The organism is Ferruginibacter profundus (assembly GCF_054783275.1).
In genome coordinates this window covers 329,726-445,068 of sequence record NZ_BAAGQW010000003.1, presented here as the reverse complement: position 1 = coordinate 445,068, position 115,343 = coordinate 329,726, and the positions used below count along the sequence as shown (strand labels likewise).

Sequence of the window (115,343 nt, the reverse complement as noted above, 5' to 3'; positions counted from 1 at the left end):
GGAAAAAAGCAAGTGTATGATTGGAAAAGATTCAGGCAAACAGTAAGAACACTTTCGCCCAAAACTGTGGTATTCAGTGATATTGGCCCTGATATAAGATGGGTAGGCAATGAAAATGGCATTGCAGGAATTACTAACTGGAATACGTTGGATATTGATGGTTTTGAACCCGGTGCCAAGGCACCATCAACCGATACACTAAATAGCGGCAATGCCTATGGCAAATACTGGATACCTGCCGAATGTGATGTAAGTATCAGGCCGGGCTGGTTTTATCATAAAGCAGAAGATGATAAAGTGAAAACACCGGCACAGTTATTTCAATTGTATGAAAAAAGCGTGGGCCGCGGTGCTAACTTATTGTTGAATGTACCTCCCGATGGCAATGGATTAATTACAACATTTGATTCAACAGCTTTGATTGGTTTTAAAAAATTAAGAGACGAAAATTTTGCAACAAATATTTTTAAACATGCCGATACCTATCATTTGTTTGGCGGCATTTTAAAAAAAGCACCGGCGGTAAGCGATGGCAGTTTACAAACGGGCGAAAAATTTACAGCAATAGAAAGAGAATCAGTAGGTGTGGAAATTAAAGCGGATAAAAAAGTGAATTGTATTGTACTATACGAGGATATTAAGGGCGGACAAAATTGTGCATCCTACAAACTTCTCTTGTTTAATAAGAGGGATGAAATGATAAAGGAAATTCATGGTACCACTATTGGCAGGAAACGCATCATTACTTTTCCTGCTGTTGATATCAATGCGATTGAGCTTACCATAGAGGGAGAACATGGTGCTACTATCATTAAAGAAATTGAAGGCTATCTGATAAATGAAAATCTTGTTGAAAAATAAAATTATTACGGATGAGAAAGACGATTGCTTTATTAACTGTTTTTTTTGCTGCCCAATTACAGGCGCAAAACTATCAACCCACCTGGCAAAGCCTGGATAAACGACCCACACCATCCTGGTTTACGGATGCTAAATTCGGCATCTTCATTCACTGGGGGGTGTATGCTGTACCGGGCTGGAGCAGCAAAGGTCAATACGCAGAGTGGTACCAGCAGGGTTTGCAGGGCAATGATACTGCAAGGCAAAAATTTCATAAAGCAAAATTTGGTAGCCGTACTTATTACGACCTGGCTAACGATTTTAAAGCAGAATTATTTAACCCCGATGAATGGGCAAAAGTATTTGAACAGAGTGGCGCTAAATATATTGTGCTTACATCCAAACATCATGATGGATTTACGTTATGGCCCAGTAAGGAATCAGACAGGGATTGGGGGTTCAAATGGAATGCAGTTGATGTAGGGCCTAAAAGAGACCTGATCGCTGATCTTTTTAAAGCAGTGCGAAAAACTTCTGTTCATGCAGGAATGTATTATTCCCTGTACGAATGGTTCAATCCTTTATGGAAAGCTGATAAAGGCAAATTTGCTGTTGAACATACCTGGCCGCAAATGAAAGAGCTTATCAATACTTATCAGCCCGATGTTTTCTGGACGGATGGCGACTGGGAAGCAAGCGACTCGGTATGGAAGAGCAAGGAGTTTTTAACCTGGTTGTACAATGAAAGCCCCGTTAAAAATAAAATTATTGTAAACGATCGCTGGGGTGCAGGCCTGCGTTTTAAACATGGGGGTATTTACACACCCGAGTATCAGCCCGATCTTGATTTTGAAGATCATGCGTGGGAGGAAAGCCGTGGTATGGGTTATAGCTACGGTTACAACAGGGAAGAAGATGCATGGGATTATAATTCCACGCAATCATTGGTATTGCAGTTGATTGACAAAGTAAGCCGAGGCGGAAATTTTTTACTGGATATTGGTCCTGATGAACACGGAAAAATTCCTCCTATTATGCAGGAGCGTTTATTGCAAATGGGCGAATGGTTAAAAGCAAACGGCGAAGCCATTTATAATACTACAAGATGGAAAGTGCATTCGCAATGGAGCGAGGGCAACCGGGAATATAAGGATAGAAGCGGTGACATGCTGTTGAAAATTACTGTTGATCCTGATCCCGGTTATGCAGTAAAAGAGATTTTTTATACCTACAATGCCAATAATAATTCTTTGTATGCCATCTTTCCAAAATATCCGGATAATAAAAAACTGGTATTGAAAGATGTTATACTGCCTGCAGGTACGGCCATCAGTTTTTTATCTGCCAAAGAAAACGTACAGTGGAAACAAAACGGCAATAATGTAGAGATCAGTTTACCCGATTATAATCCCAACAAAATAAAACTACCTTATGCGTATGTTGTAAAAATTGAAAACTTTGGCCGCTATACTAATAAGCCAAAAGTAAATGTGAGCTATGATGCCGCACTAAGACCAACGGCAGGCATGGAAAATATTACTCCCGGTGCCGTAATACACTATACAACAGATGGCACCATGCCTACAGCTTCATCACCTGTTTACACTACACCATTGCTGTTTAAAAATAATACCACACTTAAAACGATCGCAATAAAAGAAGGCCTTATTAATAGTGATGTACAGGAAACCGAAATAAAAACATATGGGCTGATGAAAGCAAGCAAACCTGCAAAAACAGCCGCCGGTTTAAACTATCGTTATTTTGAAGCTGAAGATATGAGCAGCGGAATAATGCAGCAAATACAACCTGTTAAAACAGGTATTGCAAATAAATTCAGTGTAGATAATAAAAACAGGAAATCAAAATTCGGTTTTATTTTCTCCGGCTATATCAACATTACCACAACCGGTTTATATGATTTTTTTACCAGCAGCGACGATGGCAGTCTACTATATATTGATGAGGTGCTGGTGGTAGACAATAATGGCAATCATGGTATGGAAGAAAAATCAGGAAAAGCGGTTTTGGAAAAAGGCCTGCACCAGATCAAACTTATTTATTTTGACTCGGCAGGAGATAATGGATTAACGGTGAGTTTTAATGTACAAGGAAAAAATAAAATAGAGATACCAGGTAGTATTTTATTTCATTGAAAATATTATGCTGAAGATTCAGAAATACTGCTGTAGTTTTCTTTATTTGTGAAAATCAAAGCACTTCATGGCAACAACTATTTTCCTGTAAAATTAGCTTTACGTTTTTCTAAAAAAGCTGCAGTGCCTTCTTTCATATCTTCTGTAACAAAACAGTCGCCAAAAGCTTCAATTTCTTTGGTGTAGCCGCTTTTGCCATTGTTGAAAGAACTATCGCTTAAAGCGGCAAAATTTACGCACTCCACTATTTTGCCAATGGCAAAAGGAGCTTTGCTCATGATAACATTTAAAATATCCTTTGTTCTATCTAACAAACTTTCTGCAGTGGTTACATGGTTTACCAGTTTCAATTGCAATGCTTCCGCAGCATCCACCAAATGGGCCGTCATTTGCAATTCCATACTTTTTCCTTTACCCACTAATTGCGTCAGGCGTTGTGTGCCGCCGTAACCAGGTATCAATCCAAGGTTCACTTCCGGCTGGCCAAACTTTGCATTTTCGCTGCACAACCTGAAATGGCAGGCCATCGCTAATTCGCAACCACCACCTAAGGCAAAACCATTTACTGCTGCAACAATTGGTTTTTTGCTGTTTTCAATCTTAAAAAAAACTTCCTGTCCACGCCTTGCCAAGGCCATAGCTTCTTCTTTATTCAATCCGCCAAACTCGGTAATATCTGCCCCGGCAACAAATGCCTTTGGTCCTGCCCCGGTAATAATTGCAGCTTTAATGCCGGCATTGCGCTGTACTTCATCTATAGCCGTATTTAAATCGGTAAATACCTGTTTGTTCAGGGCATTTAATTTATCAGGACGATTAATGGTGATGATATAAATACCATTTTCAACAGAAGCCAGCAGAGTTTGATACATGGGGGAATGTTTTGCCAAAAATAGCAATAAAAAGAAGAGCTGCAATAAAAACAGCAGGCAGGTTTTATAAGATCATAACCAGTATTACAATTCCCATGGCAAGAAGGGTAAACATGATAATATCTCTGATCGTTTCTTTCTTCATTTCCGGCGCTTAAAATTTACAAGTAATAGTGATTACGGATGAGGTTCAAAAGTATACCGGTAACCCATTTACCGGCAGTGGATTTTAGTAAATGGTAAGTACAGGCTATTCAGAGGTAAAGAGGTACCATTGTGCACCCGAAAGAAATTATTTTTCCTTTTAATAAACGGCAGCGGCCTTTCACTAATATCAGGCGGTTGCTTTTACAAGGCTTATATATTTTTAGTGTATGAAAAATATAGCGATCAATAAAACGGTAATACTTCCTGTGCTGGCAATTGCGGGCATCTTTGCTTACAACAACTGGAGGCAGAATATGGAGGCATCCGCTAAACAGGGCATTGGTACAATAAAAAGTGTTGTACACCAAAATGCGGCCCTGAAAAATACAGCTGTTTCAGATGCAAGTACATGGAATGATTTTACGGCGCATAAATACATTTCTTCAGCAGGAATGCCGGTAGTGAATAACTGATAGTAAAGAACAAAGAAAAACCGGTTAGGAGCACTAGCCATTTCTTTATGGCCCCGGAATTGAAGGGGCCATTTTATTTAAAATAAGCCGGCGAAAATTACAGTTACCGGAAACTAAACCACAAATACCGCAGGCTAATAAATAAGAATATAATTTTTTTAGTGTTTTACTTTTGTGCTGCAGTTAAGGCAATAAATACAACAGGAACAAAGTATAAGAAATGAGCTTTTTAATGGGAAGTATAGCCATGACAATGGCTTCAGAATAAATTAAGGTAAGTTTTTAATCCACCTGAAAAGAAAGCAATACCGGGCCTGTTTATGATGGAACGGGTACGGAAACACGGGATAATATTTAGGTTTGCAGAATAATTGTATTCAATTGCAGCAATATTATTTTCAACAGGTACAGCATTGATAAGGGTTGGCTTTAAGCCGGCCCTTTGCCGTTTAATTGGCAGCAATAACCGCAGAATAGTTTTGCAGTTTTTCATATCCTGTTTCAGGATATTTTACGCACTATTACCTCAGTTTATAAATTAACTGCAGTATATTGTTCAGGCATGCCGCAGGTGCTTACCCGGCGTAAAAAAAGTATAGTTTGCTGGTACATCGGTTTAAAAAAATATGGATAACACTGGCTGTTAGCTTTTGCTGTGCAAAAAGTATGGCCCAGTCCGGCATTGCTTTTCAACACCTCAATACTTCCAACGGGCTTTCTTACCTGGGCGTAAATACCATGTGTGTGGATACAAAAGGTAATTTATGGGTAGGCACGGGCAACGGCCTCAATATGTTCAACGGTAAAACAGTAGAAAAATATTTTGCTACAGAATATCCGCAGTTGCAGAATAACAATATAGTACAGGTGATCTGCGACAGCAGCAACAGGGTTTGGGTTTTAACTACCGGTGGTAATGTTGTTATGTTTGATGAAAGAAGGCAGTTGCACAGGGTAGCTTTGTATGAAAACAACAGTTATATAAAAACAAGGGTATTGTTAAATGCACCGGCGGGTGCAGTAACATTATTTACCGGCAACGGCAATTTTAAATTTAATGCCGGCAGCAGTTATCTGAAAACTGATTCACTTACAAAGGCACAATTTTCTTTTATACCGGTAAAGGGCTTCGATAGCCTGCAGCTTAAGGGCTTTCGACAGGTGTTTTGCTATGACGAGAATAATTATTTTTTTGTGCAGGAAGAATTGAGCTACAAAGTAAATTACGGTACGGGACAGGTGGAAAAAAAATATGACTTTCCACATTATACATTGCTGACTAAATGGGGCACCAACGAACTGCTTGTTTTTGACCGGTTAACCAACGAAGTAAAAAATATTGACCTTGCCACCACTGCAGTAAGTTACCCTTTTAAAGATCTTAAAGACCAGTTTGGAAAAAAAATTACGGCGTGGTTTACTGGTGCGGAAAAAATAAATGCCACACAATACCTTTTTACCACATTGAATTCCGGTATTTATATTTATGATAGCCATACGAAAAAAATATATAACCATACCCATAACATTGCCGATCCTTCTTCTATTGCCAATGGTGCCACTACAATTGTAACAACAGGTGAAAAGGGATGGATATTTGTAGCCACTAATCCCAATGGTGTAAGCTATTTTAATTGCAACGATATTGTAGGTAACCAGAATATTTTTACAGATAAAAAAGGTAACGGTTACGATGGCCACATTGCCGGCATAGCTACAAAAGATAATAATACTTATTACATAGGTACTGCCGAGGGTTTACTGGAATGGAAAAGAAATACCAATACCACCACCTTTATTAATTACCCCGGAGAAAAAGGAGAGCCGCTGCTGAAGAAACAGGAAGTATCTTCAATTGCAATTGATAATAAAGACAGGATTTGGGCAAGCACAGTAACTGACGGAATAGTGGTAATAGATAAAAATTTAAAACTGGTACGGCAGGTTAAAAATACCGGTACCGGAAAATATATCATTAAACTAAAGAAGGTTTCTTACCTCACACTGGCGCCCGATGGTAATATATGGGCCTGTGGCGGAAATGGTATTTGCAAAATAAATCCCGAAACATTCGAAGTGGATAATTTTGAACACTCTCCGCTTGCAAAACTGGATTCAATCTATTGCGTGCCATTAGTGTTTACAGATAAGGATAATTTATGGGTTGCAACTTATAATTCGGGGGCCTATCACTTTAACCTGGCAACCCGGCAATTGGAAATACGCAGTACTTCCAATGGTTTATCCAGCAATGGAATTTTTTGTATCAATGCTGATAACAAAAAAAATATTTATATCGGTTCCCGCCAGGGCCTGGATATTTTATATACAGATGGCAGGGTTAAAAATATTTCACAAAAAGATGGATTACTTATTGACAGGGTGGAAGGTTTGTTACTCGATAAACACGACCGCATGTGGATTGGAAATGATATCGGGCTGGCCTGTTATAATATTGCCGACAGTACGATTACTTCTTACGACGAACGATATGGGTTAAGTACTTATGGTTTCAGGGTAGGGTCATATTTTCAAACACCTGGTGGCGAATTTGTTTTTGGTACACCTAAAGGCCTGCAATATTTTTATCCCGATTCCTTGTTCAACAAAAAAATATTACTCAATGCTTTGGTTAACAGAATTGAAACCAAAAGTATAGTCTCTAATATTACAGAAACCGCCAGCTTTGAATTGCCTTCTTCGGATAACCAGGTGAGTTTCTATTTCAGCTCAGTAGATTATTCTCCGCATTTACGTACCTATTATCAATATCGTTTAGAAGGATTGGATAAAGACTGGATAAAAGTTACCGATCAGAATTTTGTACGCTACAGTTCTCTGTCTCCCGGAAAATATACTTTTAAGGTAAGAATAAGCAATGATAATAAAAACTGGCAGGCTGCAGAAAATGAAGTGACCATTACTATTTCTACACCACTCTATAAAACCTGGTGGTTTAGATTATTGGGCAGTTTGTTAGCCGTTTTACTGATTGTGTATGTAATAAATTATTACCGCAAACAACAAATGGAAAAACGCAGTCACCTGGAAACAGAATTGGTGATCACTTATTTTGCGTCGCAGATAAACAGCCATAAAAACACCGACGAACTGCTTTGGGATGTTGCAAAAAACTGTATCAGCAAATTGAATTTTGAGGACTGTGTTATTTATTTGAAAGATGAAACAAGAAACGTGCTGGTGCAAAAAGCTGCTTATGGCCCCAAAAATCCGGTTGATTTTACCATTCACGAACCTATTGAAATACCTGTAGGCAAAGGCATTACCGGCACTGTAGCAGTAACAGGTAAAGCAGAGATCATTAATAATACCGAAAAAGACAACCGGTATATTGTTGATGATGGCATACGCTATTCGGAAATAGCGGTGCCGATACTAATTGATGATAAGGTAGTGGGTGTGATAGACAGCGAGCACAGGCAAAAGCATTTTTTCTCCGAAAAGCATGTGATCATCTTGCAAACCATTGCAGCATTATGTGCCAACCAGATGCAAAAAACAAGAGCTGAAGAAGAAAAACAAAAGGCCACTATTGAATTGTGGGAAAATAAACAGAAAGCCACCGAAAGCCGCCTGCAAAGTTTACGCCTGCAAATGAATCCGCATTTTTTGTTCAATGCATTGAACTCCATTCAGCAAATGATATTAGCTAATGAAGAAATGGTGGCCACACGGTATTTATCCCGATTTTCAAAATTATTGCGTATGGTGCTTTTGCACAGCGATAAAGAGTCGATCACATTAAGAGAAGAAATTGATATACTTAAAATGTATATCGAACTGGAATCGGTACGATTTAAAGAATCATTTACTTACAGTATTCATTGTGATGAAGCCATTGAAATAGAAGAAATAAAAATTCCTACATTACTTATTCAGCCTTTTGTGGAAAATGCTATCTGGCATGGATTAATGCATAAGGAAAACAACCGAAGGCTTACCATAACCTTTACCGAGATGCAGGATTTTTTACAATGCATCATTGAAGATAACGGAGTGGGAAGAGGTAAGGCATCAGAAATAAAAGGCCTTACCGGCAGCGATAAAAAGCATACCAGCAAAGGCATTGCTGTATCAGAAGAGCGGTTAAAAACACTTACTAATAGTTTAGGCAAAAACGGATCTATCCAGATACATGACCTGGTGGATATTGATGGCGAAGGCCTCGGTACCAAAGTTGTAATTAATTTTCCAATTCAAAACTAATACAATGCTTAAAGCGCTTTTAATTGACGACGAAGAAAGGGCAACAGATTCTCTAAGGCTTATGATTGAAAAAGCAGTACCTGAAATAATGCAGGTAAAAGTTTGCAACGACTCAAGAAAAGCTGCAGAGATCATCCATGAATTTCAGCCGGGCCTCGTTTTCCTGGATATACAAATGCCTCACCTGAACGGTTTTCAGATGCTGGAGAAAATGCCCAACAAAAATTTTAAACTCATTTTCACAACTGCCTATAATGAGTATGCTATACAGGCCATCCGTTTTAGTGCTTTCGACTATTTGCTAAAACCCATTGACGTGGAGGAATTGCAGTTATCTGTACAACGCTTTTTGCAAACCACACAGGATTATAAAGAACAGTACGACCTGCTGAAGAATATTATGCACAATATACAATCGCCTTCGTCGGATGAGTTTAGGCTGGCACTACCCACAAAAGAAGGGGTGCATTACCTGCAGCCGGCTGATATCATACGTTGTGAAGCGGTAGGCAATTACACTAAATTTTTTACAGAAGGAGGAAAGAGTTACCTGATATCAAAAACGCTGGGGGAATATGATGCTCTGCTAACGCCACAGCATTTTATCCGCACACACAAAAGCCACCTGGTAAATAAAAAATTTATTTCCTTTATCGATCATGATGGATTTGCAGTATTAAAAGATAAAACTAAGGTAGAGGTAAGCCGCAGGCGTAAAGAAGAAGTGATGGAAGCATTGAAATAAAATTGCCTTTTACTAAATACAAAATACCATTCAATCGTTTTGCCCTGTTCAGGCCACACCTGAAATGTTGCTTTGCAAAACTTATTTTTTTTGAATGGCAAACTTTTATCCCCTGGCCCTGCACAATGAATGGCACTACAAACAAAATGACGGCACTACATACAGTAACAAGATCATTCATGCTACTGGTAACCAGTTTGCCCTGCATAATAGCACCGCTAATACTATCAGCATTGTAAAAACTGACGGTCACCTTATTATTACCGATGCATTGGAAGCGGGCAACTTTCAACCCTGGCTTACAAATGATTTACAAAAAGGCGATAACTGGGTAGTGAAATTTAAAGCCAATGGCATTGATAATATGCTGGTGATGACAGTAATTGCCGCAGGAATAAATAAAGAAGTGGAAGGGAAGCTCTATAATAATGTGGTTGTTGTGGAAGCAGAAAATAAGATGATGATGAACGACAGTCTGAAGTCACTGAATTTTTTTACACAATATTATTATGCCGAAGGTGTGGGGCTAATAGTAACTACTTCATCTGCAGGAGATGTACATGCGTTAACACATTATACACTTCATTAAATATGCGTTTGCCTTATCCTTAGCTGCTTTACAAAAGCAGCTTTTTTTATTACCTGCATATTTCATTTATTGCCGTTGGTTAAATAGCTGAGCCCTTTCAATAGTTTAATTTATTCATACGTTGTATTACTTCTTTCCTTTGCACTCAATTAAAAAACAACCCCTAAAAAAATAAAGTACATTGTATGAACACAGTAGTAAAAACGCAGGTTAAGAAATTTCTGAAACAAACATTTTTCATTGGCGCACTGTTTTCTTCCAGTGCATTTATTTTTATACGTTTAATGATTTACCCGCTGCCCATCGAACCGGGAGAGGATGGAATGATCTTTATCAAAACAATTTTAACAGGATGGCTGATTGTAATGGTGGGTAAAGGAGCATTTGAAGGCCTGGTATATATTGGTGAATCCGCACAAAGATTTATTCAAAACTATATTCAATCAACAGTTGACAAAGCAAACATTTATAACAATCGAAATTTTATTTCGGAGTATTTATACAAAGTGCAGGAAAAAAGAAGGGTTGGCCAGGTAAGATTTTTTAATAAGGTAGTAAAATCAACAGAAGTACCTGCATTGGGAGAAGAGTAGTAAATTAGCGGCAAACAGGTAGCAGAAAGCAACATATTGTTTTCTGCTTTATTCTGAAAAATGTTTTGAGAATAATTGCCGCCTAAAAACTTCTGTTTTCTTTAACCCAGCCCTTAATGTAATCCGCAATATCTGTAGTAGGTGTACCAGGTGCAAATAATTTTCCTACACCCATTGCATTCAGCGCCTTCATGTCATCTTCTGGAATAATGCCTCCGCCGGTGAGTAATACGTCGGTCATTTCTTTTTCTTTCATCAAAGCAATTACTTTTGGAAAAACAGTATTGTGTGCACCACTTAAAATGCTGATGCCTATCGCATCCACATCTTCCTGTAATGCAGCATTCACCACCATTTCAGGCGTTTGGCGCAGGCCGGTATAAATTACTTCCATGCCGGCATCACGTAAGGCTGTGGCAATTACTTTGGCACCACGGTCGTGGCCATCCAAACCTACTTTAGCTACCAAAACCCTTATCGGCCTGTTCTTTTCCATATGCAATTGATTAAAACTTTTGTAAAAGTAAATCTATTCACCAAATATCTGTAATACTTTCCTATTTTGCAGATCACTAATTTACCCTTCATTTTATTTTATGAACACATCTGTTGCCGGTGAAATTGCCGATTACTTAAAACATGGTGATTATTCTGTTGCAGTAAGAAGAACCCTGGATTATTGTTTAGATACCGGGGACGATACTTTAATAGAAACTGCTATCAGCTGGAGCAGGGAATATCATGAAAATGAAAATTCAAAACCGGAAAAACCCATACCGGATAATTTTATCAGCCAGGCCGAAAGTATTTTGCAACAGGCAAAAACCGTAACCGGTAGCAGCACCGTTGCAAACTATCCATTGATAAGTGCCGAAAAAATTTCTAAAACTTACAGCGGCGGAAATTTTAGTTTAAAACCTATCGACCTGTCTGTTGGTACAGGAACCGTGTTAGGCGTGGTGGGCGAAAACGGAAATGGTAAAACCACTTTGCTGCGTTGCCTTGCCGGCCAGCTGGCATTGGACAATGGCGAAATAAAATATCACTTGTTGCAACAGCCTGATGCCTATGCAATAAAAAACCATATTGCATTTATACCACAGCGTATTCCTAAATGGTATGGATTGCTGAAAGATAACCTGCATTTCAGTGCATCGATAGCGGGTGTTTACGGTGCTAAAAATGATCTGATGGTAAATTTTATGCTGGAGCGTTTAAACCTCAGCAGCTATGCCCATCTTACCTGGAACCAGATCAGCAGCGGCTACCGCACCCGTTTTGAAATTGCAAGAATATTATTGCAAAAACCAAGGCTGCTGATTTTAGATGAACCATTGGCTAACCTCGATATTAATGCCCAGCAAACTATTTTAACTGATCTTATTTTTATGGCAAAGGGTGCACACAATCCAATGGGCATCATTTTAAGTTCGCAGCAATTGCATGAAGTGGAAAAAGTTGCAGATACGGTGATCTTTATTAAACAAGGCAATTGCCTGTACAGCAGTAACGACAGGGCAGAAAAAATTACAAGCAATGCTGTGGAATTTGAAACAGCAGCAGGCAGGGAAAGTATTGTGGATTTATTTGGCGAGGGTACAATTGAACTACAATTCAACGGAGGATTTTATACTATTATTTCAACTGCATTAACGGCACAGGAAATAATAGGAAGAATGATAACGGCAAATATTCCCGTTACTTATTTCAGGGATATTACTTACAGTACAAAACGCTTTTTTTAAACACTGCAACAACTACTTCAATGAATAAACGGCCATTAGTTCCTGCTTTTTTACAAAAAATTGATGACAACTTATTGCGCAATAAGCCCACAATATGGGCTACAAGAACACACCTGGTACTGTGGTTTGCGGTTTTATTTGCATTGGCACTAAGTATATTTTGTTATCTGGCTTTTTTTGATGCCAAACAATACAACAGCATTGGCGGTTGGATTACATTTGTTGGCCTCCTGGCATTTATTGGTTTTGTGTTCTGGTTAATATTTTTATTGCGCTTCAATGTATTTAAACGCTATGGTAACTGGTTTGCATGGGATGGTGTAAAAGCTTTTGCATTGTATTTTGTATGTATCGGCGCAATGGTAGCGGTTTGTTTTATTCCTTCGGCAATAGAAACCTACCGTGCCAACCAGCAATTTGGTAACGATGAAATTGTAAACGACATCAATGAATTAAATACTACTGCCTGTAAACTGGAATATGGTTTACTGCCCTTAGATTGGAAAAAAGATACCTGTAAAGTGGTGAATGAATTACCTACTGAAAGTACCGCCGGTGTGCAGGCTGAAAACAGGGGAGATACAGTGGTATATGTTGACAAACCGGTGTTTCGTGTTATTGATACTGCGGAGTTAAGAACAAAACTGTTTCAAACAGATAGTGTGGTAAAGGTCAGCGATTCTTTGTATGTTTTTTTTGAATGTAATAATTATAATTTTATTGGTTCTTACAATGCTGATGCTTATGCTTCAAAAAAAATACTGCGCTCTGCAGCAATATACAGAACGGTAATCAGGAATTATCAAAAACCCGACAGGGCAGCTTTGCTCAACAGGATGGAAGCATTAAAAATTAAATATGCTGCAGATAGCCGTTATGGTTATTATTATGATGGTGATGACAGTTATAATGTGAATGACAATTATGAAACTAAGATCAGGAAACAATACAGCTTATCAAGGATCGGTTTCGGTATTGACAATGCAGTAACAAAAAAATATGCGTGGAAGTATGACTGGAGCAGTTACCTGAGGATATTTTTTTACATTACGTTTGTACTAACCTTGCTGGTATTTATTTTCAGGCATAGCACAACCAAAACATTCTTTCTTTCCCTGTTAACCGCAGTGATACTGGTAATTTTTACGGGGTTTATGATGGTGGCTAATTACAGCAGCAGCGAAACCACCGTACTTTCTTTTATTGTGGTGTACTATATCATATTTGCAGCTATTGCACTTTCCATATTTGGTGCAAAAGTGCGTAAGGCAATACAGGGCATTGCACTCAACTTATTTTTATTTATGACACCATTTATTCCGCTGGTATTTGTAGCCTTGAATGATGCGATGAAAGATCATTATAGCAGGTACCAGGTAAACGGAGTAACGGTTGACGAATCCTACAATCTTCCTTTATACCTGCTGATTGCAGAAATAGTGGGTGTGGTAATTTTCTTAGCGTTACTGGAACCTCTATTCAGGAAGCTCTATCGTAAATGGTTTGCAGCGGCAGAAGATTAAATACGTTTTATAAACACTGTGTATTTAAAAACTTTAAAGTAACCCTGTTATAATCACTGTACATCTGGTGGTCAGATACGGCGAGGTCTATTTGTTCTATCACAAAAAGTTTTTGTAATGCATTCAAACTATTCAATTGCGAAAAGGCAGTGGGGTTAGATTGATAAGTGGTTACAAATGCATCAGAATAACCGATAAAATAATTTTTATTGGTGAGATAGCCTTTGCTTTTTAATTCATTAAAAACTGCAGTGGATTGTGCAACGGAGATATCGCCCCTTCTTGCAAAACGTTCGGCATATAAAGGCGAGTGTTCTTTAATAAAATATTTACTGCAAATGCCACGGCTGTTAAATGTGCCGGAATTGGCCAGCGCATCTGCGTTGCCCTGTGGCCCCACGTTGTCATTATTGTCAAACCTTGCCATACAAAATTGAAATGGTGTGGTGGATGTTTGTGCGATGGGAGCGCCGCTTGGCGCACAATAACTAACGCCTGCTGTATATTTAAAAAGTGCAGATAGTGATGCAGAAAAAGCACCACCATTGCTCATACCTGCAGAGTAACGCAGCTTGGTTCTGTTAGTAGTACCACGGTTATAAAAAGTATCGGTAATGATTTTTATATTGGCATAATCCACATTGGTGGTGGAATCAAAAGGGCTGTAACCCCATCTTAATTTTCCATCGCCATTGGCATCAATACCTGTTGTAGCTTCTTCCGCTTCTGTAATAATGATACCAAAATTATTATTCACCAGGTCTTTATACAATTGCTTAAACTCAAAACTATTGGCCACATTAGCTGCGTTGCCACCCGAGCCATGCAATAAATACACAAAACCTTTGTGCCCTGCCGGAAAGTAATAATACACGGGTTTCATTCTGTCTCTTCCCCTGATCATTTCATATTGTAACGTAAATGCTGTAATACTTTTTACACTGCCTGTAAAAGCAACAGCCCTGGCCGGCATGATAAACCAGGTATGCCATTCTTCAAAAGCATTTAAAAGCGACACATCACTGCCGCTCCATTTATCAAATACCTGTGCATCGGTGTAGGAAGTGCTGAAAATATGTACGGTATCGCCGGTTTTATATTTACCGGCACCATAACCGTTGTTTACAGTAACTGTAAAACTATCTGTGGTAACAACAGGAGGTAATGTATCAGATGAAGTTTTTTTACAGGAAACAAAACCCAATACGAGTGCAGCAATAAGCAGGTGTTTCATTAAGATGATTTTGGCGATAGACAATATTTCGCAGCCCGGGTTTAAAGGGCCGAAAAAATAGCTAACGCCTTTTTAATTCTGTTTATTGTAGCCGTTTTACCTATAGCTTCTGCAATTACAAAAACAGGTGGGCCAAACTTTCCTCCCACCAGCATAATGCGTAAAGGCAATTGCAATTCGCCGGGTTTAATATTTTTTTCAGTGGCTAAATTTTTGAAAGCTTCTTCTATAACACCTAACTCCCAGTTCCCGGTTCCGGTTAATGTAGTAACAAATTCTTCAAAAAAATTGTTCTTGTCCAGATTCCATTTTGGTTTTACAGCATCGCTGTCCAACGTTTCAGGATCTTTAAAAAAGAAAACTGATTGCTCATAAAAATCCGGTAATAAAGTACAGCGGTCTTTTACAAGGCCAATTACTTTATCTATTTTATCTGTATCTGCAATATCAATTCCTCCATGGGTAAGAATGGGTTCTATCAGCAATCTCAAATCCGAAAGCTGCAATCGCTTTATCCATTCATGGTTGAACCACTTTGCTTTTTCATAATCAAACTTTGCACCACCGCTATGCACACGGTCAATACTGAATTTTTCGATCAACTCTTCTTTGGTAAATAATTCCTGTTCGGTGCCGGCATTCCAGCCTAATAATGCCAACAGGTTAATGAAGGCTTCAGGTAAAAATCCTTTTTCTTTAAATCCTTCCGTGAGTTCGTTGGTTTTAGGATCCATCCAGTTCATGGCAAAAACCGGGAAGCCGTATTTTGCGCCATCTCTTTTACTCAACTTGCCACTGGGCCCCAATATTAATGGCAGATGTGCCCATTCCGGCATCTGATCTAACCCAAACAAATATTTCCACAGCAATACATGCACAGGTGCGCTGGGCAGCCATTCTTCGCCACGGAATGCATGAGTGATCTGCATCAAATAATCGTCTACCACCACGGCTAAATGATAAGTAGGCATACCATCCGCTTTCAATAAAACTTTATCATCTACCAGGTCAGTTTCATTTTTTATTTCACCACGTATCATATCCGTAAACGTTGTGGTTTCTCCTTTTGGCATTTTGATTCTTATCACATGCCTTGCGCCATCTGCTAATAACTTACTCACTTCACCGGCTGTTAATGTCAATGAGTTCTTCATCTTCATTCTCAGATGATGATCATATTGCGGGGAAGGATTTTCTGCAGACTTAAAATCATTACGCATTTTTTCCAGTTCTTCCGGCGTATCAAATGCGTAATAGGCATGGCCGTCTGCAATTAATTTTTCAGCATACTGTTTGTAAACGCCTTGTTCTTTTCTTTCGCTCTGGCGATACGGGCCGTAAGCGCCGCCATGCAACGGGCTTTCATCAGGCTCAATACCACACCATTTAAGGCAATCAAAAATATATTGCTCTGCACCTTCCACAAACCTTGTCTGGTCAGTATCTTCAATACGAACAATAAAATCTCCGCCTTTATTCTTTGCAAATAAATAATTGTACAATACAGTGCGTACACCACCTAAATGTAAGCCACCTGTGGGGCTGGGTGCAAATCTTACTCTTACTTTACTCATGCTGCAAAGATACGGCCAGGAACAACTATATTTCGCACACTGATCACAAGGATTGTACACTTGCACTCGGATTTTATTCTGCTTTGCAGGATAAGTTGGATTTTTTTGATAATGCTGCATTCTGCCAAAGCAGGAGTATCAATGCTCATCCGGTTCCAGGGAGTATTGGTGGATTCAATAGTTGGTTTAGTATCTTAGAAATCATTTAAAATCTCTATCACCCATTGCATACCAGTTTTTATTTGCTCTAACACAGCCACGCAATGAGGCCAATAAAAAACCGCTCCTGCTTTGGGTCAGGAACGGTTATGAAATATCAATCATAAAAAATTTATCGCAGTAATATTGTTCTTGGCGCCTGCCCGTCAATTGAAATGGTGGCAATCCTGTCGCAGTCGCCATTGCCAAAATCTATAACAGCATTGTGGCTGGCACCCTGTACTTTTAATTTACCGGCACTGATATTATCGCAATTGATTTTCTTTTGCAACGCTTCAGTAATAAAACAATCTCTTGTTTTACCTGCTGCATTGGTTACGGTATGGTTACCGGTAACTAAAAAGATATCATCCAGCAAAGTACTGGGTGTATTGGCCCCGGCTATCTGTACAATTTCTCTAAGGCCGCTGTGCAACCAATACATGCCATTAGGTGCAGTTACCTTTCCGTTTTCCACTTTGCTCTGCCAGCTACGGGTACTGGGTATGCTCGTGTTCGTCCAGGTAATGGTACCTTCTTTTTTAAAATTATTTACGTAATAGTTTACAAACGTCATTACTGCTTTACTGCCTGGTTTTCTAACTGAATCAGACAACACTATATTCAACTTCCCTTTATGTACAATACCGCCTGGCGAAGTGCAGCTTCCGCTTCCAAAATCAATCACAATGGTTTTGGGAAAGCCTGAAGCAGGCGTTACAGATACAGTGGCGCAGGCCAGTAAATTGGCCGTTTCTACGGGTTGAGGTGCAAAACTGTTACCCAGCAGGTTTTTATCTGCTGCGGCTTCTATAAAAACATTATTGGCATCTTCGGTTAAATTATCTGCAATGGCCTGGTCGCCGCTTAACTCAAAAGTAGTTTCCGATTCGGTATCCGGCGCTACTGCGTCATCAATACTTCCTTTTTTACAGGAAAATAAACTGATTGTAAGTGCAGCCAGTACAAACGCTGTTAGGAGTCTATTTGTTTTCATAGGCATTTTTTAAAAATGTCGCCAGGAGGATAAGATTGAATACAACGGATTTTACCTGGCTTTTTCTATAATGGTAACGATGCAGGATAGGGAATATTGCATGATTTTTTGATTTTCTCCAAAAAATACCCCGCTTTTTCCAGCTTTTACGCTGTAGATTTGTTTAGATTTTTAAAGTATGATAGCCCCCCATTTCTGGAGAGAATCCAAAGCGAAATTTTTTAGAAAAGATCTTTTCTTTATCACCACACCCTGGTGGTTACGCAGGCTTTTTCCCGGCTGTATATGGGATATCAAGACTAAAGCAAAAGAGATCTATATCAGTTTTGATGATGGACCGCATCCCGTGATAACACCATTTGTGTTGGCTGAATTAAAAAAATATAATGCCAAAGCTACCTTCTTTTGTATAGGCGATAATGTAAAAAAATTTCCGCAGGTATACCAACAGGTAATCAACGAAGGGCATACTATCGGTAACCACACCATGCATCATATTAATGGTTGGAAAACCAGTGATGAGGATTATTTGAGCGATATAGCTGCCGCAGCAGAACAGATACACAGTACATTATTTCGGCCACCCTATGGCCGGGTAACAAGGTCGCAACTTCGTAAGCTACATGGCAATAACGTTAAAATACAAACTGTGATGTGGTCTGTTTTGGCAGGAGACTGGATTGCAACACTTGATCCGGATAAATGTTTCCGGCAGGTAAGGGATGCTGTTTACCCGGGGTGCATTATAGTTTTTCACGACAGCGAAAAGGCCAATGAACGCATGAGTTATGCCTTACCAAAATTGCTGGAGCATTTTACTGCTAAAGGATATGTGTTTAAAAAAATTGAGGAAAATACCATTTAATAACAGGGAGAGCAGGGGTCTTACTAAGTGAGAATACGCTTAAAAAAAATTGGGCCTGGGTAGAAACCCTGGCCCGTTTTTAATCCGTACCCTATGAAAACTAGGATAAATGTACAACCTTGTTTTTAAAAAAGCAATATTTTTTTTGATATTATTAACTATTTTCATGTGCAGGCAGTTTTTTTGGATTGTTTTCTGCCGCCGGTAATTGCTGTATCCTTTACCAGCAAAGGCTTTCAGGCTATTGTATTATAATGGGGTAATTACTTTGTAAAATCACGGTGCAGGGCTATTATTTTTTTTCAATGGCTAAACAACGGTCTGCAGCCGTTTTTACACCCGTGCCGGAAACTATTTAAGGTGATTGGCAATTTTTAATGACTTTTGCACTTCAAATACAACAATGAACCTGATAGATACGCATACCCATCTTTATTCGGAAGAGTTTACAACGGAGATAGCAACTGTAATAAAAAGGGCAGAACAGAAAGGCGTTCATAAATTTTACCTGCCTGCAATAGACAGCACTACGCATCCGCAGATGATTGGCCTGGAAGAACAATATCCCGGTAAATGCATCGCCATGATGGGACTGCACCCATGCTACGTAAAAGAAAACTATATAAGCGAATTGCAGCTGGTTGAAGAATGGCTGGCCAAAAGAAAATTTGTTGCCATAGGAGAGATTGGCCTGGATTTTTACTGGGATAAAACTTTTACGGCACAGCAATATGAAGCCTTCAGAAAACAAATAGAATGGTCACTGCACTATAAATTGCCCATTGTGATTCATACCCGTAATGCCATGGCAGAAACCATTGCCATTGTTAAAGAATATGCAGCACAAGGCGTAAAAGGCATTTTCCATTGCTTTAGTGGCAATGCAACTGACGCAGCTGAAATTATTGATATGGGATTTTATTTGGGTATAGGGGGTGTGATCACCTATAAAAATGCCGGCCTTGACCGGGTGATAGAAAAAATTGGCCTGCAGCACCTGGTACTGGAAACAGACGCCCCTTACTTAACACCGGTGCCATTTCGTGGTAAAAGAAACGAAAGTAGTTACCTGGGGTATATAGTGGACAAGCTGGCCCTGGTAAAAAATGTGCCTGCAGAAGAGGTAGCTGCAATAACAACTGCCAATGCAGAAAAAATATTCGGCTTATAAAGCCTGATACTGTATTTTTGCCCTCCGCTAAAAATAAGGAGACGTGTCCGAGTGGTTGAAGGAGTCCCGATGCATCGGGAGAAATTGTGCATAGAGAAAAGGATATCTATATTATTACAACTGGAGAGTTGTCCGAGTGGTTGAAGGAGCACGCCTGGAAAGTGTGTATACTCGAAAGGGTATCAAGAGTTCGAATCTCTTACTCTCCGCATAAAAGAAGAAAAATTCTTTGTCTGCATCCTTCAGAGTCTGAAGGATTTTTCTTTTTATGCAGGTTAGTGTGATGACCTGGATTGGCGTGTGAGTAAACACAATGAATGATTTTTATTCGGTTTCCCTTTCTTCCTCTGCCATCAATACTATTGTATGCTGCATTGTTTTTTAATTCCTCAACGATGACAATATTCATCGTTTTTGGTGACTAACATCTTTGTTTTCGCCTGTATGTAATAATACATTTGGTACATAATTATTCAACAAAACAAAAGGAGGTAATTATGTCAGCAAAAGCAATAGCAAAACGAAGCGATTTATTCCCTTCCGTTTTCAACGATTTCTTTCAACCCTGGAATGAATGGTTTGATAACTCCAAAGGCGATTTATGGGGTAATGTATTAAGCGTACCTGCAGTAAACATTGTAGAAGCAAAAGATGCTTTTAAAGTATCCCTTGCCATACCAGGTATGAAAAAGGATGACTTTAACATTAATGTGGAAGGCAATATGCTAACCATCAGCTCAGAAACCAAAGAAGAAAAAGAAGAGAAGGATGAAAAGTTTACCCGTAAGGAATATAACTATTCTTCTTTCAGCAGAAGTTTTACACTGCCCGAAGGTGTAATGCAGGATAAAATTGATGCTAAATATGAAGATGGGGTTTTAAAACTTACGCTTCCTAAAACTGAGGAAACCAGGAAAATTCCGGCTAAACACATAGCCGTTAAATAAGCAGTTTAATATACTGCTTCACTAACCCTGCCGCATAGGGCGGCAGGGTATTTTTTATCTTTTAAAATTTGATGTCATGAAAAAAAAATATATAGGTGCATTTATACTGGCTATTATATTAATGGCCTGTAACAGTTCAAAAATTACCTCTACATGGAAGGCACCGGATGCAACCAATAAAAAATTTAATAAAATAATGGTGGTAGGGCTTATCAAGGAATCAGATAGAACAATAAGGGAAAAAATGGAAGAGCATATGATCGGTGATTTAAAAGAGCTTGGCTATGATGCAGTTTCTGCCTATGAAGTGTACGGCCCTAAGGCATTTGATAACCAGGACGAAAATGCTGTGGTGGAAAAATTAAGAAACAGCAATATTGATGCTGTAATTACAATTGTATTGCTCAATAAAGAAAAAGAAAATTTTTACAGGGCAGGGGGTATGATGTTTACACCCTATGTAACCAGGTATAACAGGTTCTGGGGATATTACACCACATTGTATGATCGTATTTACAGCCCGGGTTATTACGAAACTTCCACCAAATATTTCTGGGAAAGTAATTTTTACGATCTCACCACAAAAGAACTTTTATACTCAGTGCAAACACAATCTTTTGATCCGTCATCGTCCGGATCATTGGCACATGAATACGGAAAAATGATTGTAGCTAATATGGTAAAGAAAAATGTACTGCTGAAACAATGATTGTAAAAAAATTGTAACCGACCCGGCGAAAAATAGTTTTTTGAATAATGCGATGTATTTGGTGTTTACATAATCTTAAATGCAATACTGATTATTTGCAAATTGGTACAGTTCTTGCAAAAGGGGGTTTTAAAACTAAACAAAAAATAAGCCCTGCAAAACCCAACAAATAGTAGTGGCATTTTTAACTAAACAACAAACAAGCGTTATGAAAAAACAAATTATTGTGGCCACCGTTATGGCACTCTTTTCAATTACTTCCGTTAAGGCACAAAGTATGGGAAGCACGTATAAAACTGCATTAGGTATTAAATTCCTGGATGGTGCCGGTATCTCACTCAAACATTTTATAAACGACAGGGATGCACTGGAAGGAATTGGTTTTTTCTGGAGCAGAGGTACAAGAATTACCGGTCTGTACGAATTGCATTTTGATATTAATGATGCACCGGGTTTAAAATGGTACGTAGGGCCGGGGGCACATCTTGGGTTTTATAATACCAAATATGGCAATGGCAGCTTTGCAGGTATTGATGGTGTATTAGGTCTTGATTACAAAATAAATAAAGCGCCTTTAAACCTTTCCATCGATTGGCAACCTTCATTTGAATTTGGTACCGGCAGAGGCTTTACCGGCAGCTGGGGCGGACTTGGTATCAGGTATACTTTTTAATGGCAATAATGCAGGTGGAAAAGATCATTCTATTACCTTTTCCATCTGCATACTTCTGCTCCCTTTTATTAAAAATTGTGTGTGGTTAAAATGCTGTTGGTTAAACCATTCTTTTGCCTGCAGCGAATTTTCGAAATTAGTATAAGAATGTTTTAATTTATGATAATCACCTCCCACTAAAACCACCGCCTTCCATTTGTAATTATCAATCACATTAATTATCGATTGATGTTCGGCTAAACTTTCACTGCCCAGTTCCATCATTCCGCCAAGCAACAATACTTTTTCGTTGCCTTCCATTTTTGCAAAATTTTCTATCGCTGCTTTCATGCTGGTAGGGTTGGCATTATAAGCATCTAAAATAATTTTATTGGTATCCTTCTCTATTAATTGTGAGCGGCTATTGGATGGTGTGTAATGTTCCAGTGCCGATTTAATATTATCATCAGTTACATTAAAATATTTTCCTACGGCAACCGCAGCTAATACATTGGGCAAATTATATTCGCCTACCAATTGTGTTTTTATAGTGTCAATTGCAGCGCCACCGGTTATGGCCACTTCTAAAAATCCGGTACTGTTTTTTACCACACCTGTAATTTCAGCTGCAGTAGTACCATACGTTTTAACGGTAGCAATTCCCTTACTCATTTCCTGCAGGTACACGTAATCGTTCATAATAAAAGCGGTGCCGTTATTAGCCCTTAAATAATCAAATAATTCACCTTTGCCTTTTCTTACACCTTCTTCTCCGCCAAAGCCTTCTAAATGGGCTTTACCACAATTAGTTATTAAGCCATGTGTAGGTAATGTAAATGTGCAATAACTCTCAATTTCCTTTTGATGATTGGCGCCCATTTCAATCAATGCAATTGCAGCATCTGCTTTTATTTTTAAAATGGTTAAGGGTATGCCGATATGATTATTAAGATTGCCTTCGGTTGTATATGTTTTATAAGTAGTGCTTAATACTTCGTGTAATAATTCCTTGGTTGTGGTTTTGCCATTACTTCCTGTAACAGCAATAAATGGAACCTGCCTGCCGCCAGGCATGGTATTAAATTGCTGCCGGTGATGTTTTGCCAATAACTGCATGGTGGTTAAAACATCAGCCACCTTAATTATTCTGTCATCATCCAGGCCGGTATCCTCATCAACTATAGCGTATGCGGCACCGGTATCCAATGCTTTTTGCGCAAAAATATTGCCGTTAAAATTAGGGCCCTTTAAAGCAAAATACAGGTCGCCCTGCTTTAATTTCCTGGTATCTGTTTGTACCGAAGGGTGTTGTAAAAATATACTGTAAAGATTTTCTATTTGCATGTTTCAAAAATACTATAGATGTGGGTAATAAATAAAATAAAAAACCTCCTGATTTTCTCAGGAGGTTAGTAGTTATTTATAAGAAACTATTTTTTCTTTTTTCTTGAATTCTGTTTGCGGCTGCCAAAAATGTTACCGTCTTTAAATCCAGGTCCTTCAGGAGGGCCAAGGTAAGTTTGAGCACAACGGAAACCTACAGTGCTTGATGCCTGGTCTTCCTGCATAAAGCGACGGGCTCCGGGAGATAACCAGTATGGTCTGTCGTTCCAGCTACCACCTTTAATTACCCTTGATTGATCGTTGATTAAAGAAGAAACGCCATAACCATAGTAAACACCACTTGAAGAATCACCATCAAGATAGTTGATCACATTATTTTTCTGGTAGTTGCTACGTCCTTTTACATCATCATCAGAGATGTCAACTTTTTTCAAACGGTTAACCTGTGTGGTACCCACGCTGTCTTTTTCGTATTCACCAGAACCGTTTTTATAGTATTTCTGGAATTTATTACCACGGAAGTAGTTGAAATCCTGTCCATCTTCGGGTGTTAACGGCCTGTACACATCACCAACCCACTCGCTAACGTTACCACTCATGTTGTATAAACCAAAGGCATTAGGGTAAAAAGATTTTACCGGGCCTGTAATAGCAGCCCTGTCATTCAAACCACCGGCAACACCCATGTTATCACCACTACCACGTTTAAAGTTAGCTAAGAATTTACCTTGCCAGCTGCCACGGCGATTATCACGTAAACCATTGGGGTTATTACTCCATGAATAAATTTGCTGATTGCTTAGTAATTCCTCACCGTTTTTACCTTCTTTTTTACGTGGAGAAGGGTTCTGTGCAAAAATACCATAAGCAGCATATTCCCATTCAGCTTCAGTAGGCAGGCGGTATCCCATGTTTAAAATACCATCATCCATACGTACAAGGCCTCTTGGTTTATTGTTTACGTCTTTAAGATCAGATTTTTTAGGTTTACTTCTTCCCTGGATCATATCCGGAGCCATTAAGTAAGTTTCAGTATTGAAGGCATTCTCAGCACCACCTTTCATTTCTTTTTTTGCGGCGTCTTTCTTCAGATAGCCTTTTTGCATAAGGTTCAGCTCATTTACCCTGTCTGTTCTCCAAACACAAAAATCATGCGCCTGCTGCCAGCTTACACCAACCACAGGATAATAGTTATAGGAAGGGTACCTGAAATAATATTCCACATAAGGCTCATTATAAGCCAGCTCTTCACGCCATACCAGTGTATCCGGAAGTGCCTTCCTCATAATGTTGGTATCACCTGAAAATGTATTTTCAAGCCAGTACAGGTACTCCCTGTAATGAACGTTGGCTACTTCGGTCTCATCAATAAAGAAAGAAGGAACTGTAACACGGCGTGGTACATTATTCCAGTCTCCCATTACATCTTCGTCCTTGGCACCCATAACAAACGAGCCACCCTGCACAAACACAAGACCTGGTCCGGCTTTAGGGTATTTTACTTTTGCCACATGGAAATTACCCATGTTCTTATCATCATAGTTCCAACCGGTGGCCGATGACTTGGCGCTTTTCTTTTTAAATAAACCGCCGTTTTTACATGCACTTAAAGAAAATGCAGCGGCTGCAAGAATGAAGAGAGTTTTACTTGACAATAGTTTTAACATGATTCGTTCGTTTATCAAATTGGTTAACGAAAGGTTTTCTTTTTTATTGTATATGGGGTGTACTGGCTGCGAATATAAATATTTTAGCTGACATACGGTGGTGCCGTACTGTTTTTTTAAACTATTTAGTGACGAAATGTAAGTGTATAGAACATTTTTTTTGAAAATTTATTGTGAGTTTGAAAAGTTTACAAAATATGTTTGCTTATGTTGATATGTTTTATCAGAAAATAAATTGCTGATGCAACAAATAAACAAACCCTGCTGTCTGATTAGCAGTTAATAATGAAGATAATAGATTTAATGCGCCTCACTTTATAAATAATAAAAGGATATTTGCAAAATACTGTGGTTAATTAAATTTATTTCCCGAAATTAGAGTTCTGAAGTTTGATTTATGGATGCAGGGTTAAGAGTAAATTTCTAAATGAAACTTTTAATTAATTCCAAAACAATAATCAGTTACATATACCGTTTGCTAGTGGAAAAGAATACTGTAAAGGTATTCGCCCTGATAAAAATATAGCAAAACATACATCAAAACCAGTGGCTTTGTTGCATTAGTGAAAAGTCATTATCTTTGAAGCGCTGTTTTTTTCAGTTTTTTTTAACAAGATTTTATAATTTAGTTGTTCGTTTCAAGAAAACTACTATTTTTACAATACAACAACCATTAAACTAAACGCTTATTGAGGTAAGTTCTACCTAACCAAGACAAAACAAAACGCATGAAAAGAGTAACATTAAAACTAACTACTTTAGTTGTTTTACTGGGAGGAGCATTCACTGTAGCTAATGCCCAGAGCAAAATCAACGTCGTAACATCTGCCGTTCCATTTTTACGTATTACACCAGATGCCCGTAGCGGCGGTATGGGTGATGCCGGTATTGCAACAGCACCGGATGCTAATGCATCTTTCTCTAACTTAGCAAAAACTCCATTTAATACCAGCAAATACGGTCTTGCTATTAACTATGTTCCATGGTTAAGAGACCTGGCTGTAAATGATGTTTACCTGGCTTCTTTGTCTGGGTTCTACAAAATCAGCGATCAGGAAGCTATCACTGCTTCTTTAAGATATTTCAGCCTTGGTAGCATTCAGTTTACCGATGGTAATGGTAATGATCTGCAAACTTACCGTCCTCGTGAATTTGCATTTGATGCAGGTTACACAAGAAAATTATCTTCTAAATCAAGCTTAGGTGTGGCTTTACGTTACATCAACTCTAATCTTGCCAAAGGCCAGGTTGGAAGCAGCGGACCTACTTACAAAGCAGGTAATTCTGTAGCAGGTGATATTCACTACTTTCATCATGGTGCAAAAGAAAATGGCGAAGGATTTAACTGGGGTGCTACCTTAAGTAACCTGGGTGCTAAAATCTCTTACACTAATGACGCTACTCAAAAAGATTTCATACCTGCCAACTTAGGTATCGGTGGTGCTTATACAAAAGTATTTGACGAAGACAACAAAATCACTTTTGCTTTAGACCTTCACAAATTATTGGTACCTACACCTCCTGCTATTGGTGACTCTGCAGGAATAGTTAAGTATCACAATAAAGGTGTGGTTAGCAGCTGGGTTAGCTCTTTAGGAGATGCACCAGGTGGTATTTCTGAAGAAATTCAGGAAGTAAATGCTGCTCTTGGTATCGAATACTGGTACAATAACCAATTTGCTTTCAGAGCTGGTTATTTCTACGAAAATCCTTCTAAAGGAAACAGGAAATTCTTCTCTGTAGGTGCTGGTTTAAAATACAACGTATTTGGTTTAAACTTTGCTTACTTATTCCCATCAGGTAGCGGTACAAGCCGTAACCCATTGTCAAACACTTACCGTTTTGGTTTGGTATTTGATTTTGATGCTGCAAAATAATATTGCATAACATAATTTAAAAAGCGTTTCGCCCAAAGCGGAACGCTTTTTAGTTTTTAGTACCACTCAAATTGCGGATATTTGTGTGACAAAATATTTTAATGAGCTACAGAATAGGTTCGGGTATAGATTTTCATCAACTGGTGCCAGGCAGAGATCTTTGGATAGGAGGCGTAAAAATACCCCATACAAAAGGTGCCCTTGGCCATAGCGATGCAGATGTTTTATTACATGCAGTTTGTGATGCAATGCTGGGTGCTTTATCACTTGGCGATATTGGCGTTCATTTTCCTGATACCGATGCTTCTTTTAAAAATATTGATAGTAAAATACTACTAACCAAATGCTTTCAACTGATACAAGGCAAAGGATATAAGATAGTAAATGTAGATACCACACTTTGTTTACAGGAGCCCAAAATAAAGCCTTATGTGCCAGCGATGCAACAGGTAATGGCTTCAATTTTGCAGGTAACAACCAATGATGTTTCTGTTAAAGCCACCACTACCGAAAAAATGGGTTTTGTCGGCAGGGAAGAAGGATTAATGGCTTATGCAACAATATTACTCTGTAAAGAGTCCTGAATAAAGAAAAGTTCATTTTGAGAAGACTGCTTTTTACATACTGTTTCCTGTTTACTATTACCGCTGCTTTTGCACAAAAGCAGGCTAACTACTGGTATTTTGGCTCCAGGGCAGGGTTGGATTTTAACCAGTCGCCACCAAAATCATTTATAACAGACGGCGCAGCCAAATCCTTTGAAGGTACAGCCTGCATTTCAGATAATAACGGGCAATTACTTTTTTATACCAATGGTTTAATGCTTTTCAACAGGCAACAGTTAAAAATGAAGAACGGCGATGGCCTTGCCGGGCACCAGAGCAGTACCAATAATTGTGTGATTGCACCTCAACCGGGTAATGATAGTATTTATTACGTTTTTACAACCGGTGCTGCAATGCAGGAAACACACCAGTTCCTGTATAATGTAGTGAACATGAATGGTGATGGCGGATTAGGTGAAGCTGTAGTTAAAAATACCATTATTGAAGATACCATTTTTGAAAAAATAGCGGCCGTAAAGCATTGCAATAACAGGGATGTATGGGTGGTTATTCATAAATGGGGTACCGATGAGTATCATGCTTATTTATTAACTGCGGCAGGGCTTAGCGGAAGCCCGGTAGTAAGCCATACCGGCCTGGTAATTAATGGTGATGAGAGAAATGAAATTGGTACACTAAAATTTTCAAGTAAAGGAAATAAACTGGCAGCTGTACATTCTTTTGAAAATGACGCAGTAGAATTGATGGACTTTGATAATACTACCGGTATTATTTCAAACCCTGTGATTTTTTATCCTAATACAAGCAACCCCCGCCAGTTATCTTACACCGGCGTATATGGCGCTGAATTTTCTCCCAACGGTAAGTTGTTGTATGTATCATCTAATTCATCATCTGCCGAGCCTTGCATGCTTTATCAATTTGATATCAGCTCCGGCAATGCAGCTACCATAACCTCTACCAAACAAACCATTGCCAACAAAACAGCGTGGTTTGCCGGCGCATTACAAATAGGCCCCGACCAAAAAATTTACATGGCAATGTGGAAAGACACTTCTGTGTCAGTAATAGATAACCCTGATGTATATGGAGCCGGATGTAATTTCAACTACAATAAAATTTATATTGGTCCTGTTGCATTAGAACCTGTACAGTTCGGGCTTCCTACATTTATCCAGAGTTATTTTGATACGGTTTCTAATCCATACGACTTTGCACGACTGGGTAATTGTTTAGATAAAGACATCAGTTTTAAAATTAACCGGGTAAATGGTATTGACTCTGTGAAATGGGATTTTGGCGACGGGCAAAAATCGCAGGTATTACAGCCGTTAAATCATTACCTTAATCCGGGATTTTATGATGTAAAGTTGATTGTTTACAAAGTGGATTGTTCAGGGCAAAATGATACCATTACCAGGCGGATATGGATTGCCGGCGCAGCCGATTTTCTGGGAAAGGATACGGCAAGTTGCGATCAGCTTTCTTTACAACTTGGTATCGAGGATATTTTTGGGGTTCATTATTTATGGAACACCGGGGCGCTCAGCAATAAAATTACTACATCAGCTAACGGATTATACTGGCTTGAAGTGGAGCAAAATGGCTGTAAGATCAGGGATAGCATTACCGTATCTACCAAGCCGAAGCCGGTAGTAAATGCCGGAAGAGATACTTCCATATGTTTAAATAACCAGCTTATTTTAAGGGCCATCAGTACAGCCTCTCAATATGTATGGAGCACAGGAGAAACAACTCCGTCTATTACCATCAATAAACCCGGCACCTATTCTGTTACCGTAACAGAAAGCGGTTGTACAGCAGCGGATAGCCTGGTAGTAATAGCAGGCGATTGTGATATTTTTATTCCCAATGCATTTACGCCCAATAATGACGGCATTAATGATTACTTTAAGGTACTCGGCAGTATGATCGTTCATGACTATTCTATGAAAATTTATAACCGGTACGGGCAGGTAATCTTCAGCACTAATAATATTGCAGATAAATGGGATGGCAAATACAAAGGAAAGCCCATGTTGCCCGGTGCCTACCCTTGGTCAATCATCTACATCAATGGTAAAGGCTATACCAAATGGCTGAGGGGCACAGTTTTAATAGTCCGTTAACAAGCCTCATAAAAACAACGTTTTTTTATCTTTCTACATTAGTACCTTTGCGCTCATGCAAATTTCTGTTAACATTATCAACCATTCTGATAATCCATTGCCTTCCTATGCAACGGATGGTTCGGCAGGTATGGACATAAGAGCCAGTTTAGAAAGCACTGTTACCCTGCAGCCATTACAACGTTCTCTTATACCTACCGGCTTATTTATTGAATTGCCGGCGGGATATGAAGCGCAGATACGGCCCAGAAGCGGATTGGCGATCAAGCAAGGGATTACCTGTTTAAATACGCCGGGTACTATTGATAGCGATTACAGGGGAGAAGTAAAAGTGATACTTATAAATCTTAGTGATATTCCCCAGCAGATTAATACCGGCGATCGTATTGCACAAATGGTTATTGCTAAAACAGAACGGGCCGAATTGTTTTTGGTACAGCAATTGAATGACACGGTAAGAGGCGCCGGTGGTTTTGGACATACAGGCGTGCAGTAACAATTACCCTCAAAAAACGTAAAACAGTAATGAAGCACTTAATTATTATTTTTTCAGCCGTAATGGTCATCGCTTTTTCAACAGAGAGTTGCAGAACCACTAAGCATATCAGCAAGGCTATTGCGCCCAAAGACAGTGTGGTAAATACAATTCCTGATAATACATCTGCTGCGGATTCTTTAAAAATGATACAGGCTACCATGGCAAAATTGCAAAGCCACTATATTGATTACAAAACTTTTAATGCTAAAATAAAAGTGGAGTATGAAGATAGTAAAGGTAAACAGCCGGATATTACAGCTGTAGTGAGAATTATTAAGGATAGCGCCATCTGGGTATCATTATCTGCCACTATTTTAAATTTTGAAGTATACAGGATGCTGATCACTAAAGACAGTGTTATCCTGATGAATAAAAGAGACAAAGAAGTGCAATACCGCTCATTGGATTACCTGCAGGACGTAACAGAAATACCCTTTGATTATAAAACCATCCAGGATATTTTAATCGGCAACCCGATCTTTCTTGACAGTACCATTGTTTCTTATAAAAAGGTAGATTCTAAAATACTGGTATCTACCATCGGTCAGTTTTTTAAAAACCTCCTCACATTGTCAGACGATAATAGTTTATTGTTACATAGCAAACTGGACGATGTAGATGTAAACCGTAACAGAACTGCAGACATCACCTATGACGATTTTGAGAATAAAAATGGTATAGATTTTTCAACTTACAGGGAAATAACAGTATCAGAAAAAAACAAGCTCGACATCAGGATGAACTATAAGCAATATGAGTTTAACAAAGAATTATCTGTTTCATTTAGCATTCCCAAAAATTTTAAACGCAAGTAAGCGTTATTTTTAATTTATACACAGGGTGTGGGTTTTTAACCCCGTATATAATTCCTGTTTCAATTGTATTTTTGATAAACTCCCAAATTCGGCTCATGGTAAAAATAATCTGCACAGTTTTTTTAGTATGCTTTAGCACTATGGCTATGGCACAGCAAACCCGTGAAGAGCTGGAAAAGCAAAGAGCTCAACTGAAAAAAGAACTGGAACAGACGCAAAGAATGGTGGAAGAGAATAAAGCAAAATCCAAGGAGAGCTTTTTAAACTGGAAACTGGTTAACGATAAAGTAAATATACAGGAGCGGATTATTGACAATATCAACAGGGATATTAACCTGCTGGACAATAATATGGTTACTACCCAAAGGGATATTAACCGTTATGATAAATTACTGGATACACTTAAACAGGAATATGCTAAAAGCATGGTATATGCTTATAAGAACAGGAGCAATTATGATTTTTTAAATTTCATTTTTTCGGCTTCCAGTTTTAATGATGCTATAAAAAGGGTTACTTATTTAAAGAGCTACCGTAATTACAGGGAGATGCAGGGAGAAAATATTCTGCGTACCCAGGAATTGCGTAAGAAAAGAATTGAGGAATTAAGTGGCACCAAACAAAAGAAAAGTATGGTATTGCAGGATAAGGATAAAGAGATGAGTGCATTGGAAATACAACAAAGAGAAAAAGACAGGGTATTAAGTGAATTGAAAAAGCAGGGCAAGCAGTTGAATAATCAACTGGCTGCAACAAGGAATCAGTTAAAAAAAGTAGATAACGCAATTACAGCAGCCATTGCCAGGGCAATAAATGATGCTAAACGACTTGCCGCAAAAAAAGCAGCTGAAGATAAAATTAAGGCCGATGCAGAAGAAAAAGCCAATGCAAAAGCTAATGCCAGCATTAATCCAACTGCAACCAGCCCAACAAAACCAACTATAATCACTAAAAAGGCAGAGCCTAAAAAAGCAGCGCCGGAAAGTGTATTATTAAATGCAGATAATAAGATCATAAATACCGAATTTATCAATAACAGGGGATCTTTGCCATGGCCTGTGGACAAAGGCTATACACTGATGCATTATGGGCCAAACACATTGGTGAGTGGTACGGTTCTTGTAAAAACAGGGGTAACAGTTGCGGCTGATATTGGAAGCTCAGTAAAATCGGTATTTAATGGTACTGTTACTACCGTTGCCAATATTGATGATATGCAGGTGGTAATTATCCAGCATGGTAAATATTTCAGCACCTATAGTAATTTAACCAATGTATCGGTACAGCGTGGCCAGGTGGTTACCACAGGGCAGGTAATAGGGAGGGTTGCTGAAAACCTGGATGGTATTGGTGCCATTGATTTTTATATCAGCGATGAAAAAGCCAACCAGGACCCTGAAAGATGGTTGCGCCACCGTTAAGTTTAAATCACTCTTTTGTATAAAGCTTCGTACACGGGTACGATATTTTCTATATCGAATTTTTTGGCTTGCTCCAGCGCATTGGTCTTAAACTGTTGCAGTGTAGCATCATCTTTAAGAATGGCTAAGGCATTTTTTGCCATATCATCTATATCCCCCACATTACTCATATAACCACAATAGCCGTTGATATTAATTTCGGGTAGGCCTCCTGCGTTAGTAGATATTACCGGTACTTCTGCGGCCATAGCTTCTAAAGCAGCCAGCCCAAAACTTTCGTATTCACTGGTTAATAAAAACAGGTCAGCAATAGGAAGAATGTCTTCCATTTGCTCCTGCTTACCTAAAAATTTAATTTTATCGCTTATCACACAATCCCTGCAAATGCTTTCCACATAAGGTCTTTCGGGGCCATCACCCAGCAATAATAATTTTGCCGGTGTGGATTCAATTATTTTAATAAACACTTTTACCACATCATCCACACGCTTTACTTTTCTGAAATTACTGGCATGTACAATTATTTTTTCTCCGTTTGGAGCTACAATTTTCCTGAAAGCATCAACCGGTTTTTTATTAAAGCGTTTTACATCAACAAAGTTGTGTATCACTTCAATCTCTTTTTCAATCACAAAATTCTTATAGGTCTCTTCTTTTAAATTTTGTGATACGGCAGTAAGTATATCACTTTCATTCATAGAAAAAGTAACTACCGGGCTGTAGGTTTTATCGCGGCCAACCAAAGTAATATCAGTGCCGTGTAAAGTAGTAATAACCGGTATTTTTTTTCCTTGTTTTGCTAAAATTTGTTTTGCCATATAGGCTGCTGCCGCATGAGGTATAGCGTAATGCACATGTAACAATTCCACATTGTTATTCATTATCACATCTACCATGGTACTGGCCAGCGCCGTTTCGTAAGGCGGGTAATCAAATAAGGGATAAGTAGGTACCCTTACCTCGTGATAAAAAATATTGGCATGAAAACCACTTAACCTAACCGGTTGCTGGTAAGTAATAAAATGAATATTGTGCCCCTTATCGGCAAGCGCTTTACCCAGTTCTGTAGCCAATACTCCGCTACCGCCAAATGTGGGATAGCAAACAATTCCAATATTCATATAAAAGAAGCTTTAATAGTTTTTACAATGCACTCTAAACAGCAGGCTGCAATTTAGCATATTATTTTTCAGCATTCATTCCACTCATGTAATGAGCGCTTTCGAAATCGGATATATTAGTGATGATAACCGTCAGTAAAATTCAACTGCCGGGATGATTATCACACTTTATGTATTGCTAATAAATCGTTAAGTTTGTTGCACAACTCAACTTATGTATAAAAAGAAATTATTTTTCTCCGCAGGCTTGCTATGCTGCTTTTTTACCGGCTTTTCTCAAAATGAAGATTCAGTAATGATCAAAAGGATAACTGATGATGTACTGCTTAATGGAAAAGCGTATGCCAATTTATTTACTTTGTGCAAATCTGTAGGGCAGCGGCTTAGCGGCAGCGCAGGCATGTACAAGGGAGAAGCATGGGGCCAACAGGCTTTAAAAGCAGCAGGTGCACAAAATGTTTATTTGCAGGAATGCATGGTGCCGCATTGGGTAAGGGGCAAAAAAGAAGAAGCCCGGTTTAAAACGCATAACAGAGGTATGGACCCATCATTTAATGTGCTGTCTATTGGTAATGCTGTAGGAACTGGTAATGCCGGGGTTACTGCCAAAGTAATAGAAGTAAAAAACTTTGCAGAGCTGGAACAAAGGAAAAACGAAGTAAAAGGTAATATTGTATTCTATAATTACCCATTTAATAAAACTTATTTGCGAGGGGCTTATGGCGATGCCGTGCGATACAGGAGCAGTGGGGCTTCAGCTGCTGCTAAATACGGCGCCCTGGCCGTTATTGTTCGCTCGGTTACGGCTGCCACAGATGATAACCCTCATACAGGCGCATTACGCTACAATGATTCTTTTCCCAAAATACCTGCTGTTGCTATAAGTACAAAAGGAGCAGACGCATTGAGTAACTATCTTAAAGGCAGTTATAAAGATGCTCCATTCTATATAAGAACCAATTGTGTGATGCTTGCCGATACTATCGGCCATAATGTTGTTGGTGAAATAAAAGGCACCGAATTCCCTGATGAAATAATTACCATTGGCGGGCATATGGATAGCTGGGACCCGGCTGAAGGAGCCAACGACGATGGGGCAGGAATGGTACAAAGCATTGAAATCTTAAGGGCATTCAATGCCATCGGCTATAAACCAAAGCGCACCATAAGAATTGTGTTATTTGCCAATGAAGAAAATGGTGGCAGGGGAGGAGATAAGTATGCCGAACTTGCACAAACTAAAAAGGAAAATCACATTATGGCTATGGAAAGTGATGGAGGTTCTGAATACCCACGTGGTTTTGGCTGCGGAATGACAAAAGCGCAATTTGCAAAAGTGGAACCATGGAAAAAATATTTTGAGCCTTATGATGCAGATAAATTTTCTTTTAGCGAAGGCGGCGGTGGCGGATCTGATATCGGACCTTTGCAAACCAAATTCAAAACGGCCCAGTTTGGTTTAAGTACTACAGCACAACGGTATTTTAATTTTCATCATTCTGCAATTGATGTATTTGAAAATGTAAATGCACAGGAATTACACCTGGGGGCTGCAGTGATGGCTGCAATGGTTTATTTGGTTGATAAATACGGATTATAATTACCTTACAAAAAAATAAAAATATGGAAGACACAAAAGCACCGGAGATAGTAAAACCTCAGCCTAAAAAAGCAGGAGGCTTTAAAAAATTTGTACGTTGGTTTACTTTTATTTTACTGGTAGTATTAGGGTCCTTTGGTTTTTGGAAATATTATTATACTTACAGTAACGGATTACAGGGAGGAAAAATGCAAAAAATATCCAAGCGGGGTAATATTTTTAAAACCTGGGAAGGTTATTTGCTCATCAGCATAAGTACTGATAATAATAATCTTTCGCTTATGACAAAAGAATTCCCGTTCTCTGTAACAAACGATAGTATTGCCCATCTTTTAGAAAATTACGAAGGTAAAAGAGTTAAAGTAAGGTATAACCAGAAAAATGGCACTTTACCATGGAGGGGAGACAGTGAATACCTGGTATATGAAGTGATACTGGATCAGTAAATTATTATACAGCAAGTAGTAAAAATATAACCGGCTTTTTATGAAAGTCGGTTTTTTCTTTTTTCCAATCGGCCACAGTTTTTGTTTTAATAAATTCAGTTGCAGCAGTAAGCTCCGAAGCAATACAGAATTTCGTGGCAGGCTTACAGGTTTTTAAAACAGTTTCAATTAACTGGTTGTTCCTGTACGGCGTTTCAATAAAAATTTTAGTACTTTTATTTTTTGCAGAAGCGGCTTCCAGTTCTTTAATACTTTTAATTCTTTCATTGTTATCAATAGGAAGGTAGCCCACAAATTCAAACTGCTGGCCATTCATGCCGCTGGCCATTAAGGCTAAAAGAATTGAGCTTGGCCCTACCAGTGGTTTTATTACCGCATTCATTTGTTGTGCAGCAGCAATTAGTATTTGCCCGGGATCGGCAATACCAGGGCAACCAGCTTCACTTATGATAGCAATATTTTTACTGGCAGCTATCTTTTGTTTAAAAGTAGTGATCAGTTCTTCTTCTGCTTTATGAATAGTGAACCACTCATAATCGTCAATTACAATTTCTTTACACATGCTTTTTAAAAAGCGCCTGGCTGTTCTTTCATTTTCAGCAAAAATTACCGAGCAATCTTTTACCGCATCAATAATATATAAAGGAATAGTTGGTGTAGCGGCTTCGTCTAAAACACAGGGCACTAAATAAATTGTACTTGTCATTTTTTTTGCAGAATTTTTAAAGATATTTTAATTCGTGAGGCGTCAGACGTGAGTGGTGAATGGTCAATTGGTCTGCAAAGTTTGAGTCTCTATTCACCACTCACGTCTGACGATTCACGCTTGCTTTACCATTGCCGAAACACCACCCTCTTTATCGCCATACAAACTGATGGTAGCTGCAATTACAGCATAACCCGGTGCCAATACCCAACCCAATAAAGGAATAAGGTGCATGATGTAAAAAACCATGCCATTGCCAATAGCCAATCCCCTGTGCTTACCGATAAAGGCAATGCTTTGTGAGGTAGATAATTTATGTCTTTCACAACTGTAATCCAGCATGGAAAAACCCAGGTAATAACATTCCACCAGGAGGGCAATCAACGGCGTTATCCAGCCAATAACCGGAATAAACGCTAAAATGAAAATAGAGACTGCATATACTGTTTGCCATAACATATTGCGCAAGGCAATTCTTACCCCCCTTATAATATCTTTTATCAGCTGTGAAAAACTAAACGGGAAATCGTTGCCTTCCATAATGGCTTCTGTTTTTTCGCTCAGGTATGCAAATAGGGGCGAACCAACAATAAGAAACATGTATTTAAAAAGAGAAAAATAAAATAACAGCAACACCAGGTATAAAATGATCTGTGCAAAAATCATCAGCCAGTTTAACCAGCTGTTCTGCATTTTTTGCATCCATTCTGTAGCGCCGGTTTTTAACAACACAAAATCAATAGCATAATTACTGGATTTAAGAAACAGCCAGATGCCTGCACAAAACAGAATGGTGTATATCACCCCGGGAATCAGGATCCATTTCCATAACCTGTGTTTTATAATGAACCGGTGCGTTTGGAAATAGGCTTGTATGGCGGTAATAATTTCTTTAAGCATTGTAAAGGTTGGTGGCTATAGTTTATTTATTTTAGCTTTAAAGTTAAAGATATAATGAAGAAGTTGCCGGTTGAATTTTACGACAGGGATAATGTGGTGCAAATTGCCCGTGACTTATTAGGTAAAATAATAATTACAAAATTTGACGGGCATATCACTTCGGGGAAAATAGTGGAGACGGAGGCCTACATTGGTGGTGATAGCGACAAGGCTTCACATGCTTACAATGGTAAACGAACAGCCCGAAATGAACATATGTATGCATCACCGGGTATTTCATATGTGTATATCTGCTATGGCATGCACCACTTATTTAATGTGGTAACCAATAAAAAAAATATTCCTGATGCTGTTTTGATAAGGGCCATTGAGCCATTACAGGGTATTGATATTATGCTGCAGCGAACGGGCAAATTAAAGTTAGATAATACGTTAACGAAGGGACCCGGCAATGCAGGTAAAGCGTTGGGTATTTCAAAAGAACATTCCGGCCTTAACTTATTGGGTAACAAGATATTTATTTGCGACGATAATATTTTCTATAACAAAAATGAAATTGGGGTCAGCCCCCGTATTGGTGTGGAAGGTGCCGGTGAAGATGCATTACACCCTTACCGTTTTTTTGTAAAGGGCAATAAATTCGTAAGCGGGTATCCCAATAAATAAATCGCAAGGCTAACAGGCATAAATAAAAAAAACTCCCGTTTTAAAAAAACGGGAGTTAAGATATAAAGTATAACCTGGTTTAACGAACTAATACTTCACCTCTCTTAATTACTTTACCATTGCTGTCGCTCAATACAACATAGTATACGCCGCTTCCATTTCTTCTTAAATCAACTTTAAGTAATTGGTAAGCCTGAGTAACCGGGAATTCATTGTTGTATACTCTTTCGCCTTTACTGCTGTAAATGGTTACAATTTGTTTGGTAGTTGAACCGCCCTGGTTGTAATAAGCTACTGTAAACTGCCCGTTGTTAGGACTAGGATAAATAAACAACTTGCTGCTCGCAGAATCGCTGATGGTAATTGTAGCCGGAACTGAAATACAAGAACCGATAGTTGCTACAACTGTATAGAGGCCCAGTTCATTTACCGACACATTTACAGAATTACCCACCACAGAAATTGGTGTGCCATTTCTTGTCCATACAGTAGTAAATCCTGTTGCAGGAGTAACCGAAGCCGTAATAGTAGTAGTAAGGCCTGGCAACAACTTAGTGTAAGGCGATGCTGTTAACGTAACAGTTGGTTGTGCGCTAACGGTAAGTGCTGCACTTACTGTGTTTACTGCGCCGCATGGAGCCAATCCTGAAACAACAGTGCGGTACAGGTAACCATTCATACCAGCTGTTACGCCGGTTAAGGTTAAAGTAGCTGTAGTAGCACCACTATAGATACCGCCATTGGCAATATTATTCCATGTTGTTCCGCCATTGGTACTTTCCTGCCATTGCAATGTTGGTGAAGTACCTGCAGCCACTACGCTGAAGCTGGTAGTACCGGTAGCACAAATGGTGGCAGCGGCCGGAGGAGTAGTGATACTGATCGGCGTATAAACCGTTAATATGCTTGCAGTACTATTTACTGCAGGGGTACAGGTACCACTGATCACACAACGGTAACGATATGTGTTCATGGTAACTGTTGCAGCTGTTATGGATAAAGTGGCTGTAGTTGCCCCACTGTACACACCACCGTTGGTGACAGCATTCCATGTAGTACCGTTATCTGTACTTAATTGCCATTGATATGTTAATGCTGTACCATTTGCAACCACACCATAAGATGTATTCTGGCCTGCACAAATGGTTGTGCCGGCTACTGGCTGCGTTGTAATGGCAGGAGCTGTATTTACGGTTAAGATACCTGCAGTTGAGTTTACAGCACCACAGGAAGTAGCACCGCTAACTATACAACGGTATTGATACGTGGTCATACCGGCAGTTACACCCGTTAAGGTTAAAGTAGCTGTAGTTGCTCCACTGTACACGCCGCCATTGGCAATATTATTCCAGGTACCACCGCCGTTAGTACTTTCCTGCCACTGGTAAGTGGGTGAAGTGCCGGTTGCGGTTACACCAAATGTGGTAGTAGATCCGGCACATACTACAGAAGCAAGTGGTTGTGCTGTAATAGCAACCGGGGTATTTACGGTTAATGTTACACAAGCTGATGTTGCAGCTGGTGTACAAGTACCCGTAATCACACACTTATAGGCATACCCGTTCATTGTTGCAGGCGCACCTGTAATAGATAATGTTGCTGTAGTTGCCCCACTGTACACACCGCCGTTAACCACGTTGGTGAATGTACCGGCGCAGCCTGTTGTGCTTTCCTGCCATTGGTAAGTAACAGCTGTGCCTGTTGCAACCGTGGTAAATGAAGTATTCTGCGTTGCACAAACTATACTACTCACTGGTTGTGCTGTAATATTCGGCGCTGTATTTACAGTTAAGGTTGCTGCACTGGAGTTAATAGCAGGGCAGCTTCCGGTAACTACACAACGGTATTGGTTATTATTCATACCGGCTGTAACACCAGTAAGTGTTAAGGTTACTGTAGTTGCACCACTGTAAACACCGCCATTGGTAACGTTATTCCATATGCCACCGCCATTAGTGCTTTCCTGCCATTGATAGCTGATAACCGTACCGGTAGTTGCCACGCTATAGCTGGTTGTTGAGCCTGCGCAAACTATGGTACTTAATGGTTGCGATGTGATGGATAATGCTGTACCCACAGTAAGCGTACCGGCATTAGAGGTTGCTGATCCGGGGCAAGAGCCATTGATCACACAACGGTATTGATAGGCATTCATACCAACAGTAGTTGGATTAATATTTAAAGTAGCCGTTAATACACCAGAGTAAGGAGCGCCATTGGTTAAATTATTCCATGAACCACCACCATTGGTGCTTTCCTGCCATTGGTAAGTTAATCCTCCACCGGCACCGGTTACACTAAACGTTGCTGCGTTACCAGCACATACCGACGAGTTAAGCGGCTGTGCAGTAACGGATGGTGCTGCATTTACTGTTAAGATTGCAGCATTGGAATTTAAAGGCGTACAAGCACTTCCTATCACACAACGGTATTGATTATTATTCATAACGGCTGTAACACCAGTAAGTGTTAAAGTAACACCTGTGGCGCCGCTATAGATACCGCCATTAAGAATATTACCCCACGTACCACCACCATTAGTACTTTCCTGCCATTGATAGGTAAGGGAAGCACCTGTTGCTGCTACAGTGAAACTTGTATTGGTACCTGCGCAAATAGCACTTGCTGCAGGCTGACTGGTAATTGAAGTGGCCGCATTAACTGTGAGGATACCTGCGTTGGATGTGGCAGAAGTTGGTGCACAGGAGCCCGTGGCCACACATCGGTATTGATAACCGTTCATGCCTGCAGTGGCACCCGTAATGGTTAAGCTGGTAGTGGTAGCTCCACTATAAACGCCACCATTGGCTACATCGGTCCACGAACCGCCACCATTAATACTTACCTGCCATTGATAGCCTGTACCTGTACCCGCAATAGTAAAAGTAGCATTGTTGGTAGCACAAATTGTAGCATTGGCTGGTTGCGATGTGATAGATGCTGAAGTACAGCCCGAAGGAATAACAGCACTCCAGATACCACGGCCATGCGTACCTGCAGCAATGGTCCTGTCGGAACTGCGGTATTTAATCATGTCTGTTCTTACATTAGGGAAAGTAGGGTTAGCTGTCCAGACAGTGGCTGCGCCATTGATAAGATCAGTTTCCCAAACGCCTGTTTCAGTAGCTATATAAGCTTTGGTATCTGTATCGGGATGGAATAGTGCCCATCTTACCGGCATATCAGGTAAATTACCATCAATAGCTGTCCAGGTAGTACCACCGTTAGTGGTTACCCAAACATTTTGTATTCCATAGTTAGTAAAGGTGGCCAGTAAATGCTGGTCATCCGATCCTGTAACCACGCAGTTAACATAACCCGCAGGCATACCTGCACCTGTATTAATGGTTGTACCGGTTGGGGTAGCAGTATTGGCATTATCAACTGCCGCTATTGCACCACTACCTGTACCAAAATAAACCCTGTTGGCAGTATACGGTGATGCATGTACCGCCGAAACGTTGCCTCCGTTAAATGCCGCCATCGAAATTACAGTGGTGGTATTACCCGTTTGTGGATTATCCCAGCGCAGGTAATTACCGGCAGCATTACAGGCATAAATAATATTAGCATTATTGTCATAATCCCATGGATTAACAAACCTACCTGTACTCTGGTTATTTACCGGGGTACTCCACGATGCTCCATTGTTGGTACTTCTACGGTACACATTGTACACATACGAACCAAACTGGTATTGTGGTTCATTCTGATCTATCGCAACATAACAGCCATCACCACCATAAACTTCAATAGAACTATCCAAGCCCGGGTGGTCTAAACGATGAACACCATTATCCTGGGCGCCTGCAATAAAGTAATTGGTAGAACCCGGGTGTATGGCAACTGAGTAGAACTGCTTTAATCTCAGACCCTTATTCCTGTCTCTGATAGTTACCGCACCATCAGACGTGTAGAATACACCACCATCACTGGTAAACATTATTTTGGTACCTCCATCCCACCATTGTACATTATGCTGATCGGCATGTACATACTGGCTTGAGCCAGCACCGGTAACCCATGCCGAGATTTTAGGCCATGTGGTACCGCCATCACTGGTTTTATAACAATCCAGGCCACCCACAATACATTCATTGGGGTTGGCGGGGTTTATGGCACAAGATAAAGAGTACCAGCCCTGGCCACTTGCCCAGTTTGTAGCTGGTTGCCCTGTGGTTGAAGCCCAGTTAGCACCGCCATCAGTAGATTTCCAGATGGTAGGCACCTGGTGGCTTGCATTATCCGGCAAAGCATATAAAGTATTACCATTAATAGCCATTTCTGTACGTTGGCTGAATGTGGTAAAAGGGGTGGTTGCTGTTGTCCAGGTGGCAGATGTTGCAGTTTCCGGGTTATCGGTATAGCGGTAACCTGATGCACTGAAAATACCGGTAGTTACGTGTAACCTGCCTGCAACTGCTGTAGAACTGATCTCCAGGTCGGCAATATCATTATTAAGGCCGGAAGGAGTAATATTGGTCCAGGTTGAACCTCCGTTAGTAGAACGTAATAAACCGGAACCACGGGTACCTAAGTACACATTACCCTGGTAATCGCAAAGTATTCTTGTACCATTAAGATAGGTACTGGTACTGGCGAGAAAATTCCATGTAAGGCCACCATCTGTACTTTTATACACACCAACACCTCTTACAGCATCAGCATTAAAGTAAGATTCACCGGTACAGAAATACATATTGTTCTGAAACCCGGGCCTGGGGTCCTGGCAAATTGCAGATACTGCAAGGTTCGCAAGGAAGTCGTTTACCAGCACCCAGTTAGCAGGCGATGCAGTTATGTCTGTAGTTTTCCACAAACCACCATCAATACCACCTACCCAAACAGTTTTATGGGTTGCGTCAAGCGAATCAATCATTGCAGCCCTGATTCTTCCGGCTGTCTGATCATTATTTTGCCTGCCATTTCCCTGGGGACCGGTAAAGTCACCGTTAGGGCCTCTTTCAATCCATGATAATGAATTGATCAGGTTAGACGAAGACATTTTGGATTGCTCCGTCTGTTCCATGGCAATACGCAATTTTTCCCAGGGCACTTTACCAGTTGATAAATCCCGGGTGCGTTCAATTTCAAACTGCACTGCTTTATCCGGGCCATCATATTCATCATTCTCCTCTTCTTCGCCTTCACTTCTATGGCAGCTGGTTAAAAGCAGCGCACTGGCCGAGAGCGCCATTAAAAAAACTAAACAACTTTTGTACACTTGTTTCATAAAATTAATTTTTGAAAATATAGATTGTTATTTGGTGGAGGTGTGTTTACTTCTTTGATAACCGTACATACTGGTGTTGCATACTCCTGGAATTTTTGTACAGGTAATATTTTATTATTAAAAACTGCTTCCTGAATCTGCTGTGTAAAATCGGATACCTGGAATTTCATATTGTGTTTGCCATCCTTGTTGCCGGAAGTATTATCAGCATTTGATCTTTCCTTTTTCAGCATATTTTCCAACAACTGTTCTTCTTTTTTATCATTTAAACAATATAAAATAGTCTTGCCGTTCACCATTTCCTTCCTGGCTACATCATACATCTGCCCGTTCAAATAAAACTCTTTTCCTTCCTCTTCCCAGCTGATTTTGTCGAGGTTATCGTCCACATTTATTTTTTCCAGCTGATCGTCGTTAACCACGGAAAGTAATTGTTCTTCAACTTGTTCTTTAAGCTGATGTTGCTCAATAAGATATATAAAACGGTACCCTATCTGGGAGAAAAAAAGGAGGGATAAAATTAATATTGTAATTGATTTCTTCAATAGTTGCCGGTTCGGTAATAAAAGTAATAAATTTTAATGCAGGAGTAAAATTTTGTTTACTGCATTAACAAAAACCAACTCAATATAGTGCTGCAAGTGCAGGTATTCTATACTTAGTTTTAAGTACAGCGGCAAAAAAACTCCTGCTTTTCGGGCAGGAGTTTTTAAAAATCAGGGTATTATTTTATTTCACCAGTACTTCCCCGGTTTTTATTCTGTTGCCATTGGCATCAGTTAAAACCACATAATAAATGCCTGCACCATTTCTGCGCAAATCAATATTAAGCAACTGGTATGCAAGGGATACCGGGAATTCCTTGTTGTATACTTTTTCGCCTTTGCTGCTGTAAATAGTTATAATTTGTTTTACAGGTAATCCTCCGGCGTTGTAATAGGCAATATTAAACTGCCCGTTGTTCGGGTTTGGATAGATGAACAACTTGCTGTTTGCAGAATCTGCAATAGTTATAGTCTGAGATTGGTTAACGCATCCATTGGCATCCGTTACAGTTACCTTGTAATCTCCAAGACTAAACACATTTACAGCTAATGTGCTTCCGGTATTATTGATCAATGTATTGTTCTTATACCAGAAATAAGTTATTGGTGCTGCAGCACTGGTTGCAGTAGCCGTTAAGGTAGTTATTAAACCCGGGTAAAGGTTTTTATAAGGAGCAACGCTTAAAGATATTGTAGGTAATGGGTTTACCACTACTGTAACACTACCTGCCATTGGCTGGGTGCAACCGGTAGTAGCATTATAAGCTACAATGGTATAAATGCCGGGAATTGTTCTGTTGCCAAAACTAACGGGCCCACCTGTGCCTGCAATGGGATTGCCTGTATTTACACCATTAAGCAGTAATTGGTAGTTGACGCCTATTTGCGATAAACCTAATCCAACCGGAACACCATTATTGCCCACACAATAAGACCCGCCACCAGTTACTGTAAATGCAAAAGGAAGTGGGTTAATGCTCAGCACGCCAATGCCCGAATTTACAAGACCGCAGGGTGCCAGACCATTTACAATGCAACGGAACAAATTATTATTTAAGTTAAAAGGCACTCCGGATAAACTTAAAGTAGGTGTTGTTGCACCGGAGTAAATACTGCCATTTGAAATATTAGTATAAGATGTACCACCGTTGCTGCTTACCTGCCATTGATAGGTAGGTGAAGTACCCGCTGCAGTAATGCTAAAGCTGGCATTACTGTTTTCGCATACTGTTACATTAACAGGATTGGCGCTAACAGTTATTGGGGTATACACTGTTAATGTTGATGCTAATGTGGTTGCAGCCGGAGCGCAGGTACCACTAATAATACAGCGGTATTTATAAGTATTCATTGCAGTTGTAGCTCCGGTAATAGTAATGGTAGAGGTGGTAACATTAGAATATACGCCACCATTTACAAGGTTAGTAAAAGTAGCTCCGCCATTAGTACTTACCTGCCATTGATAAGTTAATGCGGTACCGGTTGCCGTTGTTGTAAAAGAGGTGTTTTGGGTAGCACAAACCGTACTACCGCTAAGTGGTTGTGTGGTTATAGCCGGAGAAGTATTTACCGTTAGTGCTGCACCTAATGAATTAATTGAAGGGCAGTTGCCTGAAATTACACAACGGTAAAGATTATTATTGGCAGTAGCCGGCACCGCAGATAAAGTTAATGTTGGCGTGGTAACTCCGGAATAGATGCCTCCGTTTGCAATATCGGAATATGATGTTCCGCCATTTGTGCTTTCCTGCCATTGATAAGTAACTATTCCTGTAACCCCTACCGCAAATGTTGTGGTTGCACCCTCGCATATTACAGAGGCTGCCGGCTGCGAATTAACTACCAGTGTACTGCCCACTATAAGAGATGCATTGGCGGATGTGGTAGCTGGCGAACAGGCTCCCGTAGCTACACAATGGTATAAATTACCATTTTGTGCTAATGTGGTAACAAAAGTATAAGTGGCCGCAGTTGCGCTGCCGATATTATTAAAAGTTACACCACCATCTGTACTTACCTGCCACTGGTAGGTAACACCAACGCCTGACGCCGCAGCTGTAAAGCTAACCGGGTTACCTGCACAGGCTCCTGCATTGGCAGGTTGCTGGGTAAAGGCAGGCGCATTATTAATGGTTAATATTCCCGCAGTTGAAGTAGTGGTATTACATTGTCCCGTAACCAGGCAACGGTATTGATAATTATTTTGCGTAGCAAGAACACCCGGTATAGTGTATGTGGAACCGGTAGCACCTGCTATGTTGAAAAAGCTAACGCCTCCATTGGTGCTTGATTGCCATTGATAGCTGATGCCGGCAGCTGAAGTTACGCTGAAAGTAACACTTCCTCCAATACATGCAGATTGCCCGGTTGGCTGAATATTAATAACAGGGCCGGTTCCGGGAGCGATGGTAAAGGTTAAGGTTTTAGTTTGTGTTATTGTTCCTGAAATACCGGTTATCAAAACACTGTAGGTACCAAACGGAACAAGATTGGTATTGTTAAGTGTAACAACCGTATTGTTTCCCGGAACAACCGGGTTAACACTAAAGCTAACGGTAGTGCCTGCCGGATTTCCACTTGCAGAAAGGTTGATGGGGGTTACATAACCGCTGTTTGATACTGTGCCTAAAGTAATAGCTGCAGATGTTTCCACACCGCAGGTAACAGAAGCTGTAAGCGCAGCTGTTGTAAAATCAAAACCTAAAGGGGGGGCTGTTATAGTAAAATTAGCATCAGAAATATCAAAGAAAATATTACCTACGGCTTCTACTTTTATCCTTGCTGTTGTGGTAATTGTTCCTGCAGGAATTACTACAGACTCTGTACCATCATTAGGTGTGCTTGCTGCCAACACGTAAGGAAATGTATTTCCGCCATCGGTAGATAAAGAGATTTTTACATTGGCACAATTTACTGCCCCGCCGGTTGTACCATTAACTGACCAGGTTACAGTCTGAGCTGTGGTTTCGGCCCATGAAACATTTGTATTAGGAATGGTTACACCAAAAGGCCCCGTGGTACCATCAACTGTAACTGTCATATCTGTAAAAGCAGTCTGGCCAACTGCCACTGGTACAGTTGAACTATAGGGATGGTTATCCCTTACCGTTAGCCTGAAATTCAATGTTCTGGAAACAGAACTTAATGCTTCTATATTACAGATGGCGTCGCCACCCGGCAGGGTTGGTGTAACGAATAAACCTGCCAGTATAGTTGAGAGTTTTGGAAAAATTCTTGTAGGCGATGCCGTCTGGCTGAATGATAGCCAGTTAGGTCCGGTTAATTTACCGGGGCTGGCAACACTGTTTGCTCCCGATGTGGTGGCATTATCATTTTGTTCCCAGCAATAAGTTAATGGATCATTATTGGCGTCTGTGGCAGAGCCGGTAAGCGCAAACGGGGTGCTTTTGGGAATAGTTCTATTGCTGACAGCAGCAACAACCGGGGTGGCATTATTAGCTGTGATATTAGTAGTTACCGGGCATGTTTTAATAGCCAGGTTAGCCTGTATTTGCCCGATCGTGGTTTCGTGATAAATATCAATAGAGTGCGGAGCCGGATCATAAGAAGTAATACCTGCATAACCCATGATGGTAATGCCGGCGCCTACTTCTTTATTTTGGCCCGTACCCTCTAACGAAAATGAAAAAGTATGATTGCCTCCTAATTGATGCCCTACTTCGTGTACTACATAATCAATATCAAAATTATCGCCCATTGGAATATTATCTGCGGGAGAAGTAAAACCGCTTCCTTTAGAGCCATTTACACAAACGCAACCGATACAACCTGCGTTTCCGCCACCGCCGGATGCACCAAACAAATGACCGATATCATAATTGGCTTCCCCGATAACTGATGTTAATGTAGATTGTAATTCGCCATTCCAGGCACCGCCGGCCCCTACGGCCCCGGGAGAGTAAGGATCAGTTGCCGGATTATAATAAATTACATCAGTGGTATTAGCAATGAGGTTGAGGTGCAAGGCCAGATCTTTTTCATAACAACCATTACAGCGGGTTAGTGTGGCGTTAATGGCTGCTAAAACCAATGCTACATCTGCAGCACTGAAAGCTCCAAAATAATTGGAATATTCTGCTGTAACTGATTGGGCTAAACGCATTGTTTTTAATTCGCCGGTTGAACTGCCTACGATATTTGAACTGGTGATTTGTTTGTTGATAGCTGCAGCTACCTGTTTATCATCAGTAGAGCAGGTCCATGGCAACTGGCCGGGTTTTCTTTGCGATTTGTATACTGCATATAGGGTATGGTCTTTAGAATAAGGCTCAATAAATTCATTTTCTTTATCTACCCTAAACACCATTGTTTGAATACCCTGCGGAGAAATACTTAATTTTACAGTTGCATATTTATCGGTGATGCCTCTGCCGGAAAAGGCCCTGATCTCAGGAAACCTGGCTTGTAAAGCCGGTTCAAAATTAGATGCTTCAACAACCTCAAATTGCTCCAGCTTTCCATCTGTATTCGGCAAAGAAATAGTTGCAGAGTGCTTTGCATTCTTATTGTCAACAATAGCAAATAGTTGTTGCTTAAAAGGTTCAAAGTTTATAGCAAATAAACTGAAATCTTTAGGAAAAGATAATCTTGCAACAGCTTTATCTGTCGTAATGGAACTGCGGCTATCGCTGTTGGCAGACCAGAATTGATCAGTTTGTGCAAATCCTGAAGTTGTAATGAAAGCAAAAAAAATGTTGAGCAGTAAAGCTTTTCTCATATTGTTAGTTTGGTTTTATTAAGGTTGTTTTATTTTAATGGTTGCCTGCAATATCACTCTTCAACAAATAACTTCATCTCGTGTAATACTTCACGGGAAGTATACTTCAATTTTTCATTGGCAAAGCAAGGAGGTTTAATTTGGGGGGATAATGAATTTGTTGACAAAAAAAAGAGCGAATGCTGCAACCAAATCAACCCCAAAATAATTTTTTAAACAAGTTATAGTTACCAACAAATGGATTCACTGGTTGGCATTTGTTATACTTAACATTTGTTCAATGCAAAAACATGTGCCGGTCACTACTCTTTCACGATGAAATTAGCAAATTTTAAAGTATGGATGAAATTTTGTTTTTACTCTATATTACATAGGGTGATGCCACCAGGTTTTTACTGTTTTTTTACATGAGTAATCCTTTAATCACATGGCTGAAACAAAGAATAATAATTATATATACACAAAAAAAACTCCTGCCGTAACAATGGCAGGAGTTTTTTTATTATGATTTACAAACAATTAGCGAACCAGTACCTCGCCTGTTTTGATCTTATTTCCATTTGCTTCTCTTAAAACTATATAATACACCCCTGCACCATTACGGCGAAGGTCTATCTGGTGCAATTGATAAGGCTGAGAAACAGCATATTCATTATTCAACACCCTGCGGCCAAAGGCATCATAAATAGTGATACTTTGCTTAGTGGTATTGGTTAAAGAAGCGCCGGCAGTATAATACGAAACGGTAAACCTGCCATCGTTAGGGCTTGGGAAAACAAAGAGCTTGGTACTTGGAGCTGCTGTGATTTCTGTTAAACCAGAAGTACAGCTTCCTGTAGCGCTGGTAACAACAACACTGTATTTACCCAATCCGTTAACATTTGCAGTATAGGTATTTCCGGTTGCGGCAGGTAACAAAGTGCCGTTAAGATACCAGGCAAAACTTAAGCCGGGTGCCGGTGTTACATTTACGGTTAGTGTGGTTTGTTGTCCTGCTAATAATGCCGTTAAAGGCGCTGCAGTTATTACCGGTTGAGGGGTAACATTCAACACCGCACTGTTTGAGTTTACGGCTCCGCAAGGTGCAGTGCCGGTAACCACATTTCTATACCTGTAACTGTTCATACCTGCTGTAATGCCTGTTAAAGTTAATGAAGCAGTAGTGGCACCACTGTAAATACCTCCGTTTACAATATTGGTCCAGGTAGTACCACCATTGGTACTTTCCTGCCATTGATAAGTTGGAGCAGTACCTGTTACAGCTGTAACAAATGTAGTGGCCCCGGTTGCGCAAACATTTGTAGTTGCAGCAGGCTGGGTAGTAAAGTTAATGGGAACATTAACTGTTAATGCAGACGTAGTGGTGTTTACTGATGGTGTACAGGTACCGCTGATAACGCAACGGTATTGATACCCGGTCATTGCAGCAGTTGCTGCAGTAATAGTTAATGATGCAGTAGTTGCACCGCTATATACACCACCATTGGTAATATTATTCCAAGGGCCGCCGGCGCCGGCAGTGCTTAACTGCCATTGGTAAGTTAATGCAGTACCATTTGCCGTAACGGTGAAAGTTGTATTTGATCCTTCGCAAAGTGTGGTAGCAGCAACAGGCTGTGCACTGATTGCAGGGGCAGTGTTAACAGTTAATATGGCATTGACAGAATTTAACGCACTGCAAGAAGTAGCACCTGATACAATACAGCGGTATTGATAAGTACTCATACCGGCAGTAACGCCGGTTAACGTTAAGGTTGCAGTAGTGACTCCTGAATAAACACCACCATTAGTGATGTTAGTAAAAGAAGTACCGCCATTAGTACTTTCCTGCCACTGGTAGGTTGGTGTGGTACCGGTGGCCACTACACTAAATGAAGTAGCAGCACCAGCACATATAACTGCATTAAGCGGTTGTGTAGAAATTGCTACCGGAGTATTAACAGTTAATACCACACAGCCTGAAGTTGCAGCCGGTGTACAAGTTCCGCTGATTACACAACGATATGCAGCACCATTCATTGAAGCCGGCGCTCCTGTAATGGTTAGTGTGGCAGTATTTATACCTGAATAAGGCGCAGCGTTTGCAATATTGCTCCATACACCTGCACAACCTCCATTACTTACCTGCCATTGGTAAGTTAAGCCAGTACCCGTAGCGGCTACAGTGAATGAAGTATTTTGTGTAGCGCAAATAGTACTTGCCGCAGGTTGTGAAGTGATTGCCGGAGGTGTATTTACCGTTAATGTTGCAGCAGTTGAATTGGTAGTGTTACACTGGCCTGTAACTACGCAACGGTATTGATAAGTATTTTGTGTTGCAGTAATACCGGTTAAAGTTAAATTAACTGTTGTGGCACCGCTGTAAATACCTCCGTTGCTGATATTATTCCACGAACCACCACCATTGGTACTTTCCTGCCATTGATAAGATAAAGCAGTAGATGTAGCTACAGTAAAGGTTACATTGGAACCTGAACATAATACCTGAGACAATGGCTGTGTATTGATTGTTGGCCCGGCGCCGGGTTGAACAATAAAAGAAATGGTCTTGTTCTGAGTTAAAGAACCTGATATACCGGTCACGGTTATATTGTAAGTTCCGGCACTTAGTGTATTGGTATTGGTGAGTGTAACATCGGTACTGTTACCAGGAACAACAGGGTTGGTGCTAAAAGTAACCGTAGTACCTGCAGGGTTTCCGCTGGCAGAAAGGTTGATTGGAGTAACATAACCACCGTTTGAAATAGTACCTAAGGTAACAGTAGCAGAAGTTTGCAGGTTACAACTGATTGTTGATGTAAGTGAGGCTGATGTAAAATCAAAACCTACAGGCGGAGCTGTAATAGAAAAATTAGCATCACAAATATCAAAGAAGATATTACCTTCTGCTTCTATTTTTATCCTTGCAGTGGTAGTGATTGAACTTGGGATAGTAATATTTTCTGTACCATCGTTAGGGGTACTTGCTGCCAGAACGGTTGGGAATGTTTGCCCGCCATCTGTAGATAAAGATATTTTTACATTAGCACAACTAACCGGTGCAGCAGTGGTATTATTCACGTCCCAGGTAATAGTCTGAGTAGTACCCGCCGGCCATGATACCGCTGTATTAGGTGCTGTTACCCTGAACGGACCAGATGTATTGGTAACAGTTACTGTCATATCAGAGAAAGCAGTCTGACCAATTTTTACAGTAGGAACATAAGGGCAATTATCCCTTACAGTTAACCTGAAATTCAGGGTTCTTGATACAGAACTCAATGCTTCAATGTTTGCAATGGCATCGCCACCGGGCAATACTGGTGTGATGAATAAGCCAGACAGAATAGTTGATAATTTGGGGCACAATCTTGTAGGAGACGTTGTTGCACCAAATGAAAGCCAATTAGGCCCAACTAATTTAGTTGGAAATGCCACACTGTTATTTCCTGTTACGGTAGAATTGGCCGCATCATTTTGTTCCCAGCAATACGTCAACGGATCATTATTGGCATCCGTTGCCGAACCAGTTAGCGCAAACGGAGTACTGATAGGAATAGTATAATTGGTAAGAGCAGCTACAACCGGTGTTGCATTGTTGGCTGTTATATTAGTGGTGATCGGGCAGGTTTTAATGGCCAGGTTATTCTGGATCTGTTGAATTGAACGCTCATGAAAAATATCAATAGAATGTGGTGCCACATCCTGGGAAGTAATGCCTGCATAACCCATAATTGTGATACCGGAACCAACTTCTACATTGTTTACGCCACCTGCTTCGATAGACATGGAGAAGGTATGGTTACCACCTAATTGATGGCCCACTTCATGCGCCACATAATCAATATCAAAATTGTCTCCCATCGGGATACCATCTGCAGGCGAAGTGATACCACTACCTTTTTGTCCGTTTACACAAACGCAACCAATACACCCGGCATTTCCACCGCCGCCGGATGCGCCAAACATATGGCCGATATCGTAGTTGGCTTCTCCTATTACTGCAGTTAGAGTGGCCTGTAACTGTGCGTTCCAGTTGGCTAAAGTGGTATAGGGATCTGTTGCAGGATTGTAATAAATAACATCTGTTGTATTGGCGATCAGGTTAAGGTGTAAAGCAAGATCTTTTTCGTAACAACCATTGCAACGGGTAAGTGTAGCGTTGAAGGCAGCCAGTACCAATGCTACATCGGCAGCACTGAAGGCACCAAAATAATTAGAGTATTCTCCGTTGCATGATTGGGCCAAACGCATGGTCTTTAATTCCCCGGCAGAGCTGCCTACAATGTTTGATCCGGTAATTTGTTTTTTTATATCTGATGCAATCTGTTTGTCATCAGTGGAACAGGTCCATGGTAACTGGCCAGGCTGGCGCTGAGATTTGTATGCAGCATATATAGAGTGATCTTTTGAATAAGGTTCAATGAATTCATTTTCTTTATCCGTTCTGAAAACCATTGTTTGAATACCTTGTGGAGAGATGCTTAATTTTAAAGTAGCATATTTATCGGTAAGGCCTTTTCCGGAATAAGCCCTGATCTCCGGAAACTTAGCCTGTAAAGCCGGTTCAAAGTTAGAGGCTTCAAATACTTCAAATTGTTCCAGCTTACCATCGGCATTGGGTAATGAAATAACCGTTGAATGCCTTGAAGCCTGGTTGCCAACAATAGAAAATAATTGCTGCCTTAAAGGCTCGAAGTTTACATTGAATAAATTGAATGTTTTAGGGAAAGATAGCCTGGCAACAGATTTGTCGGTAGTGATGCTGCTGCGGCTTTCATTGTTAACAGACCAGAATTGGTCGGTTTGCGCAAATCCCCAGGTGCAAACCAAAACCCAAAACAGCGCTAGGTGTAAAGCTTTTTTCATGATGAGAGTTTAGTTTTAATTTAAAATTTTGCATTTTTTAAATAGAAATGCAGCTATAGTATTTCAACGTAATTGAGTACGTACAGACAGGGTATCTGAAACTAATATATTGCTACCCGTAATAAAGGCAACAAAACCGGTTTCAAAATACTTTTGCTATGAGGGTTCTTAATCAGCAAATATGTGTTTGCCAATTAAAATTTAGGACAAGGGATGCCTTTGTTTTCGGCGGGTTGTTTGATGTAGATCAATGAGATCTCTGAACCACCACGGGTACTGGTTGCAGCTTTTAAGCTGGAAATATTCAAATCATAACTTGCACCAATTCTAAGTCCGCCAAATTCCAAACCAACATAAGGAACAACAGCATCATTAAAACGGATCCAGCTGCCAAGGTAAACACTGGTAGGTTTTTCCTCATCCTGGTTTAGGTTAGCAGCAATGGCAGCGCCTAATGTGGTTTCGCTGGCCTTATTTTGAATCTGGTGAATTACAGAAGTGTGTAGTGTTAACTGGTCAGATACCGGGAATGAACCGCCGGCATGAACCGTGATGCGGCCACTCAAAAACCAGTTTTTATCTTTAAAACTTACTTTAGGCCTGTTGATATGATACATGGAAACACCAGCATAATAATTGTTGATACCATTGCTGGAACCGGAGTATAACACACCGGCATTTACATCAAAATAGCTTTGATTACTGCCATTGGTCAATACTTCTCTTTTAGATTCATCAGTAAAACCATTTTGTGTGAGCATGGTTTCAAAAGTTAGTTTGGTAACATCCAGGCTCAGGCTGGAATAAGTACCCTGGAAACCGGCACCAATAGTGCTGTATCCATTTTCGTCTAAAGATTTATGATAGCTCATAGATACAGAGCCATAGTTCAATTTTAAAATATTATTGGCACTGGCATCTGAAAGGCCGGAAATACCTACACCAAAAACATCGTTTTCTGCAATTTTATTTTTCAGGATGGGAAAATCGAGAGAAGCACTTGAAGTAACATAAGCTTTAGGAATAGAAGGCCATTGATCCCTGTGATTAGCTGCCAGGCGCCACAAACCATTAAACTTACCGGTAAAAGCAGGATTTAATGTAAGCGGAGAGGCAAAAAACTGCGAAAAATGCGGATCCTGCGCATTTACAATAACAGAAAATAACAGGGCAGCGGTAAAAAGGATTGATTTTCTCATTTTAGTTAACTATTCAGAAAATTAAAGATAAGGATTTACTGCAAAAAGCTGCACCAAAAATGATGAAAGTTGAAATATGAGAGTTGATAATGCCACAACCTCCTGACCTTAAGCCCGTAAACCTTTGCCTTTAGCTTTGCAATTTTGCTCCAAAAGCCAGGTCACCGGCGTCTCCCAGGCCGGGAACGATATATCCCTTGGCGGTGATCTCGTCATCAATATCGCCACACCAGATAATAGCCTTAGGCTCAGCCCGTTTTACATACTCAATGCCTACCGTACAGGCAATGGCACAAACGATATGTAATTCTTTAATATTACCTTCTTCTTTTAAAAACTGGATGGATTTTACCAGTGATGCGCCGGTTGCGATCATAGGATCACTGATGATCACTACACGATCTTCAATATCAGGGCAGCTCATATATTCCAGCCTTATTTCAAAACTGCCATCGGGCTGGTGCTTGCGGTAAGCACTGATGAACGCATTATCGCCTTTATCAAAATAATTTAATAAGCCATTGTGCATGGCCAAACCGGCACGTAAAATAGTGGCTAAAACGGGTTGCTTACTCAGTACTTTACTGGTAGAAGTGCCCAGCGGTGTGGTAATTTCTTTTTCTTCCCAGTCCAGTTTTTTACTGATCTCGTAGCCGATCACTTCCGCAATACGTTCCAGGTTTCTTCTAAAACGCATACGGTCCTGTTGCACCTCCACATTGCGTAATTCGCTTACCCAGTTGCTTACTAAAGAATGCTGTTCGCTTAAGTTGATGACCATGATGGTAATTTGGGCTTTGAGGTGATGATGTTGCAAACAAAACTATAATAAAAAATTTCCTTTCAGGGATTTTTTTTGCCACATGGTCTGACGCCCCGTCTGACCATGTGGCAAAAATCTTTTAACAAAGCATTTCAGAAAAATGTATTTTTATTGTACTCAAAATACAACAAATGAAAAGTATACCGGCACTGGTATTTATTACAGCAATTACCCTGACCGCCTGCAGCAGCAATGATAAAAACGGCGATACCAAAAAAGATAAATACGAACAAACCAAAGAAACGCTGGAAGAAACTGAAAAGAAAAACCCTACCCGTTTTTTAACCGTTACAGGCCATGATAAACGTAATCTTATAGGGCAAACCGTTGTAAAGGGAACATTAAGTAATACCGGGAAAGTGGCCACTTTTAAAGATGTGGAAATACGGTTGTCGTTTTATAGTAAAACAGGCTCTTTGCTGGAAGAAGATCCCGAAACTATTTTTGAAAGTATTGCGCCGGGTAAATCCACCGATTTTAAAACCAAATATTTTGCACCCAAGGGAACCGATAGTGTAGCGCTTAAAGTGATGGGAGCAAAGAGTGAGTAATAATTTACACAAACGAAAAAGTATCTCCGTCAAACAATCCCATATCACTCAACTTTAAATGCGGTATCACCAGCAAGGCCATAAAAGATAAAGTCATGAACGGGGCAGTTAAGGTGCTGCCCAATGCTTCTTTCACCATTTTATCAATAGCAGTATAAGCAGTGGCTACTTTGTAACCATCCTCGTTGCTCATTAAACCGGCAACAGGTAATGCTAAAATCATTTCGTTGGTATTGCTTACTGCGCTAACACCCCCCCGGGCTGCAATCACTAAGTTTACTGCTTTCATCAAACTTTCATCGTTTGTACCCACGGCAACAATATTATGGCTGTCATGTGCAACTGATGAAGCGATAGCACCTTGCTTCAATCCAAAATTTTTAATAAATGCTTTGGCAACCGGTGCATTTTTATAACGGTTAACCACTACAATTTTTAAAATATCGCCGGCAATATCACTTTCGTAAAAACCATCTTTTACAATGGGTGTACAAATGATTTTATTGGTGATCAGTTGCCCGTCTAAAGCCTCAATGGCAAAAACTTCTTTTTTAAAATCTGCAATTGGAAATTTAAAATCTGCAATCGGTTTTTCGTTGCAATCAAAATTATTCAACATAGCAGCTTTGCCGCAGGTTATCTTAGATACGCCGTTTGCCGCAACCAATACCCCGTCAATATAAGTTTGCAGTACTTTAAAATTGGTGAGATCCTCCACTACAATAAAATCTGCGGTATCACCTGTTCTTAATAGTCCCACTTTCATTTTATAATGCAATACCGGGTTGATACAAGCCGCCTGCAATACTTTAAATACGTCAATACCTTTTGCAACAGCCCTTGCACACAATTGATTGATATGACCATCTGCTAAACTATCAGGATGTTTATCATCACTGCAAAACATCATCATGGCATAATGCTCATGCATCAGCTCTATTAAAGCTTCAAAGTTTTTTGCAGCACTGCCTTCACGTATAAGTATCTTCATGCCGTAGTTTAATTTATCCAGTGCTTCGGCTGCTGTAAAACATTCATGGTCTGTGCTGATACCAGCATCAATATATTTTTTTGCCAGTTCACCCATCAGTCCCGGAGCATGGCCATCAACAGGTTTGTTATATTTTTTTGAAGCCGCAATTTTTTGCATTACCACTTCATCAGCATGCAATACACCCGGAAAATTCATCATCTCACTCAAATAAAAAATATCGTCGCTTTGCAAAAGTGTGTCTACATCGGCAACATCTACAACGGCACCCGCTGTTTCAAAAATAGTGGCGGGCACACAACTGGGCGCACCAAAATGAAATTTAAACGGCACTGTTTTTCCGTTGGCAATCATAAACTGTACGCCGGCCATGCCGCAAACGTTGGCAATCTCATGCGGATCACTGATGGTGGCAACGGTGCCATGCACCACGGCCAGCTTTGCAAATTCAGACGGTACCAGCATGCTGCTTTCAATATGCACATGGCTGTCAATAAACCCGGGAAGAATATAATTGATAGCTGATGGATCATCGTTGATAGCGGGGAGCTTTTGGATAGAGGATATCTTTCCTTCTGTAACACTCACTTCACCGTAAAAGATTTCTTTATTGAAAATGTCAACAATATGGCCTTGTATTTTGTAAGAATTCATAATTATTTAATGGTTGTTGTACTTTAAAAAGATGAACGGCATAAGTTACAGGATAAATGGAATACATAAAAAGTATCCGGTTGCAAATTTAATTATATTGCAGTTCTAAATTATTTAATAATGAAACCGATAGTAATTTTTGGCCTTTTTATTATAGCAATTGTTTTTGCTCAGTTTGCACAAGCACAAACTGTGGATGAAGTAATTGAAAAAAATATTGCTGCCATGGGCGGCAGGGATAAACTGGCAACGCTAAATAGTTGCAGGATGGAAGGTGCGATGAATGTGCAGGGAACGGATGTAAGTATTACTGTAACCAAACTCCACGGAGTGGGTACAAGGAATGATATTTCGGTAATGGGTACAGAAAATTACCAGATCATTACACCTGCAAAAGGAATCATGTTTATGCCCGTATTTGGACAAGCATCACCACAAGACATGCCGGAAGACCAGGTTAAAGCCCTGCAAAATACTTTGGACCTTCATGGCACTTTTGTAAATTATAAAGATAAAGGTATACAAGTAGAATTGTCAGGTAAAGAAAGTACTGACGGAATAGAATGTTACAAATTAAAAGTCACATTTAAGAATGGAAATGTGACCAACTATTTTATTGACACCAAAACCGATCGTTTGTACAAATCAACCACAAAGGCGATGGTTAATGGCGAGGCAGTAGACGCTTTTACCACTTTTACCAATTACAAACAAACCGCAGACGGTTACTGGTTTGCTTATACCACTACCAACTCAAGGGGGCAGACAGATTTTGATAAAATAGAAACCAATATCAAAGTAGACGAAAGTATTTTTAAATAAATATATCTTCATTTATAAAAAGCCCTGCCAACCAGCGGGGCTTTTAAATTGATTATGTATCTTACCATACTAATTTACCAAACATGAAACAACTCCTGCTGCTTGCCACAACTTTAACAGTTGTATTTTTTTCCTTTGCACAAAAAAAACAAACTGCACCTGCAGTTAACGAAGACAGTATTTTATTCAGTAAAACGAAGTACCGTTTGGTAGGCCCTTTTCGTGGCGGCAGAAGCGGTGCGGTTACCGGCGACACAAAAAATAAAAATACTTTTTATTTTGGCGCTACAGGCGGCGGCGTTTGGAAAACCATTGATGGTGGCAGCAACTGGAAAAATATCAGTGATAAATATTTTGGTGGCAGTATTGGCAGCGTGGCGGTTGCACCGAGCGATAATACCATTTTGTATGTTGGCGAAGGCGAAAATACATTAAGGGGAAATGTAAGTGAAGGCTTTGGTATGTGGCGCAGCGATGATGCCGGCAGAAGCTGGAAAAATATCGGGTTAAAAGACACAAGGCATATTATTAAGATTGTAATTCATCCCAAAAATCCTGATATCGTTTGGGTTGCAGCTATCGGCCATTTATTTGGAGCAGGAGAAGAAAGAGGTATTTTTAAAACAACCGATGGTGGCAAAACATGGAAGAAAGTATTGTACGTAAATAATCAAACGGGTTGCAGCGATTTAATTATGGAACCCGGTAACCCTGCAGTTTTGTATGCCGGTACCTGGCGCATACAACGTACACCTTACAGCCTGGAAAGTGGCGGCGATGGCGGCGGCATCTGGAAAAGTATTGATGGTGGCGAAACCTGGAAAAATATTTCGGCCAATAAAGGTTTACCTAAGGGATTGTGGGGCATTACTGGAATAACGGTGGCGCCGTCCAATACCGATAAAATTTATGCCATCATAGAAAATAAAGATGGCGGCCTGTTTGTAAGTACTGATGCCGGTGACACATGGACCCTGCAAAGCAGTGATAACAATATCAGGCAAAGAGCATGGTATTACAGCAAAATTTTTGTGGATCCTAAAAATGAAAATACAGTTTACGCACTCAATGTAAATTTTTTAAAAAGCTCTGATGGCGGTAAAACATTTAATAAAAATATTAATACTCCACATGGCGATCATCATGATCTGTGGATAGACCCGGAAGACGGCAACCGTATGATAGTTGCTGACGACGGTGGGGCACAGATAAGTTTTGACGGCGGAGAAAATTTCAGCACTTACGAAAACCAGCCCACAGCACAATTTTACAGGGTAAGTACAGATACTCATTTCCCCTATAGAATATTAGGTGCACAACAGGATAACAGTACGATAAGGATATTATCAAGAAGTGATGGCGGCGAAATCACACAAAATGAATGGCAGGCAACTGCCGGTGCAGAAAGTGGTTACGTGGTGGCAGATCCATTAAATCCTGATGTGGTGTATGGCGGCAATTACAGCGGCTACCTTTCCAGGTTAGATCATAAAACAGGAGAGAACCGTGCGGTAAGTGTTTGGCCCGACGACCCGATTGGCGGCGGTGCAGATGTAAGTAAATATCGTTTTCAATGGAACTTTCCCATTTTCTTTTCGCCACACAATCCCAAAAAATTATATGCAGGTGGTAATATGCTTTTTGCCACAGAAAACGAGGGCGCCAGCTGGACGGCTTTAGGCGGAGACCTAACCACCAATGATAAGATAAGACAGCGCAGCAGCGGGGGCCCCATTACAAAAGATAATACCGGTGTGGAAGTGTATTGTACCATTTTTACTGCAACAGAATCTGCATTGGAAAAAGATCTGCTATGGACAGGTAGTGATGACGGATTAATACATGTAAGTAAAGATGGCGGACAACATTGGGAAAATGTTACGCCTAAAGAAGCCGGCCAATGGATGATGTGGAATTGTGTAGAGACAGATCCTTTTGTAAAAGGCAAAGCTTATTTTGTGGGTACAAAATATAAGAGTGATGATTTTACGCCTTATATTTTTAAGACGGAAGATTACGGTAAAACATGGGTGAAAATAACCAATGGTATTACCGCCAATCACTTTGCAAGATGTTTACGTGCTGATAAAAAAGTGAAAGGCTTATTGTATTGCGGAACAGAATACGGTATGTACATCAGTTATGATGATGGTGCTAACTGGAAATCTTTTCAATTGAATTTGCCGATGGTGCCCATTACTGATCTTACAATAAAAGAAAATGATCTGATAGTTGCAACACAGGGCCGGGCATTCTGGTCGCTGGATGATTTGAGTGTGGTACAACAGAAAGCAGCAGGTATTACCAATAAAAACCTGCATGTATTTACAGTAAATGATGCTTATTTATTTGATGGCTATCAAAACCTGAATGCAAAAAATGCAGGAATGAATCCACCTAACGGTGCAGTGATCAATTATTATGTAAAAAATATTACCGACTCTTCTAAAATAAGTATTGAAGTTTTTGATAAGAATAAAAAAATAATAAAAACTTTTGGCTCTGCGGCTAAAGAAAAAGAAGATAAGATTGAAGTGAATAAAGAGATGAACAGGTTTGTATGGAATATGTTATATCCACCTGCTGATAAAATTGACGGACAGATCTTATGGCATGGCACGGTGCCCGGACCAAAAGCAGCACCTGGTAATTATTCTTTTAAAATTAAAGTAGACAAAGATTCTGCAGAGGGGAATTTTATGTTGAAAGCTAATCCAACTTATAAATTATCGCCGCAGGAGTATGACGACCAGTTTAATTTTTTAATTACTGTTAGAGATAAATTTAATGAAATACAAAAAGCGATAAAAAATATCCGTGATGTAAGAAAGCAGATCAATGATTTTACGGATAAGCAGGGAAAAGATCTGCCGGAAGCAATAAAACAACAGGCAGATACGATCAATAAACAAATGACTGCTGTAGAAGAAGCATTGCATCAAACCAAAGCAAAAAGCGGGCAGGACGTGTTGAATTTTCCTATACGGTTAGATGATAAAATATCAGGCTTATATGGCTTTGCCAACAGTGGCAATGCAGCACCTGCAAAACAGGTTAGAGATGCCTATACAGAATTAGCTGCACAGGCAGATGTACAATTGAATACGCTAAGGAAAATTATGGAAGATGACCTGGTAAAATTAAATGCAATGATAAGAGAGAAAGCGTTGCCTTTAATTGGTTTGAAGAAAGAATAAAGGAGCAATTAAAATTATAAAAATAATGCGGAGTCAAAGGCTCCGCATTATTTTTAATCCAGTATATCCGGCCTTCTGTCTTTAGTTCGTTGCAAACTTTGCTCTGCTCTCCATTCTTCAATCAGTTTATGATTGCCGCTTAATAAAATATCCGGTACTTTCCAGCCACGGAATTCTTCGGGCCTGGTGTAAACCGGCGGAGCCAATAAATTATCCTGGAAAGAATCGGTGAGTGCAGAAGTTTCATCATTCAATACACCAGGTATTAAACGGCCAATAGCGTCTACCAGGACTGCGGCTGCAATTTCGCCACCGCTTAAAACATAATCACCAATGGAAATTTCCCTGCTTACAAAATGATCCCTGAATCGCTGATCTATGCCTTTATAATGACCGCAGATCATTAATAAATTATTCTTTAAAGAAAAGGCATTTGCCATTTTTTGATTGAACGTTTCTCCATCCGGTGTCAGGTAAATAACTTCATCATAAGTTGTTATTGCCTGCAAACTTTCAATTGCATTTACTAATGGTTCAATCATCATCACCATGCCTGCGCCGCCGCCAAAAGCGTAATCATCTACCTGCGCCCTTGCGTATGTAGTATGGTCTCTTAAATTAATCACATTTACTTCCAGCAAACCTTTGTCCTTTGCTCTTTTTAAAATAGAGTGGGCAAAAGGGCTTTGTAACAAGTCGGGCACCACAGAGATAATATCAATTTTCATGCTGCAAATCTTTAACAATTTATTGGTTTGGCAATCCTTTTTTAGGATTTAAATTGCTGTACTAAATAAAAACCTTATGAGTAAAAATATCTACCTCCCATTCCTTTCTATACTATTCTTTTCCTGTTCCGATTACCTGCCTTATTCATCGGCCCGGCAAACAAAATCAATTACCGATATTCCATTGAAACAATCATCTGAAAATGTTGATTGCTTTCTCAATAATCAGACTCCTGCTAAACCATTTTACAAAATAAATATTGTGGAAGTAACAGGAACTGCCAATGCAAGCTACGATGAATTAATTATTTCATTAAAAAATAAAGCTAAGCAGGAGGGCCTGGATGGTGTAATGATTTTAGATAAGCAACAGGAGATTGCCTACGAAAACCTGAATCAGAAAATATACCTGAAAGATACCACCTCTGCTACATATTACAGGCAATTAGCTACTCCATATCAAAAACTAAGTGCAGTAGGCATAAAATATGCGGCAAATATAAATTACCTGGATACTATTGTAAAAGCTACTGCAATTGAATGGGGAAATAATGACCATAAAATTAATGGTACAATTCAATTTGATTTCTACGGTAATCCGGTAACAAGCGGTACCAACCTGGTAGAAAAATTTTACAGCGATAGCATTGAGCCTTTTGATATTACCAGGCACAAAAATGCAGCGGTTAAAGACTGGCAGTATAAAATGAACCCCATACTTACCGATGAAGTGGCTGCATTTAAAAAGGGTGCAGAAGGTTACGAAACAATACTTGCAAAGGCAGATGAAACTGTTGCAGACAAATTTTATTATAAAATCTCTGATCCCCTATCGGGCAAGGTTAAAAAATATACACTGGTAAGTGAAACGGATGCTGCAAAAAGAATTACTAAAAAAACATTACTTCAAAAAAGCAATGTAGTTTGGGTTGAAGAAATTTATTACAACAAAAATATAGCAACCGGCAGTAAACGTTATCGTATCAATAATAATAAAGAGGAAATAATTTTTACAACTACTAACCAGTTTTATTCGGTGAATGATCTGCCGACGCCTTTGTAATAAATTGAAGCAGCAATAATTCTTTATACTATTCCCTTTCAATTAAAACGGTAATGGGTTGCCTGCGATAGGCTTTTACCGGTTTACCATCCTTAATTGCAGGAATCCAGTTAGGAGAAAGCTTCATTACCCTTTCAACCTCGGCTCTTATCAACGGGTTAATTTTACTTTTGTTCTCCGTAGTGATATCACATAAGCTACCATCTGTACAAACAATAAATTTTACCACGGCTGTTTGCTGAAATACTTTCTTATTGGCCGGAAATTTCACCTTGTCTGAGAACTTATCAATATCAAGATTATTCATTAAAAAATGACCTCCATGCTGTATCGCCCCCGGTAAATTCAGCCTCTGCTTCAACTTCGTCAAAAATAACTGTATTATCTTTTGATACATTTTTTTTGCTTGCCGGCCGATGCTTAACCTGGGCATTTGATAGATATCCGCAAGTAAGAAAAAACAATATTCCAATTATATATTTCATAAGCGCTCTTTTTTATAAAAATATTGCTCTTACCGCAAACTTATTCCAATTACCTCATTTTTAATTACTAATGTAAATAATCAACCGCCCTTGCTAGGTATTAAACGTTACCAGGTTGCACAACATCAGTTATTAATGGTATATAATTATAAAATATCTAAAAAACGGCACTTTTTTTGCTGATATTTTAATTGATATCCTTGTTCGCTGTCGGGTACATCCCTTATCATCCAATAAAACTATGAAATTAAACCTCTACTCTAATAAGATACTGGGCTCTGGTATTGCACTTCTATTACTTTCTTTCATCACCATTATTATTTTCTTTGGTTACGAATACAAAAAGGTAAATGACACCGCTTTACGTGTGGCACATACCCAGGAGCAGTTACTGCATTGCGAAAAAATCATGTCGTTGGTGGCAGATATTGAAACAGGTACAAGAGCTTATTTAATTACAGAGCAAAGCATATTCTTAAAGCCGGTAGAAAGATCACAGAAAGAAATTTTTACCGAGATCAATTTATTAAAGACATTAACCATTGATAATCCTGCACAAAAGTTCCGGATCGATTCCCTCTTATTTTACGCCGACAAAAGAATTACACTTTTTAAACGCATTAAAGCCAGTTACGAAATTTTTGGTGTGAATGCGGCCAGGGAAATGGCAGAAAGCGGGGAAGGGAAATTGTATTCAGATCATATCCGTTCCCTGGTTGATACCATACAACGTGAAGAAGATATTTTACAGGCAGCTTATAAAGCAGATAACGAAAAAAGTATCCGGAATATAGACCGGATATTAATGTTAATAATCGTGGTCATTCTCTTGCTGTCGGCTGTATTTATTCAAAAAGTAATAGCAGATAATGTGGAAAAAGGAAAAGCAGCGGCAGCTTTAAAAAAGATGAATGATGAACTGGAACAGAGAGTAGCGGACCGGACGCAGGCACTGGATAAAAAAGAAAAACTATTCCGTGCATTGGTAGAAAATAACGAAGGTATCATCCTTTTGATAGATGAAAAATTGAATGTGCTGTTTCGTAGTGCTTCCACTGCACTTATCACGGGCCGGGTATTTGAGGAAAATGAGAAAATTGCCATAGCTGAATATTTACATCCCGAAGACAGGGCAAAGCTTAGCACATTGATAGCAACAGCGCTTGCAAGTCCTGCAATAGCAATACAGGTATCCGTTAGGGTGAGGCATCTGGATGGCCATTATATCTGGCTGGAAGGGGTAGTAAAAAACATGGCCAACGAACCGGCCATAGGAGGTATTATTATTAACCTGAGAGATATCAGCGAACGAAAAAAGGCAGAACAAAAAATTATTAAGGCAAACCGGTTGTATTATTTTAACAGCCAGGTGAACCAGATGATTGTGCGTACCAAAGATGAAAATACCTTGTTCAGGGAGGCCTGCCAGATTGCAGTAGGCGAAGGCCGTTTTAAAATGGCCTGGATAGGTATGATAGATGATGCAACAAAAACAGTGATACCGGTAATGCACGCCGGCGATGATAGTGATTACCCTTTTGTTATGCGCCTCATATCAGTTGGCGATGATGCTGAAAGCCGGGGGCCGGTCGGCACTGCCTTACTCCAGGGAAAATACATTGTTTGCAACGATCTGGAAAACGATGAGCGAATGATGCCCTGGAAAAAAGATGCCTTGAACCGCGGCTATCAATCCTTTATGACCCTGCCAATAAAAAATTCAGGAAAAATAATTGGAGTCTTTTCTTTTTATACGCCCGTAAAAGAATTTTTTGATGCCGCAGAAATTGCATTGCTGGAAGAAGCTACCAACGATGTATCCTTTGCATTGGAAATATTTGAAAAAGAAAGGTTGCGTAATAAAGCCGAAGATGCTATTGTAAAAGCGGTGGAGCGCTACGATATTCTTGCAAGAGCCACCAGTGATACCATCTGGGATTGGGATATTGTAAATAACACGATGCACTATAATGATGGCATTGCCCAGATGTTTGGATACAGTGCTTCGGAAGTGGAAAATGTGGTAGACTGGTGGAATGAAAAATTATATCCTGATGATTTTAAAAAAGTGACAGAGTTGATTGAAGAAGTTTTTGAAAAAGGATTACAGAAATTTCATATCACCTACAGGTTTCGCTGTGCAGATGGTGCTTACAAATATATTTTTGACAGGGCCTATGTACTTTTTGATGAAAGCGGTAATCCATGCAGGATGATTGGCGCCATGCAGGATATCACTTACCACGTTGATGAGGAATTGCGGATTTCAAAAGCCATCATTGATGCGCAGGAACAGGAACGACGTTTTATTGGCGGAGAGTTACACGACAATGTAAACCAGATACTGGCTGGTTCTTTACTGGCATTAAGTATGGTAAAAAGCAGTAAGAGTTTAACTAAAAAAACGCTGGAATATGTTGAAATGGGTAAGGCCCATATTTTTAATGCCATCGAAGAAGTGAGAAAACTATCGCATAAACTGGCGCCTGCTTCTTTTGATGATACTTCTTTAAGGGATGCTTTTGAAAATCTCCTGCAAACTTTTAACGTAAACAACCAGTTTAATATCAAATTTGAAATGGATGATGCCTGCAATACTGTTAGCGGCGATGTGCAGATCAATTTATACAGGATAGTTCAGGAGCAGATAAAAAATATTGTTAAGTATGCCGCGGCAGACGAAATTGAAATTTCAGTAAAGCAATCAGCCCAGGCAATAAAAATGCGGATCAATGATAACGGTAAAGGCTTTGATATAAAAACTGTAAAAAAAGGGATCGGCCTCAGTAACATCAAAAAAAGAGTGGAATCTTTTTCAGGAAAATTTACGGTAAACGCTGCAGCAGGAAAAGGTTGCGAAATAATAATAGAGATACCATTGCCGGGCAATTCAATGCAACTGCCTGCCAGGCGTTCAAAAAAGAAAATGAACCTCTGATAAAAAATAGTTACAGTGCCGGAGGCGTTGTCATAAAATCATCCAGGTCTCTCTTATCTTTTTTAGTAGGCCTGCCCTGTTTGCTCATCCGTTTACCTGTATGAAAAACGGCTGCCTGAAATTTAATACGGTCTAATTCCTCAGGGGGGGTAATATCTGTATAGTATTTTATTGCTTCACTGTATTGTACCCGGTGGTCAAGCAACCCGGTAACCTTAATTACCCAGCGTTTGGCTTCAGTCTTTACCTCATACTCATCATTTACATTTACAGCCCTGGATGCTTTACAATTATCGCCATTCCATTTTACCTTTCCGTTATCACAGGCATCTCCAGCCTGGCTTCGGGTTTTAAACAACCTGATGGCCCATAAATATTTATCTAAACGTAGTTTTTCCTTTTCCATTTGTCAAAATTAAATCCTTTTCGCCAAGGGTTGCCACCTTTATAAGGGCTTTAAAAATTATAAGGCAGCTAAAAGGTTGGTAACCTTTGTACTCTTTTACACCAATGGTGATTATCAGTTAATGTATTTGCTTACTTTTATTGCCTAAATTAATACATATGAAGTTCAGGATTATTGCACTCAGTTTGTTTTTTGTTTTTATAGTTCACCTGGTACCGGCTCAGCGTCGCATTAACTGGACGCCTGATGGCAATGCCTATACCAAAATAAAAGAAGGAAGTATTGTAAAAGTAGATCCTAAAACGGATGCTGAAACCGTACTTATTAAAAAAGAACAATTAACCCCCACAGGAGGCAAAGCCCTGTTTCCGCAATCGTACGCTTTCAGTAATGATAATTCTAAACTGCTCATCTTTACCAATACAGTAAAAGTATGGCGTTTAAATACCAAAGGCGATTACTGGATCCTTGATATTGCTTCAGGTAAGCTTACCCAGTTGGGTAATGGCAGGCCACCAAGATCTTTAATGTTTGCAAAATTCTCTCCCGATGGAAAGAAGGTAGGCTATGTAAGCGAACACAATTTATATGTGGAAGATGTAGCTACCAATATCATAAAAAGATTAACGGCCGATGGTACCCGGAAACTGATCAACGGCACGTTTGATTGGGTGTATGAAGAGGAATTTGGTTGCCGTGATGGTTTTCGCTGGAGTCCCGATGGAACCAGGATTGCTTTCTGGCAGGTAGATGCCACCAAGATCAGGGACTATTATATGTTGAACACTACCGATAGTAATTACTCCCGTGTAATTCCTGTTGAATATCCTAAAGTAGGAGAAGCTCCGTCTCCGGTTAAAATTGGTGTGGCTGAAGTAAATTCGGGCACCATCCGCTGGATGCAGATTGAAGGCGATCCGCAACAGCATTATCTGCCCCGTATGGAATGGACAGGCAACAACGAATTAATTGTACAGCAACTCGATCGCAAACAGCAGGAAAGTAAACTGATGTACTGCAATACCAATGACGGCAGCGCCCGTACTTTCTGGGCAGAAAATGACGAGGCATGGGTGGATTTAAACTCGGCAGATATTTTTGGTGAGCCGGGCGGTTTTTCATTTATTAATAAAGGCCAGGATTTTATCTGGGTAAGTGAAAAAGACGGCTGGCGTCATATTTATAAGATCAGCCGTGATGGAAAGACTGAAACTTTAATAACCAAAGGCAATTATGATATTGAAAGTATTAAATGTATTGATGAAGCCAATAACCTGATTTATTTTACAGCATCTCCAACTAATGCCACACAATTGTATTTGTATAAAATACGTATTGAAAACAAAGCAGGTCTTTTAGATAAGTTTAAAAAACAGAAAGAAGATGCTGAATTAGTAAGTGCAGAAAATTTAGTAGGCACACATAGTTACAACATTTCTCCTAACGGAAAATTTGCCACGCATTCATTCTCCAATTACAATACACCACCGGTAAGAGAGTGGATAACATTGCCGGATAATAAACCAGTGAATGCAGCAAAAAGTATTGCCGCAACCATAAAAACTGACAATGAGAACGACGTGGAATACCTGCAGATAACTACTGAAGACAATGTAACCGTTGATGCATGGATCAATAAACCAAAGAATTTTGACCCGTCAAAAAAATATCCTGTTATTATGGAAGTGTATGGCGAGCCTGCAGCATCTACTGTGCAGAATAGTTACGGGGCACATAGCAATGGTTTATACAATGGAGATATCAGGGCTGATGGATACATCCAGGTATCCGTTGATAACCGTGGTACGCCTATGTTGAAAGGCGCTAAATGGCGTAAAGCTATTTACAGAAAAATTGGTGTTATTAATATCCGTGACCAGGCAATGGCCATGAAAAAATTATTGGAAGCAAGACCATATATGGATAAAGACCGTGTGGCCGTTTGGGGATGGAGTGGCGGAGGTTCATCCACACTTAATTTAATGTTCCAGTACCCCGAAATTTTCAAAACAGGTATTTCGGTTGCAGCAGTGGGCAACCAGTTAAATTATGATAATATTTACCAGGAACGCTACATGGGATTACCACAGGAAAATATGCAGGATTTTGTAAATGGCTCGCCCATTACCCACGCTAAAAATTTAAAAGGCAACCTTCTGTATATTCATGGTACCGGCGATGATAATGTACATTACGATAATGCAGAACAACTGCTTAATGAACTGATCAAATACAATAAACAATTTCAGTTTATGCCTTACCCTAACCGCACACATAGTATTTCTGAAGGAGAGGGTACATCGCTGCACCTGGCAACTTTATACACTACCTATTTAAGGGCGCATTGCGAACCCGGGGCAAAATAATGCAGCAAATTCTTCAATCATAAATGGCGGTATTTTTTACCGCCATTTTTATTTTTAATTATCCTGTTTAAACCATTCTGCATTTGTAAAGTCTGAATGGTATTAAACAAATCTTTATGAAAAAATATGTTGTAAGAATGATGATGGCATTGATGATAGCAATATCATTTACTGCGGCAGCCGATGCGCAAATTGTAGTTAAGATACGGCCTGTGGCGCCGGTGCTCCGGGCAAGGCCTCTTGCTCCTTCACCTGCACATGTATGGGTGGGTGGTAATTATGTATGGCGTGGCGGGCAATATGTGTATGAAGAAGGTTATTGGGCAACACCACCAAGGCGTGGCAGTATATGGATTGAAGGCCACTGGAAACACAGAAGAGGTGGCTGGGTTTGGGTACCGGGCCATTGGAGAAGGCGCTAAATGCAGAAATAGTTTTAACGGGTCATAGATGTAAGTGAAGCCTGCCATGTGCAGGCTTCCTTGCGTTATATAATGTTGTTAAAGTTTTACTTTGGCATAATGTTAGCTTTAGTTGGTACGTTACTACAAAAATCAACACATGAAAAACTTACTGGCAACTTTATTTATTTTTTCTGCTTTGTCTGCAACGGCACAAAGAAATAAACTGAGCGATGATCATGAAAATTTTTTCCGCTTTGGTGTAAAAGGTGGTGTTAATGTAAATAAGATCACCGGTCAATCTTACAAAAGCGGTTTCAATTATAACTACCAGTTGGGGGCCTTCATGCAATTTAATTTTGCCAGCAGGATAGGCATACAGCCCGAAGTGAATTTTGTACAGACTTCAACAGAGTTTACCAATGATCCTAATGATATTTACAATGATATTTTCAGGGATGGCAGCCAGAAAAAATCCAAACTGAATTACCTGGAAGTGCCGGTACTATTAAATATAAGTATTGGCCCGAGCAAAAGAGTGAAACTACAGCTGGGCCCTGCTTATGGCGGATTATTATCGCAAACAGTGGATAGTTTAAAAAATAATGGCAATATTTATAAAAATGCCGACTGGAGTGCCATTGGTGGCTTGTGGATACAACTTCCTTTTATTAACATGGGTGCAAGATATAAACTCGGTTTGTCAGATATCAACAATATCGACAACCAGCAAACCTGGAAAAATCAGGCTATACAGGTCTTCGTTGGCGTTACCTTTTAACATGGCCTGGCGTTGCGAACGCCCTCGTTAAATCTCGTCTCACCATCTCAGTAAGCATAAGATCACCTCCAGCCCGGTCACCCTTAATGAGATGGTTTTGGTTTTTTTAAAATGACTTTGTATTTTACATAGTATAATCACCCGCTATGCAAAATATTATACTTGAAAATCTATTACTGATAGATATTGAAACGGTACCCGAACATCCTTCTTTTGATTTATTAAGCGACGACTGGAAACAACTGTGGGAAGAAAAAACGGTACGAAGTTTACCCGATTTTACTTCTGCTGCGGAATTTTATCCGCAACGTGCAGGTGTAATGGCCGAGTTTGCAAAAATTGTTTGCATCAGTATCGGCTACTTCACCAAGCAGGGTAATGCATTACAATTACGTTTAAAATCTTTTTTTGGCGATGATGAAAAGAAATTGCTGCAGGAGTTTATTACTACGGTAAACCAGATGGAAACAAAAAATAACAAGTGGAGTTTTGCAGGGCATAATATCAAGGAGTTTGACATCCCTTTTATCTGCCGCAGGCTTATCATAAATGGTTTACGCATTCCTGCCTACCTCGATTTTCAAAATATGAAACCCTGGGATACCAATACAGTTGATACGTTTCAATACTGGCGCTTTGGCGATTATAAAAACTATACTTCATTAAAACTATTAGCGGCTGCATTAGGTGTACCTTCTCCCAAAGATGATATTGATGGCAGCATGGTGGCAGAAGTATATTGGAAAGAAAAGAACCTGCAACGCATTGCCACTTATTGCCAGAAGGATGTGGTAACCACCGGCAATATTATTTTAAGGTTGAAGAATATGGAATTACTGAAAGAAGAACAGGTAGTTGTGGTGCAATAAATAATTATTTCATTAAAAAGCCCCCAACGAGTTAGGGGCTTTTTAATGAAGACTTTTATATTTTACTGAACGATTACTTTTAATGTGGTTACATTATCTGCATCTATCACTTTAACTAAATATAATCCTTTGCTCATGCCGGTGGTATTTATCTGCAAATGCGATTGTGTGGTATTGGTTTTATATACCATTTTACCATCTGCATTTAATACCTGTACGGTTGCCTGTTGGTTGCCGGTCCTGGCAATGTATACATTGATAAAATCTTTTGCAGGATTAGGTACTACTTCTGCCGTATAGTTAGAATTGAACAATGCTTTTTTAATATCAGAATAATCGTATTTGGCATCTTTATCCACTTCTTTAAGGCGATAGTAATTAATACCTCTCATCGGCGCATTATCATAAATAGCGTAATCAATACGATGAGAACTGTTGCCTGCTGCTGCAACTGTTGCAATGGTATTCCAGGTTCTGCCATCTACCGATCTTTCCACTATAAAATGACTGCTGTTAATTTCCTGTTCTGTACTCCAGGTGATCTTTGCACTGTTGTTAATCTTTTGAACAGTAAAGGAATTTAATTTTACCGGCAAAGGGCCACCCGCTGCATCATTCCTGGTATACCAGATAGGAGAAGTTACAATACGGCTGGTGCCATTGGTAATATCTATGTAATAATACCCCGTGGTGTTATCAGGCAGGTTAATATCTGTAAAACGCAAACTGTTTCCAATTACAGAATCGATTTTTACAGGCAACACACCACTACCCGGTACACCATACATTACCCTGATAATAGCTCCCGAAGTTGATGTGGTAAGATCAGTTAAATTAACTGCAATGTTGGGTGCAAACCTGTCAGCAATTAAAGAACCCATAATTTTTGTGTTGATGGTAAAATCAACTTTACTGTCACAATCCTGGGTAGCATAAAAATTCATATTCTTCATACCGGTAACAAGCGCTGTTTTTGTTAATGCCGGAGCAACAATAGCCGTTCTGGAATATGTGGTATGGCCAAAAGTAGTATTGTGATTATCATGATCGATAGTTGGGCCAAGGTGATAGCCTTTGGATAACATCGTTTGATAATACCATAAGTAGGATAATGATGAGCCCGGATTAGAATAAGTAGTATTGGTGGTTGTAGCAGGGCCACTTTCTACCGCTGCTCCTGTAATGGCACTGTCTGCAACAATATCATAAGCTGTACCGGCAATATTATTATAGTCGGTTAAGTTAGGATGCGCCAGCGTGGCAAATGTATTGGTTGCCTTATTATCATTCACTGTTTTAAACAAACCTGTATTTCCGGTGTAGGTACTTTTCGGAACGTATACGTCGTAGTTATTAGCGCTGCCCCATGCACCGCTGCCGCTTTCCCAACCCCAAAGGTTATCCATGCCGTCACCATAGATTACCACGTGTCCGCCGCCGCTTATCACACCCCATTCCATACCATATAGTGCCAGGAAGCCCGGATGTGCATTGGTGAATGTGGTAGCTTCATTAACACCCAGGTGGTAATTAGTAACCGTATTGCCCGGGTTGTTTACTGTAGAAAAATGGTTGTGTTCAGATATACCAAGGTAATCCATACACTGCGCTGTCATCGCATAGGCGTAATCGTCAGTAGGTGTATAGCCCGGGTGATCCTGGTTACCATCAGAATAATCAGAATGAGAATGCAGGGTGCCGAAATAATAATTATTGGTAAGTACATTGCCGGTAACAATGCTGTTGTTTAATGAAGCCCCGGTGGCATATTTTGTACCACCTGAACAATTCTTATTAGCTGCAAACACAAAGTAATAATAAGTGGTGTTTGCAGTAAGGCTGGTAGAAAGAAAAGTAGTAAGGCTGCTGTTGGCAACAACTATGCCACCGCCAAAAGCATCTCCCACAGCGTAATCGGTATTATCAACAGGAGTAGCTGATAATGTTGGCGACAAACTCTGAATCACTAAATAATCATCAGCACCTGATATGCCTGTAAATGTTCCGGAAACGGCTGTGTTTGATGCGGTCAAATTAAGTTGTGCAGGTTGATTGGGTGGGGCAACACATGGAGGCAACGGTTGCGTTGTTTCAGTTCCCGTTAATGGAGTAACAGTATTGTATACCGGTCCGTTTACGCAGGAAGATGAATTTAAACTGAAAATGAAGAAATAGTACTGTGTATTGGGCTGTAAGCCGTTTGCAGTAAATGAAGTGGATGCCCCCCTTGATACTACCACAGCATTACCTAAAATATCTCCGGCATTATACACCTGTGCATTTACAGGGGTATTACTTAAAGTTGTCGCAGTACTTCTTAAAACCAGGTATTCATCTGCAGTAGTTGCAGTAAATGAACCCTGGATAGTATTAATAGTAGGTGCTGGCGGATTAAGGATTAATCCTGTTGGTTGTGATGCAGGGGCTGCACATGGCGGCAGGCCGGCTATAGTACTTGCCGTTCCGTTAAGCACACTGGTGGTGTTATACAATGGTCCGCCGGTACAAATACTGTTTAAAGGAAACACAAAGAAATAATATTGCGTAAGCGGGGTTAAGCCCGTTGCTGTAAAGCTGGTACTGTTACTTCTGGATACCACAGTGCCGTCTCCAAGATTATCACCAACGTTATATATCTGTCCGTCAATCGGGTTACCGGTAAGGCTGCTGTTAACGCTGGCTACTACCAGGTATTCATCCGATGCAGGTGCAGAGGCCGTAAAACTTCCTGCAATGGATACATCAGTTATTGTTCCAAAACTTAAGTTGGTTGCAGGAGCAGCAGGACTTGCGCATGGTGTGGTAGCTACTGCTGTAACATTTAAATTATCGATACTGATTTTAGGCCTTGAACCTGAGCCCGTGTTGCCGCTGCCGTTATGATAATAAAATCTTAACCTGGCAGTAGCACTGTTATTAAACATTGCAGGCAATGCAATATTTGTTTTAGAACCGCTGATGGGAACGTTGTTGGTAAAATCCAGTACATCTGCAAAAGGCAATTCAGTAAATGTAGTACCATCTACAGTTGCATAAACCCTCAATGAACCATTTCTGTTTCCTGTTGAATTATTGATGGTGGTATAGTCAAAACTCAATGTGCCTGCATTTACACCGGTAAAGTCCATATAAAAATCAATGGCAGCAGACGTGGTATTGTCTGGTGAACCTGTTGATAATAAAATAATAGATTGTGTGGGTGTGGTTTGATCAATAAAGCGATGTACACCACCTGAAGAAGTGAAGGAATTGCTTTGAAAATTTGCAGTTGAAGCGGTTACTTTTATACCATCAGGGATGCTGCCAACTAAATTAGCAGAAAGGCCTCCAAAATGATTGGCACCGTTACCCGAGGTAAAGAAATCACCCCAGGTGCCAACATCAGTAAAGTCCTGCGTATAGCTTAAGCCGGGTTGCAGCCCCATAGGTACTGGTAGTGGAGTACAGGTAAATGCTTGTTGCGTACCATAAGTGGTATCTATTGTACTTACGCCATAGGCTTTGTAGTAATATCTTGTATTGGGTAAAAGTCCTGTAATATTTGTACTAAATACCCCTGCACTTAAATTAGAACAGGGAATTTGTATACCAGTTCCCTCGGGAAATCCGGAGCTCGTACTATATTCTATTCCATAAGCAATGATAGTTCCGCAGCCGGGATCATTTATAGTACCAGCTACTGTACCTGATGTTGCAGTAACAGCAGAACTGCCTCCGGTGGTTACTGTTGGTAAAGTATTTACACCAGCACCTGTAGCTGTTACAGGATAAGATGTAAGCAAACCTCCGCCAGTTAAATTAATTGTTCCGTTGTATGATTGTACTGCACTTGGATTAAATTTTACATAAATTACTTTTCCTGTAAAACTGTTTCCTGTATATGTAAAGCTTAATGTACTTGTATAGGTTCCACCTAACGTTTCGGAATAAGCGAATCCTGGAAGGGCTGCTAAAGATATTGCCGATCCATCAAGACTGTTGCCATCAAGGGTGAAAGAATTGGCGCTTGTGGTAGTGTTGATACAAACATTTCCAAAACCTGTCAAAGGGCCGGTTAATGTTAATGTTCCGCCACTTGCCGCATTTATAGTAAATGATTGTGTATTTGAAGCTGCTGCAGCGCCGGTTGTTGTAACGCCTACCAAAGCAACTCCCGAAGCAGCTAAATCAGATCCAGGTATAGCGGCTGTTAATTGTGTTGCACTTACGTAAGTAGTAGTTCTGTTGGCGCCATTCCAGGTTACAGTAGATTGTGTATTACTGAAATTGGTGCCATTTACTGTCAGGGTAAAGCCGGGATCACCAACATTCGCAACACTTGGAGAAATACTTGTAGTTGTAGGGTTATTATATATTCCTGTTAATTTTATATCATCAACCCTTATTGAAGCGGTACCACTTTTTACGAATCTTATTTTCAGGCCATTGATCTGGGCAGGAGCCGGTAAGCTCAATGCTTTTGATAAATACCATCCTGTGGCAGCAGTACCTGCTTCATTGAATAATGCAGCAGAAGTATTTGCAATAACTACCCATGCAGCCCCATCCCAATATTCCACAGAAAGCGCCGCATGCGAACCGGCAGTTTCTTTCCTGTATCCAAATTGCAGAACCAATGTATTATAAATTGCAGCGTTGATAGACTCAATGGAGAAACCATAGTTACCACTGGTAGAAGTGAAAAAAACATTTCCTCCTGCAGAAGCTCCGGTATAAGTTCCCGAAACACTTGTTATACGCACATCCGCAGGGTTAGTGGCGCCTCCATTAGAAAAAGTAAGTACACCATTATTCTGCCAGCCGGCATAGGCAGCAATGCTAGTAGTTCCTGCGGGAGTACCAATGTTTTCTGAAAAAATTGTTGTTTGAGAGAAGCCATTAAGGCCAAGTGAAATACAGTAGCATACTAATGCCAGAAATCTATACCTGAATAATTTTGCCATAGTAAGGTCTTGTTTAGTTTTAGTCGAACTTCAAAACTACCTTCATAAATCTACTTAACCGTATTTTTGGTGTAAAGAATTTATTAACAATTTGCCATCCTGTCAGCATTTAAAAACTGGCATTTTGTTTGACAAAGGAGCATTAAATAATAACAATCAATTATATGCAAAAAGGAAACATACGTGTACAGACAGAGAACATCTTCCCGATCATTAAAAAATTCTTATATAGTGATCATGAGATTTTTATAAGGGAATTGGTAAGTAATGCTATTGATGCCACGCAAAAACTAAAAACGCTGTCCTCCATTGGCGAAGCCAAAGGCGATTTAGGGGAATTAAGGATTGATGTGAAATTAGACACTGAAAAAAAGACATTGACCATCAGCGACAGAGGTGTTGGTATGACAGCGGAAGAGGTGGACAAATATTTAAACCAGTTGGCTTTTAGCGGTGCCGAAGAATTTTTAGAAAAATACAAAGGCCAGAATGAAAATAATATCATTGGCCATTTTGGTTTGGGTTTTTATTCAGCCTTTATGGTGAGCGATAAAGTGGAAGTGTTCAGTAAGAGTTTCAGGGAAGATACTAAAGCGGTAAGATGGGAATGTGATGGCAGTCCTGAATTTACTTTGGAAGAAGTGGAAAAAGAAGTAAGGGGAACAGATATTGTTTTACATATTAATGAAGAAAGTAAAGAGTTTTTAGATAAATACCGTATCGAGGCAATGCTGCAAAAATTTTGCAGGTTCTTGCCCGTGCCCATTTATTTTAAAGATGTAAATGAAAAACCTGAAGAATTAAAGGATGGGGAAGTGGCTCCGGAAGAGAAATCCATCAACAACCCAACCCCGGCCTGGACAAAAAAACCATCTGAATTAACCGATGAAGATTATATCAATTTTTATAAAGAATTATATCCCTATGGAGAAACGCCTTTATTCTGGATTCATTTAAATGTAGATTACCCTTTTAACCTCACCGGTATTCTGTACTTTCCAAAAATTAAGCAGAGCTACGAAATACAAAAAGATAAAATACAATTGTACAGTAACCAGGTATTTGTTACTGATGAAGTAAAGGAAATTGTGCCGGAATTCTTAATGCTGATGCATGGTGTTATAGATAGTCCCGATATCCCGTTAAATGTCAGCCGCAGTTATTTACAGGGCGATCAGAATGTAAAAAGGATCAGCAGCCATATCACTAAAAAAGTGGCTGATAAATTAGAAGAGATTTTTAAGAATGACAGGAAACAGTTTGAAGAAAAATGGGAAAGCCTGGGCTTATTTGTTAAGTACGGTATGATGACCGACGATAAGTTTTTAGATAAGGCTAATAAGTTTCATATTCTGCAGGATGCAAAGGATGATACTTTTTATACTTTGGAAGAATACAGGCTGGCAACAGAAACCCTGCAAAAAAATAAAGAAGGCAACCTTGTTATTCTCTACACCACCAATCCTGTACAGCAGGATGCCTACATACAGCAGGCAGTAACCAAAGGATATAAAGTGGTAAAGATGGAGACCATCATCGACAATGGCTTTATACAGCAAATGGAAATGAAATGGGAGAAGGTGCAGTTTGTAAGAGTAGATAGTGACATTACGGATAATTTAATTGACAAACAGGAAGGAGGTGATAGCGTACTAAGTAAGGATGATGAAGCTAAACTGAAAGAATTATTCGGGGTTAAAATTCCTGAATTAAACGTAACTGTTGAAGTAAAAGGATTAAGTAGCGATACGCCACCAGTTGTAGCAACAAGGCCCGAATTTATGCGTCGTATGAAAGATATGGCAGCGATGCAGGGAGCCGGTGGCATGGGAGCTTTTTATGCTAATATGCCTGATGAAGTTACCCTTACTGTAAATGGTAATCACGGCGTATATAAAAATATTTTAGCAGAAACAGAAAAAGAAAAGCAGGAAAAATTAGTACATAATCTTGCAGACTTAGCATTACTGTCTCAGGGCTTATTGAAAGGCAACAGCCTGACTAATTTTATAAACAGGAGTGTGGAGTTGATGAGTTAAGTATGGTATGCTGAAATTCCATTTCGGCTCCTAATTTAGCATCAGTTTAATGAGCGTATATTAAAAGAGGATTGTTTTACTAACAATCCTCTTTTCTATTTCAATTCTAAAATTACTGCTTCCAGGTAATTCATTTTTTGTGTATGGTAGATCTGCTTAAAACCAACTTCCAGTAACTTTTCTTTATGCAACGGATTAGCATATAGCAAAGTAATTTTTCTTGGTACTATCTCAAAACTCTCCAGTATATTTTCAGCCACAGCATCCATAATTACCTCATCAAAAGGGTTAAACATAAAAATGAAATCTACATCATTAGGTATCTCAAAGTAAAAAGCATCGTTATTAATTACTTTATATTGCAGATTGGGAAACCTTTGTTTGATTATCGCAAGGTTCTTTTCTGCGGCTATGCAAAATTCTCTGGCAAAGTCTATACCACTTATTTTATTAAACCCTTTACCAGCTGCCACACACATTGCCCTTCCCTTGCCACAACCGATATCTAAAAAATGACTTTGCTCATTTATTTGTAACTGCTGAAAGATATCTTCCAGTACATCATAGCTCACCGGCATATAAATGGTGGCATGGTCAATTTCTATACCTTTTTTTTCCAGGGATCTTAACTCATCAGCGCCTGTAGTAGTAATGCCATATTTCTTTTCACCTTTGATTTCCTGGCGTAAAATATGCATTGCAATTTTTATATTCCAGTTGTAAGCCAGGTAAAAAAAGTATTTTATATAAGAGAAGGATTTTTTCATTCGGATAATCTTAAATCAATAACTTTCAACTGCAAGGTAGTGTTGCCATTCCATTCATTTTCGTCAATCGTAAACACCACGTCAACCGGCTTTTTCAATTGCAATAAATAAAACTTGGTCGCCATATTAAAGCCAATGCCTGTAAATGTAATATCATCCTGTTTTAAAACAAAGCGTATATGAAGTTCTTTTACAATTTTTGAATAGCCGGTATCGGTAACATTTGTAGCAACAAAAACAGGTCGCATATTTTCCGGACCAAAAGGTTCCATCTGGCAAACGATACTGTAAAAAGAGTTGGTAATTTCTTTAAATGAAACCGGGCTGTCGATAATAATTTCGGGTATTAGTAATTGTGATGGTATGGTAGCGCTTACCACTTCTTCAAATTTAGCTGCAAATGCGGGTATATTTTCAGGTAATAAAGACATACCGGCAGCGGCAAAATGTCCACCATAACCCAGCAGGTATTCCCGGCAGGCGTGTATAGCTTCGTATAAATTAAAGCCTGGTACACTCCGGGCACTTCCTGCAGCCACTTCACCGCTTTGTGTAAGTACAACGGTGGGCCGGTAATATTTTTCAATCATGCGGCTGGCCACAATGCCTACCACACCTTTATGCCAGTGATCTTTAAAAACTACGGTGGTTTTTTTATTGATCAGTTTTTCATCAGCGTCTATTATAGCGAGAGCCTCTTCAGTGATGCTGCTATCTGCTTCTTTACGGTCGCTGTTATCACTATGCAGCATTTCGGCAAATGCCAATGCATTGTTATATTCAGGTTCAATAAACAGTTGCACAGCCTTTCTTGCATCGTCCATTCTGCCGGCAGCATTTACCCTCGGAGCAATTACAAATACAACATTGTTTATGGATAGTTTTTTTTGAATGCCACCCAGGTGGATCAGTGCTTTTATACCCGGATTAGGGTTGCTGTTAATTTTTTGCAAGCCATAAAAAGCCATGATCCTGTTTTCTCCCGTCATAGGAACAATGTCTGCAGCAATAGCTGTGGCAACCAGGTCTAAATAGCAATAATAATGTTCTTCTTCAATATTAAAATGTTGGGCCAGAGCAGTGATGAGTTTAAAGCCCACTCCGCATCCGCATAATTCTTTGTAGGGGTAGCTACAATCTTTTTGTTTAGGATTAAGAATGGCAACAGCATCAGGTATAACGTCATCGGGTAAGTGATGATCGCAAACTATAAAATCAATGCCTGAACTTTTTGCATAGGCAATCAGTTCAACAGATTTAATACCGCAGTCTAACGAAATAATTAAGGTAAAATTATTAGCAGCAGCAAAATCAATACCCATTTTACTTACACCATAACCTTCACGATATCGGTGCGGAATATAAAAATACAATAAAGAGGGGTCGTAAATCTTATGTAAAAACTGGTACATACATGCTACGCTGGTTGTGCCATCAACATCATAGTCTCCAAATACCAAAATCTTTTCCTTTCTTTCAAATGCAGCTACAATACGTTGTACAGCTTTGTCCATATCCTTCATCAGCCAGGCATCATGTAAACCACTCAGCTGAGGCCTGAAGTAATCTCTGGCTTTTTCAAAACTGTCAATGCCTCTTTGCACCAGTATAGAACAAAGCGTTTTACTGATTTTTAGCGCTTGCTGTAAAGCGGTTGCTTTAGTTTCATCTGTGGGTAATATCTTCCAGCGTTTTTCCAATTATTAATTTATTGAGTGTTTACGATCAATACAAATACATAAACGGTTTTCATGACCATTTTATACTTAACATAGTAAAGGTGTTGATAAGGTTTAATATTTTCTATCGGTGGTATAGCGCACTAGTTGTTCTAACGCTCTCCTGGTTTCACCATCTTCAAATTCGTAGAGAATGGTTAATGCCTCATCCCGGTATTGAGTCATTTTTTCTGCAGCATATTGTATGCCCCCGGCTTCGACTACAGTATCAATAACAAACTTAACTTTTTTTGGATCTTTGTTCTCGTTTTTGATGATATAAATTAATTCCCTTCTTTTCCGGGCGTCAATTTTATTCAGGGTATATATCAGCGGTAGGGTAAGTTTTTTTTCTTTGATATCATTACCGGTAGGTTTACCAATATCTTCCTTACCATAATCAAAAAGGTCGTCCTTTATCTGAAAAGCAATACCTGCTTTTTCTCCAAACAATTTCATTTTGGCAGTAACAGCCTGGTCTTTGGTAGTGCTATATGCCCCCACTGCACAGGCTGATGATAATAAAGAAGCCGTTTTATTCCTGATGATCTCAAAATAAATATCCTCTTTCAAATTCAGTTTCCTTGATTTTTCTATTTGCAGTAATTCTCCTTCGCTCATTTGCTGTACTGCATCCGAAAGAATATGTAAATGTTCAAAATCATTATTAGAAGTTGATAATAAAAGTCCTTTGGAAAGCAGGTAATCTCCTACCAAAACAGCAATCTTATTTTTCCAGATAGCATTGATTGAAAAAAAACCGCGTCTTTCCAGTGATTCATCCACTACATCATCGTGAACCAGGGTGGCCGTATGCAATAACTCTACCAGGGCAGCTGCCCTGTAGGTACTCTCATTAATGCTGCCATGCAATCGGGCACTTAAAAAAACAAACATTGGCCGCATTTGTTTGCCTTTGCGTTTAATAATGTATTTCATTATCCTGTCCAGCAAAGGCGTACTGCTTTTTACGGCTCCGGCAAATTTTTTCTCAAAAGTCTTCAGCTCTTCTCCAATAATGTCAGTTACAAATTTCATAGAAAATGAAGGCAATATAAGCCACTAAAATCCGTCCTCAAACTATTTTATAAGTTTCGGGGGGCAAAATAATTCAAAAATAATTATACGGGTACCAATAAAAACTTTAACTTTATTGCAACGAATTGTCTGAATATGACGTCTTTAACTATTTAAATACAGTATCTTATGGGTAGTTTGGTAACTAAAATTAAATATTAAAAATTTTGGTTTATAACTCTCATTCGATATTTTTGCAGTAAAATCAACTCGTACACATTTAGAAATTTTATTAATTATTAAGTTATGACAAGCAAAAAGTACAAATTTTTATTAAGCGCTTTTATGTTCCTTGCCGTGGGTGCATTTGCCCAGGTTGGAGGAAGTGGAAGTGTTTATGATTCCTCTGTTATTCCTGCTAAAAGGATGCCGCAGCAAAACGAATTCTGGAATAAATCGTATAATTTTCCAGCTAAGCCACGTAACCAATGGGAAGTAGGTGTTTCTACCGGTATTTTCACTGTTAGTGGTGATGTTGCCGCAAAAGCTTTTACAGCACCTAATTTTGGTGTACATGTAAGAAAAGCCTTTGGTTATATTTTCTCTTTAAGGTTGCAATACATCAATACTGTTGGTAAAGGCCAAAACTGGTTGGCATCAAGCAATTTTGGTAAAAATGAGGCCTGGAATTTAAATTTACCTGCCGGTAAACGTTATTTTTCACCTGAAAGGCTTGGTACAGGCGTAATTGCTGCAACTGACCGTGCTGGTAATACCTCTGCAACATTAGACCAGGTTTATTATAACTACAAAACTAAAGTACAAGACTTAGGCCTTCAGGGAATTGTTACTTTAAATAATATCCGCTTCCACAAACAAAAAACAGGTATTGTGTTATATGGTGGTGGTGGTATCGGAGCTACTTTATATAATACTGCAGTTAATGCATTAGATGCAAATGGTAACCCTTACCGGGCTCTATTCAATGGCTTAGGAAGTGGCACATATACCAACCGTAAAGACGTGTTGAAAGCACTGAAAAACGGAATGGATAAAACCTACGAAACACCTGCTGAAAATCAGGGTTCACGTCGTCCGAAAATCGGTAAGAATACTTTAAAGCCATCTGGTACTGTATTAGCTGGTGTTGCCTTTAAATTAGGCAAGAGAGTAAATTTAGCTATTGAAGACAGGTGGACATTTACCAAAGATGATTTACTTGATGGACAGCAATGGCAGGAGCAGGCCTGGGGCGATGCTTCTTTAACTGGTGATTTTGATTCATATAACTACGCTTCAATAGGTTTAAACTTTAACTTAGGCGCTAAATCTGTAGAACCATTATGGTGGCAGAATCCATTGGATTATGCTTACGACGAGTTAATGAACCATCGCAATGTTAAGATCCCGAAACCGGAATGTCCTGATGCTGATGGTGATGGTGTTTGCGATCACTTAGACAGAGAACCAAATACTCCTGCAGGTTGCCCTGTTAACACTCATGGTGTTACAGCGGATACTGATGGTGACGGCGTTCCTGATTGTAAAGATAAAGAGTTAATTACTCCAACTTCTTGCCAGCCAGTTGATGCTGATGGTGTAGGTCATTGTCCTGATCCGGCTTGTTGCACAAGCAAAGTTGATCCACCAAAAGTTTGTCCTCAGGATTTACCAAGCCTTACTTTTAAAGGCAGCAGCATCAATTTAAATTCAGATGCTAAAGCAATGCTTTCTACAGCAGCTGCTAAATTAAAAGCAAGCCCTACTTGTACTATTACAGTTACTGGTTATTCAGGTACTTCTAAAGCCTCTCAGAACAATTGTAATAAGAGAGTAGAAGCAATCAGAAAATACCTGGTTGAAACTGGTGGTATTTCAAATGACAGGATCACAACTAATTGTGAAGTTAATCCTGGCAGTGAGAATACAGTTGATATAAAATCTAACTAATAGATTTTCAAACATTTCACTTTTTGCTCAATGATAGCCCTTCCGGTTTCGGGAGGGCTTTTTTTTGCAAACACTTGATAATTTATGGCTCATATTTGTTAGAATTGCCAACCAATGGAACATCAACTAACCGCTATTTATCAAAGTCTTAACTAGCAATTTTTGGCTGATTGTTTATTTACTGGCATTTTTGACTAAATTCCATTAATTTTGCATTCCTTTATATGAGAGTAACTAAGATTGTATTGACGGGCCTGGTTCTATTGATTATTGCAGTATCCTGTAATAATAAGTATAACAAAGTGTATAAAAGTAAAGACTATGAGTATAAGCTAAAGATGGCCGACGAGTTCTTTGCCAAAAAGAAATATAAAGTAGCACAGCAATTATACGAGGAATTGTTCCCGGTATTTAAAGGCACAGTTAAGTTTGAGGAGTTGTATTATAAGGATGCCTATTGCTTTTATTATATGAAGGATTACCTGCAGGCACAGCAATTATTCAAAGGTTTCCTGGAAGTTTTTCCTAATAGCCCTAAAGCTGAAGAAGTAGATTACCTGCATGCTTATTGTTTTTATAAGCAATCGCCAAAGCTGGAACTGGAACAGGTAAATACTACCAAGGCAATTGGAATGATGCAGACTTTTATTAATACCCACCCGGGATCGGCACGTATTAAAGAAGCTACTGAAATTATTGATAAGTGCAGGATAAAGCTTGAACAAAAGGAGTATCGTTCTGCGGAGTTGTATTACAACCTTGGGCAGTACAGGGCAGCTGCCCTTGCTTTTGGGAACCTAATGAACAATTATCCTGAGTCTCCAAGCGGCGATGAGTATAAATTAAAAATTGTTAAAGCCTGGTATAAATTTGCCAAGCTGAGTTTTGAAGATAAACAAATTGAACGTTTTGAAAAAGTGATCAGTGAATACCAGGATTTTGCAGACCGCTACCCGGAAAGCAAATTATTGAAAGAAGCTGAAAGCTATAGTAATTTAAGTCAAAATCACATTAAAGAAATAAAAAATGAGCAAACTACGTCGTCAGTTAAGCGGTAATACCAGCAGTTCGGTAGAACCTAAAAGTTTATATGATATTAAGCAAAAGACCGGTAACGTGTATGAATCTATTGCCATAATTGCAAAAAGGGCAAACCAGATCAATATCACCGTTAAAGAAGAGTTGCATAATAAACTGGAGGAATTTGCCAGCCATACCGACAGCCTGGAAGAAATTCATGAAAATAAAGAGCAGATTGAGATTTCTAAGGCTTACGAGCGTATGCCTAACCCGGCGTTATTAGCAACAACAGAATTTATGGAAGATAAAGTGTACTTCCGTAAAAATGACGAAGACCTGTTTAGCTAAGAAAAGCAATAAATTAGCAATATTATTAACAGAAGAAGTTATAATTTTAACCCGTCTCCAAAGTTGGAGACGGGATTTTTTTATGCTACAAGGAAAGAAAATTATATTAGGTGTTTCAGGCAGTATTGCTGCTTATAAAGCTGCGGTATTGGTAAGGTTACTGGTAAAGCATGGTGCAGCAGTAAAAGTAATAATGACCACTGCGGCAAAGGATTTTGTGACGCCTCTTACTTTATCTACTTTATCTAAAAATGAAGTACTCTCTGATATTGCCAATAACGATACCTGGGCCAACCATGTACTGCTTGGCCGCTGGGCCGATATAATGTTGATGGCACCATTAAGCTGCAACACACTGGCTAAAATGGCCAATGGTTTATGTGATAATCTGCTGATGGCAGTTTATCTCTCTGCCACATGCCCGGTGGTGGTAGCGCCGGCAATGGATGAAGATATGTGGCACCACCATTCTACAAAAGACAACCTGAAAAAAATAAGCTCATTTAACAACCACATCATTCCCGTGGCAAACGGGGAGTTAGCCAGTGGATTAATTGGCGAAGGGAGAATGGCAGAGCCTGAGCATATTGTTGACTGGCTAAATAGTTTTTTTTCAAATCAAGTCGAACTAAAGGGTAAAAAAATTTTAGTAACGGCCGGACCTACTTATGAAGCCCTGGACCCTGTTAGGTTCATAGGCAATCATTCTTCGGGAAAGATGGGCATTGCCTTAGCCGGGGAAATGAAAAACCGTGGAGCTGATGTTACCCTGGTATTGGGGCCGTCGTCCGTTCCGGTGCCGGAAAATATTACTGTGGTAAAGGTAAGATCGGCCGGTGAAATGTACGAAGCCTGCATAAGCCGTTTTGACAATATGGATATTGCAGTGATGAGTGCTGCTGTGGCAGATTACACCCCGGTAAATATTGCTGCCGAAAAAATAAAAAAGAACGAGGATAGTTTTACTATTGAATTAACCAAGACAAAGGATATCTTAAAATCGCTGGGCGAAAAGAAAACAGCTAAACAATTGCTGGTAGGGTTTGCGTTGGAAACCAACAATGAAAAAGCATATGCATTAAAAAAACTGCAGACTAAAAATGCCGACATGATTGTCTTGAATTCTTTAAATGACAGTGGTGCAGGATTTGGCTATGACACAAACAAAATCACTATTTTTGACAGGGAGGGGAAGGAGTATCATTTTGATACCAAATCAAAGCAGGAAGTGGCAAAAGATATTGTAAACACTATTATTAAATTACTACATGCGTAAATTGTTTTTTTTGATCCTGCTTGTTTTTATTACCGGGCTTTCGCAGGCACAGGAGTTAAGAGCTACTATTTCTATAGTAAGCAGCCAGGTAGGTAATTCGGTTAACCCGGGTGTATTTAAAACACTGCAAACGGCACTGAATAATTTTATGAATAACCGGAAATGGACCGGCGATAATTTTCTACCCAACGAAAAAATAGATTGTAATTTTTTATTGAATCTGGAAGCCACTTCAGAAACCAATGTATATAATGCCAGCTTAACTATACAGGCAGCAAGGCCCATTTTTAATACTTCATATCTTTCCCCCATCATTAATTTCAGGGATGAGAGCATTACTTTTAAGTATGTAGAATTTCAACAACTTGATTTTAATGAAAACCGTGTAACAGGTTCAGACGCACAGGCATCAAACCTTACGGCTGTATTTGCCTATTATGCTTACATGATACTGGCTTTTGACTATGATTCATTTTCGCAGCATGGCGGTGATACCTATTTTCAAAAAGCACAGAACATCGTAAACAATGCGCCTGATGGCCGGGGCATTTCGGGCTGGAAAGCTTTTGACGGTACCCGTAACCGTTACTGGCTGGTGGAGAATATGCAGAACAGCCGCTATACCATTATGCATGATGTGTATTATAATTATTACCGCCTGGGTATGGATAAATTTTATGAGGATGAAAATACTGCAAGGGCCGAAGTAATGAATGTGCTGAACCTGCTGAATAATTTTAATACTGATAATCCTAATAAAATGATCAACCAGTTTTTCTTCCAGGGAAAATCAACTGAGCTGATCAAACTTTTTTCAAAAGCACCACAACAGGATAAAGCGAGGGCATCGGAATTATTGCAGAAAATGGATGTTACCAATGCCAATAAATATAAAGATGAGCTGAAATGACGCTGAAAAACATTGTATTGCTAAGTGTTCTTTTTTTATCTTCCTGCGGAAATAAAAATGAAATACCCAAGGGGATTTTAAAACCGGCCAAAATGCAAACGGTATTGTGGGATGTTTTACGAGCAGATGCATTTACCTTTAATTTTATTACCAGGGATTCTTCTAAAAAGCCGGAGGCAGAAAATGTAAAACTGCAGCAGCAAATATTTACAGTACACAAAGTATCCAGGGATGAATTTTATAAAAGCTATGAATTTTATAAAACACACCCGGAGTTAATGCAAACCATACTGGATAGCATGATAAATAAAGCCACCCGGGATAAATTTATTGATACAAGAGGGAAAAAATTCAGGGATACACTAAAGAAAGAGTAGTAATGAATAAAGTATACAAAAACGCAACCGAAGCAATTGAAGGCATTAAAGATAATGCTGTAATCATGCTGGGAGGATTTGGCTTATGCGGAATACCTGAGAATTGCATTACAGCTTTGGTAGAAAAAAAAGTAAAAAACCTCACCTGCATCTCCAACAATGCAGGTGTAGATGATTTTGGCATTGGCCTTATGCTGCAGCAGAAGCAGGTAAAGAAAATGATCTCTTCTTACGTTGGTGAAAATGCAGAATTTGAACGGCAATTATTAAGTGGTGAACTGGAAGTGGAGCTGATACCACAAGGCACTTTAGCTACACGTTGTATGGCTGCAGGTTATGGCATGCCCGCAATTTTTACACCTGCAGGTGTGGGAACAGAAGTAGCTGAAGGAAAAGAGACCAGGATATTCAACGGCAAGGAGTATTTGATGGAGTATGCTTTTGATGCAGATTTTGCACTTATAAAGGCATGGAAGGGGGATACTGATGGTAATTTAATTTTTGCCGCCACCGCAAGAAATTTTAATCCTTTAATGGCAATGGCCGGCAAAATAACCATTGCAGAAGTTGAAGAGTTGGTTCCTGCCGGTGAGCTGGACCCCAATCATATTCATACACCGGGTATTTATGTACACCGTATTTTTAAAGGAGCGCATTATGAGAAAAGAATTGAGCAAAGAACAACAAGGCCGGCATCTTTAAACTCCTAAACTACCTGAAATGGCTTTATCAAAAGAACAAATAGCCCAACGTATTGCACAGGAATTAAAAGATGGTTACTATGTTAACCTGGGCATTGGTATACCAACATTAGTAGCTAATTATATTCCTGCAGGTATTAATGTGGTGTTGCAAAGTGAAAACGGCTTACTGGGTATGGGACCTTTTCCTGTTGCAGGGCAAGAAAATCCTGACCTTATTAATGCAGGAAAACAAACTATTACCACGGTGCCCGGCTCTGCATTTTTTGATAGTGCCATGAGTTTTGGAATGATACGTGCAGGTAAAGTTGATTTAACGGTTTTAGGCGCCATGGAGGTAAGTGAAAAGGGTGATATTGCCAACTGGAAAATTCCCGGGAAAATGGTAAAAGGAATGGGCGGTGCGATGGACCTGGTGGCCAGTGCAAAAAATATTATTGTGGCGATGATGCATACCAACCCCAAGGGAGAAAGTAAGTTGCTGCCGCAATGCAGCCTACCGCTTACGGGTAAACGCTGTGTAAAAAAAATAGTAACAGAGATAGCAGTTTTGGAAGTAACCGATAATGGTTTTAGATTATTGGAGAGAGCCCCGGGAGTAAGTGTAGAAGAAATTGTTGCTAAAACTGCCGGGAAATTAATAGTTGAAGGGGAGATAAAGGAAATGGCATTCTAAACACCCATCCAGTTAATTGCGGATTATAAATGGAAAATGAATTTTATGATCAAAGCCGGAACCAGGGATAAAGCGTTTGTAGTAAATTTATTGGTAGAAGGATTTGAAGAGAATAAAAGTGTAAATTATATTATTCCGCAGGATGACAAAAAGAAACAACGGATAAAAGCCCTGATGGAGTATTCTTTTGAAATCTGCAACAGATCCGGCGAGATATTTGTCAATGAAAACAGGTCAGCCTGCGCACTTATTGTTTACCCCGATAAAAAGAAAACCGGTTTACAATCTATAGTATTAGACATCAAATTAATACTGCAATGCATCGGTTTTACAAATATTAAAAAAGCTTTAGGCAGGGAAAAGAAAATAAATGCGTTGCATCCGGATAAAAATATTTTTTACCTGTGGTATATAACGGTTAATAAGAGTGAACAGGGAAAGGGAGCAGGTTCTCTCTTATTAGAACAAATCTGCGACTACGCAACAACTTGCAACAAGGCTATTTATTTGGAAACCTCCACCGAAAGAAATATCAGCTGGTATAAAAAAATGGGTTTTGAGTTGTATAAGGAATTAGACTTTAATTATACCTTAAGCTGTTTCAGAAAAAAATAAAAAATCCCCCCGGAATTAACCGGAGGGATAGCTGGCATGCAATCCTAGTTTGTGTTGGTATTATACTCTTGGTGCTGCGGCTAATATTTCTTCATTAGCGCCGCTGGCATATTTTTCAAAGTTTTTTACAAATTCTGCAGCAAGTTCTCTTGCTTTTTTATCAAATGCCTCGGGTGTGGGCCAGGTATTTCTGGCACTTAATATTTCTGAAGGCACATTAGGGCAGGTTTTAGGTATAGACAATTTGAACCATGGTGTGGTATCATATTCCACCGCATCCAGTTCACCTTCCAATGCCGCAGTGATCATGGCTCTTGTATAACTTAATTTCATGCGCTTGCCTATGCCATAGGGACCACCGCTCCAGCCGGTATTAACCAGCCATACTTTTACATTGTGTTCTTTCATTTTTTTACCCAGCATCTCGGCATATTGAGCAGGATGTAATGGTAAAAACGGTGCACCAAAACAGGCACTGAAAGTGGACTTAGGTTCGGTAACCCCGGCTTCGGTACCGGCAACCTTGGCTGTATAACCGCTGATGAACTGGTACATGGCCTGGCCCGGAGATAATTTGCTGATAGGTGGTAAAACACCATACGCATCGCAGGTTAAAAAGAAAATATTTTTTGGTATTTTTCCAATGGAAGGTTCTAAAGCGTTACTGATAAAATCTAACGGGTAACTAACTCTTGTATTTTCAGTTATTTTTTTACTGCTAAAATCAATTTTATTAGTGCCATCTATAAAAGTGATATTCTCAACCAATGCTCCCGGTTTGATGGCGTTATAAATTTCGGGCTCTTTTTCTTCACTCAGATCGATGGTTTTTGCATAACAGCCACCTTCAAAATTAAATACACCGTCATTGGTCCAGCCATGCTCATCATCACCAATTAATAATCGGTTAGGGTCGGCGCTTAATGTTGTTTTGCCGGTGCCGCTTAAACCAAAAAATACTGCGGTATCTCCATTTTTACCCATGTTGGCGCTACAGTGCATACTTAATACATTGTCTTTGTGTGGCAATACAAAGTTGAGCATGGTAAAAATGCCCTTTTTCATTTCGCCGGTATATCCTGTGCCACCAATTAAAATAGTTTTGTGCGTAAAGCTGAGTATGGCAAAATTTTCTGCTCTTGTACCATCTTCAGATGGGTTGGCTTTAAAACCAGGGGCCTGTATAATGTGCCATTGCGGTGCAAAATTATCCAAATCATTTTCATTGGGGCGGATGAACATATTGTAGCAAAATAAATTTGCCGAAGGTTGTTCATTAATCACCCTTAAACTCAGTTTGTATTTTTCATCGGCGCAGGCGTAACAATCACGTACCCAAATTTCTTTATCCCCTAAATATTGCAGCATTTTGGTTTTCAGCTGCAGAAAGTATTTTTCTTCAATGGCAATATTAAAATCGTTCCAGTGCACTGTATTTTCAGTGATGGCATCTTTTACGGTGAATTTGTCTTTAGGGCTGCGGCCGGTGAATTTGCCGGTGTTGATGACTAAAGCGCCGGTATCGTTTAAAACACCTTCGCCTCTTTGTATGGTTTGATGGGTTAATTCTTCAGGTGATAATTGGTAGTGTACATCCCCGGATAATTTTAAACCCAAATTGACCAAAGCCTTTTTGGGTAGGGCAATCATTGTTGGTACTGACATGGCAAGAAATTTTTTTTGGTTTAGTTTTATGCAATCGTTCCCGCAAAGGTATAGTATGTGGTTTTCAGCCACCAATTTGCAGAATGAATGAGATTGAAATCATTACACGCAAACGATTGCGTAAATTCAAATATTGTGTATTTTATTAAAAATCCTCGAATATTGTGGTGAAATAGTTGAATGCATTGAATATTTTTTAATTGGCCCGTTGATTACGCTGTTTTCGCAGACAAGGCATTTATTATATTTTGTTGAATTAAATATTGGCTGGGTTTATCCAATAACCAGTTAAATTGTAATAATTTGTGTATTCTCAGCGGCTTTCTCTGCGATGTAAGTGAAAGCAGCTGAAAAGATTCCAAAAATGTATATTGCACTATAAACGACTACGCATGAAATACCTTCCTTTAAATGCAGCAATTTTTATTGATAACCGCAAAAGGTTCACCGATAAAATGGAAAAGAACGCTATTGCCATTTTTAACAGCAATGACGAATTGCCTATGAATGGTGATGCTATTCATAAGTTTAAACAAAACAGCGACCTGCTCTGGCTTACGGGTATTGAGCAGGAAGATACCATGCTGATATTGTACCCGGATAATCCTGATCCTAAATACAGGGAAGTACTGGTGCTGGTACGTCCGAATGAATTGAAAGAAAAATGGGACGGCCACAGGCTAAGAACGCATGAAGCCACTGCAATATCAGGCATTACCACAATTATCTGGTTAGATACATTGGATGGCGTATTGCAGCCATGGATACATTGGGCAGATACCATTTATCTGAACAGCAATGAGAACGACCGTAAAGCAAACCTGGTGCCGGTAAGAGATTACCGCTATGCCGAAATGATGAAGCAGCGTTATCCTTTACATAATTATAAACGCAGTGCAAAAATTTTAAAAGAAGTAAGAGCAATAAAATCTGCGTTGGAAGTAGAAGTATTGCAGAAAGCCATTGATATAACCGATACTACTTTCCGCCATTTGCTGCAGTTTATTAAGCCAGGTGTAATGGAATATGAGATTGAGGCGGAGATATACCATCAATTTATGAAGCAGCGAAGTGCAGGGCCGGCATACGGCAGCATTATTGCCAGCGGCGACAGGGCACGTACATTACATTATGTAGAGAATAACCGTGAATGTAAAGACGGTGAATTGATATTGATGGACTTTGGTGCAGAGTATGGTAATTATTGTGCCGACTTAACCAGGACCATCCCCGTAAACGGCAAATTTGGCCGCAGGCAAAAAACAGTGTACAATGCCTGTTTGCATTTGCATCATTATGCTGCCAGTATTTTAAAACCCGGCATCAGCATTATTGATTATACAGAAAAAGTAGGCGAGGAAGCTACCCAACAATTTTTAAAGATCGGGTTGATCCGCAAGAGTGATGTAAAAAATGAAGATCCGGAAAACAGGGCCTACAGAAAATATTTATACCATGGCATTTCTCATCATTTAGGTATTGATGTACATGACCTTGGAACGAGGACTGAACCGATAAAAGCAGGAATGGTATTTACCATTGAGCCGGGCATTTATATTGAAGAAGAGCAAATGGGCGTGAGGATCGAAAATAATTTCTGGATCACCAGGAATGGTAATAAAGACCTGATGAAAAATATCCCGATAACAGTGGAAGAAATTGAGGCGTTGATGAAGAAATAAGAAGAATCACTTTATAAAATTAAAGCCCTTGCAGTTTCAAAACTGTGAGGGCTTTTTGCAATATCATTAAACGGGTAGTAAACCTGTTGTACATCACAGTTTATTGCCTTCAATCCGTTTTAAAAATATATCCCTATAAGTTTCTCCAACAGGAATCACTTCTGAGCCAATGAATATCCTGTTCTTTTCGATGGTATCGATTTTATTCAATGCTACTATATATGATTTGTGTACCCTCATAAATTGCGTACCTGAAAGATGCTGCTCCAGTGTTTTTAAGTTTTGCAGGGTAATTAATTTTTCTTTTGTTGTTTGTATACTGATGTAATCTTTTAATCCTTCAATAAAAAGAATTTCATTAAGATTTACTTTGATCATTTTACTATCCGACTTTATAAAAATAAAATCATTATCAGCGCCGGTACTTTTAATGGGAGTAATAGTGCCGGTTGCCAGCGCTTTATCAACGGCTTTTAAAAACCGTTCCCGTGTAATAGGTTTCAGTAAGTAATCTGTAATATTATAATCATAACCTTCCAAAGCATAATCGGTATAAGCCGTGGTAAAAATTACCTTGTAATTATTGCCGATAATTTTTAAGACCTGTATGCCGGATAGCTCGGGCATCTGCACATCTAAAAAAATAATATCCACTTCATTTTTCTGAATAAATTGTATGGCTGCAAAGGCATCTGTGGTGGCAAAGCTGAGCGATAAGTTTTCGGTGTCTGCCACGTATTGGCTCAGTAATTCCACTGCCAGCGGCTCATCGTCTAAAATTACACAGTTCATTTTTTATCAAGGTTTAGCTGCAAGTTACACTGATAAATATTTTCATCCTGCTGTATGGCTAAAATATGCTTGGGGTATAATAGTGCCAGCCTTTTTTTTACATTGTTTAACCCGATACCCGATGAATTGTCTTTTATATTTTTGTTGATATAGTTGCTGGTGTATAAACTTAGGTTATTATCCGCCACAGTTATTTTTATCTGCAATGGTTTTTCAATATTGTTTAATACGCCATGCTTAAACATGTTTTCAATAAAAGGGATGAGCAGCAAAGGAGCAATCGTTTGATTGTTTATATTTCCTTCAAAATGGTATTGTATACTTTCTTTATTGCTCAGCCTGATAGTTTGCAATTCTATAAAACTGTTGATGTATTCTATTTCCCTTTGCAAACTTACCTGTTGGGCATCACTGTCTTTGTACATGTAGCGCATCAGGTGCGATAGTTTTTCAATACTGGGTAATGCTTTATCGGAATTGCTGCTTACCAACGCATAGATATTGTTGAGGGTATTAAAAATAAAATGAGGGTTCACCTGGTTTTTTAAAAAAGCAAGCTCGGCAGATTTTTTTTCTTCCATTAACAAGTACTTTTCTTTTTGAGATTTTATATTGTCGTCTATTACCCAAAACAACACACTCATAACAATCAGCAAGCCGCCAAAATAGATATTGTCGTAAATATAAAACCCTATTGAGGTACCCTCAGAATAATTCTTTATGCCAAACCATTTTAAAAATAGTACTTCCTGGAATACATACCTGAGCCCTATAAAGGCCAATAGCAGCAGCACCCACGAAACCCATGCTTTAGCTATCTGATTGGTTTTATAATATACCGGCAGGATAAAGAAGTAATTAAAGTAAAAAGTGAACGTAAATAAAATATAGTGGCTAATGGCCAGAGGGTCTAAATAATAGCGTATGCCACGCCATGCATCTGCGGTAAAAAAACTGCCTATAACATTGTGCCATGCAAAAATGTAAAACCAGAAAACTGTATGTAATAATATTTTTACCCATTTTTTCATACCATAAAAATAGTGGCAAAAGCTTTAACCCGGCTGCTATATCTGCCAACGCCCTTTTTTATCCGACCAAACCTAAGCAAGTGATTGAACGGAAATAAGGTAGGGTTGGTATAAAAGCTCCCTGAAGCGAAAAAAAGATATTGCAATTTTACGGCATCATTAAATTATAGCCATGAACAAATTATTGATCACCCTCTTGTTTAGCTTTTCCTGCGTAGCCGTTTTTTGCCAGCAGAAAGTAATTAGCGGTAAAGTAACCAACGCAAAAAATGTTCCCGTTCCGTTTGCCAATATTGCATTGGTAACTGCTGCAGATAATAAAACTGTAAAAGGTTCTGTTAGCGACAGTCTTGGAAATTTTAGTATTGCCGTTAAAACAAACGGAACGTATAAGTTGCTGGTATCCAACAGCGGATTTGACCCATATACTTCTGCAACAGTAGTGGTTGACTCTGCAACAACTACTATAAATATGCCGGTTATTACCTTACAGGAAAAATTTGAGACCAATAAAGCAGTGGTAGTGCAGGCAAAGAAAAAATTTATAGAAATACAGGCGGATAAAACTGTTTTAAATGTAGAGAACAGTATTGTGGCCGTTGGTAATTCGGCTTTTGAATTAATTAAAAAAGCTCCGGCGGTAACTGTTGATAAGGATGATAATTTAAAACTGAAAGGTGGTATTGCCACTATTTATGTAGACGGCAAGCCTTTTTATTTATCCGGTGAGCAACTGACGCAATATTTGAAAAACCTGCCGGCTGATGCCATCAGTAAAATTGAAATTATTGGTAATCCCGGTAGTAGATATGATGCAGCAGGTTTAACAGGAATTATCAATATCAGATTGAAAAAAAATAAGCAGTATGGTACTAATGGCAGTTATACTTTTGGTAGTGGTTATGGCAGGTATCCTAAAGTAAATTCTTCGGCCTCGATCAATCACCGCAATAAAAACGTGAATATTTTCAGTGATGGTTTTATCGGGTACAGCAATAGTTTTAATAAACTTACTTACAATAGTATTGTGGATAATAATGGAACAGTTACTTACCAGGACAGAGATAATTACTGGCACCCAAAAACAGTGTGGAATTCATTTAAAGTGGGTGCAGATTTTAATCTCAGCAAAAAAACTATCATTGGTTTTTTAATTAAAGGTAATGGCGAACATGAAAAAACAGTTACAGATAATAATACCATTTTCAGCAACCAGAACAGGCAATTGTTAAATAGTATTGTTACAGTAAAAAATTATGAAGAAAGAACAAACAGCATCAGTTATAATGTAAACCTTAAAAGAACCATTGACAGCCTGGGCAGCGAATTGAGTTTTGATGTAGACTATGTAACATTTAAAAGAACTGCTGAAGATTATAACTACAATAATTTTAAAGATGCCAATAACAATAGTTACCGTGATCCCTATACTTTCAGAAATGCAAGCCCGGCAGATATTTTTATAAAAACAGCAAAAGCAGATTTTACTAAAGTGTACAATGCCGGTTTTAAAATTGAAGCCGGAGCCAAAGCCAGCGATGTAGAAAATAAAAATTACCTACAGGTAGATTCTCTAAACAATAATACCTGGATAAAAGACAATAACCGCACCAACACTTTTATTTATACCGAGAAGATTTTTGCCGGCTATTTTAATTTTACCAAAGACTGGAAAAAGATCAGTCTGCAAATGGGTGTAAGAGTAGAAAATACGGATTATACAGGCAATAGCATAACACTTAACCAGGTAAAAGACAGCAGCTACACCAATTTATTTCCCAGTGCATTTTTAACTTACAAACAAAATGAAAAAAATACCTGGAACGTAAGTTATTCCCGCCGCATCAACAGGCCATCTTATCAATCACTTAACCCGTTCATTAATTTTGTTGATCCCTACACACAATTTGAAGGCAACCCCAATTTAAAACCCAGCTTTACACAATCCTTTGAAGTAAAGCATAGCTACAACAATTTTTTATACAGCACTTTAAGTTACAGTTATACCAGGGCACAAAGCACCAATGTTATTTTGCAGGATAAAGTAACCGGCAGGGTAAGAAATATTACAGCCAATGTAGGCAACTCTTCATACATGGCATTTAATATAAGCGCAAGTGCACAACCATATCAATGGTGGAGTATTGATAATAATGTAAGTTTCAGCGGCGGCAATTCAAAATCCACTTACCCTGAGTTTGAGTTTAATCAAAACTTTTTTAGTATGGATCTCGGCACTGAGCACGCATTTAGTTTACCAAACAAAATAAAGATTCAAGCCAGCGCCTATTACAGTACTCCTTACAGGGATGGTATCACCAGGGTACGGGCCAGTTACATGGTAAGTGCGGGGGCTCAAAAATCGTTATGGAATAATAAGGCTTCCATTAAAATAAATTTCAACAATATCATTGGCCCTTCTGCCTACCGGGCAAGGTATTTAAGTGATAATTTAAATATTAAATGGATCAACCAATGGGAAGGTAAAAGGGTAAGCCTCAGTTTCAATTATAAATTTGGCAATACCAATGTAAAAGCAAGCCGCCAGAGAAATTCAGCTTCGCAGGAAGAAAAGAACAGGGTGAATTTATAAGTATAGGAATTGTTTTAGTCCCCGTGACCGGTAAAGACACCGGCCACGAGGGCTAAATTTTGATGTTTTACTATACCATAAAGTATTAAATTTGCGCCAACGCATCAATTTAACCCATTCATTACGGTGTAGTAAATCAATATGCAACGACACATTCCCAATGTTTTTACACTGCTTAACTTATTTCTCGGCTGCATTGCCATTGTATTTGCCTTGCAAACAGAAACCATTTCTATTTATGTAGATAATGACCTGAGCACACATTATAACATTCCCGAAAAAATAGCTGTTGCTTCTTATTTTATTTTTGCTGCGGCCATAGTAGATTTTTTAGATGGCTTTGTTGCCCGCCTTCTGGGTGCTGCATCCGAAATGGGTAAACAACTGGATTCTTTAAGTGATGTGGTAAGTTTTGGTGTAGCGCCTTCGGTAATATTGTACCAGCTTTTACGCATCAGCTTTATCAAAGAAGAAAACGGTTTAGAGACTTCTATTGTATGGTTATTGCCTGCTTTTCTTGTGGCATGTGCCGGTGCTTATCGTTTGGCAAGGTTTAATATCGATAGCTCACAATCCTATGGATTTAAAGGAGTGCCTATTCCGGCAGCCGGCCTGCTCATAGCATCTTTTCCATTGATATTGCATTATGGAAATAGCATTATTGACGTAAGTGAATGGTTGACCAACAAATGGGTGTTGTATGTTGTAATTGTACTCGTAAGCGGGTTAATGGTGTCCACATTGCCTTTAATGGCGCTCAAATTCAAAGATTTTACTTTTAAAAATAACATCCCCAAAGTAGTTTTGCTGGTAATTGCACTGGCGGCGGCCCTTTTATTGCACTGGCTTGCTGTACCGGTAGTGTTCATTGCCTACATTATTTTATCTTTGCTTTACAAACACAAATAATTATGACTTATACAGTACAGGTTAAAGTTATGCCATTGAAAGATCTGTTAGATCCGCAAGGAAAGGCCGTAATGGGTGGCTTACAGAATTTAGGCATTAAAAATGTTGGCGACGTTAGAATAGGTAAGCATATCGACCTGCAGGTAGAAGCCGGCAGTAAAGAAGAGGCATTGGTTGTGGCCGAAGAAGCCGCAAAAAAATTACTGGCCAACCCGGTAATGGAATATTTTGAATTAACAGCGATATAAAATTTATGATGTAAGATTTATGATGTGTGATTTGCAGAGCAAACATCATAAATCATAAATCAAAAATCATAAATCCTCATATGTTGTACATTATCCCCACTCCCATAGGCAACCTGGCTGATTTTACTTTCAGGGCAGTGGAAGTTTTAAAATCTGTTGATCTGATTTTAGCAGAAGATACCCGAACGTCTTCAGTTTTGCTGAATCATTATATGATCCAGAAGCCGGTCTCTCCTTACCACCAGCACAACGAACATAAAATAGTGACGCATCTGGCCGAACAGATGGCAGCAGGTAAAACCATTGCCCTGCTTACTGATGCCGGTACACCGGGCATCAGCGATCCTGCTTTTTTATTAGTGAGGGAATGTGTGAAAAATAATATCCGTGTAGAATGTTTGCCCGGCGCCACTGCATTTGTGCCTGCATTGGTGAATAGCGGTTTGCCAATGAATAGTTTTTGTTTCGAAGGTTTTTTGCCTTTAAAAAAAGGCAGGCAAACCATGATGAAAAAATTAGCGGAAGAAGAAAGAACAATGGTGTTTTACGAAAGCCCGATGCGGTTGGTAAAAACATTGCATGAGTTTATACAGTACTTTGGTGCAGGCAGGCAATGTTGCGTAAGCCGTGAACTCACTAAAAAATTTGAAGAAAATAAAAGAGGAACCTTACAGGAAGTACATGATCATTTTAATGAAAAAGCTGTGAAGGGCGAAATTGTAATTGTAGTGCAGGGTAAAGAATAAAAGTATTACAATGAAAATTAAATGGCTGGTCTTTTATTGTTTTATTATTAATACCAATTGCCTTGCCCAGGAAACCAGTACCTGGGGTAATACCTACCGGGTGATCGATGCCAGGCCTTATGCCGGGAAAAATTTCATTGTTCAAATAGCAGCCAAAGTAATAGCATTAAAGAAAAATGCCCAGGCAGGCATGTGGGTTGCCGTTACCAAAGAGAATAAGAAAGGCGGGTTTTATAAGAATATGTCAGGCAATCCGATAGTTGCCAGTGAATGGAAAGTATATAGCCTCTCGGGTAAAATTGATAAAACGGCCGGATATATGACCATAGGATTCGGGTATAGCAATCCCGGTATTTTTTACTTTGATGATTTTAAATTGCTGGTAGAAAATACTGCCGGTACAATGGAAGAAGTGCCATTGGCAAATGCGGGTTTTGAAGAAGACAGCATCGCCGCTAAATATTCGTGGATGTACAGTATGGGTAAAGACCAGTATAAAACTTCGCTTGAAAAGGCCGATGTTTTTTCGGGTAAGCAATCCTGTAAAGTTGATGGCAGTGCGTTAATTTCATTGCTATCTTATGGCGATAATGATTCAACCGGAAAGTATGCTGCTGTTAACGGCATTAAAATTTATTATGAAGAATATGGCGCAGGCCAGCCACTGCTTTTATTGCATGGTAATTCAATGGCAATAAATTCTTTTCGGCTACAAATTCCTGAACTGTCAAAATACTTTCACGTGTATGCTATAGATACCCGTGGACACGGGAGATCGGGCGATGATGGAAAAAGATATACCTACGATTTATTTGCAGATGATATGAATGCCTTGCTGGATCATTTGCATTTAGACAGTGTAAATGTTTTGGGATGGAGTGATGGTGGAAATACGGGTTTGATAATGGCGATGAAATACCCCGGGAAAGTAAAAAAGCTGATTACAATGGGGGCGGTAATATTTATTGATAACACGGTTGTAGACGAAGCAATATTTAAATCGTTGTATAAAGAAAGAAAAGAGCTTGAAAGTGATGCTGCTGCTGATGCACCGGGAAGGATACGCCGTATTGACCTTTTGCTTACCGAGCCCAGGCACAGATTTGAAGAACTGCAATCCATCAGTTGCCCAGTATTGGTTATAGCAGGAGAGAAAGACCTGGTTAAAGAAGAGCATACCAAAGGCATTGCCGCCCATATTCCAAATGCTACACTAATGATTGTGCCAAAAGCCTCACATGAATTGCCCTGGGAAAATGCTTCGCTTTTTAATACCTATGTAATAGATTTTTTGAAAAAATAATTCTTTCTGAAAAATATTTTCAATTGTAAGGCTGCAATAAAAATATTTTTTCGTTGACGACAACTCCACCGTAATTTCACTATTTTGTAAACGTAGGCCTACTTTTTTTTAAAGGATTATTTTTTATTTTTCAAAAGGCCGCATCTTCCTGAACCTGGTTTTAAAAAAATATAAATGGCTTGTAATCCTTTACTGGAAAGAGTTCCAGGGGATCGGGTAAAACGTATTTTCAAAACATCGCTTCCATATTTACACTTGTATTTTACCGAATTGTTAAATTAAAAAAATACCAGTTTAGGGTATTGACAAATTAATTTACATGCTCTAATCTTGTGTTGTAATTAAAATAATCCACTCTCCTGCAATTGCTTCCCTCATAAACTACAGCAAAACCGTGTTACAGGCATGGCAGAAAATTGTAAAATTTTCCGGGGTGAACCTTTTTCTAAAAAAATGAAAAAATTCACAATGGCAATGCTATGCGTTTATGAAAACAGGATGAGGTGAAAAATAAATGAAACAAAATGATTGACAAGGCATTAAAGTTTATTACCGAGGAAATTAATAATTACCTGCTCACTAAATTGTCGTTTGCAGATAGCAGTAAAATTGTGCTGGATAATATTGCCCGCCTGCAGGAGGGAAGCGGCGGAGGCAGTACCAATAAAATTATTCTTTCGCTGGTGAATATTGAGGAAGACAGGATCAGTAAAAACCCGGATAATTTTTACAAAACAGAAGATAATAAAGTAGTGTATAAAAATGCACCTATTCATTTAAACCTGTATTGCCTTTTTGCATACAATCACGGAGAGAATGATTCGGAATCAACCAATCATTACGAAGAAGCGCTATTGTATATTTCTTATGTGATACGTTTTTTTCAGCATCGCAATGTTTTTACTGCCAGTAATGCACCGGCATTGGATGCCGGGATAGAAAAATTATTGATGGAATTGCATTCACTGGGTTTTGAACAACTGAATCATTTATGGGCAGTAATGGGGGGCAAGTACCTGCCATCAGTTTTATATAAAATGCGGCTGGTGGTAATTGATGAAAGCCTGCAATCAGGTGCCGGAGAATTAATCAAAAATATCAGCGTAGCAGAAAATTAATATTATGAGCGTTCAGTTTCAATCTTTATTTACCATACAATTGTTACATGACTATTATAACAGGCATGAAAATAAATGCACCGATTTTGATATTGTGCCGTCGGAGGATTGTGCCATGCAAATGAAGAATATGCAACTGTTGCATAAGAATTATAATAATAAACTGCTTACTGTGATTAATGCTGTAAAAGAGTTGAACGATACGCCACCTCCTGATTTTAAACTGAGGCCGTTCATTAATTTTAAAGAAGGGCTTACCCTTAGATTTTATTTACAATTAAAGCATCCTCATTTTTCAAATTTTACTTCCATCGCTTTAAAACAATCAGAAAGAAAGAGATTTTATTTCAGCAACCTTAGTAAAAATAAAGCCGGTGCGGTATTATCGCTGTCAAATGCCATAGCGGCACATACGCTGGGTAAAATGTATGCGCCGGGTAATATTGTAAAAGGGCCAGATAATAATTTTTATGAAGCCGTACGCAGCAGCGATGGTACAGTAGCATCAAAAGATATAACCAATACCAGTTACTGGCAAAAAGCGGCGGCTAATAATCCGTATGTGAATGAAAGTGATGAAGTGACTATTACCGGCGGTAATTATAATTATACATTACAAACACCGGCCAGCAATATCATCATAAAAATATTCAGCATCAATAAAGCAGATCCGAATCTTACGTATGATCATCTTATTGAAACAATTGAAAAAACATTTGCACAAAACCAGGTAACAGTAAGCATTGATCTTACTAAAAAAGATCCGGGCAAATACAGAATTGTTGTAAACAGTGAAGATGATACCTGGCTTTATGTGGACGCCAATGCCGTAAAGCAAAACGTATTTGGCATTATTGAACTGCATCATTTTGAAAAAGTACCGTCCGATTTTCAATTGCTTACTTCGGGCGGGCATATAAAAATTCCGGAACAGGTGTTCAGCATCTGGTTTAAAAACCGTTCTGTTACCTGGAAATACATTTCTCAAAACGGCGATATTGGTGTGACTGATTCCGCTGCAGCTCCGAAAGTTTTTTTGCCGGGCAGTGCTGCAGCGGTAAAGTCTGCCGAAGCCATTGCCATTACTGAGTCTCCGGTAACAACACTTACTGCAACTAAAACGGCAACGGGCAAACAAATAAAGTTTTTAAAAAATCCTGAAGTAGCGCAACTGGTTTTTGAGCAGGAAGGAGCTACAGGTTTTTTTTCCTGCAACATGTATGTAAAAATTGACACTTAAAAATTATAAACAAAAAATTTTATCACTAACAAAATTTATAACTATGGCAACTTACAAAACACCCGGTGTGTATATAGAGGAAATAGCACTCTTTCCGCCATCGGTAGCGCAGGTGGAAACTGCTATCCCTGCATTTATCGGATATACAGAAAAGGCAGAGAAAAACGGGGCTGCATTGCCAACAATAAAAGTAACTGTGGGTGCAGGCGATGTTACAGTATACGAACCGGTGCGTATTACATCACTGATTGAATACGTAAGTTATTTTGGCACCGGCCCCAAAGAAAATCTTACGATTGAAGTAAAAGATACCTATGTGCCTGCCACAACCACTATTGCAAAAAGAGTGATCACTGCAAAAGGTCCTGATACAGTAAAGCATTCTATGTATTATCACATGCAGATGTATTTTGCCAATGGTGGCGGGCCATGCTATGTATTATCTGTAGGAGATACAACAGGGGGCGTAGCCAAAGATAATTTATTGGCGGGCCTTGATGTGATCGGCCGTTACGATGAACCCACATTACTTGTTTTTCCGCAGGGTAATTCATTGGGCACGGCAAGTGATCTCTATGATATTTATGATACCGCACTTTTACAGGCCGCAGCGTTGAAAGACAGATTTGTGGTGATGGATTGCTATGGCGATGATTATAAAACATTGCGTGCAGTTGATGGTGTTGGAACAATGAACCTTAAATATGGCGGCGCTTATCATCCTTATTTAAAAACAGGTTTAAATTTTATTTATGATAAGGATAATCAAACCATTGTTCATAAAAAAGACCCTGAAGCAGATGGCACATTTGTGGACGGAGATTTTAATGGCAAGAAATTAAGTGAGATTACTTTGAACGAATTGAGAGAACAGGTAAAAGCTGAGATAGCCAACCAGGCAAGAATTACATTGCCACCTTGCAGCAGCGTTGTAGGTGTGTATGCAGCAACAGACAGCACCCGTGGTGTATGGAAAGCGCCCGCCAACGTAAGCCTCAACATAGTAAACGCACCATCAAAAAATATTACGGATAAAGACCAGGAAGATATGAACGTGGATGTAACAGCCGGTAAATCTGTAAATGCCATCCGTGCCTTTACCGGTAAAGGCACTTTGATATGGGGCGCCAGAACATTGGCAGGTAATGATAACGAATGGCGTTATGTTTCTGTTCGCCGCTTTTTTAATATGGTGGAAGAATCAGTAAAAAAAGCTACCTATCAATTTGTATTTGAACCTAATGATGCCAACACCTGGGTTAAGGTAAGAGCGATGATAGAAAATTACCTGACTGTGTTGTGGAGACAAGGTGCATTGGCCGGTGCAAAACCGGAGCAGGCTTTTTATGTAAAAGTGGGACTTAATATAACCATGACTGCACAGGATATCCTGGAAGGCTATATGAATGTGGAAATAGGAATGGCCGTTGTTCGTCCGGCAGAATTTATTGTGCTGAAATTTTCTCACAAAATGCAGGAGTCTTAGTACAGTGAATTTTCAATTCGCTTCTTAGCCGGAAAAAAAATCCGGCGTACTAAATAACAAACAGTGTTTAATCAAATCAAACAAATAATATTATGGCAAACTATCCCTTACCAAAATTTCACTTCCGTGTGGAGTGGGGTGGCGCAAAAATCGGGTTTTCAGAAGTAAGTGGTTTATCTGTAGAAACTGATGTGGTGGAATACCGAGACGGATCAAGTCCGGAATTTCATAAAATAAAAATGCCCGGCATGCAGAAGTTTGGCAACATCACTATGAAGCGTGGCATTTTCCAGGGCGATAATGATTTTTATAAATGGTGGAATACAGTAGCATTGAATACTATTGAAAGGCGTGATGTAACTATCAGCCTGCTCAACGAAAATCACGAACCTGTTGCTGTATGGAAAATAAAAAATGCCTGGCCATCAAAAGTACAGTCCACCGATTTAAAGAGTGATGACAATGGCGTAGCTATTGAAACCATTGAACTGGCGCATGAAGGCCTGGTAATGCAAAACGGCGATTAACAATGGCAAACAATTATCCACCGGTAGGATTTTTTTTCCGGGTTGAGTTTCAGCTGGGTGGCGTTGGAAGTGCCGATGCGATGTTCCAGGAAGTAAACGGTTTTAATGCAGAGTTACTTACCGAAGAAGTGAGGCAGGGTGGCGAAAACCGTTTTTCGCAGGTATTGCCAACAAGGGCAAAATACAGCGACCTGGTACTCAAGCGTGGCCTCATCATTAATTCGGCCATTGTAAAATGGTGCAAGGATGCTATTGAAAACCTGGATATTCAACCGATAACGGTAGTGGTAACATTACTCAACGAAAAAAATACGCCATTGCAAACCTATAATATCGTTAATGCATGGCCGAAAAAATGGTCGGTATCAGATTTTAATGCGCAGGAAAGTAAGATAGTGGTGGAAACAATGGAGTTGAGTTATCAATATTTTAAAGTGGCTTAAAGTATGCCTGTAGAAATTTTAGAAATAGTAGTACGAGCTAATGTTCAGGAACCCGGAGCTGCGGTTGCCACCGCAGCAAATACCGGGCAGGAAAGTGATTTTCAGCAACAGCAATTAATTGAAGAAGCTGTAGAGCAGATGCTGGAAGTATTACGCCGGAGAGAAGAACGATAAAAAATAAAACTATGAGTGGTTTTTTAGATAAAATAAAGATCATCGGGTTTAAGGAAGCTACCGAATCTTCGCTCGGTGTGCCCTTCAGTATTTATATCGGTATGTTTAACCCGGAAAAATACAGTGTAACAACACAGATCGTTTACAACCATGATAAAAAACATGGCGGTACTGCAAGCGAGTGTACATTTAACAGGATAGAACCACGGACTTTTAATTTTGAATTTTTAGTAGACGGTACAGGGGCTTCAGGAGAAAAGCGTGAAGTGCTGGCTGATATTATTTTATTCAGAACCACCTGTGGTTTTGTAGGTACTACACACCGGCCAACTTATCTTATTATACAATGGGGTACTTTTTTAGCCCGTTGTGTATTAACATCGTTAACGATTGACTATACTTTATTCCGGCCGGATGGCACACCATTACGTGCCACACTCAGGGCAGCTTTTACAGAATATACCACGCCTGCCCTGGAACAGCTGCAGAATTTTCTCAGCTCTCCTGATGTAACACATGTAAGAACTGTTGCTGCAACCGATCGCCTGGACCTGATGAGTTATACTATTTATAAGGATTCAAAATATTATATGCAGCTGGCAGAAGTAAATAACCTCAATCATTTTCGTAAACTAAAAGTTGGCAGCGATATTGTTTTTCCTCCGTTAGAAAAAAAGAAGTAGTGACAAAAAGGAGCAGCGTAAATAAAGTAATAAGTATAAATCAAGAAAATAAAAATGGCGAACCTCCGTCTTTTACCTGACCAACAAAATACCGACCTGGTAAGTTTTACCATTTTAATTAATGGTACTGCCGCAGGTAAAGAGATTGGTGTGGTTTCTATTGCAGTACATAAGGAGGTGAATAAAATTCCCTGGGCAAAATTAGTAATACAGGATGGCGATGTGGCTGCAGAAGATTTTGTGATCAGTAACCAGGAAACCTTTAAACCTGGTAACGAAATTGAAATTAAGGCGGGCTATCATGCTGATGAAACAACAATTTTTAAAGGCATTATTATAAAACACGGTATTAAGATTTTACGCAACAGGCATTCTTTACTGGAAGTGGAATGCAAGGATGTGGTAATTAAAACCACAGCGGGAAGGAAGAATAAATATTTCTACGATAGTAAGGATACGGATGTGATAGAAGAAATTTTAAATACTTATGGAATACAAAGTGATGCTACTGCTGATGCCGCAGATGCAAAGCATAAAGAAGTAGTACAGTATTACTCCACCGACTGGGATTTTATAGTGTGCCGTGCTGAAGTGAGTGGAAAATTAATAATGGCAGATGACGGTACAGTAAAAATAAAGAAACCCGATTTTACTCAAACTCCCGTTGCACGCTTGCAATATGGTGGCAATATTTTAGAACTGGAAGCGATGATGGATGCCACATATCAATATGCAGGTGTTACTGCATCGGGCTGGAATTATGCCAACCAGGAATTATCCGAACAGGATGCAGTGGAACCGGTGTTGCAGGAAGAAGGTAATATCAGCAGCAGTGACCTTTCTGATGTACTGGGATTGGATACGTATAAATTGTTTCATTCCGGTAGTGTGAATGACCAGGAGTTACGTGGATGGGCCAGCACACAATTATTAAAAAGTAAATTATCAAAAATAAAAGGGCGTGTAAAGTTTTTGGGATTTGCAGCTGTTAAGCCGGGTACAGTGGTGGAGTTGCAAGGGATTGGCGACAGGTTTAATGGTATTGCATTTGTGTCTGCTGTGAGGCATAGCATCGGCAACGGTAACTGGCATACTGATATTAATGTGGGACTTTCTACCAGGTGGTTTGCGCAGGAGGATGAGGTGTCGGCCTTGCCTGCATCGGGGTTGATCCCGTCCATATCAGGGTTACAGGTAGGTATTGTAACGCAACTGGAGAATGATCCTGACGGTGAACATCGCATACAGGTACGTGTACCCGTAATTGATGCAACCGCCGATGGCATCTGGGCAAGAGTAGCTTGTGTGGATGCAGGCAATGAACGTTGTTCTTATTTCCGCCCCGAAGTAAATGATGAAGTGATTGTGGGTTTTATTAATGACGATCCCCGCCATGCGGTGGTGTTGGGTATGTTCAACAGCAGTGCATTGCCGGTGCCAACAGATGTGTTTCCCGAGGAAGATGCCAATAATATTAAAGGTTTTGTAACCCGTAGCAAACTCAGGGTAACATTTGATGATGATAAAAAAATTATCACTTTACAAACGCCTGCTGAAAATAAAATTGTGATCAGTGATGATGATGGAAGTATTGTATTGCAGGATCAGAATAATAATAAAATTACGATGAATAGCGATGGTATTACTGTAGAGAGTGCAAAAGACCTGGTATTAAAGGCCACAAACAATGTGCGTATACAAGCTGTGAAGATAGAAGCAGAAGCCACGGGTGAATTCTCTGCAACAGGAAATACTAAAGCAGCATTGAACAGCAGCGGACAAACCGAAATAAAAGGCGGTACAGTAATGATCAATTAAAAAATATTTTATGCCAGGCGCAGCAAGAGCAGGAGATATGCACACATGCCCGATGGTGAACCCCAATGGCTCACCACATGTTGGCGGACCGGTAATGCCACCGGGTTGTCCTACTGTTTTAATTGAAGGGCAACCGGCAGCAAGAATGGGAGATCTGTTAACCTGTGCCGGTCCGCCGGATGTTATCGTTAAAGGATCTGCCACTGTATTGATAGGCGGAATGCCGGCAGCAAGAATAGGAGATACCACAGCGCATGGCGGTTCCATTACACTGGGAAGTTTTAAAGTGATCATTGGAGGATAAAAGAAAATAATTTACTAAAAAGAAAAAAAGAGCCTCTCTGCGAAAACTCTTTTTCTCATTTTCTCTGCGTTAAAATATGGAAGCAAAAAAATCTTTTCTGGGTGTTGGGTGGTCATTTCCGCCAACGTTTTATAAAAATCCCTGCCAGGTGCAAATGGTATCGGATGAAGAAGATATCAGGCAGAGCCTTGAAATATTATTATCAACAAGGCATGGCGAAAGAATCATGCAACCGGAATACGGCTGCAATTTGGATGTGCTGTTGTTTGAACCCATCAATACTTCACTCATCACATTTGTAAAAGACCTGATTGAAAAAGCCGTGCTGTATCATGAACCAAGAATTGAATTGAAGAAAACAGCAATTAAGACCGACCAGGCACTGGAAGGTTTGCTATTGATAGAACTGGAGTATGTGATAAGAACTACCAACTCAAGATACAATATGGTGTATCCCTTTTATTTAAACGAAGCAGAACAACAGCCAAAATAATTCATCATGTGTGCAATAATTAAAAATCCGCTACAGAGAGATGGCACCAGCCAGAAGGAACGTTTGCTGAAAGCCTTGCTTCCGGAAAATGCAAAAATAGACGATAGGAAAATTGAGGATATACTGACTTTTGCAACGGAGTATAGCAAACTCATTAATTATTATAATGCAGATAATACAATACAGGGAGACTGGAGTTGTTTTTATGAAAATGATCCCTGTATTCAACTGGCATTACTGGCTACCATTGATACGGATAGTATTGAAGCGGCATTTAAAGCTTTGGAAGAAAAAATAAATAACGATCTCAATAAAGAAGATTGCGGTCACGATTCTGAAACTACAACTGATCCTTTGCCTGGCTATTATGATGATATTATAAATATCATTTACAGTGTTGCCATGCGCATACAAATGGCCTGCAAAAAATTACCCGACGGGCATTTGTTAAAAGAGGAGATTATTACTATCATAAAAAGTAACCTGCATTTGGCTATTATTGATAATAAGCAACAGGATGCCCTGGTAAAATTAATCGGTTACGATAAAGCAAGCATTGCACCGTTGAATGAGTACAAAAATTTTATTCAAAGCCCGGCCAATAGTTTTTGTGCCTGCACCAAAGCCTGGCAATTGGATGCGGAAGGGTATGATTGCATTTATCCTGATAACTCATTTGGATTAGCCGAACTAAAAGTTTTATTCTACCTGTTTTTTATTGAGCTGGTTAAAATAAAAGGCAGAGCAGCTATTTATTTTGAAACATGTATAGCAGCAAATGATGCCCATCAGCCACATGTAACTTTATTCCTTACTTTTTTATACTTGTTTCAATATGCCATTGATCAACTCAATACTTTAACCCGTTCGCATTTGTTGTACTACTACGAAAAAGTATTGTGTTTGCATAAACTCAAAGAAGTACCTGATAAAGTACATGTGATATTTGAACTGGCAAAAAATTTTCATACGCATTTAATTGAAGAAGGTACTTTGTTAAATGCAGGTAAAGATGACAGTGGCAGGCAAATGGTATATGCTATACTGGAAGAAGTGATAGTGAATAATGCAAAAGTGGAGGAGGTAAAAACAATTTACATCAACAACCAGGCGGAACAGGTTACCATAGCGGGCAATGCTGTCTTAAAACAAACAGCCACCATTCATGTGGCACCTGTTGCCAATTCAAAAGATGGCATGGGAGATAGTTTTGCAAAAGAAGAACAGGTTAAATGGCAGCCGCTCGGGGGTGTTGAAAATGCAAGTTCAGAACTGGGCTTTGCACTGGCGTCGCCTATGTTTATGTTAAGCGAAGGTATCCGGGATATCAGGCTTTCTTTTAAGTTAGATCAGTTACCGGCGGAATTTAAAAATACTGTTACACCATTTTTACATGATTCTATATTCAGGCTGGAATATAGTAATGGAAAAGATTGGGTGGAAATGAATGATGTATCTGCTACACTAATGAACTCTCCGTTTGTTGTTGGCGACCTGGTTAAATATAATACCTGCTTCGATCTTTTAAGTACCGTTGCCGTTCCCGGATCAGCAGCAGCACCCATTACAAAAGATGGTATTAAAAAACTGATACGGGCAAAAAAAATGCATAGCCCATCTCATAAAATTGCAGAAGGTGCTGAAGATGATTTTCAGAAAGATGCAGAAGGGGCACAAAAAACATTTTATTTTAAAATTGACTTTACTACCAATACGCTGGATTTTTTAATTCATATCAACGAATTTGCTCCGCCGTTTACAGTTATCGATACACAAAAAAATAAATACCCGATACAAACAGCATGGCCCGTATTAAAAATATTTATTAAAAAAGATAACAGTAGTAATAAAACTGCCTATACTGTTTTTAAAGATATCATGATCAGCAATATTGATATCAAAACGGATATTAAAGGCGTAAAAAACCTTACCGTACAAAATGATACTACCATCCTTAATCCTTCCAGGGAATTTTTTCCATTTGGTATTCGTCCGGAAACAGGCGCCGGTTTTTACATTGGGTCTAAAGAAATTTTTCAGAAAAAATTAGACCGCCTGGATATTGAACTGGAATGGGCCAACCTGCCTTTGGATATTAAGCCAGACCAGGGCAGTGATACGTTTGCAACCTATTATAAAAATTATATTTTGCCTGCCGGAGTGACTGTTGATAACGCTTATTTTAAAGTATCGGTTGAGTATTTGTACAACAGAACATTCAAGAAATTATTGGAAAACCAAATGCTGTTTGTAGCCGACAATGGCAAACTGCCGGAAAACCAGCAAAGACTGATAACTGTAAAAACACCGCCACCGCCTGACATGGCTTCTATTGCAGCGTTTACAAGATTTCCTTCCCGTAATCTTGACCTGCCGGAATATACCATCGATTCGCAAAGAGGATTTATAAGATTGAAACTGCAGCAGAATTTTTTTCATGGCGCATATGCCAATTCTTTAACCAAAGGAGCTATTATAGAAAGTGCAAAAGGAAAAACGGCAGATGGGTCAAGCCTTCCCCTGGAGCCATTTACACCGGCGCTCAAAAATATCAGTTTAAGTTATGCGTCATCCGAATCTGTTGCTATTAATATGCCACTGGCAGGCGCAGTCTTTCCGGAAATTTATGAAGAGTTTTTTCACATTTTGCCATTTGGGTATAAGCCCATTGGAATTAATGCAACACCGCTGGTGCAGCAACCTGTTGTAATAGCACCGCAGTTTAATTATACAATACCGCAAAATTCGGTAGAGGCATTTACGCAAGGCAATCTTTATATCGGCCTTAAAGATGCTTTGCCCGAACAGAAAATAAACATTCTCTTCCAGGTTTTAGATGGTACCGGAGATAATCGGGTAGCCCAACCTGATATAGAGTGGAGTTATCTTGTAAATAACGAATGGCAGGCATTTAAGCCATTTGAGATACAGGATCATACAAGAGCTGATGAAAGCTCACGAAAGAGTTTGTTGAAATCAGGTATTATCGAATTCAGTTTACCCAAAGCAATCACCAGCAAAGGCACAACAATACTAAACCCTGATTTACTTTGGATAAGGGCTGTTGCGCATGAAGGACTGTTGACAACAACAGACAGTGATTCTATGTTGGGTTTGCAACGTATTGCGGCATTGCCTGATATTGTTGCCATCATTGCACAAGCCGGCATTGCGGCATTTGAAAATCATACTAATGCGTTGTCCCATCTGGCTGCCCCTCTTCCGGCAAAAACAATTGCTAAACTCGTGGATAGTCGTGCTGCTATAAAAAAAGCAGAGCAACCTTTTAATTCTTTTGATGGAAGATTACCTGAAAATGACAACCAGTTTTATACCAGGGTTAACGAAAGGTTGCGCCATAAAAACCGTGCTATCTGCATATGGGATTACGAACGGTTGGTATTACAGGCTTTTCCCCAATTGCATAAAGTAAAATGTTTGAACCATACAGGCATTGCAGAAAATTTATTGCAAACGGCTGTTTTAAAATTAAGAGAAATTACGCCGGGTTTTGTAACAGTATCCGTAATTCCCGACCTGAGAAATAATAATGCGATCAACAAAATTGAACCCCGTGTACCGGTTGGAATATTGGATGATATCAAACTGTTTTTGAAGCGGCGTACAAATCTTTTTGTGGCATTGGCATACACAGACAAGCTGGATTATTTACAGGTATTGAATCCGCTGTACGAACAATTGAAAGTAAAAACCTGTGTTCGGTTTTATGAGGGGCTTGATGCAGCCTACTATAAATATGTATTGAATGAAGATCTGAAAAAATTTCTTTCGCCATGGGCATTTGATGCCAACAAAGAGATCAACTTCGGATCAACCTACCATAAATCAACTATCCTGAATTTTATTGAAGAAAGAAAATATGTAGATGTGGTATTGGGATTTGAGGTTTTGCACTACAAAGATGGAACAGTGCAACCGGATTATGATGCCGACCGGATCATTCCTACCACATCACGTTCTATCCTCACTTCTTACAATGTTATTGATGCAAATGCTGAGTATGAACATAATATTGAGAATGTGCCTTATGATGAGAACAACCCTTGCCCGGAATGTACTATTACTGCCAACAATGCCTTAAGAAAGCAAAAGCTTAGTAAAGCGTAAATAGTTTAAACAAAAAGTTATGACAGATAATATCACCATATCAAAAGCTGCACCACCGTTTGCCAGTATGGATTTTGCGGTGCTACGTGATATCGGCATCAAACATTTTGAAAAAATGGGTAGCAAATTGTGGACGGATTATAATTTACATGATCCCGGTATTACCATCATGGAAGTGCTGTGCTATGCTATAACTGATCTTGGTTACCGCACTGATTTTTCCATTGAAGATATTTTAGCATCTGCCGGTGGTAATACCAATCAAAAACAGTTTTTTGAAGCATTGGAAATTTTGACCTGCCACCCTGTTACTGTAAATGACTTCAGGAAAATATTGATCGACCTTGAGGGGATAAAAAATGCGTGGCTGGTAAAAACAGCGCACCAGGAAATGCCCTTGTTTGCCGATAAAAATGCTAACCAGGAATGGACTACATCATTTACAAAACAAAGTGCTACTGCCAAAGAAATTAAATTGAACGGATTGTATGATGTATATATCGACTTGGAAGATGATGTGGACCAGGAAGACCTGGATAAGGTAAATGATATTACACAATGTGCCTGGCAAAAATTATGGCAGCACCGTAACCTGTGCGAAGATTTTGTTACGGTGAATGTAATTGAAGAAATGAAATTTGGAATAGAAGCACAGGTAGAACTATGCCCCGATGCAGATGTAAATAAAGTAGCCGGCGATATATATTATTTTATACAGGAATACCTTACCCCAACAATCCCCTTCTACAGCTTTAAGGAAATGTATGAAGTGAAGAAAAAACTTTGCGATGAAATTTTTGAAGGCCCGGTGTTGTGCAATGGTTTTATTGATGACGATGAGCTGGATAAAGCACAGCTACGAAAAGAAATTTATGTATCAGACCTGTGGCAGGTGATAATGGATGTATGTGGTGTGGCAGGTATAAAAAAACTCACTATAAAAAAATGTGATGGCGGCGAGGAGATTGTAAATGAAAGGCCTGATAAAAAATGGTGCCTTAAGGTAGATACTTATCACAAGCCTGTACTGGAACAGGCCTGCTCAAAAATTTTCTTTCAAAAGGAATTTGATTGTATCTATCCTGACGAAAGAAAAGTACAGGAAAGAATTGTATTGCAAAAAAAAATGCATCAACCCGTAAAGAAATCACATGCAAAGCCTTTGCCCGATGCCGGCACCGACCGCAACCTGCAGGAATATTTTACTATACAAAATGAATTTCCATTTACGTATAAAATTGCAGAGGGGCAGATCATTGAAAGAGATACACTGTTGAGAAAAGCGCAATCCAGGCAACTAAAAGGGTATTTATTGTTGTTTGATGAATTACTGGCCAATTACCTCCTGCAATTATCAAGGGTCAAAGACCTGCTTTCTGTAAGTCAGCCCGAAGAGCACAGTTATTTTTACCAGGCTTTATACAATGTGCCCGGTATAAAGGAATTATTAAAAGATTTTACAAAAGAAGATAATCACCTTACATGGGATGAGTTTACTGCAAAGGCAGATAACGATTATGTAAAACGCTTGGGTGAAATAGTTGAGACCGTTACCAAACAAAAGCAAAGAAAAAATATTTTCTTAGATCATTTACTGGCAAGATTTGGCGAAGCTTTTACCGGTTATGTGATTAGAGAGTATGAGGAAATATGTAGCTGCGAAAGCAATATAGAGGGAAAACAAGTGCCGGACAAATTACTGAAAGACAAAGCAGCCTTCCTGGAAAATATACCTGTACTAAGCAGCGAAAGGGGAAAAGGATTTAACTATAAAGCGTTGGATTGCGGCAGGCCCGATGTGTGGGATACTAAAAATGCAGAAGGAGTTAAGAAAAGAGTTTGCGCTTACCTGGGTTTCCCTGGTCACCAGCGCAAAACATTAACCTGCCCGCCCGAATTTGAAATAAAACCC

The 115,343-nt window shown here is 39.4% G+C and carries 88 protein-coding genes and 1 tRNA gene (2 of these 89 running past the window's edge); 61 read left to right on the top strand and 28 right to left on the bottom strand.

The window, feature by feature from the left end; genetic code table 11:
* Both ACYVM0_RS21690 and ACYVM0_RS21685 read left to right on the top strand, forming a co-directional pair.
* Window positions 1–861, top strand: the 3' portion of a protein-coding gene (locus ACYVM0_RS21690) for an alpha-L-fucosidase (RefSeq protein WP_460560623.1). The gene continues 552 nt to the left of window position 1, outside the view; the window shows 861 of its 1,413 coding nt (coding positions 553–1,413); its start codon lies off the left edge, out of view; the stop codon is at window positions 859–861.
* Between the two features lie 11 nt (window positions 862–872).
* Entirely contained in the window at window positions 873–2,996 is a 2,124-nt protein-coding gene (locus tag ACYVM0_RS21685; protein ID WP_460560621.1) for an alpha-L-fucosidase, read from the top strand.
* Window positions 2,997–3,073: 77 nt separating this feature from the next.
* Here ACYVM0_RS21685 and ACYVM0_RS21680 read toward each other — a convergent pair whose 3' ends face one another.
* A complete protein-coding gene (locus ACYVM0_RS21680; RefSeq protein ID WP_460560619.1) occupies window positions 3,074–3,868 on the bottom strand; it encodes an enoyl-CoA hydratase/isomerase family protein in 795 nt (264 codons plus the stop codon).
* A gap of 374 nt (window positions 3,869–4,242) precedes the next feature.
* Here ACYVM0_RS21680 and ACYVM0_RS21675 point away from each other — a divergent pair, with 374 nt between their 5' ends.
* From ACYVM0_RS21675 to ACYVM0_RS21655, 5 genes are all read left to right on the top strand, one after another.
* Window positions 4,243–4,488 carry a hypothetical protein gene (locus ACYVM0_RS21675; RefSeq protein ID WP_460560617.1) on the top strand — a complete coding sequence of 82 codons (246 nt, stop codon included), beginning with the start codon at window positions 4,243–4,245 and terminating at the stop codon, window positions 4,486–4,488.
* 666 nt (window positions 4,489–5,154) lie between these two features.
* Entirely contained in the window at window positions 5,155–8,715 is a 3,561-nt protein-coding gene (locus ACYVM0_RS21670; RefSeq protein ID WP_460560615.1) for a sensor histidine kinase, read from the top strand.
* 4 nt (window positions 8,716–8,719) lie between these two features.
* Window positions 8,720–9,460, top strand: a complete 741-nt coding sequence (locus tag ACYVM0_RS21665) for a LytR/AlgR family response regulator transcription factor (protein ID WP_430987627.1) — start codon at window positions 8,720–8,722, stop codon at window positions 9,458–9,460.
* Between the two features lie 94 nt (window positions 9,461–9,554).
* A complete protein-coding gene (locus ACYVM0_RS21660) occupies window positions 9,555–10,049 on the top strand; it encodes a hypothetical protein (RefSeq protein ID WP_460560612.1) in 495 nt (164 codons plus the stop codon).
* A gap of 185 nt (window positions 10,050–10,234) precedes the next feature.
* Window positions 10,235–10,642 (top strand): hypothetical protein, encoded by a 408-nt coding sequence (locus ACYVM0_RS21655; RefSeq protein WP_460560610.1) that lies wholly within the window; start codon window positions 10,235–10,237, stop codon window positions 10,640–10,642.
* 82 nt (window positions 10,643–10,724) lie between these two features.
* On the opposite strand, the gene ACYVM0_RS21650 is transcribed toward ACYVM0_RS21655, so the two are convergent.
* Complete coding sequence (locus ACYVM0_RS21650) at window positions 10,725–11,138, bottom strand: cobalamin B12-binding domain-containing protein (protein ID WP_460560608.1); 414 nt, start codon at window positions 11,136–11,138, stop codon at window positions 10,725–10,727.
* Window positions 11,139–11,238: 100 nt separating this feature from the next.
* On the opposite strand from ACYVM0_RS21650, the gene ACYVM0_RS21645 reads away from it, so the two are divergent.
* Both ACYVM0_RS21645 and ACYVM0_RS21640 read left to right on the top strand, forming a co-directional pair.
* Window positions 11,239–12,387, top strand: coding sequence for an ABC transporter ATP-binding protein (locus ACYVM0_RS21645; RefSeq protein WP_460560606.1), 1,149 nt, complete (start codon window positions 11,239–11,241; stop codon window positions 12,385–12,387).
* Window positions 12,388–12,407: 20 nt separating this feature from the next.
* Window positions 12,408–13,910 (top strand): hypothetical protein, encoded by a 1,503-nt coding sequence (locus ACYVM0_RS21640; protein ID WP_460560604.1) that lies wholly within the window; start codon window positions 12,408–12,410, stop codon window positions 13,908–13,910.
* 7 nt (window positions 13,911–13,917) lie between these two features.
* On the opposite strand, the gene ACYVM0_RS21635 is transcribed toward ACYVM0_RS21640, so the two are convergent.
* The 3 genes from ACYVM0_RS21635 to ACYVM0_RS21625 form a co-directional block, all read right to left on the bottom strand.
* Window positions 13,918–15,144, bottom strand: coding sequence for an alpha/beta hydrolase family protein (locus ACYVM0_RS21635; RefSeq protein WP_460560602.1), 1,227 nt, complete (start codon window positions 15,142–15,144; stop codon window positions 13,918–13,920).
* Window positions 15,145–15,185: 41 nt separating this feature from the next.
* On the bottom strand, window positions 15,186–16,718 hold the full coding sequence (gene gltX / locus ACYVM0_RS21630; protein ID WP_460560600.1) for a glutamate--tRNA ligase: 1,533 nt from the start codon (window positions 16,716–16,718) through the stop codon (window positions 15,186–15,188).
* 331 nt (window positions 16,719–17,049) lie between these two features.
* Window positions 17,050–17,913 carry a hypothetical protein gene (locus ACYVM0_RS21625; RefSeq protein ID WP_460560598.1) on the bottom strand — a complete coding sequence of 288 codons (864 nt, stop codon included), beginning with the start codon at window positions 17,911–17,913 and terminating at the stop codon, window positions 17,050–17,052.
* 178 nt (window positions 17,914–18,091) lie between these two features.
* Here ACYVM0_RS21625 and ACYVM0_RS21620 point away from each other — a divergent pair, with 178 nt between their 5' ends.
* The 6 genes from ACYVM0_RS21620 (at window position 18,092) to ACYVM0_RS21595 (ending at window position 22,278) form a co-directional block, all read left to right on the top strand.
* The gene (locus tag ACYVM0_RS21620) at window positions 18,092–18,778 is read left to right on the top strand and encodes a polysaccharide deacetylase family protein (protein WP_460560596.1); all 687 of its coding nucleotides are present in this window, start codon (window positions 18,092–18,094) and stop codon (window positions 18,776–18,778) included.
* A gap of 403 nt (window positions 18,779–19,181) precedes the next feature.
* Window positions 19,182–19,949: a TatD family hydrolase gene (locus ACYVM0_RS21615; RefSeq protein WP_460560595.1), complete on the top strand. Its 768-nt coding sequence runs from the start codon at window positions 19,182–19,184 to the stop codon at window positions 19,947–19,949.
* Between the two features lie 122 nt (window positions 19,950–20,071).
* A tRNA-Ser gene (locus ACYVM0_RS21610) sits at window positions 20,072–20,158 on the top strand.
* Window positions 20,159–20,446: 288 nt separating this feature from the next.
* Entirely contained in the window at window positions 20,447–20,896 is a 450-nt protein-coding gene (locus ACYVM0_RS21605; RefSeq protein ID WP_460560594.1) for an Hsp20/alpha crystallin family protein, read from the top strand.
* Between the two features lie 76 nt (window positions 20,897–20,972).
* Window positions 20,973–21,605, top strand: a complete 633-nt coding sequence (locus ACYVM0_RS21600; protein ID WP_460560592.1) for a hypothetical protein — start codon at window positions 20,973–20,975, stop codon at window positions 21,603–21,605.
* A 208-nt stretch (window positions 21,606–21,813) separates the two neighbouring features.
* Window positions 21,814–22,278 carry a hypothetical protein gene (locus ACYVM0_RS21595; RefSeq protein ID WP_460560590.1) on the top strand — a complete coding sequence of 155 codons (465 nt, stop codon included), beginning with the start codon at window positions 21,814–21,816 and terminating at the stop codon, window positions 22,276–22,278.
* Window positions 22,279–22,302: 24 nt separating this feature from the next.
* On the opposite strand, the gene ACYVM0_RS21590 is transcribed toward ACYVM0_RS21595, so the two are convergent.
* On the bottom strand, window positions 22,303–23,601 hold the full coding sequence (locus tag ACYVM0_RS21590) for a UDP-N-acetylmuramoyl-tripeptide--D-alanyl-D-alanine ligase (RefSeq protein ID WP_460560588.1): 1,299 nt from the start codon (window positions 23,599–23,601) through the stop codon (window positions 22,303–22,305).
* 86 nt (window positions 23,602–23,687) lie between these two features.
* Complete coding sequence (locus tag ACYVM0_RS21585; protein ID WP_460560586.1) at window positions 23,688–25,268, bottom strand: SUMF1/EgtB/PvdO family nonheme iron enzyme; 1,581 nt, start codon at window positions 25,266–25,268, stop codon at window positions 23,688–23,690.
* A gap of 728 nt (window positions 25,269–25,996) precedes the next feature.
* On the opposite strand from ACYVM0_RS21585, the gene porV reads away from it, so the two are divergent.
* The 6 genes from porV (at window position 25,997) to ACYVM0_RS21555 (ending at window position 32,614) form a co-directional block, all read left to right on the top strand.
* Window positions 25,997–27,145 (top strand): type IX secretion system outer membrane channel protein PorV, encoded by a 1,149-nt coding sequence (gene porV, locus ACYVM0_RS21580; RefSeq protein WP_430987612.1) that lies wholly within the window; start codon window positions 25,997–25,999, stop codon window positions 27,143–27,145.
* A 101-nt stretch (window positions 27,146–27,246) separates the two neighbouring features.
* Window positions 27,247–27,729, top strand: a complete 483-nt coding sequence (gene ispF / locus ACYVM0_RS21575; protein ID WP_460560584.1) for a 2-C-methyl-D-erythritol 2,4-cyclodiphosphate synthase — start codon at window positions 27,247–27,249, stop codon at window positions 27,727–27,729.
* A gap of 17 nt (window positions 27,730–27,746) precedes the next feature.
* The gene (locus ACYVM0_RS21570; protein WP_460560582.1) at window positions 27,747–29,840 is read left to right on the top strand and encodes a T9SS type B sorting domain-containing protein; all 2,094 of its coding nucleotides are present in this window, start codon (window positions 27,747–27,749) and stop codon (window positions 29,838–29,840) included.
* 55 nt (window positions 29,841–29,895) lie between these two features.
* A complete protein-coding gene (gene dut, locus ACYVM0_RS21565) occupies window positions 29,896–30,336 on the top strand; it encodes a dUTP diphosphatase (protein WP_460560580.1) in 441 nt (146 codons plus the stop codon).
* Between the two features lie 29 nt (window positions 30,337–30,365).
* Window positions 30,366–31,193: a DUF4292 domain-containing protein gene (locus ACYVM0_RS21560; RefSeq protein WP_460560578.1), complete on the top strand. Its 828-nt coding sequence runs from the start codon at window positions 30,366–30,368 to the stop codon at window positions 31,191–31,193.
* Window positions 31,194–31,288: 95 nt separating this feature from the next.
* Window positions 31,289–32,614 carry a murein hydrolase activator EnvC family protein gene (locus ACYVM0_RS21555; RefSeq protein WP_460560576.1) on the top strand — a complete coding sequence of 442 codons (1,326 nt, stop codon included), beginning with the start codon at window positions 31,289–31,291 and terminating at the stop codon, window positions 32,612–32,614.
* Window positions 32,615–32,616: 2 nt separating this feature from the next.
* Here ACYVM0_RS21555 and bshA read toward each other — a convergent pair whose 3' ends face one another.
* Window positions 32,617–33,735, bottom strand: coding sequence for an N-acetyl-alpha-D-glucosaminyl L-malate synthase BshA (gene bshA / locus ACYVM0_RS21550; RefSeq protein ID WP_460560574.1), 1,119 nt, complete (start codon window positions 33,733–33,735; stop codon window positions 32,617–32,619).
* A gap of 214 nt (window positions 33,736–33,949) precedes the next feature.
* Between bshA and ACYVM0_RS21545 the strand changes: the two genes are divergently transcribed.
* On the top strand, window positions 33,950–35,335 hold the full coding sequence (locus tag ACYVM0_RS21545) for a M20/M25/M40 family metallo-hydrolase (RefSeq protein ID WP_460560572.1): 1,386 nt from the start codon (window positions 33,950–33,952) through the stop codon (window positions 35,333–35,335).
* A 23-nt stretch (window positions 35,336–35,358) separates the two neighbouring features.
* On the top strand, window positions 35,359–35,781 hold the full coding sequence (locus ACYVM0_RS21540) for a hypothetical protein (protein WP_460560570.1): 423 nt from the start codon (window positions 35,359–35,361) through the stop codon (window positions 35,779–35,781).
* A 4-nt stretch (window positions 35,782–35,785) separates the two neighbouring features.
* On the opposite strand, the gene ACYVM0_RS21535 is transcribed toward ACYVM0_RS21540, so the two are convergent.
* Window positions 35,786–36,487, bottom strand: a complete 702-nt coding sequence (locus ACYVM0_RS21535; protein WP_460560568.1) for an SAM-dependent methyltransferase — start codon at window positions 36,485–36,487, stop codon at window positions 35,786–35,788.
* 114 nt (window positions 36,488–36,601) lie between these two features.
* Window positions 36,602–37,387 carry an EI24 domain-containing protein gene (locus ACYVM0_RS21530; RefSeq protein ID WP_460560565.1) on the bottom strand — a complete coding sequence of 262 codons (786 nt, stop codon included), beginning with the start codon at window positions 37,385–37,387 and terminating at the stop codon, window positions 36,602–36,604.
* 54 nt (window positions 37,388–37,441) lie between these two features.
* Between ACYVM0_RS21530 and ACYVM0_RS21525 the strand changes: the two genes are divergently transcribed.
* The gene (locus tag ACYVM0_RS21525) at window positions 37,442–38,053 is read left to right on the top strand and encodes a DNA-3-methyladenine glycosylase (protein ID WP_460560563.1); all 612 of its coding nucleotides are present in this window, start codon (window positions 37,442–37,444) and stop codon (window positions 38,051–38,053) included.
* A 79-nt stretch (window positions 38,054–38,132) separates the two neighbouring features.
* On the opposite strand, the gene ACYVM0_RS21520 is transcribed toward ACYVM0_RS21525, so the two are convergent.
* From ACYVM0_RS21520 to upp, 6 genes are all read right to left on the bottom strand, one after another.
* The gene (locus tag ACYVM0_RS21520) at window positions 38,133–43,286 is read right to left on the bottom strand and encodes a T9SS type A sorting domain-containing protein (RefSeq protein WP_460560561.1); all 5,154 of its coding nucleotides are present in this window, start codon (window positions 43,284–43,286) and stop codon (window positions 38,133–38,135) included.
* Entirely contained in the window at window positions 43,283–43,831 is a 549-nt protein-coding gene (locus tag ACYVM0_RS21515) for a hypothetical protein (RefSeq protein WP_460560559.1), read from the bottom strand. The genes ACYVM0_RS21520 and ACYVM0_RS21515 overlap by 4 nt, the downstream gene beginning before the upstream one ends.
* A gap of 184 nt (window positions 43,832–44,015) precedes the next feature.
* Window positions 44,016–48,569, bottom strand: coding sequence for a reprolysin-like metallopeptidase (locus ACYVM0_RS21510; protein WP_460560557.1), 4,554 nt, complete (start codon window positions 48,567–48,569; stop codon window positions 44,016–44,018).
* 519 nt (window positions 48,570–49,088) lie between these two features.
* On the bottom strand, window positions 49,089–53,417 hold the full coding sequence (locus ACYVM0_RS21505; RefSeq protein WP_460560555.1) for a reprolysin-like metallopeptidase: 4,329 nt from the start codon (window positions 53,415–53,417) through the stop codon (window positions 49,089–49,091).
* A gap of 194 nt (window positions 53,418–53,611) precedes the next feature.
* On the bottom strand, window positions 53,612–54,616 hold the full coding sequence (locus tag ACYVM0_RS21500; RefSeq protein ID WP_460560553.1) for a PorP/SprF family type IX secretion system membrane protein: 1,005 nt from the start codon (window positions 54,614–54,616) through the stop codon (window positions 53,612–53,614).
* A 130-nt stretch (window positions 54,617–54,746) separates the two neighbouring features.
* Window positions 54,747–55,397: a uracil phosphoribosyltransferase gene (upp, locus tag ACYVM0_RS21495; protein WP_460560551.1), complete on the bottom strand. Its 651-nt coding sequence runs from the start codon at window positions 55,395–55,397 to the stop codon at window positions 54,747–54,749.
* A 173-nt stretch (window positions 55,398–55,570) separates the two neighbouring features.
* Between upp and ACYVM0_RS21490 the strand changes: the two genes are divergently transcribed.
* Window positions 55,571–55,990 carry an FxLYD domain-containing protein gene (locus tag ACYVM0_RS21490; protein ID WP_460560549.1) on the top strand — a complete coding sequence of 140 codons (420 nt, stop codon included), beginning with the start codon at window positions 55,571–55,573 and terminating at the stop codon, window positions 55,988–55,990.
* Between the two features lie 4 nt (window positions 55,991–55,994).
* On the opposite strand, the gene ade is transcribed toward ACYVM0_RS21490, so the two are convergent.
* A complete protein-coding gene (gene ade / locus ACYVM0_RS21485; RefSeq protein ID WP_460560547.1) occupies window positions 55,995–57,635 on the bottom strand; it encodes an adenine deaminase in 1,641 nt (546 codons plus the stop codon).
* Between the two features lie 120 nt (window positions 57,636–57,755).
* On the opposite strand from ade, the gene ACYVM0_RS21480 reads away from it, so the two are divergent.
* Both ACYVM0_RS21480 and ACYVM0_RS21475 read left to right on the top strand, forming a co-directional pair.
* On the top strand, window positions 57,756–58,457 hold the full coding sequence (locus ACYVM0_RS21480) for a LolA-like protein (RefSeq protein ID WP_460560545.1): 702 nt from the start codon (window positions 57,756–57,758) through the stop codon (window positions 58,455–58,457).
* An 83-nt stretch (window positions 58,458–58,540) separates the two neighbouring features.
* Window positions 58,541–61,654 carry a WD40/YVTN/BNR-like repeat-containing protein gene (locus ACYVM0_RS21475; protein WP_460560543.1) on the top strand — a complete coding sequence of 1,038 codons (3,114 nt, stop codon included), beginning with the start codon at window positions 58,541–58,543 and terminating at the stop codon, window positions 61,652–61,654.
* Window positions 61,655–61,707: 53 nt separating this feature from the next.
* Here ACYVM0_RS21475 and trmD read toward each other — a convergent pair whose 3' ends face one another.
* Window positions 61,708–62,382, bottom strand: coding sequence for a tRNA (guanine(37)-N(1))-methyltransferase (gene trmD, locus ACYVM0_RS21470; protein WP_460560541.1), 675 nt, complete (start codon window positions 62,380–62,382; stop codon window positions 61,708–61,710).
* A 76-nt stretch (window positions 62,383–62,458) separates the two neighbouring features.
* Between trmD and ACYVM0_RS21465 the strand changes: the two genes are divergently transcribed.
* Window positions 62,459–63,445 (top strand): hypothetical protein, encoded by a 987-nt coding sequence (locus ACYVM0_RS21465; protein WP_460560539.1) that lies wholly within the window; start codon window positions 62,459–62,461, stop codon window positions 63,443–63,445.
* 28 nt (window positions 63,446–63,473) lie between these two features.
* On the opposite strand, the gene ACYVM0_RS21460 is transcribed toward ACYVM0_RS21465, so the two are convergent.
* Together ACYVM0_RS21460 and ACYVM0_RS21455 are read right to left on the bottom strand one after the other, a co-directional pair.
* A complete protein-coding gene (locus tag ACYVM0_RS21460; RefSeq protein WP_460560537.1) occupies window positions 63,474–63,752 on the bottom strand; it encodes an energy transducer TonB in 279 nt (92 codons plus the stop codon).
* The gene (locus ACYVM0_RS21455) at window positions 63,745–63,930 is read right to left on the bottom strand and encodes a hypothetical protein (protein WP_460560535.1); all 186 of its coding nucleotides are present in this window, start codon (window positions 63,928–63,930) and stop codon (window positions 63,745–63,747) included. The genes ACYVM0_RS21460 and ACYVM0_RS21455 overlap by 8 nt, the downstream gene beginning before the upstream one ends.
* A gap of 241 nt (window positions 63,931–64,171) precedes the next feature.
* On the opposite strand from ACYVM0_RS21455, the gene ACYVM0_RS21450 reads away from it, so the two are divergent.
* Entirely contained in the window at window positions 64,172–66,868 is a 2,697-nt protein-coding gene (locus ACYVM0_RS21450) for a PAS domain-containing protein (protein ID WP_460560533.1), read from the top strand.
* A 10-nt stretch (window positions 66,869–66,878) separates the two neighbouring features.
* On the opposite strand, the gene ACYVM0_RS21445 is transcribed toward ACYVM0_RS21450, so the two are convergent.
* Complete coding sequence (locus ACYVM0_RS21445; protein ID WP_460560531.1) at window positions 66,879–67,274, bottom strand: RNA-binding S4 domain-containing protein; 396 nt, start codon at window positions 67,272–67,274, stop codon at window positions 66,879–66,881.
* A gap of 158 nt (window positions 67,275–67,432) precedes the next feature.
* On the opposite strand from ACYVM0_RS21445, the gene ACYVM0_RS21440 reads away from it, so the two are divergent.
* From ACYVM0_RS21440 to ACYVM0_RS21425, 4 genes are all read left to right on the top strand, one after another.
* Window positions 67,433–69,640 (top strand): S9 family peptidase, encoded by a 2,208-nt coding sequence (locus tag ACYVM0_RS21440; protein WP_460560529.1) that lies wholly within the window; start codon window positions 67,433–67,435, stop codon window positions 69,638–69,640.
* A 116-nt stretch (window positions 69,641–69,756) separates the two neighbouring features.
* The gene (locus ACYVM0_RS21435) at window positions 69,757–70,062 is read left to right on the top strand and encodes a YXWGXW repeat-containing protein (protein ID WP_460560527.1); all 306 of its coding nucleotides are present in this window, start codon (window positions 69,757–69,759) and stop codon (window positions 70,060–70,062) included.
* A gap of 139 nt (window positions 70,063–70,201) precedes the next feature.
* The gene (locus ACYVM0_RS21430) at window positions 70,202–70,822 is read left to right on the top strand and encodes a porin family protein (RefSeq protein WP_460560525.1); all 621 of its coding nucleotides are present in this window, start codon (window positions 70,202–70,204) and stop codon (window positions 70,820–70,822) included.
* Window positions 70,823–70,968: 146 nt separating this feature from the next.
* Window positions 70,969–71,691 carry a 3'-5' exonuclease family protein gene (locus ACYVM0_RS21425; protein WP_460560523.1) on the top strand — a complete coding sequence of 241 codons (723 nt, stop codon included), beginning with the start codon at window positions 70,969–70,971 and terminating at the stop codon, window positions 71,689–71,691.
* Window positions 71,692–71,753: 62 nt separating this feature from the next.
* On the opposite strand, the gene ACYVM0_RS21420 is transcribed toward ACYVM0_RS21425, so the two are convergent.
* The gene (locus ACYVM0_RS21420) at window positions 71,754–76,634 is read right to left on the bottom strand and encodes a T9SS type A sorting domain-containing protein (RefSeq protein ID WP_460560521.1); all 4,881 of its coding nucleotides are present in this window, start codon (window positions 76,632–76,634) and stop codon (window positions 71,754–71,756) included.
* A gap of 164 nt (window positions 76,635–76,798) precedes the next feature.
* Here ACYVM0_RS21420 and htpG point away from each other — a divergent pair, with 164 nt between their 5' ends.
* Window positions 76,799–78,673, top strand: coding sequence for a heat shock protein Hsp90 family protein (gene htpG, locus ACYVM0_RS21415; RefSeq protein ID WP_460560519.1), 1,875 nt, complete (start codon window positions 76,799–76,801; stop codon window positions 78,671–78,673).
* Between the two features lie 95 nt (window positions 78,674–78,768).
* On the opposite strand, the gene ACYVM0_RS21410 is transcribed toward htpG, so the two are convergent.
* From ACYVM0_RS21410 to ACYVM0_RS21400, 3 genes are all read right to left on the bottom strand, one after another.
* Complete coding sequence (locus tag ACYVM0_RS21410) at window positions 78,769–79,440, bottom strand: methyltransferase domain-containing protein (protein WP_460560517.1); 672 nt, start codon at window positions 79,438–79,440, stop codon at window positions 78,769–78,771.
* On the bottom strand, window positions 79,437–81,140 hold the full coding sequence (gene recJ, locus ACYVM0_RS21405; protein ID WP_460560515.1) for a single-stranded-DNA-specific exonuclease RecJ: 1,704 nt from the start codon (window positions 81,138–81,140) through the stop codon (window positions 79,437–79,439). Before recJ ends, ACYVM0_RS21410 begins: the two co-directional genes overlap by 4 nt.
* A 93-nt stretch (window positions 81,141–81,233) precedes the next feature.
* Window positions 81,234–82,196: a polyprenyl synthetase family protein gene (locus ACYVM0_RS21400; RefSeq protein WP_460560513.1), complete on the bottom strand. Its 963-nt coding sequence runs from the start codon at window positions 82,194–82,196 to the stop codon at window positions 81,234–81,236.
* 285 nt (window positions 82,197–82,481) lie between these two features.
* Between ACYVM0_RS21400 and ACYVM0_RS21395 the strand changes: the two genes are divergently transcribed.
* The 9 genes from ACYVM0_RS21395 (at window position 82,482) to ACYVM0_RS21355 (ending at window position 90,048) form a co-directional block, all read left to right on the top strand.
* Window positions 82,482–84,125, top strand: coding sequence for an OmpA family protein (locus ACYVM0_RS21395; protein ID WP_460560511.1), 1,644 nt, complete (start codon window positions 82,482–82,484; stop codon window positions 84,123–84,125).
* Window positions 84,126–84,349: 224 nt separating this feature from the next.
* Window positions 84,350–85,183, top strand: coding sequence for an outer membrane protein assembly factor BamD (locus tag ACYVM0_RS21390; protein WP_460560509.1), 834 nt, complete (start codon window positions 84,350–84,352; stop codon window positions 85,181–85,183).
* Window positions 85,152–85,493, top strand: coding sequence for a DNA-directed RNA polymerase subunit omega (locus ACYVM0_RS21385; protein WP_460560507.1), 342 nt, complete (start codon window positions 85,152–85,154; stop codon window positions 85,491–85,493). Before ACYVM0_RS21390 ends, ACYVM0_RS21385 begins: the two co-directional genes overlap by 32 nt.
* Before the next feature lie 82 nt (window positions 85,494–85,575).
* On the top strand, window positions 85,576–86,769 hold the full coding sequence (coaBC, locus tag ACYVM0_RS21380; protein ID WP_460560505.1) for a bifunctional phosphopantothenoylcysteine decarboxylase/phosphopantothenate synthase: 1,194 nt from the start codon (window positions 85,576–85,578) through the stop codon (window positions 86,767–86,769).
* A complete protein-coding gene (gene porD, locus ACYVM0_RS21375; RefSeq protein WP_460560503.1) occupies window positions 86,762–87,679 on the top strand; it encodes a DUF4835 family protein in 918 nt (305 codons plus the stop codon). The genes coaBC and porD overlap by 8 nt, the downstream gene beginning before the upstream one ends.
* Window positions 87,676–88,056 carry a DUF4296 domain-containing protein gene (locus tag ACYVM0_RS21370; RefSeq protein ID WP_460560501.1) on the top strand — a complete coding sequence of 127 codons (381 nt, stop codon included), beginning with the start codon at window positions 87,676–87,678 and terminating at the stop codon, window positions 88,054–88,056. The genes porD and ACYVM0_RS21370 overlap by 4 nt, the downstream gene beginning before the upstream one ends.
* A 2-nt stretch (window positions 88,057–88,058) precedes the next feature.
* Window positions 88,059–88,766, top strand: a complete 708-nt coding sequence (locus tag ACYVM0_RS21365) for a CoA transferase subunit A (RefSeq protein WP_460560499.1) — start codon at window positions 88,059–88,061, stop codon at window positions 88,764–88,766.
* Window positions 88,767–88,776: 10 nt separating this feature from the next.
* Window positions 88,777–89,433: a CoA transferase subunit B gene (locus ACYVM0_RS21360; protein WP_460560497.1), complete on the top strand. Its 657-nt coding sequence runs from the start codon at window positions 88,777–88,779 to the stop codon at window positions 89,431–89,433.
* Between the two features lie 45 nt (window positions 89,434–89,478).
* On the top strand, window positions 89,479–90,048 hold the full coding sequence (locus ACYVM0_RS21355; protein ID WP_460560495.1) for a GNAT family N-acetyltransferase: 570 nt from the start codon (window positions 89,479–89,481) through the stop codon (window positions 90,046–90,048).
* 60 nt (window positions 90,049–90,108) lie between these two features.
* Here the strand turns inward: ACYVM0_RS21355 and pckA are convergent, their stop codons facing one another.
* On the bottom strand, window positions 90,109–91,713 hold the full coding sequence (gene pckA / locus ACYVM0_RS21350) for a phosphoenolpyruvate carboxykinase (ATP) (RefSeq protein ID WP_460560493.1): 1,605 nt from the start codon (window positions 91,711–91,713) through the stop codon (window positions 90,109–90,111).
* A gap of 392 nt (window positions 91,714–92,105) precedes the next feature.
* On the opposite strand from pckA, the gene ACYVM0_RS21345 reads away from it, so the two are divergent.
* Window positions 92,106–93,395, top strand: a complete 1,290-nt coding sequence (locus ACYVM0_RS21345; RefSeq protein WP_460560491.1) for an aminopeptidase P family protein — start codon at window positions 92,106–92,108, stop codon at window positions 93,393–93,395.
* A gap of 93 nt (window positions 93,396–93,488) precedes the next feature.
* Here the strand turns inward: ACYVM0_RS21345 and ACYVM0_RS21340 are convergent, their stop codons facing one another.
* Together ACYVM0_RS21340 and ACYVM0_RS21335 are read right to left on the bottom strand one after the other, a co-directional pair.
* Window positions 93,489–94,187, bottom strand: a complete 699-nt coding sequence (locus ACYVM0_RS21340) for a LytR/AlgR family response regulator transcription factor (RefSeq protein ID WP_460560489.1) — start codon at window positions 94,185–94,187, stop codon at window positions 93,489–93,491.
* Window positions 94,184–95,218, bottom strand: coding sequence for a sensor histidine kinase (locus ACYVM0_RS21335; protein ID WP_460560487.1), 1,035 nt, complete (start codon window positions 95,216–95,218; stop codon window positions 94,184–94,186). Before ACYVM0_RS21335 ends, ACYVM0_RS21340 begins: the two co-directional genes overlap by 4 nt.
* A gap of 172 nt (window positions 95,219–95,390) precedes the next feature.
* On the opposite strand from ACYVM0_RS21335, the gene ACYVM0_RS21330 reads away from it, so the two are divergent.
* From ACYVM0_RS21330 to ACYVM0_RS21250, 17 genes are all read left to right on the top strand, one after another.
* Window positions 95,391–97,811, top strand: coding sequence for a TonB-dependent receptor domain-containing protein (locus tag ACYVM0_RS21330; protein WP_460560485.1), 2,421 nt, complete (start codon window positions 95,391–95,393; stop codon window positions 97,809–97,811).
* Window positions 97,812–97,952: 141 nt separating this feature from the next.
* Window positions 97,953–98,720, top strand: a complete 768-nt coding sequence (gene pssA, locus ACYVM0_RS21325; protein ID WP_460560483.1) for a CDP-alcohol phosphatidyltransferase family protein — start codon at window positions 97,953–97,955, stop codon at window positions 98,718–98,720.
* A 2-nt stretch (window positions 98,721–98,722) separates the two neighbouring features.
* On the top strand, window positions 98,723–98,968 hold the full coding sequence (gene purS, locus ACYVM0_RS21320) for a phosphoribosylformylglycinamidine synthase subunit PurS (RefSeq protein WP_460560481.1): 246 nt from the start codon (window positions 98,723–98,725) through the stop codon (window positions 98,966–98,968).
* An 80-nt stretch (window positions 98,969–99,048) separates the two neighbouring features.
* A complete protein-coding gene (gene rsmI, locus ACYVM0_RS21315; RefSeq protein WP_460560479.1) occupies window positions 99,049–99,714 on the top strand; it encodes a 16S rRNA (cytidine(1402)-2'-O)-methyltransferase in 666 nt (221 codons plus the stop codon).
* A gap of 10 nt (window positions 99,715–99,724) precedes the next feature.
* Window positions 99,725–101,017 (top strand): alpha/beta fold hydrolase, encoded by a 1,293-nt coding sequence (locus ACYVM0_RS21310; protein ID WP_460560477.1) that lies wholly within the window; start codon window positions 99,725–99,727, stop codon window positions 101,015–101,017.
* 524 nt (window positions 101,018–101,541) lie between these two features.
* Complete coding sequence (locus ACYVM0_RS21305; RefSeq protein ID WP_460560475.1) at window positions 101,542–102,135, top strand: Pvc16 family protein; 594 nt, start codon at window positions 101,542–101,544, stop codon at window positions 102,133–102,135.
* Window positions 102,136–102,139: 4 nt separating this feature from the next.
* On the top strand, window positions 102,140–103,375 hold the full coding sequence (locus ACYVM0_RS21300) for a hypothetical protein (protein ID WP_460560473.1): 1,236 nt from the start codon (window positions 102,140–102,142) through the stop codon (window positions 103,373–103,375).
* 43 nt (window positions 103,376–103,418) lie between these two features.
* Window positions 103,419–104,861 carry a phage tail sheath family protein gene (locus ACYVM0_RS21295; RefSeq protein ID WP_460560471.1) on the top strand — a complete coding sequence of 481 codons (1,443 nt, stop codon included), beginning with the start codon at window positions 103,419–103,421 and terminating at the stop codon, window positions 104,859–104,861.
* Window positions 104,862–104,953: 92 nt separating this feature from the next.
* Window positions 104,954–105,388 (top strand): phage tail protein, encoded by a 435-nt coding sequence (locus ACYVM0_RS21290; protein ID WP_460560469.1) that lies wholly within the window; start codon window positions 104,954–104,956, stop codon window positions 105,386–105,388.
* Window positions 105,389–105,390: 2 nt separating this feature from the next.
* Complete coding sequence (locus tag ACYVM0_RS21285) at window positions 105,391–105,831, top strand: phage tail protein (protein ID WP_460560467.1); 441 nt, start codon at window positions 105,391–105,393, stop codon at window positions 105,829–105,831.
* A 3-nt stretch (window positions 105,832–105,834) separates the two neighbouring features.
* Window positions 105,835–106,005 carry a DUF5908 family protein gene (locus tag ACYVM0_RS21280; protein WP_460560465.1) on the top strand — a complete coding sequence of 57 codons (171 nt, stop codon included), beginning with the start codon at window positions 105,835–105,837 and terminating at the stop codon, window positions 106,003–106,005.
* 11 nt (window positions 106,006–106,016) lie between these two features.
* On the top strand, window positions 106,017–106,688 hold the full coding sequence (locus ACYVM0_RS21275) for a CIS tube protein (RefSeq protein ID WP_460560463.1): 672 nt from the start codon (window positions 106,017–106,019) through the stop codon (window positions 106,686–106,688).
* A gap of 54 nt (window positions 106,689–106,742) precedes the next feature.
* Complete coding sequence (gene vgrG, locus ACYVM0_RS21270; protein WP_460560461.1) at window positions 106,743–108,506, top strand: type VI secretion system Vgr family protein; 1,764 nt, start codon at window positions 106,743–106,745, stop codon at window positions 108,504–108,506.
* Between the two features lie 10 nt (window positions 108,507–108,516).
* Complete coding sequence (locus tag ACYVM0_RS21265; RefSeq protein ID WP_460560459.1) at window positions 108,517–108,810, top strand: PAAR domain-containing protein; 294 nt, start codon at window positions 108,517–108,519, stop codon at window positions 108,808–108,810.
* A gap of 76 nt (window positions 108,811–108,886) precedes the next feature.
* Window positions 108,887–109,303 carry a GPW/gp25 family protein gene (locus tag ACYVM0_RS21260; protein WP_460560457.1) on the top strand — a complete coding sequence of 139 codons (417 nt, stop codon included), beginning with the start codon at window positions 108,887–108,889 and terminating at the stop codon, window positions 109,301–109,303.
* Between the two features lie 6 nt (window positions 109,304–109,309).
* Entirely contained in the window at window positions 109,310–113,431 is a 4,122-nt protein-coding gene (locus ACYVM0_RS21255; RefSeq protein WP_460560455.1) for a hypothetical protein, read from the top strand.
* 19 nt (window positions 113,432–113,450) lie between these two features.
* Window positions 113,451–115,343 carry the 5' portion of a hypothetical protein gene (locus ACYVM0_RS21250; protein WP_460560453.1) on the top strand. It continues 810 nt past the right edge of the window, so 1,893 of the gene's 2,703 nt are visible here — the first part of the coding sequence; its start codon is at window positions 113,451–113,453; its stop codon lies off the right edge, out of view.

Coding starts and splice junctions, on each gene's coding strand:
- ACYVM0_RS21615 (WP_460560595.1), top strand. CDS start 19,182: ATGAACCTGATAGATACGCATACCCATCTTTATTCGGAAGAGTTTACA.
- ACYVM0_RS21280 (WP_460560465.1), top strand. CDS start 105,835: ATGCCTGTAGAAATTTTAGAAATAGTAGTACGAGCTAATGTTCAGGAA.
- ACYVM0_RS21265 (WP_460560459.1), top strand. CDS start 108,517: ATGCCAGGCGCAGCAAGAGCAGGAGATATGCACACATGCCCGATGGTG.
- ACYVM0_RS21530 (WP_460560565.1), bottom strand. CDS start 37,387: ATGCTTAAAGAAATTATTACCGCCATACAAGCCTATTTCCAAACGCAC.
- dut (WP_460560580.1), top strand. CDS start 29,896: ATGCAAATTTCTGTTAACATTATCAACCATTCTGATAATCCATTGCCT.
- ACYVM0_RS21555 (WP_460560576.1), top strand. CDS start 31,289: ATGGTAAAAATAATCTGCACAGTTTTTTTAGTATGCTTTAGCACTATG.
- gltX (WP_460560600.1), bottom strand. CDS start 16,718: ATGAGTAAAGTAAGAGTAAGATTTGCACCCAGCCCCACAGGTGGCTTA.
- pssA (WP_460560483.1), top strand. CDS start 97,953: ATGCAACGACACATTCCCAATGTTTTTACACTGCTTAACTTATTTCTC.
- ACYVM0_RS21460 (WP_460560537.1), bottom strand. CDS start 63,752: ATGAATAATCTTGATATTGATAAGTTCTCAGACAAGGTGAAATTTCCG.
- porD (WP_460560503.1), top strand. CDS start 86,762: ATGCGTAAATTGTTTTTTTTGATCCTGCTTGTTTTTATTACCGGGCTT.
- ACYVM0_RS21600 (WP_460560592.1), top strand. CDS start 20,973: ATGAAAAAAAAATATATAGGTGCATTTATACTGGCTATTATATTAATG.
- vgrG (WP_460560461.1), top strand. CDS start 106,743: ATGGCGAACCTCCGTCTTTTACCTGACCAACAAAATACCGACCTGGTA.
- ACYVM0_RS21285 (WP_460560467.1), top strand. CDS start 105,391: ATGGCAAACAATTATCCACCGGTAGGATTTTTTTTCCGGGTTGAGTTT.
- ACYVM0_RS21625 (WP_460560598.1), bottom strand. CDS start 17,913: ATGAAAACAAATAGACTCCTAACAGCGTTTGTACTGGCTGCACTTACA.
- ACYVM0_RS21510 (WP_460560557.1), bottom strand. CDS start 48,569: ATGAGAAAAGCTTTACTGCTCAACATTTTTTTTGCTTTCATTACAACT.
- ACYVM0_RS21300 (WP_460560473.1), top strand. CDS start 102,140: ATGAGCGTTCAGTTTCAATCTTTATTTACCATACAATTGTTACATGAC.
- ACYVM0_RS21540 (WP_460560570.1), top strand. CDS start 35,359: ATGGAAGACACAAAAGCACCGGAGATAGTAAAACCTCAGCCTAAAAAA.
- ACYVM0_RS21400 (WP_460560513.1), bottom strand. CDS start 82,196: ATGAAATTTGTAACTGACATTATTGGAGAAGAGCTGAAGACTTTTGAG.
- ACYVM0_RS21595 (WP_460560590.1), top strand. CDS start 21,814: ATGAAAAAACAAATTATTGTGGCCACCGTTATGGCACTCTTTTCAATT.
- htpG (WP_460560519.1), top strand. CDS start 76,799: ATGCAAAAAGGAAACATACGTGTACAGACAGAGAACATCTTCCCGATC.
- ade (WP_460560547.1), bottom strand. CDS start 57,635: ATGAATTCTTACAAAATACAAGGCCATATTGTTGACATTTTCAATAAA.
- ACYVM0_RS21390 (WP_460560509.1), top strand. CDS start 84,350: ATGAGAGTAACTAAGATTGTATTGACGGGCCTGGTTCTATTGATTATT.
- ACYVM0_RS21525 (WP_460560563.1), top strand. CDS start 37,442: ATGAAGAAGTTGCCGGTTGAATTTTACGACAGGGATAATGTGGTGCAA.
- ACYVM0_RS21410 (WP_460560517.1), bottom strand. CDS start 79,440: ATGAAAAAATCCTTCTCTTATATAAAATACTTTTTTTACCTGGCTTAC.
- ACYVM0_RS21655 (WP_460560610.1), top strand. CDS start 10,235: ATGAACACAGTAGTAAAAACGCAGGTTAAGAAATTTCTGAAACAAACA.
- ACYVM0_RS21360 (WP_460560497.1), top strand. CDS start 88,777: ATGGCTTTATCAAAAGAACAAATAGCCCAACGTATTGCACAGGAATTA.
- upp (WP_460560551.1), bottom strand. CDS start 55,397: ATGGTCATCAACTTAAGCGAACAGCATTCTTTAGTAAGCAACTGGGTA.
- rsmI (WP_460560479.1), top strand. CDS start 99,049: ATGTTGTACATTATCCCCACTCCCATAGGCAACCTGGCTGATTTTACT.
- ACYVM0_RS21455 (WP_460560535.1), bottom strand. CDS start 63,930: ATGAAATATATAATTGGAATATTGTTTTTTCTTACTTGCGGATATCTA.
- ACYVM0_RS21445 (WP_460560531.1), bottom strand. CDS start 67,274: ATGGAAAAGGAAAAACTACGTTTAGATAAATATTTATGGGCCATCAGG.
- ACYVM0_RS21385 (WP_460560507.1), top strand. CDS start 85,152: ATGAGCAAACTACGTCGTCAGTTAAGCGGTAATACCAGCAGTTCGGTA.
- ispF (WP_460560584.1), top strand. CDS start 27,247: ATGAGCTACAGAATAGGTTCGGGTATAGATTTTCATCAACTGGTGCCA.
- ACYVM0_RS21370 (WP_460560501.1), top strand. CDS start 87,676: ATGACGCTGAAAAACATTGTATTGCTAAGTGTTCTTTTTTTATCTTCC.
- ACYVM0_RS21475 (WP_460560543.1), top strand. CDS start 58,541: ATGAAACAACTCCTGCTGCTTGCCACAACTTTAACAGTTGTATTTTTT.
- ACYVM0_RS21645 (WP_460560606.1), top strand. CDS start 11,239: ATGAACACATCTGTTGCCGGTGAAATTGCCGATTACTTAAAACATGGT.
- ACYVM0_RS21255 (WP_460560455.1), top strand. CDS start 109,310: ATGTGTGCAATAATTAAAAATCCGCTACAGAGAGATGGCACCAGCCAG.
- bshA (WP_460560574.1), bottom strand. CDS start 33,735: ATGAATATTGGAATTGTTTGCTATCCCACATTTGGCGGTAGCGGAGTA.
- coaBC (WP_460560505.1), top strand. CDS start 85,576: ATGCTACAAGGAAAGAAAATTATATTAGGTGTTTCAGGCAGTATTGCT.
- ACYVM0_RS21355 (WP_460560495.1), top strand. CDS start 89,479: ATGATCAAAGCCGGAACCAGGGATAAAGCGTTTGTAGTAAATTTATTG.
- ACYVM0_RS21295 (WP_460560471.1), top strand. CDS start 103,419: ATGGCAACTTACAAAACACCCGGTGTGTATATAGAGGAAATAGCACTC.
- ACYVM0_RS21465 (WP_460560539.1), top strand. CDS start 62,459: ATGAGTAAAAATATCTACCTCCCATTCCTTTCTATACTATTCTTTTCC.
- ACYVM0_RS21545 (WP_460560572.1), top strand. CDS start 33,950: ATGTATAAAAAGAAATTATTTTTCTCCGCAGGCTTGCTATGCTGCTTT.
- ACYVM0_RS21340 (WP_460560489.1), bottom strand. CDS start 94,187: ATGAACTGTGTAATTTTAGACGATGAGCCGCTGGCAGTGGAATTACTG.
- ACYVM0_RS21490 (WP_460560549.1), top strand. CDS start 55,571: ATGAAAAGTATACCGGCACTGGTATTTATTACAGCAATTACCCTGACC.
- ACYVM0_RS21635 (WP_460560602.1), bottom strand. CDS start 15,144: ATGAAACACCTGCTTATTGCTGCACTCGTATTGGGTTTTGTTTCCTGT.
- ACYVM0_RS21685 (WP_460560621.1), top strand. CDS start 873: ATGAGAAAGACGATTGCTTTATTAACTGTTTTTTTTGCTGCCCAATTA.
- ACYVM0_RS21395 (WP_460560511.1), top strand. CDS start 82,482: ATGACAAGCAAAAAGTACAAATTTTTATTAAGCGCTTTTATGTTCCTT.
- ACYVM0_RS21650 (WP_460560608.1), bottom strand. CDS start 11,138: ATGGAAAAGAACAGGCCGATAAGGGTTTTGGTAGCTAAAGTAGGTTTG.
- ACYVM0_RS21500 (WP_460560553.1), bottom strand. CDS start 54,616: ATGAGAAAATCAATCCTTTTTACCGCTGCCCTGTTATTTTCTGTTATT.
- trmD (WP_460560541.1), bottom strand. CDS start 62,382: ATGAAAATTGATATTATCTCTGTGGTGCCCGACTTGTTACAAAGCCCT.
- ACYVM0_RS21585 (WP_460560586.1), bottom strand. CDS start 25,268: ATGTTAAAACTATTGTCAAGTAAAACTCTCTTCATTCTTGCAGCCGCT.
- ACYVM0_RS21365 (WP_460560499.1), top strand. CDS start 88,059: ATGAATAAAGTATACAAAAACGCAACCGAAGCAATTGAAGGCATTAAA.
- ACYVM0_RS21310 (WP_460560477.1), top strand. CDS start 99,725: ATGAAAATTAAATGGCTGGTCTTTTATTGTTTTATTATTAATACCAAT.
- ACYVM0_RS21425 (WP_460560523.1), top strand. CDS start 70,969: ATGCAAAATATTATACTTGAAAATCTATTACTGATAGATATTGAAACG.
- porV (WP_430987612.1), top strand. CDS start 25,997: ATGAAAAGAGTAACATTAAAACTAACTACTTTAGTTGTTTTACTGGGA.
- purS (WP_460560481.1), top strand. CDS start 98,723: ATGACTTATACAGTACAGGTTAAAGTTATGCCATTGAAAGATCTGTTA.
- ACYVM0_RS21590 (WP_460560588.1), bottom strand. CDS start 23,601: ATGCAAATAGAAAATCTTTACAGTATATTTTTACAACACCCTTCGGTA.
- ACYVM0_RS21640 (WP_460560604.1), top strand. CDS start 12,408: ATGAATAAACGGCCATTAGTTCCTGCTTTTTTACAAAAAATTGATGAC.
- ACYVM0_RS21275 (WP_460560463.1), top strand. CDS start 106,017: ATGAGTGGTTTTTTAGATAAAATAAAGATCATCGGGTTTAAGGAAGCT.
- ACYVM0_RS21305 (WP_460560475.1), top strand. CDS start 101,542: ATGATTGACAAGGCATTAAAGTTTATTACCGAGGAAATTAATAATTAC.
- pckA (WP_460560493.1), bottom strand. CDS start 91,713: ATGTCAGTACCAACAATGATTGCCCTACCCAAAAAGGCTTTGGTCAAT.
- ACYVM0_RS21450 (WP_460560533.1), top strand. CDS start 64,172: ATGAAATTAAACCTCTACTCTAATAAGATACTGGGCTCTGGTATTGCA.
- ACYVM0_RS21480 (WP_460560545.1), top strand. CDS start 57,756: ATGAAACCGATAGTAATTTTTGGCCTTTTTATTATAGCAATTGTTTTT.
- ACYVM0_RS21670 (WP_460560615.1), top strand. CDS start 5,155: ATGGCCCAGTCCGGCATTGCTTTTCAACACCTCAATACTTCCAACGGG.
- ACYVM0_RS21335 (WP_460560487.1), bottom strand. CDS start 95,218: ATGAAAAAATGGGTAAAAATATTATTACATACAGTTTTCTGGTTTTAC.
- ACYVM0_RS21430 (WP_460560525.1), top strand. CDS start 70,202: ATGAAAAACTTACTGGCAACTTTATTTATTTTTTCTGCTTTGTCTGCA.
- ACYVM0_RS21290 (WP_460560469.1), top strand. CDS start 104,954: ATGGCAAACTATCCCTTACCAAAATTTCACTTCCGTGTGGAGTGGGGT.
- ACYVM0_RS21260 (WP_460560457.1), top strand. CDS start 108,887: ATGGAAGCAAAAAAATCTTTTCTGGGTGTTGGGTGGTCATTTCCGCCA.
- ACYVM0_RS21605 (WP_460560594.1), top strand. CDS start 20,447: ATGTCAGCAAAAGCAATAGCAAAACGAAGCGATTTATTCCCTTCCGTT.
- ACYVM0_RS21505 (WP_460560555.1), bottom strand. CDS start 53,417: ATGAAAAAAGCTTTACACCTAGCGCTGTTTTGGGTTTTGGTTTGCACC.
- ACYVM0_RS21345 (WP_460560491.1), top strand. CDS start 92,106: ATGAAATACCTTCCTTTAAATGCAGCAATTTTTATTGATAACCGCAAA.
- ACYVM0_RS21435 (WP_460560527.1), top strand. CDS start 69,757: ATGAAAAAATATGTTGTAAGAATGATGATGGCATTGATGATAGCAATA.
- ACYVM0_RS21535 (WP_460560568.1), bottom strand. CDS start 36,487: ATGACAAGTACAATTTATTTAGTGCCCTGTGTTTTAGACGAAGCCGCT.
- ACYVM0_RS21420 (WP_460560521.1), bottom strand. CDS start 76,634: ATGGCAAAATTATTCAGGTATAGATTTCTGGCATTAGTATGCTACTGT.
- ACYVM0_RS21330 (WP_460560485.1), top strand. CDS start 95,391: ATGAACAAATTATTGATCACCCTCTTGTTTAGCTTTTCCTGCGTAGCC.
- ACYVM0_RS21665 (WP_430987627.1), top strand. CDS start 8,720: ATGCTTAAAGCGCTTTTAATTGACGACGAAGAAAGGGCAACAGATTCT.
- ACYVM0_RS21620 (WP_460560596.1), top strand. CDS start 18,092: ATGATAGCCCCCCATTTCTGGAGAGAATCCAAAGCGAAATTTTTTAGA.
- ACYVM0_RS21675 (WP_460560617.1), top strand. CDS start 4,243: ATGAAAAATATAGCGATCAATAAAACGGTAATACTTCCTGTGCTGGCA.
- ACYVM0_RS21520 (WP_460560561.1), bottom strand. CDS start 43,286: ATGAAACAAGTGTACAAAAGTTGTTTAGTTTTTTTAATGGCGCTCTCG.
- ACYVM0_RS21660 (WP_460560612.1), top strand. CDS start 9,555: ATGGCAAACTTTTATCCCCTGGCCCTGCACAATGAATGGCACTACAAA.
- ACYVM0_RS21440 (WP_460560529.1), top strand. CDS start 67,433: ATGAAGTTCAGGATTATTGCACTCAGTTTGTTTTTTGTTTTTATAGTT.
- ACYVM0_RS21680 (WP_460560619.1), bottom strand. CDS start 3,868: ATGTATCAAACTCTGCTGGCTTCTGTTGAAAATGGTATTTATATCATC.
- ACYVM0_RS21560 (WP_460560578.1), top strand. CDS start 30,366: ATGAAGCACTTAATTATTATTTTTTCAGCCGTAATGGTCATCGCTTTT.